Genomic DNA, 115343 nt, shown 5'->3' with positions numbered 1-115343 from the left:
AAGCATCTGACCATGGCCGATTTGAAGGGCGTGCTCGACAAGCTTGCCGTGGCCATGTTCGGCCCGGAAGCCAAAACCCGTCTGCGTCCGAGCTACTTCCCGTTCACCGAGCCGAGCGCCGAGCTCGACCTGTGGTTCCCCGATAAGAAGGGCGGCGCCGGTTGGCTTGAATGGGGCGGCTGCGGCATGGTCAACCCGAACGTGCTGAAGTCTGCGGGCCTCGATCCTGAGGTCTACACCGGCTTCGCCTTCGGCGTCGGCGTGGAGCGTACCCTGCTGCTGCGCCACGACATCAACGACATGCACGACCTGGTGGAAGGCGACGTGCGATTCAGCGAACAGTTTGTGATGGGGGAGTGATTGACCCATGCCAATGGTTGACATTGATTGGCTCAAGGACCATGTCGAGGTTCCGGAAGGCCTTACGTACGAACAGCTTGCCAAGGATCTGGTGAAGGTCGGCCTCGAAGAGGAAGAGATCCACACCTCCCAGGTCACCGGCCCGATTGTCGTCGGCTATGTGGTCGACGCCACTCCGGAACCGCAGAAGAACGGCAAGATCATCAACTGGTGCCACGTGGACGTCGGCGACGAATACAACGAGACCGATGAAAACGGCAACAAGGTGCCACGCGGCATCATCTGCGGAGCTCCGAACATGGCAGCCGGCGAGAAGGTTGTCGTGACCCTGCCGGGCGCCGTGCTGCCAGGCGATTTCAAGATCGAACCGCGCAAGACCTACGGCCACATCTCCAACGGCATGTGCGCCTCCGAGCGCGAGCTTGGTCTGGGTGATAACCACGACGGCATCATCCTGCTACGCAAGTACGGCTTCACCCCGGAGGAATACGAAAAGCTCCAGCCGGGCGATGACGCCATGCATCTGCTGCACCTGGACCAGCCGCTGCTGGAAATCAACATCACCCCGGATCGCGGCTACGCGTTCTCCTACCGTGGCGTGGCCCGCGAATACCACCATTCCACTGGCGCCGTCTACACTGATCCGGCAACCGCCCTCGGCAAGAAGGCGCCCGTCACTCAGGGTCTGCCGGAAGGTGTCAAGAGCGACATCGAAGTGATCGTCGACGACAAGAATCCGATTCACGGTGTGGTCGGCTGCGATCGCTACTACGCGCGCGCCGTGCGTGGTTTCGACCCGGCGAGCCACACGCCGAACTGGATGCGCCGCCGCCTAATCCGCGCGGGCATGCGCTCCATCTCTTTGGCGGTGGACGTCACCAATTACGTGATGCTTGATCTCGGCCAGCCGATGCACGCCTACGATCTGGACAAGATCGAAGGACCGATCGTCGTGCGCCGCGCCAACGAAGGTGAGAAGCTCACCACATTGGACGGCAAGGACCACGATCTGAGCGTCGAGGACCTGCTGATCACCGACTCGCCGAACGGCGAGCGTGGCTCCCGTGTGCTTGGCATAGCCGGCGTGATGGGTGGCCTGTATGGCGAGGTCACTGCTGAAACTAAGAACATCCTGCTGGAATCCGCTCATTTCGACCAGGTGTCGATCGCGCGTTCCGCACGTCGTCACAAGATTCCGTCCGAAGCGTCCCGTCGTTTCGAGCGTGGCGTGGATGATCAGCTGCAGCCGGCTGCCGCCCAGATGGCCGCCGAGCTTCTGGTCAAGTACGGCAACGGCGAGCCGAGCGAGCACCCGACTGATTACAACACCGTCTGCAATCGTCGTCCGATTCTGTTCAAGGCGTCCGAAGTGGCCCGCGTGGCGGGACTGGACACTGACGTGAACACCATCAGCGACATTCTCACCGATATCGGCTGCACTGTGGCCGGCGGTGGCAACGGTGAGTTCTCCGTGACTCCGCCGAGCTGGCGTCCGGACCTCAACGAACCGTGCGATCTGGTGGAGGAAGTGGCCCGTCTGGTCGGCTACGATGAGATTCCGGTCACCGTGCCGCCGGCACCGGTCGAAGGCAAGGTCGGACTGACCGCCGAGCAGCTGCGCAAGCGCCAGGTGGCCGACGAACTCGCCGAATACGGCATGGTGGAGACCCTGAGCTATCCGTTCGTGGGCGACGAAGACTACAAGAACTTCGCACTTGACGCCGACGCCACCAAGAAGGTCAGCGTCGAAATTGCCAACCCACTGGCCGGCGATCGCCCGTTCCTGCGTCGCGACATCATCCCGACCCTCGCGCAGACCGTGCAGCGTAACCTGCGCCGTGGCGTGGAAAACGTGTCGCTGTACGAAATCGGACACGTCTACCTGTGGGATCCGAACGCTCCGGCGATTCCGGCATTGCCGGGTGCCGTCAAGCCGACCGACGAGCAGTTGGCCGCGCTTGACGCAGGCCTGCCGGACCAGCCGATGCACGTCGCCGGCATTCTGACCGGCAACGCCGTCGACTCCGGCTGGATGGGCGATCGCCGTGCCGTGGACTGGTCTGACGCAGTTGAAGCCGTGCAGCGTATTTCCGACCGCATCGGCGCAAAGCTCACGTTGGACCAGCCGAAGGCTGAGGACGTACCCGCGCAGTGGCATCCGGGCCGTGCGGCACGTGTGATGGCAGGTGACACGTTCGTCGGCATGGTCGGCGAGCTTCACCCGCATGTCAACGAGGCGTTGGGCTTCCCGGCCCATTCCGCCGCGTTCGAACTGAACCTGACCGCGCTGTTCGCCACCTTGAGCGGCAAGCCGGTGCAGGCCAAGCCGATTTCCACCTTCCCGCCGGTCAAGCAGGATCTGGCCTTCACCGTGTCGACGGACGTCACCGCCGCCGAACTCGAGAAGACCATCGTCGAAGCCGCCGGCAACAGCTTGGAGAGCATCGACCTGTTCGACGTGTACACCGGCGACCAGCTGGGTGAGGGATTGAAGTCCCTCGCATACGCCGTCACGTTCCGCGCTGAGGACAAGACGCTGACCTCCGAGGACAGCGAAGCCGTTCGCAAGCGCATCGTGGATGCGGCCGCGAAGCTGGGCGCGCAACTGCGTGCCTGACACGTCAAGTCCATCGAAGTAACCAAAAAGATAAAGAGGACGACATGAACGAACCGGAGCAGAACCAGCCGATCAACCCCGACGAAGGGCAGGAGGCGGCCGGGGCTGCTCCGGTTTCGTCGTCTTCGTCGTCGGACCAGTCGGCACAGCCGGAATTCGGACAGTACAACCAGCCTGAATATGGCGCGATGTCCAACCAGTATCCGGCGAACTACAATCCATACATGTATGGGGCTCCCGAACAGCCCAAGCCGGCGGACGATGCACAACAAACGGCGCAGCAGCCGCAGACGAATCCGTATATGCAGAACGGGTATCCGGCGAATCCATATGATGCATCGGGACGGCAGCAATCAGGCCAGCCCAATGGCTATCAGTATGGACCAAATCAATACGGGCCAAACCAGTATGGGCCGAATCCATACCAACAGCCCGGCATATATCCCATCAACCCGAATGATCCCAGCCAGAACCCCCTGTACGGCCATTGGGATAGCTATGCGATCATCTCGTTCGTGTTCGCACTATTCCTGCCGGTACCGGTCATCCCTGCGGTGATGGGCGCCATCGCCATGTGGCGTACCAAAAAACTGCATATGAAAGGCTACGCGCTTGGCGTGGCAGCGCTGATTATCAACGTGCTGTACACCATTGCGGTGATTTGGATGACGGTTCACGGCATTTCCACAGCCGATTTGTATAACCAGATGATGCAGTACATGTTCGGTGGCAGTGGCCAAAGTGGTGATTCCAGCTCGATTTCCGCCTGAAACCAATCTTTTTATGTTCGTCTGAACGGTCCCGTTACGGGCGGTGACCACTATCCGACACGATTGAACTGCATAATTATGCAATGTAGTGCATAAAGTGTATGCTGAATGTGTTTCAACGAGTCAAGGAAAAGAGACGTGACATGGCCAAATACACGGTAGCCGTGGCCGGCGCGACTGGATACGCGGGTGGTGAGGCGCTGCGCATACTCGCGGCACACCCGAATTTCGAAGTGACCTGCGTCGCCGGACATTCTTCGGTGGGGGACAAGCTTGGCAAGCATATGCCGCACATTCCGCAGTTGGCGGACCTCGTGGTCGAGGACACCACGCCGGAAGTGCTCAACGGCCATGACGTAATCATCCTGGCATTGCCGCACGGCGCTTCCGGAGCATTGGCCTCCCAGCTTGATCCGAACGCAGTGGTGGTGGATCTGGGTGCCGATCACCGCCTTGAGGAGAAGAGCGCATGGGACGCGTTCTACGGCGGTGACTTCTACCAGCATTGGACCTACGGCATGCCGGAACTCATCACCGGCATCGAGACAGACGGCTCCTACAGCCGTCAGCGTGAAGCGCTTCCCGGCACCAAGCGCATTGCGGGACCGGGCTGCAACGTCACTGCGACCACGCTGGCTTTGCAACCGGGCATTGCGCAGGGTCTTGTCGAACCGAAAGACATCGTGGCTGATTTGGTGGTCGGTTATTCCGGCGCCGGCAAGAACCTCAAGCGCACCAATCTGCTTGCGGCTGAGGCGTTCGGCTCCGCACTGCCGTATTCGGTAGGCGGTACGCACCGCCACATTCCGGAGATCCTGCAGAACTTCGCGCACGCGGCCGGCAAGAGTGCTGCGGAGGCGGACGATTACACCCTCGCCTTCACGCCGATTCTCGCGCCGATGGCGCGTGGCATTCTCGCCACCGTTTCCGCCAAACTCACCGACAAAGCGCTTGGCATGACGGATGCCGAGATCCGCCAGGTCTGGCTGGACGCATACGAAGGCCAGGATTTCATGGTGGTGCTGCCTGAAGGCGTAATGCCGGCCACCGCCAACATCATCGGTTCTAACGCGGCCCACATTCAAGTGGTCGTCGACCATCATGCCGGCCGCCTGCTGGCATTCGCGGCCATCGACAACCTCAACCGAGGAACCGCCGGACAGGCCGTGCAATCGCTGAATGTGGCATTGGGACTTCCTGAGGATGCAGGATTGACGAAGATTGGAGTGGCACCGTGAGCGTAACGTTCGCACAAGGTTTTTCCGCAGCTGGCGTGGCAGCTGGCATTTCCGCGGTCGAAGGCAAGAAGGATCTGGCTCTCGTGGTCAACAATGGACCGCTTGACGCCGCTGCCGGCGTGTTCACCTCGAACCGTTTCTGCGCGGCTCCTGTGCAGTGGTCGAGGAACATCGTATCCGACGGCCATGCGAAGGCCGTGATTCTGAACTCCGGCGGCGCCAACGCATGCACCGGCAAGCCAGGATACGAGCAGTCCAAGGCCACCGCTGAAAAGGTCGCCGGCCTCATCGGCGCCAAAGCCGAAGACGTGGCCGTATGTTCCACTGGTCTCATCGGCGAATTGCTGCCGCTCGACAACGTGCTGTCCGGCGCGGACAAGGCATTTGAAACCCTTGCCGATACCGCCGAAGCCGGAGCCGATGCGTCGCACGCCATCATGACCACCGACACCAAGCCGAAAACCGTCGAGCTGGAAGGTTCCAACGGCTTCCGTATCGGTGGCATGGTCAAGGGTTCCGGCATGATCGCCCCGCAGCTGGCCACCATGCTGTGCGTCATCACCACCGATGCCGTCGTGACCGCCGGACAGCTTCAAGCCGCCTTGAACGCCGGAGTCGAAATGTCGTTCAACCGCATCGACGTGGACGGCTGCATGTCCACCAACGACACCGTGCTGCTGCTGGCTTCCGGCGCGTCCGGCATCGAACCGGAACCGGACGAGTTCAACGAGCTCGTGGCCAAGGCCACCGCCTCGCTCGCCCGCCAGATCATCGGCGACGGCGAAGGCGCAAGCCATGACATCCGTGTCAAAGTTACCGGCGCGACCACCGAAGAAGCCGCTCTGGCATGCGGCCGCGCGGTCGCAGCGTCCAATCTGCTCAAATGCGCCATCTCCGGCAACGATCCGAACTGGGGCCGTATCGTCAGCTCCCTCGGCACCGTGCCGTCCGACGTCGCACCATACGATTCCGAAAAGGTCACGGTGGACGTCAACGGCGTACGCATCTGCGAAAACGGCGGAGCCGGACGCGACCGCTCCGAAGTGGACATGACCCCACGCGAGGTGCACATCGACATCGACCTGAACGCCGGAGAAGCGGAAGCGACCGTCTGGACCGACGATCTGACCCACGAATACGTACACATCAACGCTGACTACGAAAGCTGATCGAATAGGAATGGCCAAAGAACTCAAAGGACCTGGATTCCACTTCGACGTGCACACCGACCTGCGCGCCGACCAGAAGGCGGAGGTGCTTATCGAAGCGCTGCCGTGGCTGGAGGAATTCGCCGGACAACGCATCGTCATCAAATATGGCGGCAATGCGATGATCGACGATCATCTGAAAGCCTGCTTCGCCGAAGACATGGTGTTCCTGCGTCAGGTGGGACTGCACCCGGTCGTGGTGCACGGTGGCGGTCCGCAGATCTCCCAAATGCTTAAGGCCCTGGGTATCAAGTCCGAATTCAAGGGCGGATTGCGTGTCACCACTCCGGAAGCCATGGATGTGGTCCGCATGGTGCTGACAGGCAAGGTGTCCCGTGAACTCGTTGGCCTGATCAACGCGCACGGTCCATTCGCGGTCGGACTGTCCGGCGAGGACGGCGCCCTGTTCTCGGCCATGCAGCGCAAACCGGTCATTGACGGCAAACCCACCGATATCGGCTTGGTCGGCGACGTGGTGAGCGTCGACGCGTCCGCCGTGGAGGATCTAATCAACGCCGGACGTATTCCGGTGGTCTCCTCCGTGGCGCCGAATGAAGACGATGCCACCGAAGTGCTCAACGTGAACGCCGACTCCGCCGCGGCCGCCCTTGCCGCGGCCCTTGGAGCCAGCAAGCTGGTCGTGTTGACCGACGTCGATGGTCTGTATGCCGATTGGCCGGACCGTGACTCCCTGATTGGCCGCATCGGCGTGGAGAATCTGCGCGATATGCTCCCCGACCTGGAAAGCGGCATGCGTCCGAAGATGGAAGCCTGCGTGCGCGCCATCGACGGAGGTGTTCCGCGGGCCCATATCATCGACGGTCGCAAACCGCATTCCATCCTGAACGAGATCTTCACCACCGACGGCATCGGCACCATGGTCGTGCCCGAGGACGGTATTGAAATGAGGAGTTCCTATGGCAACTGAACAACTGGAAACACTCGGCACTGAAGATGCCAAGTGGCTGGGAGAGTACTCCCAGGTGCATATGAACGTGTTTGGCACGCCCCTGCGCGTGATGGACCACGGTGAGGGCGCCCACATCTGGGATGTCGACGGCAATGAATATCTCGATTTCCTTGCAGGCATCGCCGTCAACGCACTCGGATACGCCCATCCGAAGTGGGTGAAGGCCGTCAGCGAGCAGGCCGCCAAGGCCGCGCATGTGAGCAACTACTTCGCCACCGAACCGCAGATCAAGCTCGCCGCCAAACTCGTCAAGCTCGCGGGCGCTCCGGAAGGTTCCCGCGTCTACTTCGGCAATTCCGGCGCGGAAGGTAACGAGGCGGCGCTGAAGCTCGCCAAGCTCTACGGGCGCACCCTGCCGGGCGCGTCGCCTGAGATCGGCGGCAAACCGGCACGCATCATCTCCATGACCCACGGTTTCCACGGCCGTACCATGGGCGCGCTGTCCGCAACGTGGAAGCCCGCCATCCGTGAGAAATTCGAGCCGCTGGTACCGAACATCGAATTTGTGGAGGCCGGCAACGTCGAAGCCTTGCACGACGCTTTCGCCGAAACCGGTCAGGGCAAGTACGGCAAAGGGCCGGTCGCGGCCGTCATCATGGAGCTTATCCAGGGCGAGGCCGGTGTGATGCCGCTCGGAGCGGACTATGTGAAGGCCGCCCGCAAACTGTGCGACGAACATAAGGCGCTCCTCATCATCGACGAAGTGCAGACCGGCATCGGACGCACCGGAGCATGGTTCGCCTTCCAGCGTGAGGATCTTTCCGGCGGTGTGACCCCGGACATCGTCACTTTCGCCAAGGGCGTTGGCGGTGGTTTCCCGATGGGCGGCATGATTTCCTTCGGCGCCGAACTGTCCGCGCTGTTCACCCCGGGTTCCCACGGCTCCACTTTCGCAGGCAATCCATTGGGCGCTTCGGCGGCATTGGCAACGCTGGGAGTCATCGAAGAGGACAGCCTCGTGGACAACGCCGAAGAACGCGGCAAGCAGCTGCGCGACGGTATCGCCTCCTGCGGTAATCCGCTATTCGTCTCCGTGCGTGGCCGTGGCCTGCTCGACGCCATCGAACTTGCCCACCCCTGCTCGCATGCGGCCATGAACTGGGCTTTGGAACACGGTCTCATCGTCAATGCAGTGGCTCCGAATGCGTTGCGTCTCGCCCCGCCGCTGGTCATCACTGCTCAGGACGTCGATCAAGCGGTGTCCATCCTCGCCAAGATTCCGTCCGACCTGCCTAACGACTGATCTCGGACGAACCCGAAGAATTTGAAAGGAGCCTCTATACCAATGGCAACCCCTGAACTGCGCCATATGCTGCGCGATGACGATCTGAACCACGAAGAACAGAAGCAGGTGCTGGAACTGGCCATCAAGTTCCACAAGAACCGTTTCTATCACCAGCCGTTCGCTGGCCCGCAGGGCATCGCCGTGATTTTCGACAAGCCCAGTACCCGTACCCGCTCCAGCTTCTCCATTGGCGTGGCCGAACTCGGTGGCTATCCGCTGGTCATTGACAAGTCCGGCTCCCAGCTGGGCCGTGGCGAACCGGTGGCCGACACGGCTCGCGTGCTTGACCGTATGGCCTACGGCGTGGTGTGGCGCACCTTTGGTCAGGACCGTGTTGCGGAAATGGCCAAGTACTCCACCCATCCGGTGGTGAACGCACTGACCGACGAATTCCATCCGTGCCAGATTCTTGCTGACTTCCAGACCATCGCGGAACATCGCGGCGGTGTAGACAACCTCAAGAACCAGACCATCGCCTATCTCGGCGATGCGGCCAACAACATGTCCAACTCCTACCTGCTCGGCGGCGCTGTGGCGGGCATGAACGTGCGTGTGGCAGGACCGTACGGATACCTGCCGGATCCGCAGATCGTTGCCGATGCCGAAGCGATTGCCTCTGAGACCGGCGGCTCCATCCTCGTCACTACTGATCCGAATGAGGCTGTTGCCGGAGCCGATTGCGTCTTCACCGACACGTGGGTCTCCATGGGCGAGGAAGCGGAATACGCTGTCCGTTCCAAGCCGTTCTGGGATTACCAGGTGAACGCCGAACTCATGGCCAAGGCCAAGGACGACGCCATCTTCCAGCACTGCCTGCCTGCATATCGCGGCAAGGAGGTCACCGCCGAGGTTATCGATGGTCCTCAGTCCGTGGTTTGGGATGAAGCAGGCAACCGTCTGCACGCCCAGAAGGCGTTGCTGACCTGGTTGGCCGGCAAGGCCCGTGGCGATGAAAGCCTGCTGGTCTGATGACTGACCACACTCCCGCGTTGCAGCGTCCTGCCACACGAACCGCTCGACTGAGCGCCATTGAGCAGGCGCTGCTGACGCGCATCGTCACCTCGCAATCGCAACTGTCGCAGATTCTCGCCGACCAGGGCATCGAGGTGACGCAGGCCACGCTGAGCCGTGATCTCGATGAGATTCACGCCACGAAGACCCGTCTTGCCGACGGAACCGTGGCCTACGCCGTCGGCAAACAGAACATTGATGAACATCCGGCTTCTAACCCGGACGCCAAAACCGAGCAGCAGATTAGCCGGGTACTGTCCGGACTGGTCACATCCGTGGCCGCGGCACGTAATCTCGTGGTCGTGCACACGCCATCCGGCGCCGCGCAATATGTGGCCAGCGTCATCGATAAGCAGCCCATCGAAGGCGTGCTTGGCACCATCGCCGGAGATGACACGGTCATGGTTATCTGCTCCGAGGATGATGTCGCCAAACGGCGTGCGCAATGGCTGCTTGATGTCGCTTCCAAAGCGTGAATAGCCATATAGTGGACACGACGCACCAAATATGCATAAATATACAGAGCTGTGCATATACTGATGAATAACGTTGGATGTTAGAAAGGGAAACCATGAGCGATCAGAATCGTCTCGTCCTGGCGTACTCCGGTGGTCTTGACACCTCCGTCGCCATTTCGTATCTGAAGGAACGCACCGGCAAGGATGTTGTGGCCGTGTCCCTCGACGTCGGCCAGGGCGGCGAAAGCCTCGAAACCATCAAGCAGCGCGCGCTGGCATGCGGTGCGGTCGAAGCCTACGTGGTCGATGCCCGTGATGAATTCGCCAACGAATACTGCATGAAGGCCCTGAAGGCCAACGCCATGTACGAAGGCGTGTACCCGCTGGTCTCCGCCATCTCCCGTCCGCTGATTTCCAAGCATCTCGTCCGTGCCGCCCACCAGTTCGGCGCTGACACCATTTCCCACGGCTGCACCGGCAAGGGCAACGATCAGGTTCGTTTCGAGGTCTCCATCGCCTCCATCGACCCGACGCTGAAGGCCATCAGCCCGATTCGTGACCTGTCTCTGACCCGCGACGTCGAGATCGCCTTCGCCAAGGAACACAAGCTGCCGATCGTGCAGACCGAGAAGAGCCCGTTCTCCATCGACCAGAACGTGTGGGGCCGCGCCATCGAGACCGGTTTCCTCGAGGATCCGTGGAACGGTCCGACCAAGGACTGCTACTCCTACACCGACGATCCGGCGTTCCCACCGGTCGAGGATGAGGTCGTCATCGAATTCAAGCAGGGCGTCCCGGTCAAGATCGACGGTCATGACGTCACTCCGCTGCAGGCCATCGAAGAGATGAACCGTCGTGCAGGCGCGCAGGGCATCGGCCGTATCGATTTGATTGAGGATCGTCTGGTAGGCATCAAGTCCCGCGAGCTGTACGAGGCTCCGGGCGCAGTGGCGCTGATCACCGCCCACCAGGAACTCGAGAACTGCTGCCTCGAACGCGAGCAGCACCGCATCAAGCGCGACATCGACAAGCGCTGGGCCGAACTGGTCTACGACGCGCAGTGGTTCTCCCCGGCAACCCAGTCCCTGAACGCCTTCATCGAAGACACCCAGAAGTACGTCTCCGGCGAGATTCGCATGGTTCTGCACGGTGGCCGCGCCGTCGTGACTGGCCGTCGCTCCGACAGCTCGCTGTACGACTACAACCTGGCCACCTACGATTCCGGCGACAGCTTCGACCAGAAGTCCTCCAACGGCTTCATCGACATCTATGGTCTGCCGAGCCGCGTGGCCGCAGCCCGCGACGTCAAGTTCGGCAACGGCATCGAGGTTCCGGAGAACAGCGTCGAGTAAGCATCATCCGGATTCACGTTGTGAATCGTCTTGATAATGGGGGAGAGCGTACCGTCGGGACCATCCTGACTGGTAAGCTCTCCCTCAGTCATATCTGCAAGGAGATTTGGAAAAACAATGACCGAGAGCACTACCAATGGTGAGCATCTTGCCCTGTGGGGCGGCCGTTTCAAGTCTGGTCCGTCGCCGGAACTCGCACGGCTGAGCAAGTCCACCCAATTCGACTGGCGACTCGCCGATGACGATATCGCCGGTTCGCGCGCCCATGCCCGTGCACTGGGCCGCGCCGGACTGCTGACCGCCGATGAGCTGCAGCGCATGGAAGACGCCCTTGACGAGCTGCAGCGCCGCGTGGATTCCGGAGCATTCGCTCCGATCGAGGATGACGAGGACGAGGCCACTGCACTCGAACGCGGCCTGCTTCAAATCGCAGGTGACGAACTCGGCGGCAAGCTCCGCGCCGGCCGTTCCCGCAACGATCAGATCGCCGCGCTCATCCGCATGTGGCTGCGCCGCCACAGCCGCATCATCGCCAAAATGCTGCTCGGTCTCGCCGCAACACTGATCGAGCAGTCCGAAAAAGCCGGTCGCACCGTCATGCCGGGACGTACGCATATGCAGCACGCCCAGCCAGTTCTGCTTGCCCACCAGCTCATGGCCCACGTGTGGCCGCTGCTGCGTGACGTGGAACGTCTCGCCGATTGGGATAAGCGCATCGACGCCAGCCCGTACGGCTCCGGTGCCCTCGCCGGCAACACCCTTGGCCTCGAACCGGTGGCTGTGGCCCGTGAGCTGGGCTTCTCCAAGGTGACCGCCAACTCCATCGACGGCACCGCCAGCCGTGATCTGGTCGCCGAATTCGCCTTCATCGCCGCCATGACCGGTGTCGATCTGAGCCGCCTGTCCGAAGAGATCATCATCTGGAACACCCAGGAATTCGCGTTCGTGCGTCTTGATGACGCCTACTCCACCGGCTCGTCCATCATGCCGCAGAAGAAGAATCCGGACATCGCCGAACTCACTCGCGGCAAGTCCGGACGACTCATCGGCGACCTGACTGGCCTGCTCGCCACCTTGAAAGGCCTGCCGACAGCCTACGCGCGCGACCTGCAGGAAGACAAGGAAGCCGTATTCGACCAAGTGGACACGCTTGAAGTGCTGCTGCCGGCATTCACTGGCATGGTCGCCACCATGGTCTTCGACAAGGAACGCCTCGAAGCCGAAGCCCCGACCGGTTTCGCCCTCGCCACCGACATCGCCGAATGGCTCGTCAAGAACGGTGTGCCGTTCCGTCACGCGCACGAGCTTTCCGGCGCATGCGTCAAGATTGCCGAAGACCACGGCCAGGAGCTGTGGGATTTGACCGACGAGGACTTCATCAACGTGTTCAAGGACTTCCTGCCGGCGGACAAGGCCCCGCAGGTGCGTGAAGTGCTGTCCACCGAAGGCTCCGTCTCCGCCCGCAACGGCAAGGGAGGCACCTCCCCGCTGCGCGTGCGCGAACAGATCGTTTCCGCCAAGACCACCATCGAGCAGCTACGCGCCTTCGCCAACTCCGTGTCCGACGGTTCCGCATACAAGTCGCCCGAATCCCTGCTCAAGTAATCCCTATTAAGCAAGGAGCAAAAAGCGGTGCTGTTGACGCGCACGCAGATACGACGGCTGGTCTACGCGCACGGCCGGGAGATTCTGGAACATGACCACATGGCCATCGAAAGGGTCTGCTACCAGCATGGCGTGGTCACCACATTCGCCCATTCCATTCGTGTGGCTTGTCTGTCCGTCTGGCTGGCAGACAGACTGCACCTGTGGAATAGGGTTGATCTACGTTCGTTGATTCGCGCCGCTTTGCTCCATGATTACTTCCTTTACGATTGGCATGACTGGGACAACGGCACCCATCGGCTACACGGATTCACACATGGTGAAACGGCCATGCGCAACGCCATACGGGATTTCAAACTCAACCAGATCGAACGGGACAGCATCGAACATCACATGTTCCCATTGACTCCCTATCCGCCGAAGTACATCGAAGGATACCTTGTCACCGCGGCCGACAAAATCAGCGCCACGAAGGAAACGCTCTCTTTCGATCGTTTCGACAAACCCGCATCCGAACAACCGACGGACAGGAGCTGATGGCTGTGGCGCTCACACTCGAATATTTGTTCCTTTGGTTCCTGTTATACGCTTTCATCGGATGGGTGTACGAGTCGGTTCTCGTGTCCGTTTCGGAACGTCGATGGGTCAACCGTGGTTTCCTTAACGGGCCGTTGTGCCCAATTTACGGATGCGGCGCGGTGCTTGCGATCGTGCTGTTGCATGACTTCACGAATCCCATCGAGATTTTCCTTATCTCCTCATTCGGCGCGAGCATACTCGAATACATCACCTCTTGGGGCATGGAAAAGCTGTTCCACGCCAGATGGTGGGATTACAGCCATTACCGATTCAACATCCAAGGCCGCATCTGTCTGCTCGGCGCAATCGTATTCGGATTCGGCGGAGTATTGATCATCGATGTGGTCCAGCCGCAGGTCGAACGGCTCACCGCCATGATTCCGCTGCTTGCCGTGCACGTGATATGCGCGGTCGCCGCCATCGTCGTTATCATCGACACCATCGTCACCGTGGTGGGCATCGTCGGCCTGTCCGAGCGTCTCGCCAAATTCAGCGAAGCGGTGCAGGAGCGTGCGGAGAAGGCCGGAGACTCCTGGCAGTGGGGCAAAGAGGAATTCCGCGAGAAGATGCATGATTTGTCGGAATCGTCGCAGGAACGTGTTGCCAATATGCGTCAGCTTGTCTCTTCCGCGTTGAATTGGCAGCAACGTCGTATGATCCGCTCCTTCCCACGCATGCGTTCCACGGACTCCACCAAATACAGCAAGATCATGGAAACCGTGCGTGAGATGCTGCGCCGAAAGTAAGTTTCCACCGGCCACACGTGTCGTATAGCATGTGTCCAAAAACGATTTGCCCCGCCAACCTGCGTTGCGCACGCTGACGGGCAAAATCCCTTTATGCATCACATCGGATAGGGGCTACGATACTTGCGATGTGGCCGACCCCTTGTAATCGGTGATGCCGGTACCAATGTTCGGATGCTGCGCCGAATACGCCTGGTCCACACAGTAGAACGCCAGAAGCACGACGGCCACAACGGTGAGCTTTCTTGTATCGATACGACTCAGCAAGTTGTCCAATGCAGGAGCCAGCAGATACACGATCGCCAAACCGCCCAAACCAAACGTCAGCAGACCCTCGGCACAGATACGACCATTGAGATTGAGAAAATAACCGGTGTAATCCCACCAGCGTTGTCCTCCGTGGGTCTTCTCCAGATACCAGGACGAGAAGTACTCCAACCCGCCACACAAGACCATGGCGGCCAGGAACTCGAACAAGGGCTTCTTCCTCAACTTCTTCAGCAGAATAAGGATAATCACTCCGCCGGTGCCATAGATCGGCAGCCATGGCCCATGCAGCGTGCCACGATTCACGAACGTTCCTTCGGAAATGAAGGCGAGGCTCACCTCCCATACCCATCCCACGAAACAGAAGATGAAGAACATCATGACCAGATTGACCAACGAATAGCTGCGATCGGAGCTGACGGTGCGGGATTCGCGGAACCGGAACGCCATCGGCGCCGGAGCCAGACGACCAGGATAGATAGCGCCGTCCAGAATCTCCCTGCCGGTATCGATCTGGTGCAGTTGCTCGCGATACTCCTCATACTTGGTCACCGACCGCGCATGCAGGATACGCACGCCCAACCATTCGGACAGGAACCCGACGAAACCGTTCGGCTTGTCCACCGGAACAAGATTGCTGGACAACTGCTCCACCGTTTCGGCAACATCACCATACGCGGCATGCAATGTCTCAGCGGAGGCCTTGCTGTGCAGGTATTCGTCGCTGAGCAGCTCGCTTCCCTCCAATCCCGAATCCTTGGACAATCCGCGCACATGCACGTAATATTCTACGAAAAACGCCGCGTTATAGCCGTTGGAATAGAAGATGCCGCTCAAGCCGAGCGTGAACAGATTGAGCAGCCACCAGCCAAGGAACGACAGGTCGGCCACGAAACACTCCCACTTGTGACCCTTCATCATGCGCCTGGACAGGCTGATGGCCTCCCGTGCCCCGATATTCGGATTTTCGGCGACGATGTAGGGCACCATACGGTAGGAATACGGTTTGATGAGCGCGCCGATGATGGTGAACGTCCACAGGAACAGGAACACGTTCTCGAGCAGCATCACCTTCGCCATCGACAACCATTTGCGCGTGGTGATCGGGTAGAGGAAACGGCTCACGGGAAGTTTGTCGTAGGTCCGCCCCTCAAGCAGCATGCGCATCATGACCACCCGGTATGTCTGCTGGACGAACAGCCATACGAAAAGGTAAACGGCCAGGGATACGACGATCGGTACGGCCACGGCGACGCCGTCATTATGCACGATGGAATTGGCCGCATCGGCCATCGACAGAATGACCGAACCCGATGAGAACGAGTTGAGCAGAGACGCGAACACGCCGCGTTTACGCCCCATCATGGCATTGGTGTCGTTTTGCACGATCTGCTCCTGATTGTGCTCCACTTGCCTGCGTGCCTGGCTTTCATCGCCGACAAGCAGGTTCTCCAACACTTTCGACACGTTGTCGGATTGCGCTGTGCCATCCTCCTGCACGGTTGCGGACGGGGAACTGGCGTTCACCGACCATGTCGACGAACTGTAGGCGACACCGAACACCGAAGCGAACAGGCAGATGACGACTATCATCCAATAGTGTCTCTTATAGGCTTTCCTTGCATTGGCCTTCATGCCTTTGCGATCCATGCAGACCTCCCTTCTTCTCGTCGATGAGATTCCATTTTCGATTTTAACCGGCATGTTCCGTGATCGCTTTGATAAAAACATGGAAAACGGCACACGCGGCTGTCTGTGTCTTCTGCGAAACTGTAGGGTGCGTAAAACGCGGTAATGTCCACAATTCGATAGGGAGAAAGCACAGTTATGGCTCACGTCATCGATTTCAAGGAGGCCGGTTTCGATTCCGTCCTCGATGAACTGGAATGGCGCGGGTTGATTTCCCAGTCCACTGACAGGGATCGACTCGCCGAAGCGTTGAACGGAGAGCCCATCACCTATTATTGCGGCTTCGATCCGACCGCCGCCTCCCTGCACATCGGCAACCTCGTTCAGCTCATCAACATGCGCCACCTGCAGGCCGCAGGACACCATCCGATCGCGTTGGTCGGCGGCGCCACCGGCCTGATCGGAGATCCGCGCCAGTCGGGCGAACGCACGCTCAACCCGAAGGACGTCGTGGCCGGCTGGGCCGATCGTCTGAAGAAGCAGATCGGCGGCATCCTCGAGACCGAAGGCAGCAATCCGGTGCGTTTCGTGTCCAACTACGATTGGACCGCTTCGATGAACGTCATCGACTTCCTGCGTGACGTCGGCAAGAATTTCCGTATGGGCACCATGCTCGCCAAGGACACCGTGGCCCGTCGCCTCAACTCCGAGGAAGGCATCTCCTTCACCGAGTTCAGCTATCAGGTGCTTCAGGGCAACGACTTCCTGCACCTGTTCGACGAATACCATTGCGTGCTGGAGATTGGCGGCTCCGACCAGTGGGGCAACCTCACCTCCGGTCTGGATCTGATCCACAAGGTGCGCGGCGTGGACGTGAACGTGTTCACCAGCCCGATCATCACCGACGCGCAGGGCAAGAAGTTCGGCAAGTCCGAAGGCAACGCCGTCTGGTTGGATGGCACGATGCTCAGCCCCTACAAGTTCTACCAGTTCTGGTTCAACCGTCCCGACAGCGAGATGGAGAACCTGCTCAAGGCGTTCACCTTCCTGCCAAAGGCCGAAATCGAACGGCTTATCGAGGAAAGCAAGACCAATCCGGGCGCGCGTGAGGCGCAGCGCACCCTCGCATGGGAGGTCACCAGCTTCGTGCATGGCGAGGAAGCCACTCGCCAGGCCATCGAAGCTGCCGGCGCGTTGTTCGGACGTGGCGGCGATCTGGCGGACATCGACGAGTCCACGCTTGAGGCCGCTATCGACGGCATGAAGGTCGATGGGGAATTCGCCAAGGTCGCAGCCGGCGACCGTGTGGCCGAGGCTGGTATGAAGGCAGGCCTGTTCAAGTCGATTTCCGAGGCGCGCAAGACCATCAAGTCCGGTGGCGTGTACCTCAACAACACGCGCGTGGAGGATGAGGAACAGACGTTGCAGGAAGGTGACTTCCTGCATGGTCGTTTCGTGCTCATCCGCCGCGGCAAGAAGGCGCTCGGCGTCGTCGAACAGGCGTGAGACGCATAGGCAATCGTAAGTAAATAATCGCAAGTATCTCAAGACCAATAAGGAACAGCATGGCAGAAGAACAGCGCGGATCGCGCGGCAAGTCCTACGGCAACCACAAGTCCTACGGCTCGGGCAGGCCGGGTAACCGCGGTGGCAAGGGATTCAAGCCGCGCGGCAACGGCGGCAAGTCCTACGGACACAAGTCCGGCGGCTTCCACAACGATGACCGTAAGGGCGGATATCGTAAGGGCAATGGCGGCGGATACCGTCGTGGCGACCGCGATTTCCATCGCGATGGCGAAGGCGAAGGTCAGGAGCGTCGTTTCCACAACGGTCCGCGCAAGTTCAACCGCGATGGCGAGCGTCGTGACGACCGCCGCGGCGGCTATCGCGGCAATCGCGGCGACAATCCGCGCTACCAGCGTGATGGTGAGCGTTCCGGTTTCCGCCATGATGACCGTCGCGATGGCGAGCGTCGCAATTTCCGTCATGACGGTGACCGTCGTGACTTCCGCCGTGACGATGGTGAGCGTCGTGGCGGCCGCAACTTCCACAAGGACGGCGATCGCAGAGACTTCCGCCGCGATGACCGCCGCGGGGAGCGCCGTGATGGCGAGCGTCGTAATTTCCGTCGTGATGATCGTCGTGACGGCGATCGCAGGGATTTCCGCCGTGACAACCAGCGTCGTGACTTCCACAAGGACCGCGACCAGCGTCCGGAAGGCGAGGAGCGCCGCGAATTCACCCGTGAAGAGAAGATGGAGTACCGCGAGGCGAAGCGTGGTGAATACCTGTCGAAGCCGCGTCGCAATTCCGACGGCACGATGAGCTTCCCGTCGCAAAACCCGTACACGCATCGTCGCCCGGGCGAGCCGAAGATGCCGAAGGGCATCGAGTGGAGCATGCTGTCCACCGATGACCGTGAGCGTCTGCGTGGCCTGTCCAAGGAACATGCGGAGAACATCGGCCTGCACATCCTCGCCGCCTACACGCTTGAGGAAAGGGATCCGGAGCTGGCGCTCGAACACGCCAAGTGGGTGGCGCATCAGGCTTCCCGTATTGATTTCGCGCGTGAGACCCTTGCGTTCGTGGCCTACCGTCAGGGCGATTACAAACTTGCCCTGCGTGAGTTCCGCACCGCGTTCCGCATGAACGGTTTCCTTGACTATCTGCCGTTCATCGCCGACTGCGAGCGTGGCATGGGCGAGCCGAAGAAGGCCATCGAAACCGCCATGAGCGATGACGCGAAGTATCTGCGCGGCGAATCCAAGGCCGAGATGTTCCTCGTGTACGCGGGCGCGCTGGGTGACCTCGAGCTGTGGGATAAGGCCATTGAGATCGTGCATACGCTGGGCCGTTCCAAGGGCCTGGCCGGCGAATACCGCATGCGTGCGGTGCAGGCCGAACAGTACTTCCTTGAGCAGGCCGGACGCTCCGATGAGGCCGTGGCCCTCGACCAGCTGCTTGACAAGCTTGAGCTGCAGTACGCCGATGCCGAAGAGGACGAGACCTCCGACGATCTGGTCATTGAATACGACATGCAGGAATTGAACGACGAGCTTATGGACAAGCTCGGCATTTCCGAAGATGACGCCCAGTATGCGCCGGAAGACGAGGATGAGGACGATTCCGAGGCCGTCGACGAGAACGGCGAGACCAACGATGAGACCCAGCTTGATGCCGAAGCGGCCAAGGAAGGCGCCGAGTCCGACGACGAGCCTGCCGGTGACGGCGAAAACGCGGGCGACTCCGAAGACGACCAGACTGAGGATGAGGTCGAATCCGCAGCCGATTCCGACAACGAGTGAGGTGAGGCAAAACAATGCTGAAATCCACAACCCGTCCGCTGAGCGAAGCCTACCAGCTGGCGCTGCTTGATCTTGACGGCGTGGTCTACCGTGGCAAGAATCCGGTGGAACATGCTGCAGAGAGCATCCGTAAGGCCGAAGGCCTCGGCATGACGGTGGAATACACCACCAACAATTCCTCCCGACTGCAATCCGTGGTGGCCGACCAGCTTAAAGGCTTCGACCTTGACGTCGAACCATGGCAGGTCATTACCTCGTCCGTGGTGGCTGCCCGCATGGTGGCCCGTGCGGTGCCGCAAGGTGCGAAAGTGTTCGTGCTCGGCGCACAGCATCTGCGTGAGGAAGTCGCCAAGCAGGGTCTTGAAGTGGTTGATTCCGCCGAAGACAAGCCGGTCGCGGCCATCCAAGGCTGGTACCCGGACATGTCTTGGAACCAGATGGCGCAAATCGCCTACGCCGTAGAACAGGGCGCCACGTATTTCGTGACCAACCGCGACCTGACCATTCCGCGTGAGCTGGGCATCGCCCCCGGTTGCGGTTCCATGATCATGGCCGTCATCAACGCCACTGGTGTGGAACCGGTTTCGTCCGCAGGCAAGCCGGAATCCGCCATGTACGACGAAGCCCGACTGCTTGCCGCGCATGATGGTGCCGAACCAGTGGCCAAGGAAGCATGCCTCGCCATCGGCGACCGCCTCGATACCGATATCGAAGCCGGCAACCGTGGCGGCTATGATTCCCTGGCCGTGCTGACCGGCGTCACCAATCCGCATGAGCTGATGTTCGCTCCGGAGCATCTGCGTCCGACCTACATCGCCAAGGACCTGACCGGACTTAACGAGTCGGCCCCCGAAGTCGTGCATGAGGCTGGCGCTTGGAGCTGCCGCGACGTGCAGGCGCGCGTCGACGGCGATCGTCTTTACGTCACCGACATCACCAGCGTCGACGGTCTTCGTGCGGCCTGCGCCGCCATGTGGGATGCGGCGGATCGCGGACACAGCGTCGACGGCATGATCGTGCCGGAATTCCGAATCGCCTGATTGCCGCACGTGCGTATGCGCAACATGAATGACGATTCCGGTGCCGTCGTCCGACTCGACATCGCGCTGGTGGAGCGTGGCGTCACGGATAGTCGCTCCAAAGCACAACGGCTGATCGAATCCGGCAAGGTCCGGGTGAACGGCACCGTCGCATCCAAAGCGTCGCTCAAAGTCACGGCCGCCGACACGCTTGATGCCGATCTGGGAGACGATTACGTCTCCCGTGGAGCCTACAAGCTGGTCGGCGCGTTCGACATGTTCTCCCAGACGGGCCTGCGTTCCGCGGAAGGACTCGATTGCCTCGACATCGGCGCGTCCACCGGCGGTTTCTGCGACGTGCTTCTGCGACGCGGTGCCGCGCATGTGATCGCGCTCGACGTGGGACACGGCCAGCTTGACCCGCGCATCGCAGGCAACGAGCGCATCATCGAAATGAGCGGCGTCAACATCCGCGACGTCGAAGCGGATGATCTGCCGTACCGGCCAAGCATGATCGTATCCGACGTGTCATTCATCTCGTTGACATACGTGATTCCCGTCATCGCGCGCATCGCCGCGCCCGGCGCACACGTCGTGCTACTGGTCAAACCGCAGTTCGAAGTCGGCAAAGGCAACCTCGGCAAAAACGGCATCGTGGAAAGCGAAACCTTACGCAAACAGGCGCTCGACACCGTCACCGCCTGCGCGAAAGCCAACGGACTGGATGTACGCGCCACGGCGGTCTCACCGATCGAAGGCACGCACGGCAACATCGAGTATCTGCTGTATGCAGTGGCGTAAACCGTTCTCCGCCAATCGATAGCGTAAAAATGAAAGGCCGGCAGCCCATATGAAAAATCCCATATGGACCGCCGGCCTTTTGCATGTTCCGCGGGCCTAGCCCCTCAAAAACTTGTCGATCTGATCCTGCTTGCCCATGATGATGAGCTCGTCGTTACGGTGCATAATCAGCTCTTTCGAACCGTATTCGAATTCCTTGCCCGGCGATTTGACACCGACCACGGTGATGCCGAACCGTTCATGCACGCGCGCATCCTCGATGGAGTAACCGACGACATGCGGGGGAGTGTGGATCTTCACCACGCTGTACGCGCCTTCAAGCTCGATGTAGTCCAGATAGTTGCCGGACACCAAGTGCCCCACGCGCTTGCCGGCATCGGTCTCCGCGTTGATGATGTGGCGTGCCCCGATACGCTGCAGAATGCGCGCATGCTCCTTGGACACCGACTTCGCCCAAATGTCGGAGATGCCGGCATCAAGCAGATTGCCGGCGGTGATGACGGACGCTTCGACGCTGTCGCCGATGGCAACGACCGCCGTATCGAAATCGGAGGCGTTGATCTGCTCCAACGCCATCACATCGGTCATATCGGCCTGCACGGTGGGAATCTGCGACGACCAGCGGTTCACCAGTTCGCCGTCCTTGTCGACGGCGAGCACATCCTGGCCCATCGCATCCAATGTGGTGGCTACGGAACTGCCGAAACGGCCGAGTCCTACCACAAGAACGCTTCTGGTGTTGTTAGCCATGATTGTTCGCGTACCTTTCGATGTTCTGTTCCGGATTCAAGTATAGGAAGTTGCGGGTATAGAAACCGTATCGACGAATCCGCTCAGCCGACCACGATCTGCTCGGTGGGGTAGCGGACCGGCTCCACATTGCGCGGCCTGGAGATCGCGTAGGCGATGGTGAGCGGACCGAGCCTGCCGATGAACATGGTCGCGGCGAGAATGTACAGGACCGCTGGACTAGAAGCGCTGGCCACGCCGACCGAATAGCCTCCCAGACCGAACGCCGAGCAGGTGTCGAACAGCGCGTTGCTCAGCGAGCAGCCGGTGATGGCCATCAACGCCATGGACACCACGGTGACAAGCATCAGACATGACGTGGTGACGGCCACAGCGGTCATGACGGCTTGCGAATGGATACGACGATGGAACGCGTTGACGTCATGGCGTCCGGTGAACGCGGCACGGCAGGTCAACAGAATCACGGCGAATGTGGTGACGCGGATGCCTCCTGCGGTCGAAGTGCTGCCGCCGCCGATGAACATGACGATGGATAGGAACACCTTCGTCGCGTCGCTCACGCCCGGCATCCATGACAGGTCGAAGCCGGAACTGCGGGGCATGACGGCCGCCACCATCGCATGCCACAACCGCGGTTCCACACCTTCGGTGGCGAACAGCAGTTTGTTGTTCCATTCCATGAGGAGGAACCAGGTGAACGAGGCGAGCACGATGCAGAACGTGGTGGTCAGCGTGAGCTTGGTATGCAGGCTCCAACGCTTCGGCGGACGATGGTTGCGCCATGAGCGCATGAGGTTAAGCAGGACGGGAAAGCCGAGCGTGCCGCAGAACGCGCTGACGAGGATAGGCAGACCGACAGCCCAATTGTTGACATGCAGGCCGGCGCCGTCAGGGGTGAAGCCGGCGTTGTTGTATGCCATGACCGCGAAGAACAACGATTCCCACAGCGTGTGCCGCACATTGCCATGATTGACTTTGTACAGGCCGGGGAACAGCGCCACGAACGTGATGCCTTCGATGGTGAACGCGGTGGCGATGACCACGGTGAGCACGCCCTTGATCTCGCCGAGTTTCGTGGTGCCCAGCTCGTTGGCCGTCAGCAGCTTTTGCGTGGCCTTGAGATGGTGGTTCACGGCCAAGGCGATGAGTGAAGCGAACGTCATGACGCCCAAGCCGCCCATCTGCACGGAGAAGATGAGCACGGCCTGGCCGAAAGCGGACCAATGCGTCGTCGAATTGACGATGGAGATGCCACACGTCGAAATCGCGGAGATCGCGGTGAAGAACGCGGTGGTGAACGTCGTCTTCTCGCCTTTCGGCGTGGCGGTGGGCGTGAGCAGGAGCAGCGTGGACAATGCGCCCAACATCATGAAGTACAGGATGGTCAGACGTCCGGGATGTGTGGTGAGTCTGTGCATTAGGCTGCGCTTGCGCGGCTTGCGCTCCTCCGCCATGGCCTTCTCGAACGTGTCCCCGGAGAACCACCAGGCATAGCCATGTGAGGCCTCGCGATTGGAGGAGGACTCGTCGAAGACGAGGTTGGACATGCTGTTCCTCGCTCCTTGTCTGTATAAACGGTCTTCGTTTCCTTGAGCTATTGTAGGCGGTAGTGTGACGAATGGGCCATGGACGTACCGTTCGACGGTTCCGCGGTGGCTCCATGGGACTCTTCGGACGTCTGCGGCGTGTTCTGGACACCCGCTGCCGTCATTCGTTCATTTGTTCGACTACACTGGCGGGTAGTGGCACCTCGCATGGGGCGCCCGTTATACGAAAGGGCTTGCGATGATCGGTACCCGACATGCGGTGGTGGTGACGCATACGCGTCTGCGTGAAAGCGGCACGGTGGTCGAAGAAGCCGTCGAGCAGTTGAGACGCGCCAATTTCGAAGTGACGATCATCGACAATATCGAAGCGCCCGAGTTCGGCAGCAGGACGCCCGCCGTGCCGAAGAACACGGAAATCGTGGTGGTGCTCGGAGGAGACGGTACCATCCTGCGCGCAGCCGAACTGGTGCATGCCACCGAAGTGCCCATTCTCGGTGTGAACCTGGGCCACGTCGGCTTTCTTGCCGAATTTGAAAGCTTCCAGATGAGCGAGGCCATCCGCCGGATCGCCGACCATGACTATTCCATCGACGAACGTATGATCGCCCACGTCGACGTATGGCTGCCGGGCGCGACGGAACCCATCGAGGACTGGGCGTTGAACGACATCACGCTGGAACGCGCCGACCGTGGCAAAATGGTGGAACTGTCCATCCGTGTCGACGACGTGGAGATGAGCTCCTTCGGTTGCGATGGCGTGATCGTATCCACGCCGACCGGTTCCACCGCCTACGCGTTTTCCGCGGGCGGGCCGATCATGTGGCCGAATGTGAAGGCATTGCAATTGGTGCCGTTGGCCGCGCACGCATTGTTCGCACGTCCGCTCATCATCGGCTCCGGCTCCACGTTCGCCATCGACATTCTTGACGATTCCACGTCCGACGGTTGGATCTGCTGCGACGGCCGCCGCCAGCGCGCCCTGCCGAAAGGCACACGCATCGAAGTGCGCGAATCGAAATGCACTTTGCGATTGGCGCGACTGTCCGGCGTGCCGTTCACGAACCGTCTCGTCACCAAATTCGACCTGCCTGTCGTCGGATGGCGCGAGCAGGCGCGCAAGACCGGTGGCACGCATCATGGGCAATCGTTCCCTAGAACCGGCAAACCGGAAAGCGGGAAGTGACAGGGCATGCTGGAAGAGCTTGAGATCCACAATCTCGGTCCGATCCGTTCCGCGCTGATCGCCCCGGCAGGCGGTATGACGGCGATCACCGGCGAAACAGGTGCCGGCAAATCGATGCTGCTCAGTGCGATCCGACTGATTTCCGGCGGTCCCTCCGACGGCGGCCGTGTTTCCGTCGGCGCTCAGGAGGCGTGGGCGCAGGGCGTGTTCGAAGTCGCTTCGTCGCCGGCCGCGGTGGCCGCCGCACGGGAGGCTGGCTTCGAGCCAGAGGACGGCGAACTGTTCCTGTCGCGCAAGGTGCCGGCTTCCGGACGATCCCGCAGCATGTTGTCGGGACGTAGCGTGCCTCGTTCCGTGCTTGCTTCCGTCGCCGCCGAATTGGTGACGATCCACGGCCAGGCCGACCAGTTACGTATCGCGACCGTTTCGCGGCAGCGTGAATTCCTGGACCGCTACGCGGGGGATGAAGTGGCGTTGGCCGCCTACGGCAAGACGTGGAACGCGCTGCGCGCAATGGACGAGCGTTTGGAAAGGCTCAGCAGCCAGGAATCGTCCATGCGCCAGCAGGCGGATTACCTGCGTGAGTCAATCGAACGCATCAACCGGGTCGACCCGCAGCCGGGGGAGATGGACGAATTGCGCGCACGGCGGGACCGCATCGAAAACGCCGCCGAAATCGCCGAAGGCGTGACCCGCGCATTGGGTGCGTTGGACGCTTCGCAAGTGGCGGATGACGTTGAATCGGCCAGCGCCGCCGATTTGATCGACCGTGCCTCGCAGGCATTGCGCGCCATTCACGTGGAAGGCGTGTTCTCCGAACTCGCCGACCGGCTCGACTCCATCAGCACCGATTTGTCCGACGTGGTGTTCAGCCTGTCCGGCGAAGTGGACAATGAGGCGAGCGTGGAGGATCTGGATGCCATCAACGGGCGCATCCACGAACTGGACGAGCTGACCCGCCGATGGGGGCCGGAATTGTCCGACGTGATCACGTGGAGGGACAAGGCCGTATACGATTTGGAGGATTTGGACGCCTCGCCGGAAAAGGTCGAACAGCTGGAAGCCGAACGCGCCCAACTGCTTGAGGCTGCGAAAAAAGCCGCGCAGGCTGTGAGCAAACGGCGTAGAGCCGCGGCGAAGGAACTCGCGTCCAAAGTCACCGCGGAACTTGATTCGCTGGCCATGGGCACTTCGAAACTGGAGATCCGCGTGGCCGAACGCGAACAGTTGGACGCCACCGGAGCGGACGACATCGAATTCCTCTTCACCCCGTTCCCCGGCTCCCCGCAACTGCCGATGGGCAAAAGCGCATCCGGCGGCGAATTGAGCCGTCTGATGCTCGCGCTTGAACTGGTCGCCGCCGAAAAGCATGTCGTGGCCGGCGGAACCGTGCCGCCGATGACGTTCATCTTCGATGAGGTCGACGCCGGCGTGGGAGGCAAGGCCGCTGTGGAACTGGGTGCCCGCTTGGCCAAACTCGCCCAATCCGCGCAGGTTCTGGTCGTCACGCACCTGCCGCAGGTCGCCTCCTGGGCGGACGAACAATATGTGGTCGCCAAAGGCGAAACCAAGGATGGTTCCATCGCCACCACCATCAGCCAGGTGCGCGGGGATGAGCGCGTGCACGAAATCGCCCGCATGCTGTCCGGCAGCGAAAGTGAAACATCTCTGGAACATGCCGAGGAACTGCTCAAATCGTCGGTGCTTGACTGACGGCGGATTCAATCGTAAAAAGTAATCGCAAATCGTAAAAGCGGTAATTGCAAAACAAAGGAGCCGATATGACACAGAAAACCAAGGCGAACCAAGGCAAAGGCGCCATCTTCGACCTTGACGGCACGCTACTCGACTCCATGGGCGTGTGGGATCAGGTGGACGTCGACTTCCTTGCCAAACGCGGCATCGAGGTGCCGGACGACTACATGCAGAAGGTCGCGGCCATGCAATTCCGCCAGATCGCCGAATACACAATCGCACGATTCGGCCTGTCGGACACTCCCGAAGCGTTGATGGAGGAGTGGGACCATATGGCACGTGTCATGTACGCCACGGTGGTTGAAGCCAAACCGTATGCGCGCGAATATCTGGAATCGTTGAAGGCGAGCGGCGCGAAACTGGCCGTGGCCACGTCATTGCCGCCGATGCTGCGCGAACCGGCCATGAAGCACGTCGGCATTTTCGACTATTTCGATGACGTGGTCAGCGTCGACGATGCTGGCGACGTCGGCAAAACTGAGCCGGACGTATATCTGCTGGCCGCGTCGCGTCTCGGCATCAAACCAAGCGACTGCACCGTATTCGAGGATCTGCTGGTCGGCATGCGCTCGGCCAAGTCGGTCGGCATGCATGTGTGGGCCATGCACGACGATTCCTCCGACGCCGACTGGCCTGAGATCTGCAATCTGGCCGACGGCGTCATGTTCGACTTCCACGACGCGCCCGTCATACTGTAACGGTTTGCATCATCGCCTGATGTTTCCGGGCCATTGCGTGATTCGACCGCTTCACGCTTTCATGACGCCGATCAGGTCCATATCTTGTTGAGCCTCATGAAGACGCGGCTCATGATTGTTCCCTATACGCCTTCTCGAACATGCCAAGCAGATCAAGCAGGCTGATGTCGGCGGCCTTGGCGGCGGTTACCGTCTGCCGGAACACGTCCATGATGCGTTCGCGCGCACGTTCCTTCATAAGCTCGTTGCCGTGGGCCAGCACGAACGTGCCTTTGCCCTGCACATTCTCGACAAGCCCCTCATCCGCCAGCTCGCTGTACGCTCTGGCGATGGTGAGCACGCTGATGTGCAGTTCCTTGGCAAGCTTCCTGAGGGAGGGGAGCGCCTCGCCGGTTTGCAGTTCGCCCGACATGATCGCCGCTCGGATCTGATCTTCGATCTGTTCGTAAATCGGTTTGCCGGACGCGGATGAGATGTTCAGCTTCACTGTATCCCTTTCTGCGAGTGATATATATCCTGACCGAACAGTGTACGCAAACTGTTCAACAGCTATATATAACAGTAACACAGATTTGGCCATGCTGTTATTATATGATCTATAACAGCATGGCCGTAATTGAAAACCTTGGTATTCCGCCATTCTGAACAGTTGGTGCCTACCGGCTGCGGTGCCTGTCCGTTACTTGTGCGACGGATGGATGAGACGGTGGAAGGACAGGTAGATCAGCCAAGACACCGGCAGCGCCAGCATGAACAGGGGATAGAACCATGCGATCGGCAGGTGCCCATAGAGAACTCCAGCCAGCACCGGCCCCAACGCCATACCCAAGTCGATGCCCATATAGTACGTGCCGTTGGCCAAGCCACTGCGCTCCCGGCCGGCGATCACCACCGCCTGCGCCTGCGTGACGGAACTCATCAGTCCATAACTGGCCGCCATGGCGATGCCCGCGCCAAGCAGATACCAATCGTTCGTCATGAACGTGAGAAAGGCAAGCGACGCCAACATCGCAAACGAACAGACGACAAGCCAGAAACGGAAACCCTTCGAATCGAACAGGTCGCGCAACGTGAGCCGCAGTACCAGCAGCGCGGCCGCATAGAACACGAAGAACAAGTCGGACGAGATACGCAGATGTCGTGTGGAAATGTAATCCACCAGGAACGACTGGTTCGCGAAATAAGGGATGGCGAACATCATGAACACCGCGGCCAATGGAATGGCCCGTGGCTCCACCAGATTGCGAAGACGCAGACGATGCCGTAACGACTGCTCGGCGGCAACGGTTTTACGAGCCGGCCTGCCACCGTTTTTCACCAGCAGAACCGTCACGAACGCGCACACGTTAAGCGTCAGCGATGCGATGAACGTCCACTGGTAGCCGACGGCCGCCTGCAGACGGATGCCGAGTGCCGGGCCGACCGCAATCGCCAACGCGTTGACGATGCCGTACAATCCCATGCCCGCGCCCATATGCCGGATCGGAAGCAGCAGCGACACCCACGTCGCCAGACAAACCGTGCCGCATGCGAAGCCAAGCCCGTTGACCATGCGCGCCACGACCAGCATGCCCGTCGAATCGGCAAGACAATACATGACGCCCGCCACGATGTACAGCACCGTTCCCGCAGCCACCAGCAACCTCTTGCTGACCAAATCCGACAGATTGCCCGCGATGGGACGGCAGAACAGAGACACGAAACTCATCGCGCCGGCGATCACGCCCATCAGCGCGCCCGTCGCTCCCATCGACTCGCCATAGCCGGCGATGACCGGCGTGATCACCATGTTGCTGGTCATGAAGAAGAACGTCGCCAGCATCACCAGCGCCACGTCACGGGTGATGAGCCGGTCCTTCCTCGGTTCCGCGGGTTCATCCGGCCGATTTGCCGTTACGCCCGACTGCGATGCTGAAGCTACGCTCATGATTCTCCTGCCTTTCGGGAACGCACTGTACCAGCGTCAATGAAAAACGGCCGCCCGCATATCGCGGACAGCCGATTCTTCTATGTATCGTTGCCGTTTTGCCTGTCGAAACCTTACAGCGCCTTCGCGGCCTGCTCGACGAATCCTTCCATGCCGTCGATTTCGACGACGTTATCGAAACGCACGTTGGCGGTCTCAAGACCGCGCAGCGCGGCCGGAGCGGTGGTGCCGGTGGCCTTGGCAAGCACGTCCATGCATTCGAAATCGGTGCCGGACGCGTCAAGACCCAGAGATTCGTTGACTACGCGCGGGAACTTGTACGGGCTGGCGGTGGACAGCAGCACGCGCGGCGTGAGCGGATCGCGCGGCATCTGCTGCATGACGTAGTAGCCGCATGCGGTGTGCGGGTCGATCACGTAATGGTTCTTGTTCCAGCAGTCCGCGATCATCTCGCGCACCTGGTTCTCATCGGCCCAACCGGTGCCGAAGATGGAACGAATCTTCTTCATCATCGGCTCGGGAACCTCGTAGGCGCCCCACTGGCTCAGATCGTTCATCAGCATGGAGATCAGGCGTGTGTCCTTGTCGGACATGTAATACAGCATGCGCTCCAGGTTCGATGAGATGAGGATATCCATCGACGGGGAAATGGTCTGGAAGAACGGACGCTGACGGTTGTACGTGCCGGAAGTCAGGAAGTCGAACAGCACGTTGTTCTTGTCGGACGCCACCACAAGATGCTTGACCGGCAGGCCCAGCAGTTTCGCGTAATAGCCGGCGAGGATGTCGCCGAAATTACCCGTCGGCACAACGAACTCGACCTCGTCGCCCACATTGATGACCTGGCGTTCCAGCAGCTGCGCGTACGCGGAGAAGTAATAGACGACCTGCGGCACCAGACGGCCCACATTGATGGAATTCGCGGAGGAAAGCACCACATGCGAATCATCGGCGAGACGTCCGGCAAGCTCCTTGTCGCCGAAGATGCGCTTGACGGCGGACTGCGCGTCATCGAAATTGCCCTTGACCGCGCACACGTTCACATTGGAGCCGGACTGCGTGGTCATCTGCAGCTCCTGCACCTGGCTGACCTTGCCTTCCGGATAGAACACGGTGATGCCGGTGCCCGCGGCGTCCGCGAAACCAGCCAACGCGGCCTTGCCGGTGTCGCCGGACGTGGCGGTGACGATCATGATCTTCTCATCCGCGTCGCCATCCGCCGGAGTGGTGCGCGCCATGAAACGCGGCAGAATCTGCAGCGCCACATCTTTGAACGCGGAAGTCGGACCGTTGAACAGTTCCATCACATAGTCATCGCCGAGCGGCTTGACCGGAGTGATCTTCTCGTCGGACCACTGCGGGCCGTACGCCTCGTCGATGCACTCCTTGAGCTCGGCCTCGGTGTAGTCCGGCAGCAGCACGGACAGCACATCGAACGCGATCTGCTGGTAGGACTTGCCGGCCAAGGAAGCGATATCCACATGGGTCTCACCCAAGGAGTCGGTCACGAACAGGCCGCCATCATCGGCGATGCCCTTGCGGATGGCCTGCTTGGAGGTAAGCGAATCGGTGGTGCTGCGTGTGCTGTGGAACGTGGTCACTTGATTTCCTTAGCAATAGAACGGACAGATTACGTCAAACGTGCTTCTCAGTGTACCGGCACAGGTGGGAAGAACGTCGCCTCGCGTCCGTGGAATGGGACGCCGACCCCATACGATTGCCGACGGAAGGTCCTGCTTTTCCACGTGGCACCGCGATCGTGCCGTCCATGTCTTCGCGCGCAGGCGGTGCCATATTTCCCACATGTTTCGAAACCCGGTTTTCCTCCGATCGTTTTCACACGTACACTGCTCTGTAACCCGCGGTACAGCGGATGATCATTCCGAAGTCAAGGAGGGCTTCATGACTGCATCACCTCTTGCGCAAACACCGAACGACATGTTCAACGCGCCCATCGCCGAAGCGGATCCGGAAATCGCCGAAATCCTCGACGCCGAACTATCCAGGCAGCAAAACGGACTCGAAATGATCGCCTCCGAAAACTTCGTGCCGCGTGCAGTGCTTCAGGCACAAGGCTCCGTACTGACCAACAAATACGCCGAAGGCTATCCGGGACGCCGCTACTACGGCGGCTGCGAGCAGGTGGACAAAATCGAAACCATCGCCCGCGAACGCGCCAAAAGCCTATTCGGCGCCGAATACGCCAACGTACAGCCGCACTCCGGCGCACAGGCCAACGCAGCCGTCTACCAGGCGCTCGTCAAACCCGGCGACACGGTCCTCGGCCTCGCCCTCGACCACGGCGGCCACCTCACCCATGGCATGAAAATCAACTTCTCCGGCCGCTTCTACCACGCCGAAGCCTACGGCGTGAATCCCGAAACCTTCCGCATCGACCCGGAAATCATCCGCCAGCGTGCGCTCGAAACCCATCCCGCCATGATCATCGGCGGATGGAGCGCCTACCCGCGCATCGAAGACTTCAAAGCCATGAAGGAGATCGCCGACGAGGTCGGCGCCAAATTCTGGGTGGACATGGCCCACTTCGCCGGCCTCGTAGCCGCCGGACTGCATCCAAGCCCCGTCCCATACGCCGACGTCGTATCCTCCACCGCGCACAAAACCCTCGGCGGCCCACGCTCCGGCTTCATCCTCGCCAAGCAGGAATACGCCAAGAAACTCAACTCCGCCGTATTCCCCGGCCAGCAAGGCGGCCCGCTCATGCACGTCATCGCCGGCAAGGCCGTCGCCTTCAAAGTCGCCGCCACCCCGGAATTCAAAGACCGCATGCAACGCACCCTCGACGGCGCCAAGATCCTTGCCGAACGCCTCATGGCCGACGACGTCAAAAACAACGGCATCAGCGTCCTGACCGGCGGCACCGACGTGCACCTGGTCATGGTCGACCTACGCAACAGCGAAATGGACGGCAAACAAGGCGAAGACCTGCTCGCACAATGCGGCATCACCATCAACCGCAACACCGTCCCGTTCGACCCACGCCCCGCATCCGTGGCCTCCGGCCTGCGCATCGGCACCAGCGCACTCGCCACCCGCGGCTTCGGACCCAAGGAATACGAGGAAGTCGCCGACATCATCGGCACCGCGCTCGCCGCAGGACAGGACGTCGACGCGCTCAAGGCGCGCGTCGACAAGCTTGCCGAAGACTTCCCGCTTTACCCGGGACTCGACCAAATCCACTGATCACCAGCCTCGACTGACGAAATCGCGTCCCGCCGCGCAACCAACGACCCGAAAATGGCCGTCATTGCCCAGCGAGGCGTGATTTCGCGCTATTCTAAGAGACTATGACGAATCCACAGAACCAAGGCACCGCCATGAACGCCGACGTGTTCGAAGCAGTATGCGCCATGGGCGACGCAGCCCGCACCGCGCAATCGCAACTTGCCCAGGCAAACACCGAAGCCAAAAACCAACTGCTCAACGCCATCGCCGACGCACTCGACCAGCATGCGGACGACATCGCCGCAGCCAACACGCTCGACATGAACAAAGCCGAAACCGACGGCATGGACGCCGGCAAACTCGACCGACTCAAATTCGACCAGCAGCGCATCACCGCCGCCGCGCAAGGCGTACGCCACGTGGCATCCCTACCAGACCCCATCGGCGAAATCGTACGCGGATACCATCTGGAAAACGGCCTACGACTGCAGCAGGTACGCGTCCCCATCGGCGTGCTCGGCATGATCTACGAAGCACGCCCCAACGTCACCGTCGACGTTGCCTCCCTATGCATCAAATCCGGCAACGCCGTCCTGCTGCGCGGCGGACACGCGGCCGAACACACCAACGCGGCAACACTCGCCGTCATCGCCGACGTACTCACCAAACACGGATACGACCACAACATGATCGCCACCGTAGACCAATACGGACGCGACGGCGCCACCGCCATGATGGAAGCACGCGGCCACATCGACGTGCTCATCCCACGCGGGGGAGCAGGACTCATCCAAGCCGTGGTACGCAACTCCAAAGTCCCCGTCATCGAAACCGGAGCCGGCAACGTGCACATCTACGTCGACCGCACCGGCAACCCCGACAAAGCCATCCCCATCCTCATCAACGCCAAAACCCAACGCGTCGGCGTATGCAACGCCACCGAAAAACTCCTCGTCCACAAAGACATCGCCGAAAGCTTCCTGCCGAAAGCCGCGGCAGCGCTCGCCGCAGCGGGAGTCGAAATGCATGCCGACGAACGCGCGTATGGCATCATCGAACATGCCGGAATCGCAAATGCGCAACTCGTGCATGCCACCGACGAGGATTGGGACACCGAATATCTGGCACTCAAAATCGGCATCAAGGTGGTCGACTCGCTTGACGAGGCCATCGCGCATATCAACCGCCACTCCACCGGGCACACCGAATCCATCATCGCCGAAGACTATTCGGCCATCGAGGAATTCACCGCCCGCATCGACTCGGCGGTGGTGATGGTCAACGCCTCCACACGTTTCACCGATGGCGGCGTGTTCGGATTCGGCGCGGAACTTGGCATCTCCACACAGAAGATGCATGCGCGCGGTCCGATGGGGCTGCACGAGATGACCACGACCAAATGGATTGGCTACGGAACAGGACAGGTGAGAGAATGAGCGACGAAGTCATGCAGGACAATATGCAGCACACCATGCAGGACAACAAGAACCCATGGAACGCGGACTTGACCGACCCAATGCTCAGATTGCGATTGGCATCCGAACGATTGAGCATCGTGCGGTATGTGTTCCTTGTGCAGGTCGAAGACGGTATCGCGTCCGCGGACGAACGCGCCTCGCTCGAATACGCCGACGCGGTGTTGATCGGCTGGCCCGAAACCGACGCTTCGGACGTCATCACTCCCGATGCCGCCCAGCTTGACGATATCGACGAGCAGATGCGGGTCATGGAACAGCACATCGCCAAGTTCAGCGCGATGGAACGAGATCATGACATCGTCGGCATGACCGACACGCTGATTCGTGTCACCGAGCGCGTTGCCGGAATCCGCAGTATATACCAGCCGGATTTCCCGCTGCCGACATTCGCCGAGATTCGACGTGTGGTGCAGGACGAGTGGGATGAGGATATGGACAAGATCGATCCCGACAACGCCTCACCGACCGCGGACAGCATCGAGCAGGAAACCGCCGACGCGGACAAAGAGCAGCAGGCCGAGAAACAGGCCGAACAGCAGGCCGATGGCGCGCAAAAGAGCGGAGCGTCCGCATGACCGGACCAAAACGCATGCGGCCGGAATCTGCGGAGGCCGATCCCGAACTGACCGTCAGCTACGTGGTCGAGCCGGAACGACGCATGTCGGAACTATCCGTAGACCGGCCGCAATCAGCCGTGACCACCGGACGCAGGTCCGCACGAGGCAACTGGCACAACCGGTTGCGCATCGGCATCATGGGCGGCACTTTCGATCCGATCCATAACGGCCATTTGGTCGCAGCCTCCGAAGTGTCCTGGGTGTACGACCTCGACGAGGTGATCTTCGTGCCGACCGGACGGCCGGTGTTCAAGTTGGACAAGAAGGTCACCAATGCGGAGGACCGGTACCTTATGACGGTCATCGCCACCGCGTCGAATCCGAAATTCACCGTGTCGCGCGTGGACATCGACCGTCCCGGCGTCACCTACACCATCGACACCCTGCGTGACATCCGCGCCCAGTATCCCGATGCGGAACTGTTCTTCATCACCGGTGCCGACGCCGTGGCGGAGATCATGCAATGGAAGGACGCCAACAAGATGTGGGAGCTGGCGCATTTCGTGGCCGTGACACGTCCCGGTTATTCCTCGCCGGACGGCGTGAAATTACCTGAAGGCAAGGTGGATACGCTGGAGATTCCCGCTTTGGCGATTTCCTCCACGGATGTGCGTCGCCGCGCCGAACATGGCGAACCCGTTTGGTATCTCGTACCCGATGGCGTGGTGCAATACATCGGTAAACACGGCCTATACCGATAGAAGATGGATGGGGCCGTCCGCATGGCCCCCCCGAACACACGGGGTCGGTGAGGTCTGCGCGGCCGGTTAGTATGGGTCACATCCACTTCGCTAGAACAGACGTTTGGAGACACGGTGAGCGCAATCCTTGAAGGAAAGCCGGATAAGAACCTTATCCTTGTCACAGGCAGAGCACACCCGAAGCTGGCGGCGGAAGTCGCCGAACAGCTCGGCATTGATGTTCTGGAAACCACAGCATACGATTTTGCGAACGGCGAAATGTACGTGCGCTACACCGAGTCCGTGCGTGGCGCGGACGTGTTCGTACTGCAGAGCCATTCCAATCCGGTCAACCAGGCCATCATGGAACAGCTCATCATGATTGATGCGTTGAAGCGTGCTTCCGCGCGTTCCATCACCGCGGTCTGCCCGCTGCTGGGCTATTCCCGCCAGGATAAGAAGCACCGCGGCCGCGAGCCCATCTCCTGCCGTCTGGTGTTTGACCTGCTCAAGACCGCAGGCGCCGACCGCATCATGAGCGTCGATCTGCATGCGGCGCAGTCGCAAGGCTTCTTTGACGGCCCGGTCGATCATCTCATCGCCATGCCGGTGCTGGTCGATTACATCCGTGACCGTTTCTCCAACCAACTTGACAACGTCGCTGTCGTCTCCCCGGACGCCGGTCGTATCCGTGTTGCCGAACAGTGGGCGCAGCGCCTCGGCGGCGGTCCGCTCGCCTTCGTGCACAAGACCCGCGACATCACCCGCCCGAACCAGGCGGTCGCCAACCGTGTGGTCGGCGACGTCGCAGGCAAGGACTGCGTGCTTGTCGACGACCTGATTGACACCGCGGGCACCATCGCCGGCGCATGCAACGTGCTTAAGGATGCCGGAGCCAAGTCGGTGACCGTCGTCGCCACGCATGGCGTGCTGTCCGGCCCGGCCGTGGACCGACTGAAGAACTGCGGCGCACGCGAGGTCGTGCTCACCGATACCGTGCCGATTCCGGAAGAAAAGCGTTGGGACGGTCTGACTGTTCTGTCGATCGCGCCGTTGCTGGCAAGTGCCATCCGCGCCGTGTTCGAAGACGGTTCCGTTGCCGAACTGTTCGACACGTATCCGGAACATCACGGCCAGGGCTTCCTGTTCGCCTGATTTTCTAGGAAACTCGGATACTTCTGACACTTCAGATATTTCGAGGTTTTACGTTATACGGGTTCCGGTTCATTCGGAACCCGTTTTCTTTATGCTTTTCGCTGCATTGCACGCTGACGGTTGCGCGGGTGGGGGTGTTTCCGCCATGCCGTACGGGCCGATCCGACTTGTTCGAATGGTAATGCGTGCGGAACGTCATGATGCCCCCGCATCTTAAAAAACGTCAGGCCGGCATCAGACCTGTACGCCTGCGAGCTTCAGGAACTTCTTGTCGGACTGGATGCCTTGAGTCAGGAACTCGCCGTCCTTGAACAGCGCGTAGGTCGTGACCGGAGCTGGCGTATTCTGGGCCTGCTCACGGCTGATGATGTGAATGGTTTTTAATGGAATGCTGTGCTCTTCCGCCACCGCTTCCACGCGTGGCACCCAGTAGTGGGTGAACGGACACTGGTCCGTGTAATAGAGAACGAATCCATCACCATCCGCCGTGGGATATTTGGCGCATTCTTTGAATTGCGGAGGCTCCGTGTCCGAACCGAACGGCAGGTACATGAGCATGATTCCGCATGATGACGTGTCCGCAACCATGAAACCCTTGTGCGCAAGGTATTTCGCGTCGGAGAGGAATTCGCGCTTGCGTCCTTCGGCAGACAAAATACACAATCCCTTCCGCCCCTGCTCCTTCGCATCCCTCACGCACCCCCCGTAACAGGTCGTTGGAATATCCGTGCCCTTTCATGGAGCCGGCGACCCATAGACAGTCGATGTAAAGATACCCATCCGCTTGGATAGGAACCCACGCGTTCTCCGCGGGGATATATTCGATGAAGCATTTTCCGCGTTCTACGCTGCGGTAGAAGATCAATCCTTCGTCGAATCGACGTTTGAGCCACTCCTTTTTCGCAAGGGCCTGTTTGCCGGACATGGCGCAGCAGACGTGCTCTGCATCGATGTTGTCTCTGGTAATTCGAATGTATTCCATTCGGGACCTCCTTGTCTTGCGCGGTTCCGCCCATGTTGCCGCCTATGGCGTGGGATTATTGCCGAGTCTGCTGGAAGGCGCCGTTCCTTGACATCAGCGTTGCTCCGAAAAAACGAGATTTCGGTTTCCATGACGTTTTCAGACTTCCGTATTTTAGATATTTAGACAAACGTCTAAATATCTGGTAGGATGAATATCGCAATCCGATACTGGAAAGAGAGCGATGATGGCAGGAGAAGGATTCAAGGCGCTCGCCGACCCCACGCGGCGTCGTATCCTCGAGCTGCTGCGTGCGGGGGATATGACCGCGGGGGAGCTCGCGGAGCATTTCGACATCAGCAAGCCATCGCTCAGTCACCATCTGGCGACTCTTAGGAACGCTGGTCTCGTAACGGACGAACGACATGGGCAGAACATCGTGTACAGCCTCAATACCACAGTTATGCAGGACTTGGTCGGATGGTTCATGGGCTTCGCGGACGATCCGGAAGACAGGCAATGAAAGGTCTGACAATGCAAAAGCAGGAAAAACCCGAGACAACCAAAGCCTCGACCGGTATTCCGGCCCGTGTATGGGTCGTCCTCATGCTGCTTTGCGCGCTGAACGTCGTGGCGCATCTTGCCGCCATGCCGGGGCTACCTGAGCGCATTCCCATGCATTGGGGTGCTGACGGCGGTGTGAACGGATGGGGGCCACGTTGGATGGCATCCGTTCTGGGTGCGCTTCCATTGACGTTTCTCGCACTGTTCTATGTGGTGCCGCGCATTGATCCGAAAGGTGCCGCATATGCCAAGTTCGGCGGATTCTACCAAGGATTCGTGATCTCGTTCACGGTATTCATGTGCGCCATCAGCTGGCTTGGGGAACTCACCGTCTGGAACCTCCTTCCTGGCAAGGGCGCGGTCAACGTCATCGTGTCCGGGGCGATCGGCGCGTTCTTCATCGGCATGGGTAATTATCTACCTCGTGTGCGGCAAAACTACACGCTCGGCATCAAAACGCCATGGGCGTTCGACGACCCCGACAACTGGCGCCGCACCCACCGTTTCGGCGGAGCCTGTTTCATGGTGGTGGGCGTTAGCCTGATTGTGCTGGGATTTTTAGGAGGTATATTGCCCGAAACCTGGATTCTGGCAGTGATTATGGTGCTTGCGATTGGCTCGGTCGCAGCCATGTATGTTTACTCGTATCTCATCTGGCGCAAATCCCACAACAGCTGATTGGGTAGCACCCCCGGTTTTCTTCAGCGAAACCACAGGGGAGTCCGACCCGAATTGCCTGACCGTGCGGGTCGTGTTGACGCGGATAAACGGATAAAAGACGCCCCGGTGACATGGAAACCAGCGGTTAGCATGGGGACTCGTACTTGTAAGTGCAACAGGCATTCCGATGATGTTTGATTTTCCTGCATGCAAACCCGTCGTGTTCTTTATTTCTGTTGTATTGCGAGCAGTACGGTGGCGCGCAGGACGTCCTCGTCGGTGAAATTCAGGCCCCATATGATCTCGACCTTGTCGGTGAGGCGCTTCTGCACACCGCCGACGATCGCCGTGGCGTCGGACAGTTGGAGGCTCTTCGGACCTTCGATGGCGATTATCGCTCCCGTGACCTCGTCGGATGCGACGCTCGAATCATGGAACCGTCCGTCGAGCGCCTCCACGATGCCCGTCGACGACCCGCTTTCCACGCGGATGACCGTGGTCAGGGCGCCGACGCAGACGCTTCTGACGTCGTCCCCATCGATGTGGATGTACTTGTTGTTGCCGAGGAATCCCTCCAACGCCGCGACGGCATCGTCCATCGTCGTGGCGGGATCCTCTCCCGGGACGGGCAGGAGGTCCACGTCCACGCGGTCCGTGGCGTCCGTTCCGGCTGCCGGCATGCGGACGGTCAGTTCCCGTTCGCCGTCGTTTTCGTTCCATAGGATCTTGACGACATGGCTTCCGTCCGTCTTGTCCGTGGCGTCGATGTGTCGTGCGGTCATTTTTGGTTCCTTTTCGATGAGGCGGGTTCGTTTCTTTCCGGGGCATGTCCCGGCCGTTCTTACTTCTGTCGATGCCGGACGGGCGTGTGGTCCGATCAGGGCGAGTGCGAATCAGGACGGGGGTCGGCATGGGCGTCATGGATCGGCGACGAGTCCCAAAAACGTCACCGATCCACGACGCAATCCCGAACCCGTTTCGCAGCCGAGGACGATGGCGGAAGGGGCATTGGCGCGGTTCTTGCCGGCCACGACGGAAGACGTGGTCTGTGCGAGAGTGCTATGCCTTGGCTAGCTTCTTATGTCTGAGGGTGTAAACGGCATCGGCGGAATCGGCGACACGTTTGGAATGCGTCACCACAATGACACATTTACCGAGTTGATGAGCGGCATGCCGCAAAAGATCAATCACCTCATCAGTCATTTCCGGATCCAGGCTGCCAGTCGGTTCATCCGCCAGAATCGCGCGGCCGGGCGCCACTAGGGCGCGGCCGACCGCCACCCGCTGACGTTGGCCACCCGACAAGTGCATGATGTTGCGCTTCGATTCCTCACGGCTCAGACCCAGATCCTCGAGGATCTTCATATCGGCCTTGGGATTGACCAGGCGCAGATTCTCTTCGGGGGTGAGATAGTCGATCAGATTATGGTCCTGGAACACCAAGGACACGTGCTCGCGACGGTGCTTTGAATAACCCGTCGTAGCTATATCCTCGCCCTCAAAACGAACCACTCCATCAGAGGGGGCATCCAGACCGGCCAACAGAGACAGCAAAGTGCTCTTTCCCGCTCCCGATGGACCGGTTATCGCATACATCTTTCCGGATTCGAAATCTGCGTTCACGTCCGAAAGAACGCGAATCTTCGCCGCGCCATATGAGTAATTGACATGGTCCAATTGCAGACAGATAGTCATGATTAGTATCTCCTAACGCATAGAGGAAAGAATGGATTTCGGGGATTTGGCCAGCACTGCGGCGCACGACACGGCAAGCGCGATTGCGATGACCGCGCATCCGAGCAGCAGGATGAGCAGCGTCTGTTCTGGCGGCAGAGCCTCCACCTGCAATGATTCAAGAGGTGCGACTCCCGAATCGTGCAGCAGGAGCGAGGACACGTAACCGGACAATAGGGAGCCCGTTCCCAGCGAGCACAGGGCGGCGACCACAGCCATGAGACCGGTTTCGATCGCGAACTGGGCGATAATCTGCATCTTGCCGATGCCGAGGGCCAGAAGGGTGCCTATCTCATGGATGCGTGAGCGAATCCAGAAGACAAGCGCCATGCCCAATACCAGCACATCGGCCAGGCAGACGGACAACAGCACCATGCGGACCAGATCGCGTACCGTTTCCACCGACTGCAGCACGCCGGAAAGCTGCGCCGAGTCATCGGTGACGCCATACTCGCTTCCGGCGATTTTTTTTGCTTGGGCCATTGCTGCGGAAAGATCCCGCGGATTATCCGAGAGGCACCGGATCGTGCCGACCCGTTCCTCTCCAGTCAGCGCGGAAACCACTTGAGCGCCCGAATAGATGAGATTCTCCGATGCGTCCGATGGTATAGGGCTCTGTGCCTGTACATTGCCAGAGAAGATTCCGGCCACGCGAACGGTGGAATCGCGGCCTTCCTGACTGAGTCGGAAGGTCGATTCCACCGATAGTCCATTCTCACGTGCGAAATCCCGGTGAATCAGTACGTTCCGGCCATTACCTGAAATGTGGTGTCCTTGTTCCAACCGGTACAGGCCGCTTTGGAACTCTTCGGACAACGAGGAGTCAGTGGTGCCCAGCACGCTGACCTGCGTGGATAGGCCGGAATCCAGTCGAGGACCATGTTCGGGGACAACCGGATGCGCGCCATCCACCTGCGCCAGGGTCTTACGTTCGTAAACGGTTTTCCCTACGCCGGGGATGCGTGAGAACCGGCTCGCTTCCTTTGGGCTGACGGGATTCTCGCCGGTGTCGACGGTAAAACCTATTCCCAGGCTTCCGCCGATATCGTCGGACATTTTCTGAAGCGCCGTTGACGCTCCGACCTGAGCCACGAGACTGGTGAAAACCATCAGCATCAACAGTCCGATGATTCCGCTGCGTACCGGTTTACGTACGATTGCCAGCGTGGCACGCTTCCACACGTTCATGCCCGTCATCGGAGCTCCGACAGGCTTCGTGGCGACTTGCGCAGCATCGGTATGCACGATATGGCGACGCATACCAGCATCACCGCCAGCAGGCCGAGCGATACATACAGTACGGCGGTTGTGTCGATCGATACCGTGAGCGAATCCAAGGTACGAACCGACATATTGGACTCAAGATCGCCGCCGACCTGTCCCATGCTGCTCAGTTCCTTCGCCGCGGAGGCGTTCACGGAACGGAGGGCCGAGGTGCCAAGCCATTGGGCCGCTCCCCGTGCGCACAGCCATCCGAGGACCAGGGACGGCAGGCCGATCAGAATCATCTCGGTTAGATATTGGGCGATCAGGGATGGCTTGCCGATGCCGAGGGACACCAATACGCCCATCTCCTGACGTCGGTCGTTCATCCACAGCAAGAGCATGAGGCTGAGGACTATCACTGCCGAGATGGTCACGCCGATCAAAGCGCCGCGCATCATGGAGCGCACACTTCGGGCGGCATTCAGCATGCTCGACGTATATTGGTCATTGCGCGTGATCTGGTAGTTGTTCCAATCCACCGGAAGCTTCTTCGCCGCTTCCATGGTTTTCTCCACGTCGACACCCCTGTCCAGAACGAAAGTGGCATCCTGGTATATTTCCTTGCCGGCCTTGTACTGGTACAGAGTACTTGTAGTGTCCAAATCGGTGTACACAGTGTTGGAGGTGAGTTCCGCGCGGCTGGATACCTTTCTGTCGCTGTCCCCTTTGAATATTCCGACGATGGTGGTTTTGACAGTTGCCGTCGAATGCGACTCATTGTCGGCATCATATGGATTGGCCTTGAGCGTGAGGGTATCGCCGACTTTAAGCCCATTGGTTTTGGCGAGATCCTCATGGACCATCGACATATGCTTATCGGACGCCTTTAGATGACGTCCTTCGACCATGCCGAGCGTGTGGGACGTGAACACATTGAGTTTTGACGAATCGTTTGTGCCTATGACGTTGGCCGTATTGCCGAACTGCTGTTCTTTCTCCGCATCGTAATCATCGCCGCCGGGGACCTTCACCACGCTGGCTCCCACGAGATCGGCGGTGGCGTTCTGCCTGACCATGCACGAGCCAACCCCGGACAGCTTCGAGATTCGTTGCACATCAGCGGGACGAACCATTCCGCCTCCGCGAGGCGTCAGCATGCTGCCTTGCAGGTTACTGGCCAGCACGAATCCGCCGACCGCCTGTTTTTCAATCTGTCCGGCCTCATGTTGAGCTGCCTGAGAAACCGCGGTTGCGGACAGCATACTCGCCGTTATGATGGTCAGCACAATGAACAGCACCGCGGTGCGCACTCGTTTTCTGAGCACATAGCGCGCCGCCCGTGAGATAAAGGTCATTAATACCCCCTGTAAAGCTGGGACCTTCTCGGTAGTGCCCGAAAAGATGTGCACTTTGGACCATGGCCGTCCATGGCACGATGATCAGTTCGCTTCCGCGAGTTTGTCATCGAGCCGGGACCTGTCGAGATAGCGGCGGGTCGACGCTTTCCTCGCGCCGTCTGTGGCGCTCGATGACCGCGGATTCGAAGACCTCGCCCTTGAGCTTGGGCACCTTCAGGCCGAGCCTGCCGGCCTTGGCGGTCAGGCTCCGGTCGTAGTGGCCGGCGCGGTACGCCTTCCGCTCCCCGGCGCGCTCGTATCTGGCGGCGTTGGCGATCTCGTCGGCCTGAAGCGCCGGGCATCGCGTTCAATGGTTCGGTGACCTTCTCGGCGACCAGGCGGTCGAGCTTGGTCTCGAGCAGGTTCCGGTCGATCTGTATGATGCTCGAGGGTCTTGCCGACTTTGTCGCGTCCGCGCCGAGCAGATTCCTACACTCTTTGGCGGCCCTGTCCAGATCGGCGGCCGCCGACACGCACGTTCCGCGCGCCATGGCCGTCCTGTGGTCCTCATATGCCCGATAGCCCAGGCGGCCGCCCACGACCACTGCGGTAGACGCGGCAGCCCGCCATGTGATTCGTTGGAATCGGGAAAGCCTTACTTGTTGAGGACCTTCTTCATCAGGTCGGAGGAGGCCTTGGCGAGTGCGAACTGGCCGAAGCCCGGGTCGATGGAGGCGAGGTTGGCGTTGATGATCTGGTTGAAGGTGTCGTTCTTCATGGTGTTTCCTTTCGGACGGCCGCCTGTCTTCTTCTTTTGTCTTCTTCTGCGTCGCGCGGCTCGTCGCTTCGTTGTTTTCTTGTCTCTGTATCTTCTGTTGTTTTTCTGTTGTGCCTTCACTATAGGCAGGAAAGTATGCGTACGTCATGCCGCAATCGCCATTTCTATTGTAGACTCATCGGTTCATCTTAAAGAAAGAATAAAAAACGGTCATATATTCTGTTGCGCAGCCTGCCGCAGCGTCGTTTTGGGTAGATGAAGTGCGATTGTTCTGCTGGTTTCGATGCAAATGGTAGCTTTATCGTCGTTTCGAGCAGAAAAGTCAACGGTTTTCTGTTGATTTCAACGCTGGCAGCCCGGTTTGCGTCGTTTCAAGCAGAAGAAGTGCGGCTCGTCTGCCGGTCTCAACGCGAACGGCAGACTTTGCGTCGTTTTGAATGGAAAGACCAATGGATTTCTGTCGGTCTCGACGTGGACGGACTCGGCCTTTTTCTGCACCAGTGGGGATTGACCTTCCGTCGGCATCCGGAGCGAAGGCCTATCGCTTCGAACGCTTGCCTACAAGAACCATGGAACAGCCTGCCGACACGCACAGGTTCACTCCGCAGGTCACCGCCGGCAATAGCCGTATGACCGGCTGGTCATAGAAATCGAGGACATCGGGATCCATGAATCCTGAGTACGCCTCGAAAAGCGGATATGGCACGAGTGCCAGTGTCGAACTCGCAAAGAACAATATCCAGATAACGGAGAGGCACAGGATGAAGGCTCTTCGACCTTCTGGACGGATGGTTTTCGAGAATGCGAAAAGAGTCCATGAAAGCACGGTGATTAAAGCTCCGGCGACATACAGCAGACTCGGAATCTCGTCATACATGATTTCGCCTCCTCTCGATTCGGTTGCAGACGATTCGATCTATCGGCAGTATGGGCTGATTATAAGGCGGCGTTGTTTTTTGCGTCAAGAGGTTTTGGCCGCTCATGGCCGATTTGACGTTTCGCCGGAATCGCAAGGCAATGATGCTGCACGGATCTGGCGAGTCTTCGATACCTGCACATGCCAAGCGAGGGACGATTCATGGGCTGGCAGGGTCGAGGGACCTTCGCAATGCCGTTCTCGCCGCTCGCGAAAACGGTTCGTCATGATTCCGTTCGGCTACAACGCGGACCGAGCGAGCCTGCATTGGAACAACTGGAGCTACTGAAACGGCAAGACCTCCGAAACCGCGATTGCCGACGGCGACGAGGATTCGCCGAAGAAGGAGAAGTATCGGTCAAGGTGGCCGCGGTGAACCTGAAAGCAGTCTAGATTATCCCGATCCACATATTGTCCATTGTGTCCATTTGCCGTATGATGAAAACGGATGGAGGTGGTTGCGATGACCATGATGATGGGTGGCAAAGTCCATAGGACGAGGTCTAAGGCACGGCGCTCTGCTGGCGGAGTTCCCGGAGCGTTCCTGCAAGGGGTGGACGGCACGCGTATCCCGTTGACGCCGGACGACTACAGGCGCGTTAGGGAGTTTCTGCTTGCGGAGCCGGAACGGGCGGTGGCGGATGACGAGCGTATCACGACTGGCGAGGCGGCGCGTATTCTTGGGGTCTCCCAACGCACGCTCACACGCATGCTGGATGCGGGCATGATTCCGTACACCCGCATGGGGGAGCGCAGTTACCGTTTCTTGCGGCTTTCGGATGTGACCGACTACAAGCGCAGACGCGACGAGGCCACATCCAAGGCGTTGGATGAGATGCGTTCCATCGCCGATGAGGACGGCGCGTACGACATCGACTATTCGGATTACCTGTCCCGGTTCGATAAGTAGAGTGCCCTTATGATTGCGCTGCTTGACGCCAACCTGTTCGTACCTACGTGGATCATCGACCCACTGCTTAGCTTGGCCGAGGCTGGTCTGCGCGAGCCAGCATGGTCTGCGAGGGTCATGGACGAGGCACGCTTGGCCATCATGGAAGTGCGGCATGTGCCCGACGTCCGGGCCCGCGGTTTTCTTGACGCGATCTGCAGGGCCTTTCCGATGACCATGGCGGAGGATTGGGAGCGGTTTGAACCGGACGTGAATTTGTCGGACCCCAACGACGGGCATGTGGTCGCGGCCGCCCGTCGGGCCGGTGCGGAAACCATCGTTACATTCAACCTCAAGGATTTCCCCGCAGACGAACTTTCCAGGTACGGACTGCACGCTCAATCGCCGGATGTTTTCCTTACCTCCGTGTTCGATGCACATCCAGAAGAAGCGATGGACGCCATGCGCAGACTGGTCAGCTCCAAACGCCATCCGCCGCGTACCATGAGCGAGGAAATCGAGCATTTGCGCGTCTTGCGCCTTCCGCTGTTCGCACGGAGATTGTCCGAAACGGTAGGCTAATCCCCGTCATCTGCAACACTGCGAATCATACGGTAGGCGCAATCAATGCACAATCTGTGAATAATCGCTAATCCATTGGCTCAACACAACCTATTGCCGCCTTGCACCGTGGAATCAAGCAAATTACGAAGAAAAGGCCGTCCGCACGGCAAGATTTCGGTCGTAGGCGATGGATTCGGACGAGCCGTATCCGAGAGGGTGCCAGTACGAATAGGTGGACTCGGACCGGTCATGTCTAGGGGGTCGGAATAGCCCCCTAGACATAGTCCTTTTTGCTCCCCCACCTGGACTCGAACCAAGACAAAGGGTTCCAAAGACCCGTGTGCTGCCATTACACCATGGGGGAACGGCGATAAAACCCGAGGTTTTCCGCCAAGTGTCTATTATGCCATATGCGGCCATCACCTGATACCGCGTGTCGGACGCTTTCGCAGGTGATGGCCGCTTCCTCCGGATTCAGTTCAATGCCTTGACTAGCCAACCATGCGTACCGTTGTCGAAAAGCTCGCTGGTGATGCGGTAGCCAAGATGTTCATACATCGCGAAATTCTTATCTTCGGAGTGTACGGCGGCAACATGTCCACCGGCCTTCCGGATGAGACGTTCCGCCTCGGCCAGCACCGTCTTGCCGATACCATGGCCACGTTCGTCGGCGACCACGGCCAAACGACCAATCACCCAACGTCCGGGTTGATCGGCATGGTCGAGATCAGGGTAGAGACGGCATGTCGCCACGGCGCGGCCGTTTCCAAAAGCCAGCAGATGCGTGGCTCGGCCCGGCTCATCCCATTCGTCGAATTCCGGACGATAATCCTTCTCCACGACGAACACCGCCGTGCGGATGCCGCGCGCCTCGTCCGTCATCATGTCGTATTCGCGGATCTCCATATGATCCGACACTACAGTCGGGCGGGGAAGAGAGACGAATGGAAGTTATGTGGCGTCGTGTTCGACGATGGCACTGTTGTCGAACACACGCCGAACAACGCACGCCAAACGCACGTAGGCGGATGTATGACAGCCAGCGCACGTGATAGGGTACACCCGTGAACGAAAAAGAGAAGGACTCCGACACACGCATATACGCTTTGGACGGGCTCAGAGGACTCGCGGCCCTGGCAGTGGTCGCATACCATTACACGGGAGGCACCCTCCGCCAACTATTGCCAGGCGCCCAATTCGTCACCCTATTCTTCATTCTCAGCGGACTTGTACTTTCCATCGTTCCGCTACGCGTCGGAATCGACACATACAACTGGCCTCGCTACCAGCTGCGTCGCATCGCCAGACTCGCCATCCCCACCTGCACGGTAATCGGGATCTGCTGTATCGTCTCCACAATCGCCATGCATATGGGGTGGAAAGCGGAAGAATACGCAAACGCGTTCAGCACATCCTCGCCATCAGTCTGGCTCCACAATCTGCTCACCCAACTCGACATGCTTTCAATGACCACCGCCGGCACCAGAGTGGACGGTTCCACATTGGCAATGGTCGACCTGCCATCATGGAGCATGTGCTGGGAATTGCTTTTCAGCCTCGCCCTGCCCGTATACGTCATCATCGCCACCGACATGCGATTCGTGGCACCCATTGCGCTCGCATGCGTGCTGTTGTCGGAGTGGACGCAGTGGCCGCCGTTGCGTCACATGGCCATGTTCGCGCTTGGCGTCGCGTTGGCGAAACGGCTTACGGACAACGGGCGCGAGACGATGCGCGACGTCGTTGCCGTACCGCTCGCCCTGTGTGGCATCGTCTTGGTTTGCCAAAGCGGTTTCGGTTTGCTGCCTGGTATTGTCGCCCAACCTTTGGCCGTGTGCGGATGCCTGATATTGGTGGTGGTCGCACTTACCTGCAACGTGGTATCCAACCTGCTTTCCACGCCACCTGTCCGTTGGCTGGGGCGCATTTCATTCAGCCTGTATCTGACCCATCTTCCCGTCCGCGACTGGATTGTGCCGTACATTCCCGTGCAGGGTCTATTGCGCCCGGTGGTTTTGTTTGCATTGTGCCTTCTGGTGGCGGAGGCGTTCTATCTTGCCGTGGAACGGCCTGCTACCAGACTGTCAAGGAGGCTGGGAAAGGCGAAAAGGGAAGCCTGATGTATTCCGCTTGCATGGTGCTGCGGACTGAATCGCCGGTTTGCATGAATGGCGATTGAGAGACCGGTCTCATAGGTTTTCCGCATCCTTGGAAGTCTTCGTCATCCTTTACCCCATCTCCCTGAGCCAGTGTGCCGGTCGTTGGTCGCGTTTCCGTATCAATCGAACGAAACCAATGCTGCATTGTAGTGGAATCCGCAACCCTGCAGCGTTGGCTGGCAAATGGCAAAACCGTATGATGTTTGCTAACGGCGACGGAATTACCATCGTGTCGTTTCCCTTTATCGGGCTGAGCCGGAGGATAATAGTTTCCGGAAACAATCGTGAATATGACTTCCAGATGTCGTATCAATGTCTGCGACGAGGTCATATGGATTCGGCTGAATTCACCGAAGATTTTAAAGCCGAAAAACAAATTGATGGGGCAAAGAGTTATGGAGAAAATCGATAAAACAGACACGCTTAGAACGATTCTGAGTGGCCGAAAGTACACCATTGATTATTTCCAAAGGGAATATCGGTGGGGAAGGAAGCAAATTGAGCAGATGCTTGCTGACTTTCAAAACACTTTTGAGGAATTCTATAAACCGGATGATCATGATACGCCAGAAGAGGTCATGGACTACGGGTTTTATTACATGGGTTGCATCATTTGCACCGGTGGATCCATAAAGAAGCTTATTGATGGTCAGCAGCGTCTGACCTCGTTGACGTTGCTCATCATTTACTTGAACAACCTGCAGAAGGAAACAGTTGAGGACGAGGATCTTATTGTTCCGTTGGATGACATGATTTTTTCAAAGGCTTTCGGTAAGAAAAGCTTCAATATCGACGTGGAGGATCGCAAGCCTTGCATGCAAGCTCTGTTACAGAAAGATCAAACCTACTTGCCCATGAGTGAGAGTGTGCAGAATATGCTTGATCGATATCAGGATATTGAGGATCTTTTCCCGGATGAGTTGAAAGGAGAAGCGCTACCTTACTTTATTAACTGGCTGATAGAGAAAGTGCTTCTTCTAGAAATCGACACACCATCTGAAGACGAAGCGCACACCATATTCCTTACTATGAACGACCGCGGATTGAGCTTGAATAGTGCTGAAATGATGAAGGCCTTCGTCATTCAGCATGTTGCTGAAGAGGATCGCATTAAGGTCAACCAGGAGTGGCAGAGCAATATCAGCCGTATCAAGAACGCGTCCTCCTATGATACGAGCGGTATGGTGAACACGCAGGATGTGGAGTTTGTCTCCATCTGGCTTCGCGCAAAGTACGCCAACCGTATGCGCGATACCAAACGCGGTGCCAAAGATGAGGACTATGAGCTTCTTGGGGACAAATTCCATGCTTGGGTAAGCAATAATGCCCGTACCGTGATGGGGCTTGCCAAGCCGAATGACTACAAGAATTTTGTTCTTACCGAAATGACGCGTGTTACCGACGTCTATTTACGAATGATGGATTACGGCAGTAAATTCACGACGGGATATGAAGAGGTTTTCTATAACGCAAACCGGGACTTGACCTATCAAACCATGCTCGCCATTGCCGCCATCAAAAATGATGACACTGATGACATAATACAAAAGAAGATACGGATGACGGCGAAATTCGTAGATGACTTCGCTACCATCCGAATTTTGAATTTCAAAAAGGCCAACTGGAATACGAATAAATACCAGTTGTTCCATGTAATGCAGGACATTCGCAATGCAGATTGCAAAACAATTGGTATGGTTTATGTTCGTGCGCTTCGTCGTATGGGCATGTCCGTTGAAGGAATCACCCGTTTTGGTCTGAATCAGTTCTCCAAACGGTATATGCTGCACATTCTTGCACGCTTCACTTCCTATGTGAACGTGCTGATGGGCAATCCGTCGCACTTTGAAGAATACGTCGACCGTAAGCGACAAGGAAACACTTACGATATCGAACATATTCTTCCCGACAAATACGAGGATTACAAAGATGGTTTTGCGGATCTTGAGGATTTCGAGTCCACTCGCAATCTGATCGGGAACCTGATTCTGCTCACTCGTGACAAGAACAGAAGCTACCAGGCAATGAAATACTCGGAGAAGGTTCAAAAGTATGCGGGAGACAACATTCTTGCTCAAGCATTGAGTAGTACGGCATACTCGAAAAACCCGAGTTTTCTTTCGACAGTCGTTGCCAAATATGGCTTCCGAGATATTCCCGATTTCGATAGGCAGAGCATTGTTGACCGAGCTGAGATTTATTTGAAAATGGCCAGTGACATTTGGAATCCGAATGACATCAAGAATATTGCAGGCGGCTGGGACGACGATGAAGAAAAAGCTTTTTTCAAAAACGAAAAAGGACGCGAATTCACGATTGGCTACGCGGAAAGAAGTTGGCCTGATGCCTTGAAATACGGGTTCTTGTCCGCGAGCCTTGGCGGCAGCGGAAAATCGATCTACAACGTTCAAGTTGGAGACACGGTTTACTGCTACATTGCCGGATGCGGATTCGTTGGCATAGGAAAATGCACGTCCACTGCGGTGCCAATGAAGAACTTCAAAGTGATGGCCGATGGCATTCCGACACCCGTATCTGATGCATCATGGCAATCCGAAGAACTAAAGCAGAAGCTCGATTCCAATAAAGAAGTGTTTATAGGCGTTGCATGGAAGAGAAGTGTGACGGATGTTGATGATGGCTATTGGGAGAAAGGGATGACAACCGTCCCGCTGGCTGCCTACATGCTCAACGACAAAACGACATATCAGAAAGTCAAAGAGCATTTCGGATATACAGAAGACTGATTGTAACGAGAAGTCATGTGGAGGTGCCTGTCTTCGGATCCGTGGTGGGTGCTGCTGCGTCATTCGCGACACTTCAACTGAATTATTTTTTTCGTCAAGGTGTAGCATGAGGGCATGTTTCCAAGAGAGTAGACGAGGGTGCCGATATGATTTATCCAACTGGGACGATTACTATTGAAGAGCTTCAGTCAGTCAAACTTCCGGTAGTAAATTTCGCGGAAGGATACAAAGTGGCGGAAGTGGACGTGTTCCTCGGAAAATGCGCCGACACTTTACGTAACGGATATGGGTTGTCTGCCGAAGAGGTCGAGCGGCACTCCTTCACCTCTACGTATATGGGCGGATATGCTATAGGCGACGTGGATTTGCTGCTTGACCGTATAGCTTGGACGTTGAAAAACCGGCCGTCCGGCAGACGGGCCATGCCTACGGCGCAACCGTATGCGCAGCCTATGCCAAATCAATATCCGGCATCTCAACAGTATCCGCCGGCATCGCAATTCCCTGCTGCCATGCCTCCTCAAAACCAGCCGGTTCAATCGCAATATCCGATGCCGTCTCAACCGTATCCGGCAACGCCGCAATCGTCGGCGCCCATGCCGTTGCAAGCCCAGCCGGCACCACAGTATTCAATGCCTCAATATCCAGTCCAGCAGCCGACGACGTTGGGTGGTCTTCTTTCCAAAGCCAGGAAAAACGCTGAGAAGTTCGCGAAAGATAACGATTTGGAGGGCAAACTCGAAACCGGTAAATCCAAGGCGAAAGAAGCACTGTCCAAAGCGAAAAACGAAGCCAGTCGCGCCGCGCAAAATCTCGGAGACTCAATCGAAGAGGCACGCTCGGCATATGAGGAAAAGAAGCGGGTGCAGGAACAGGATTCTGAAAGGCACGCCACCCATACGCCACAGGTTTGGAACAAACCGTTGTACGACGATTCCCCATCACAGCGAACCATGCCGATTCCTCCGGAAGATATGCCGCGTATGACGTTCCCTGGCGATCGCAAGAACGCTGGCTCGGATACTGAATCGAATAAGCAGACGGAAATCGCGGAAAAGAAGGCAGATTCGATTACCGATACGAGAATCGTTCCGGAGAAGACGGAACCGGAGTCCACGAAAGAAAACGTTTCGTCGGAACCGGAACCCGCCGCGGAAATCGTTTCAAAAGAACGGGCGGAAGTGCGGACGGAGGAACCGGCTTCGACGGTCACAATTCCCGTTACCCCGAATGACGCCGATTCCGAACCAACCGTCGCGATGACGGAAAGCGCCGTTTCATCTACACCGCATTGGCCTTCCGATAAGAAACAAGCACAGTCCGACGGGTATTCCGATCACCATGAAGTTGAAACGCATACGGCAACGGCATCCGATGGCTTTGCGGCCCTATTAGAGGACAAGCGGAAACGTACGATCCTTATCGGCTGTGTGGCCGCGTTTGTGCTGCTTCTCATTGCCTTATTCTGCATGAGCCTGTCATCCGAAGATTCGAAGAACGACAAACCGGCGACCACCCCGTCATATTCGCATACGACCGATTCCGACGATTCTGCAGATAACAACAAGCCGTCCACGCCTTCGTTCGAGAAGGTCAACACGAATTCGCTGAAGAACCGTTCCGTGAAAGAGGTGACATCGGAACTTGATGGGAAGAGTCTGTCTTACAAGTTCTTGGTTGACGGGGGAGACGGCAGCGACCAGACGGCAACAGTGAAAACCGCTGTACAGAATGGTGAGGAATGGACCGTCACCGAAGCCAACCAGTCCATGACGGATGGCGAAGTCACCCTGACCGTCCGGGAAAAGGAACCTGCACAACAGCAAAAACCGCAGCAGGCCGACAGCAACGGCATCATCACCGCTGCCAACAATCCGGAATTCGCTGCTCTGCTTGGAGTGAAAGATCCTTTCGATTCGTCCGTTGCCGCATTCGCCGAAAAATACAAGGGACGCACTATTGAATTCGACGGCAACATTGCAAGCATTATACCCAACGATAAGCATCCACGTTACCTGTTTGACGATACGCTGGTATACGCAGGTGATTACAGCACGGAAAGCGTTAATGGACCAAGTTTCAGATTCGAAGGAATCACTTGGAGCGATTTCCACGACGGTTCGGTCGGCATTCCCGCCTTCGTGCGCGAAGGACAGAACGTCCACATCAAAGCAACAGTGGACAAATACAATCCTGACAACGGCATTTTCAAACTGGACCTCGTCGAAATGACCGAACGCTGACAAATCAGGCATTGTGCCGCAGCGGTTGGCAAACAGCAATGCTCTTCGGACTTCTCCGCAGAGCATTGCGCGTTTTCCGAAGACGCGATTACGACGCAAACACGACGCGATTACGACGCGGCTTGTTTCGTGAAGACGCGATTACGACGCGATTCGCTCTCCAATGCGCGACAGTGCGCGAATTGGCATTGCGAGTGCGCGATATAATGCGCGCTCGCCAACAAACAGAGCTTTGCTGCCAATCTACTTCTGAACGACAGTGCCACCGTTTTCCCTCTATGTCCAACTCCGGAAAAACGGCTGGGACACGAGCGGATCATCCTGTCATCGCCGAACGTGGGATTGGCGGGCATACTGGTGCCGAGGCATCTAGAACAAACCATCGGCTACATGGAGAACAGCGGAAACATCCTGATATTCTCCGACATCTACGACACCAGAAGCGGGCGAGGTTGCAACGTGACGCTTCTGACGGAGGACAGCCAGTCACTGCGCGACCTTGCAGACCGAGCCGGCATCTGGACGGAACTCGAGGAAAGACATCCCGGTCTCACACCGGGAAGAATACTGCAAGGCGATCATGCCGTGTTCGGCTGCATCGTCATCCACGATAACCTGCGCACGCACGGCGAATTCGGCCTAGAATTCGCCGGCGTCGCGGAGGTCGCGGTGTATGCGAAGCTGCCTCGAGGATTCCAGATACCGACCCCCGTGGGCAACTACGCGCCCGACTGGGCGGTGGCGTTCCGCGACGACAGTGGCCTTAAGCGTCTGTTCTTCGTCGCCGAGACCAAGGGCACCTTGGAGTCGTTCGACCTGCGTGGAATCGAGAACAGCAAGATCGCCTGCACGAAGCGCCCGTTCAACGACCTGGACCTCGCCGACGGAGCCCGCTACGAGCAGGCGACAACCTACCAGACCCTACTCGACGAGGTGAAAGCCCTGCAGTGATAAAGGGAAATCGTTGTGATGGTGATGAATCAGCAATGGACATCGCCATCACAACGTTTTTTGTCATGCATTTGTCCTGAATCGAATGAGCTTGGAAGCGTCGGCAGTTTCCTTTTTGGTTCCCAACATAATTACGAGATTTTGTCAACTTCCGTGTGGTTGAGGTCGAACTAATTCCTGATAGTGCTCATGTCGGCTTGCTAGAACCCATCAATTCAGTCTTCTGCGAGTATCGTTGAAAGTAACGCTTTCTCTCTGGGCTTGATACGCAGCGACGTGGAGGATGTTATTGCATGGCACAGCGGTTTGATTATGGTGATGAAGACATGCCGATCGTCAGTTACGATTTGGTGTTCCCGGACCGGCGACGGCTCCTGCCCGTATCCGGAGGCACCAGTTCTGCGCATGGATTTCCGGACCAGACGGAACAGGACACGCCAGAACGGTTGTCCGACCATATCGAATGGGATCCCCGGTTGGATCTGGCGGACAGGGTCGACTATGCCGTCGCGGCGGCCAGCGGCGTCGTCGCCGGTCTGGTCGATTCCCTGTTCGTAGGCGAGCTCTCCTTGGACCGCGCCGGGGAATGGGGTTCCAAAACGGTTGAACGCCTGGTCGTCGGAATCGCTTGTGCCGAGGGATACAAAGGCGATTCCCTCAAGGAGGCTATAAGAAACCTCGAGAAGGTCCATCCGCTGGCGGCGGACGGGAACACTCCGGATTTCGGAGGGGGACGGCAGCACCATTTGAGGGATTTCGCCCACCATTTCGGCATCGGTGGTTTGGCCGCGTCGATCTTCACGCAGTTCACCGGACTGTCGATCGGAACCGACACGGCCGGAAGGCTGGTCGTCGTGCGGATTCCCGAGGACCATAGGCGGTATCTGGGCAGGGACGTTCCCGAAAAACTCGTCTTCGGAACCGTCGAATGGTTCTTCCACATGGTGAGCGACATGGCCGGTTCGAGCGGTAACGCCGGCGCGGGGACGGGAATTCCCGGACCGTTGCTCTCGTTCATGAAGGAACTGTCCGTCCTGCCGTTCTTCAGGGATTCCGGAACCGACGGCATGGGCTTCAGACTGTGGCTGTCCAAAATGTTCAACGGGACGTTCCTGGCGGAGCATGACGCGGACGGGAGGATCATCAAAGGCACGGAACGCCGGTTCGACCTGCGTATGGAGATCGGTGTCCTGGGCGAGATCGGCAGGCAGTCGATGCCCGTCGTCATCAACCAGTGCGTCACGCGCGCCTTCTACTTCTGCCGCAGGCTCTCCCGCGAGATCGACGCCCTCGGCATCGGCGGCGTTGGGGATCTCGGACGTATCGCCCCCGAGGATGTCCTTCCGTGGGGAACCCCGGCCATGCGCCGCATGCTGACCGTGTCCAGCGGCGTGTTCGTGGGTGTCGACATCGCCGACGCCGCCGTGCACGCGATGGCGGGCGAAGACAAGGCGCGGGTGTTCCTGCTGCGTGTCAACTACGTCGGAATCGCAACTTTCGTGGTGTCCTGCGTCGTGGACGCGAAAGCTGTGATGGCGGAAAGGTGGAAGGACGATGCGGAGCGCGAGAGGGACGCCATCGAACACGAGCTGGCGGACCTTGATTGTCTGGAACTTGACCCCCAAAAGGCGCGCGTGCTCCATTCCCTCATGCGACAGAAGGTCCTGTACGACATCGAACGGGAGAAACACGACAGGCACGCCGAGAGGAAGGGGAAATGGCTTGATGAGTGGTCGCGGCGGATCACGCAGACCATCGGCGTTGAAGGGGACGGGTACTTCCTCGACGGAAAATCCCTGTATGACGAGATCAACGGGACCGTCGGGGCCGGCAATGGCGAATGGCTCTGGCTCGTGGCTTTGGAGCTTGTCATGTTCAAACCCTATTTCCCTCTGCATGGAGACAACGACAAGGAGTATAAAAGCCTTAAAGCCCGTTCGGACTACATCGGCGACGTCTTCTGCCAAATGTCTTTCGTCAAATAAATCTGCGTGTCGTCACCAGTTAATCTGAACACCATCGGCGTTCAAAATGGACACCGTCACCGGCGGCCGGGTTGGTTCCGCTCTTTTCGTTTATTTCATCAGGGAGTGGCTGTTGCGGTATGACTCGCCACGGAACCTGACGATCCTTCCGTGGTGCACGATGCGGTCGATGACCGCGGCGGCCATGTCGCCGTCTCCGAACACCTCGCCCCACCGTCCGAACTCCAGGTTCGTGGTGAACACCACGCTCCGCTTCTCGTAGGAATCCGCGACGACCTGGAACAGGAGCCTGGCCCCGTCGATGTCGATCGGCAGGTAGCCCAGCTCGTCGATGACCAGCAGCCTGGCGCGGCCTATCGCGCGCAGTTCCGCGTCGAGCCGGTTCTCGTCCCTCGCCCGCCGCAAACGCATCACCAGCGACGACGCGGTGAAGAACCTCACCGGCATGCCCCTCTCGCACGCCAGCATGCCCGTGGCGATCGCCATGTGCGTCTTGCCGCATCCCACGTCGCCGTAGAGCACGAGGTCCTCGGCCCGGTCCACGAAACCGAGGTCCATGAGCTGCTCGCGCCCCCAGTCGGCGGGGAACGACGCCATGCCCCAGTCGTATCCGTCGAAGCCCTTGACGCACGGGAATCCCGCGTTCCTGATCAGCCTGGCGCGCCTGGATTCCGTCCGGCTGGCGTTCTCGGCCCTGAACAGGTCGGCCAGCACGCCGAGCTGGCCGGGCGTGGCGCCCGCGACCACGGAACGCAGCACGCTCCTGGTCAACGGCAGCCCGCATGCGAGCTCCATGACCTCGTCCGGGGTGGACTTGCTCACGGTCCGCCCGCCCCTGCGTCCGCCCGCCGCGGCGTCCGTCGACTCACTCATCGCCGTCCTCCCTCATGAACCTGCTGTACGTGTCGAGCCTGGCCCTCGATTCGGGACCGTCGCCCTGCGCGATCCGCCTGGCCGTCTGGTCGATCGCGGCCCTGTCGGGCCTTCTGCCCGCGGCGACGATCTCGACGACGGCCATGACGGCCGCACGGAAGCCACTCACCACGGCCGCGTGGCGGATGTCGTCGACCAGCAGGCCGCGTTCGCGCGGCTCCATCCGGTCGAGCAGCACGCGCGTCTCCTCCGGGAAGTCGGAGCGTATGGGACTCTCGCCCCACGAACGCGGCTTGCGTGCGATGATGGCGAGCAGCGACAGCGGGTCCATCGCGGTGTCGGGGCTGCGCCCCCACCTGCGCTCCAACGTGACGATCGGCTCGCCGTCCATGGAACGCAGCTCGACCCGCAGGGCCCGCACGCCGGCCATGAGACGCATGGAATGCCATTTCGGGCCCGCGAGGTAGCGGTTCGAGTCGATCGTGACCGTTCCGGTCCTGTCGGCCTTCACCCCGCGCCAGTCGCACGCGTCGAACATGGACGGCGGCAGCGGGAGCATGTGGTCGAGGTCCGTCTCGAACAGGTCCCGGATCGGCACGTCCTCGCGGTAGTGGACGCCGCGCGCGATCTCGTCGCAGCGTTCCAACCACGCGTCCGTGAGCCGGTCCCATCCCTCCGCGGACGGCGTCGGCACCATCAGGTTGCGGCGCAGGAAACCGACCGCGTTCTCCGTGCTTCCCTTCTCCCAGCCGGAATAGGGGTTGCAGAACCTCGTCTCGAAGCCGTAGTGCGCGCAGAACAGCGAGAACAGCCTCGTCTGGGTGACGGTCCCGTCGGCCCTGCGGTGGCCGACCCCGGTGGCGTTGTCGAACACTAGCACGCGGGGGACCATGCCGGCATGGGAGAACACCTTGTTCAGACCATGGCACACGCATTCCGCGGTCTCTCCCGGCAGCGCGGCCACGTATCTCATGTTCGAGTACGGGAACGAGACCACCAGGAAATGCACGGTCCGTTCCACGCCGGCGACCACGGCCAGGGCCTGGCCGAAATCGACCTGCGCGCTGCCCGGCGCCCATTCCAGCTCACTGAACCCCTCGGCCTCGCCGCGGTGGCGTTGGCGCCAGCGCTTGACCCATCGCTGCACCGACGAATAACTGCCCTCGAAGCCGCATTCCTCCACGAGCCGCTCGTGTACGCGCCGGGCGGTGTGCCGCTGTTTGCGTGGCATGCGCCGGTCGGCCTCGAGCCATTCGTCGGCCTTGCGCGCGTACTCGCCCGCGACCAGGGAACGGCTCGCAGTTCCCCCGGTCGGCGGAACGGGCGAATAATCGCGGGTCGCGTACTTGACCACGGTCGTCCGCGAAACGCCCAGTTCCCTAGCTATCTGCGTATGCGTCAGGCCTTTCGTCTCGAGCTGCCTGATACTCTGTTGAATACGCACCGGTGTCGTCATTCCTTTCCTCCCGAGGACCATGTGTTGGTTGTTAGCACTCGGGAATCTATCAGGAACCGTACGGCACCGGCGCTTTTCTTCCGCCGATGCCATTTCCGTCCGCCGTCCGTGTCCAATATGAACGCTTATGCCGTTCAGATTTGGTGGTGACGCCGTACACGTTTATTTGACCATAAACACCGGTGTTCGCCGCCGCCTTCGGCTTCGAGGCCGCCGGATTGTACGGGGCGGCGCTCACCAGCGCGAGCCTCGCGTTCCTTGGCGGTGGTTCCCTCATAGCCGGTGGCGCGGGAATGGCCGGCGGGACGATGCTCATCGTCGGCGGCGGGGCCGTGTTGGGCGCGGCCGGCGGCGCGGGAATGTCCGCGGCGGCGTCGATGGCGATGGCCACGAATGGCGACTACGTGTTGGAGGAATGCGCGAAACTGACCGCGTTCTGCAAGGACGTGCTCGTCAAACGGTATGGCGACCTCGCGTCCGCGTATGGGATCAACGTCGCGCTCAACAGGCGGATAATCGAACTCGAGGCAAGAACCGAAGCGGTCAGACGCGGCATACGCGACGGTGGGGCGGACGGGGACGGCGACGGGAAGGCCAGTCCCAAAAAGATGCTCAAGATACTCAATCGCAGCCTTAAATACATGAAACGCGCCAACAAGGAGCTGGTGAAGGTCCTGAAGGACGCGGGAAGGAAAAGCCGGCAGCCACTACTCGATCCAAGCCCCAATGAAAGCAAGCAGGGGAGCGTGGACATCGAAAGCGAAGGGGAATCCGCATGCGGGACGGCATCCGACCTATGAGCAATCCCAGCCTTAAACGGACGGGGCATGACATGGAGATACGCGAAGAACGCGTGACGGTCATGCCTGACTTGCCATGCACCACTTCACCCGTCGGCCCGAGCGATAATGGGGGTATGACGGAGGAAATGGTAAGAGCCGGCGTCGGATTTGAGCCAATATGCGCGAGGGGCTATGGGTACACGGTCACGCTGTGTGATGGTGTGGTCACCATCGAACGCGGCGGAATCGTCGCGTCCATGTACGGGTTCGCGCGGACCGAGATACCGGTCGGCAGCATCGTGGACGTGGCACCCGGCAAGGCGACGGTCTTCGCGAACGGCCTGTTCTGCCTGTCCGTGCGCACGTTGGACGGAGATACGCCGATGCTGGGCAGCGCGTCCGAGTCCCGCAAGTCGCCGTACTGCGCGATCTACACGAAAAAGCAGGAGAAGGATTTCCGACGGCTGTGTGACGCGGTGGAATCGATGCTGTCCGTCGATCCTCTGCCGGTCGCGTACGACCAGACGCCGGAAAGCCTTTACATGCGACAGCTCGCGTCGATAGCGGAATCGAAACAGCATAGGAAGGAAATGGGGTCGAAATGAAATACGGTATGAGGAAGCCAAGTTGAAAAAAGAGCCTGTCGGCACGTACGAAAGGTCGCGCGACGCGTGCTGTCAAAAAGGCGCTGATTCCAGGATACGGCAAAAAGGGCATGGGCTGGCTGCATCCCAAGCGCAAGCTGTACAACACCGTCTACCGGAAGACCACTTTCAGCCTGTTTGACCTGTTCAAATAAGAAAACCGTGATGGATTTATTAGATTTGGCCGTGCATAGAGGCGCGTCTACTGGCACGCCGGGATGATTTCGCCATCTCTGTTGATGAAACGCGCCGGTGACAGAGGCTCGTCCGACTCCAAGCGGTCCAGATACGCGAAGATGCGTTCCGGCGGTTGCTCCATTCTTGAAGGGACGAATTGGAACGTGGCGGGACGAATCCGCATGTCAACTCCCTGTTTTGCGAGCGCTCCTGTCAGTCGTTCGATGGGGTTGGTTCTTATGCCTTGTTTGATGGTTTGTGTGAGTGAGTTTTTGCATTGTGCGACGTTTTGTTTCCAGTCGCGCATCTTATATCCGGTGATGTTTTCGTGCCATTCGTAGTTGTCGCCTTTTGAATGTAGCGTCCATCCGGGCCATAGTGCGTTGAATGGGTTGATGGCCCAGTCGTCTTCGTAGATGGACCACCATTTTATTGTTTTGTTTATGTAGTCGATGTGGATGCCTTTTTCGGGTTGTTTGTTGTGTGTTTGGAGGTTCCATTGCCAGGGTTTGCCTTCGTTGCAGCCTTGGATGACTTTGTTGACGAGCGTATGCATTTTGTTGGGGCCGAGTAGGGCTATGTTTTCGAGGTCGATGTAGTTTCCCCAAGTGATTGTTTTGTTGTTTTCTGTTGTGCAGGAGAATGCGTCGGTTTCGTTGGATATGGTCCATGGGGCCATATCCGATGCGGCGTCGAAGTCGCCGAGGTCTTTGAACGAATGATCGGTGTAGATGATGTCTGTGTCGGCTCCGGTGGCGCGTAATGTGCCGCGTGTGTCTTCGGGGGACCAGATTGCGGTCCATCCTGGCCATGTCAGTTCGATCAGGGCGTTGATGAGCCGGGGAAGGTAGCAGCCTTCGCTTTCTTCGGCCCAGACGATTCGTTTGGTGGTCATATCGATGAACAGGGTGCCTTCGAGCCATGGCGCGCTTTTCATCTCTTGGGGGGTATCCACGCCGTATGGGGCCTCGTGGTCAACACCGCCGCGAACTGGCTGACCTGGCAGGGCTACCTCCTCTTCCTGATCGGCGGCAAGGACGGCAGCTGGGCATCCGCCAACCTCGGCGTGATCGTGGCGCTGCTTGTCGGCCTGTTCGGCGCGTTGGCGTTCCAGCGTGGAGACATCGCCAAGCAGGAGGCCGACCTGCCGGCATCCGAAACGGCGGATGCCATCGAAGCCAAGTGACGAACGGCGCGATCGCACAGGAAGGAACATACGATGATCGCTGAAGATGAGTGGCTGGTCGTCATCGACCGTCAGAAAGTATTCGCCGAAAGCGAATGGTCCGCTTGGGCCTGCGCCGACGGAACCTACTACGACACCAACGAAGCGTTCGCAAAACTGGCCAAGGCGTTCGGCGACCGCGTGGTCTACACGCGCTACGTCGCGCCGATTCCGCCAAAGGACGCCTGGGTCGACTACTTCAAGGACTGGCCGCAGTTCCTGGTACCGCCGGACGACCCGATGTACGACCTGACCGACGAGACCGCCGCCCTCGCCGAAGGCCATCAGGTGGTGGACCGCACCACATTCGGCAAATGGGGACAACAGCTGATCGACGCGATCGGCGGAGCCAAGAAAATCACGGTCTGCGGCGTGGCCACCGACTGCTGCGTGCTCACCACCGTGCTCGCCGCGGCCGATAACGGCGTGGCCGTGCGCGTTCCGGCCGACGCCTGCGCCGGCAGCACCCCGGAGAACCAGGAACTGGCGCTCAACACGATGCGCTTGTTCGAACCGCTGATCACGGTAACCGACACGGCGTCGATCCTGGCATAGCCGACAGCGGCTTTCCCGCATATCGATGGGTTCCGTGTTTTTCCGAAGGCCCAGGACTTTCGGGAAAACACGGAACCCATTTTTCCATTTCACGAGACTTTTGGCCGACATGTGGAATACCAGCCTGGAAACGCGCCGAACCATGTAATATCGCTTGCGGACACGGGGGCCATTATGGCTGAGAGGAAGCGACCGCTTCAACCGTATGAACGTATACCGGATAATGCCGGCGCACGGACGTCTCTCTACTTCCCGTGCCTTTGCATAAGAGAAAGGCACATACCTTTATGACTGAAGAAAACCAGTCTTCCGCAGTTCGCAAACCCAACGTCAAATGGCGTGTGGTCGACATCGTCGTGGCCGCGATTGTTGCCGTCGCATCCGGCGTGATCTTCTGGGCCTGGGACTTCATCTACGCCGTCCCGACCGCCCTGTTCGACAGCCTCACCCCGGGACTGGGCGGACTCTTCCATTTCATGTGGCTGTTCGCCGGCCCGCTCGTGGCCATCATCATCCGCAAGCCCGGCGCGGCCTTCTTCGGCGAAACCATCGCCGCGGTCATCGAAACGCTGCTGGGCAATCCATTCGGCGTGACGCACGCACTGCTGATCGGCATGGCCCAAGGACTCGGCGCCGAAATCGGCTTCGCGGTCTTCGCATACCGCAAGTGGAACCTGCTCACCGTGACCCTGGCCGGCGCGTTGACCGGCCTATCCAATGGCCTGTACGAGTGGGTCGTCACCGCCGGCTGGTCGACACTGCAAGGCGTTGTGTTCACCGTCTGCTGCGTCATCTCCGGAGCCGTATTCGGCGGAGCGCTCATGTGGTTCGTACAGAAGGCGCTCGCCAAAACCGGTGTGCTCGACCGCTTCGAATCAGGCAAGGCCGACGTCGTGGCCTGAACCACGCAACTCACAATCCAACAACAAACACAGAAAACATGCCGGCCGTCCGCCGGCGTATCCAAGAAAAGAGAAAATCATGACCAACCACGTTCCAGAAGCAACGAAACCCGCCAGTGGAGACTACGCCTGGCTGGGCGCGGAAGCCGGCTCCGTCGCCGACCTCATGTACATGCTCAACACCGAGGACTGGTACGACGCCATCAACTCGCGTTTCGTCAGCGAGCTGCTTGACGACACCTTGCCGGAATCCATCCTCAAGGCGTACCTGATCCAGGATTTCAAGTTCTATAACAACGGCATGATGGCGCGTCTCATCAAACTCGCCCCACGTCAGGAGACCAAGGACATGCTCGCGGCGCAATCGCAGTGGTTCGCCGACAACGAGGCCACCTACTTCGAGCACTTCCTCGAGGCCTATCACGTCAGCCAGGAGGAATACGACGCGACCGAACCGACCCCGGCCAACAAGGAGTACGGCGCATACCTCGACAGCCTGTCCGACAAGAGCTGGCCGGAACTGATCACCGCGATCTGCTGCATGGAATGGCTGTACCTCGCATGGGCCAAGCGCACCGTCGACGCCGACGTCATCCAGCAGGTGCCGGCGCACAAGGGCTGGGTCGACCTGCATGAAGGCGCGCACTTCCGCAAGTGGGTCGGCGACCTCATCTCCCTGGTCAACGAATACTGCTCCATCGATGGTCCGGAAGCCGAAGTGTTCCGCACCATCGTGCATCTGGAGCGCCGCTTCTTCGACGACTCCTACCCGCAGGAGTGAGCCTGCGATCCACGACCGCATAAGCCATGAGCCGGGCGCGTACGATCGATGTCGTACGCGCCCGGCTCATTTGTTGCGGTTCCGTCCGGAGCCCGGCTTCCTCGTGCGCGGCTGCCGCGCGGGGGCGGCCCGGCTACAGTGAAATCTTGTCGATACGCCGGAGCTCCTCGTCGCTGAACGAAGTGTTTCTAAGCGCACCGATGTTGTCGATCAGCTGCTGTGGACGGGACGCTCCGACCAGCACCGAAGCCACCATGCCGTCGTGCAGCAGCCAAGCCAGCGACATTTCGGCGAGCGTCTGTCCACGCTCGGCGGCCAGATCGTTCAGGTCGCGAATCTGCTGAAGCCGTTCCGGCGTCAACGCGCTCTGCTGCAGGAATCGTCCGTCATGTGCGATTCTGCTGTCCGCCGGAACGCCGTTCAGATACCGGTTGGTCAACAGTCCCTGGGCGAGCGGGGAGAAAGTGATGAGTCCCTTGCCAAGACGGTGCGCGGTCTCCTTGAGCCCATTGCGTTCCACGGTGCGGTCGAAGATGTTGTAACGGTTCTGGTTGATGATGAACGGCACATGCATCTCATCCAAAATGGCGGTGGCCTTCTCGAGTGTGGGGCCATCATAATTGGACAGGCCCACATACAGCGCCTTGCCGCTGTTCACGGCCGTGGCGAGCGCGCCCATGGTCTCTTCGAGTGGTGTGGATGGATCCATGTGGTGGTGGTAGAAGATGTCCACGTAGTCGAGGTTGAGGCGTTTGAGGCTTTGGTCGAGTGAGGCGAGCAGGTATTTGCGGCTGCCGAGGTCGCCGTAGGGGCCGGTCCACATTTCGTAGCCGGCTTTGGTGCTGATGATGAGTTCGTCGCGGTGGTGGTGGAAGTATTCGTGCAGGAGTCGTCCGCAGTTTTTTTCGGCCGATCCGGGTTCGGGGCCGTAGTTGTTGGCCAGGTCGAAGTGGGTGATGCCGTTGTCGAATGCGGTGAACACGATGCGGCGCATGGTGTCGTATGGGGTGGTGTCGCCGAAGTTGTGCCAGAAGCCGAGGGATATGGCCGGCAGTTTGAGGCCGCTTTCGCCGGCATGGTTGTAGGTCATGCTGTCGTATCGGTTTGGCGATGGCGTATAGACGGTGGTCGGTTCGAGCATGTTTTCTCCTTTGAATATGCTGCTCATGTCGTATCCGCAATCAACATACACGTCCGTTTGTCGTGCCGCAACATTGCGCAATACAATAAGGCGCATCGCGGTATTCGATGCGGTGGTAGGAGAGTGGCCCATGCGTGTGGAACATGGATTCGGTCCGGTTTGGGATGCCGGATCGCGCGTGTTGGTGTTGGGTTCCGTGCCAAGTCCGAAGTCGCGTGAGATGCGGTTTTATTATGGTCATCCGCGCAATCGTTTCTGGCCGGTCATGGCGGCTGTTTTCCATGATGACGGTTGTCTGCGCGAGTGCCGGGACCCGGACCAGATTGTGGGGTTGCGTAGGGATTTCGCTTTGCGTCACCATATGGCGTTATGGGATGTGATTGAGTCGTGCGACATCGATGGAGCGAGCGATGCCAGTATCCGTAATGCGGTGCCCAATGATCTTTCCCCGATAATCATGCGATCGAAAATCGCCCATGTCTTCACCACTGGCGCGAAAGCCGCGCAACTGTACCGTAAGCTCTGCGTTCCGCTGCTTCGGGCGCATGGATTGGACGGCATGCCGATGACGCAGCTGCCATCCACCAGTCCGGCGAACGCCAAAGCCGACCTGCCCGGACTCGTCGAAGCGTACGGATGCGTCGCACGCTCCGTTTCGCAGGCGTCGTAAGGCGTTTCCGACGGCTGCGGCATTGTCCGAACCCTATTTATACAATCACGGTTGCGTTGAAATCCGAAGCGTCCTCCACTAATCCGTCTGGAATGGACGTTTCCCGCGAAAACCAGCAAAACGGAAGGCGAAAGATGGCACTGAGCGCCGCAATCATCCTTGCCGCGGGCGAAGGCACCCGCATGCGTTCCAACAAACCGAAGGTGCTGCACACCTTGGCCGGCAAAACGTTCCTGAACCGTGTCATGGACTCCGTGGCGGCCCTTGACCCCGATACGCTCGCCGTGGTGGTCCACTACCAGGCCGAACGCGTCGCCGAAGCCGCACGCTCCTACAACGAGCACGTCACCATCGTCGAACAGGACGACATCCCCGGAACCGGCCGCGCCGTGCAATGCGCGATGGCGCAGCTCACGCAGAAGGACGATCTGGACGGCGCCGTGCTGATCGCCGCATCCGACATGCCGCTGCTCGACACCGACACGCTCGACCAGCTGCTCGCCTTCCACGAGAAAAGCGGCAACGGCGCGACCGTGCTCACCACCATCCTCGACGATCCGACCGGCTACGGCCGCATCATCCGCGACAGCGAAGGCAACGTGCTGCGCATCGTCGAACAAAAGGACGCCAACAGCAGCGAACTCGCCGTACGCGAAGTGAACACCTCCGTATACGTGTTCGACGCCAAACTGCTCGCCGAAGCCATCGCCAACCTCAAATCCAACAACGCGCAGGGCGAATTCTACCTGACCGACGCGCTCGAAGCCGCCAAAGCCAATGGAGCCGTCGGCGCTTTCGCCGCCCCCGACCCGCTAAGCGTGGAAGGCGTCAACGACCGCGTGCAGCTCGCCGCGCTCGCCAAGGCGCACAACAAGCGCGTGTGCGAGCATTGGATGCGCGAAGGCGTCACCATCCTCGACCCGGACACCACGTGGATCGAGGACGACGTGCAGATCGCACGCGACGCGGTGATCCTGCCCGGCTGCTTCCTCCAAGGCCATACGGTGATCGGCGAAGCCGCCGAAGTCGGCCCGTACACCACGCTGATCGGCGCCACCATCGACGCCGAAGCGCATGTGGAACGCTCCCGCGTGCAGGAGACGCACATCGGCCGCGCGGCCAACATCGGCCCGTGGACGTATCTGCGTCCGGGCAACGAGCTCGGCGAGGGAAGCAAGGCCGGCGCGTTCGTGGAAATGAAGAAGGCGCACATCGGCAACGGCACGAAGGTGCCGCACCTGAGCTATGTCGGCGACGCCGACCTGGGCGAGCACACCAACATCGGCGGCGGCACCATCACCGCCAACTATGACGGCGTGCACAAGCACCACACCACCATCGGATCGAACGTGCACGTCGGCGCGGGCAACCTGTTCGTCGCCCCCGTCACCGTCGGCGACGGCGTCACCACCGGAGCCGGCTCCGTGGTCCGCCACGACGTCCCGTCCGACTCCATGGTCTATTCCGAAAACACGCAACACGTAGTAGAGGGCTGGAAGCCCGAATGGGAGCGCTGAACATGCCTGCATTGCAAGATTCCATCGACGCCATCCGCATCGCCGCAGCCGCGGCCGACCGCATGAAGGCCACCGACATCGTGGCGTTCGACGTTACCGAACCATTGGCCATCACCGACGCGATGCTCATCGCCAGCGCCTCGAACGAACGCCAGGTGCTCGCCGTCGCCGAGGAAATCGAGAAGGACCTGTACCTCAAGGCCGGCAAACGCCAGCCGCGCTCCCGCGAAGGCCTGACCGAAGGCCAGTGGGTGCTGCTCGACTACGGTGATTTCGTCATCCACGTCATGCACCAGGAATCCCGCGAATACTACCGTCTCGAACGGTTGTGGAAGGACTGCCCGAGCATCGATCTGCAGCTCGAACACGCCGAGGGCGAGCAGGAGCCGACGGCTTCCAGCGAAGCGTGATTTTTCATCCATCATCGAAACGTGCCTTCCCGAAAATCCTGCGGAAGGCACGTTTTGGTATGCGCCGTCCCAGCAATCCGAATACGACGGCAGACAGGCAATAAATCGGAAAGACAACCGGCAGATAGGGGAGAGGCATGCCCAGAAACGTCGAACTCGACCATGATGAGACCATGACGCCACACGTGCGTTCCATCACACTGGTGCGCCACGGACGCACCGCATACAACGCGCAGCACAGGCTGCAGGGACAGATCGACATTCCGCTCGACGAAGTGGGTATGTGGCAGGTTCGCCAGACCGCGTCCGCATTGCGTGAACTGTACGTGGACCGTCATCCCGAAGCGGCATGCCAGCTGGTCGTCTGCTCCGATCTCAAACGCGCGGCCGCCACCGCCCACGCGTTCGCCGACCCGCTCGGACTCGACGTGCATCCCGACGTCCGTGTGCGAGAACGCAGCTTCGGCGATTGGGAAGGCATCGCCGTCGAAGAGCTCGCCAAACGGTTCCCCGAGGATTATCTGTCATGGGCCCAGTTCCGCGGCGGCGAGCTCAAGTATGGCGCAGAACCGAAGCAGAACGTCGGCAGGCGTGGCGTCGAGGCGTTGAACGATTGGGCGTCGAAGGCCGGCTCCGATACCGACCTGTACGTGTTCTCGCATGGTGCCTGGATCTCGCAGACGTTGCAGACGCTGCTGGGATTGAGCGAAGTGCATGGCGATTTCGCCGACATTCTGTCGATGCGCAACGCGCATTGGGTGCGGCTGGCGCCGTTGGAACTACAGGGCGCGCTGCGGTGGCGTCTGGTCGACTACAACCATGGTCCGGCGATCGCCGACACCGAGCAGTGGGAGCATCCGCAGCTATAGCCGCCGACGAAAACGGGGGATGACGCGCGTCCCGTTCCCAAGTTTTTTCCAAGCTTTTCACAGAATCGCAAGTTTTTTCAAAGCGTAATCGGCTACCGTCATGCTCTGTGAAGAATTTTTTCAAGGGCATATCGTTTTCATCGATTTTCGCGGGCGCGCTTGCCGCGGTGACCTCGTTCCTGCTGTCCGCAAAAATCGGCATCGCGGGATCGGTGATTGGCGTCGCCGCCGGTTCCATCGTCTCGGCCGTTGCGACGCAGGTGTACAAGAACGTGCTCAAGGCGTCGGGGGAGAAGCTGCAAAACGCCGTACCGTTCGTGACCAACGACAAGGACGGTACGGACGGTGCCGGCAAGAGCGGCGATGACGCCACCACGGTGATCGCTCCCGCCGAATCCGAGGGCGAGCAGACCAAGACGCTGTCCGCGGAGGAATCCGATGAGACCACGGTCATGACGTCCGTGGACGGGGATACGACCGCGGCGATGCCCGCAACGTCAGGCCGTGTCATTTCCTCCACGCAGGCCGGAGGACGCGAATCGAACATGCTTCCGGACAATGCCGGCGGAAGTATCCAGCATGCTGGACGCCGGGCGTCGTTTGACGCTTGGCTGCATGGCAAGCGTGCGCCGATCGTCATCGCGATCGTCAGCGCGCTTATCGGCGTGGCCGTGAGCGCCGGACTGATCCTCGCGTTCACGGGCGGACATGGAACCGATACCGTGGTGCGTGACATGGTCAACAGCAAGCAGACGCCGTCGGATGACAATGCCGGCGATTCCACCTACGGCAGCGGAAACAACGGCACGCAGGACAATATGCAGAACCAGTCCGGCACGACGGACACCGATAAGGATTCCACCACGAACTCCGACAGGAACAACGGCAAGGACACCGGGAAGAAGACGGATTCCACAACCGGCGGCACCGGAACGTCCACCGACGGCTCGGACTCGTCCACCGACACCGGAGACGATTCGAACAAGACGGATTCGTCCACGGACTCCACTACGCCATCCGACGGATCGACGTCAGGCACCAACAATTCGGGACAGTCGGGTACGGGGACGACCACCACGCCGAATGGTTCGGCATCCACGAACCAGAATCCGACGCCGAACGGTTCGAATCCCAATGGCACGTCATCCGGCACGTCAGGCAATGGGACGGACACTTCGAAATAGCCTATGAGGCATGTGTCCGGGGCTTTCCTCGACCACGTGCCCGACACGCCGCGAATTGCATGATTCTGCTCTGTGTTGTATCTTATACAAGGTTTGCAGAGCAGATATTGGGGCTATGGCGCAGCTGGTAGCGCATCTCCATGGCATGGAGAGGGTCAGGGGTTCGAATCCCCTTAGCTCCACGATTGGAAGGCTTCCGGAGAGATTCGGAAGCCTTTTTCTTTACCGTTTCCCGTCGGCTTCCGGGCAATCCGCTGATCGGATGCGAAAACCAAGAAAGCGAGAACCATGATCGACGAAGTACTGTTCCTGCGCCACGGACGCACCGCATACAATCTCGCCAGACGGCTGCAAGGACAAATCGACATTCCCCTCGACATCGTCGGACGGTGGCAGGCGGACCAAAGCGCGTACGAACTCGCCAAAACCTACTATTGGGCGAAAGTCGCGCATCTCGCCGAACATAACGACCAGCTCGCGCAACCCACGTATGAAGGCGCGCATCTCGCAGACATCAGCGAAATCAACAACGCGCCCGCCACGGCCCGCCGCATGCTCGTCGTCTCATCGGATCTGTTCCGCGCGCAGCAGACCGCGCACGCCTTCGCCGACCTCATGGGGCTGGACGTGGAACTCGACCCGCGTCTGCGCGAACGCAGCTTCGGCGAATGGGAGGGCATGACCCGCGAGGAGATCTGCGAGCATTACGCCGACGACTACCATTCCTGGCGCGCCCACACGGGAGGCGAAACCAAGCATGGCGTGGAAAGCCGCATCCATACGGGCCGACGCGGCGCGGAAGCCGTGCGCGACATCGTCGCCAAACACCATGACGAGACAATGCCTACCACATTGCTTCTCGTCGGCCACGGCTCATGGATCGTGGCCACCGTGGCGGTGCTGCTCGACATGGACCCCGACGATCTCAACAACGTCGGCGCGATGCGCAACGCCTTCTGGACGCGCATGACCCCGCACACCGACCCCAGGAACGCGGACCGTCCCACTTGGAAGCTTGAGGAATTCAACCAAGGCCCCGCCATCGCATCATTCGCCGACTGGGAGAACGGTCCCGAATCGTTGCGCGCGCCCGGCATGCCGCTGTGGAAGCCGATCATCCAATAAGCATCCAATACACGGCGCCGAAAACATCATCCAAAGTGAACTCTTGATGGAATCACCGCCGTCCGTACGGCAAATTCTCACGGTGGGACTATCCTTAATGAGGTTGTTTGCCCGACCATGCGGCGAGCCGGGAATCCGGCGATCGTTCCGCATGCGGATCGGGCTTCCGTACAGCGATAGAACGTTGGAAAGCGCGAAAGGCGGGTGAGAGACATGTTGAGAATGTTCAGAACGATTAACGGCCAGGTGGAGCAAATCCAAAAACCGGAGAACGGCTCCTGGTTATGTCTCTCGGCGCCCACCGACGTGGAGCTCGCCAACGTGTCCATGGAAACCGGCATCGACCTGGCCGACCTGCGCGCCCCTCTGGATGACGAGGAACGCTCGCGCGTCGACGTCGAGGACGACTACACGATGATCATCGTGGACATTCCTACCGTGGAGGAACGCGGCGGCCGCGACTGGTACGAGACCATCCCGTTGTCGATCATCATCACCCAGTCCGCCATCATCACCGTCTGCATGCAGGACACGCCCGTGCTGCACCCGTTCATGGAAGGCACCATCCGCGGCTTCAACACATACATGAAGACCCGGTTCATCCTGCAGATCCTGTACCGCAACGCCACCATGTACCTGCGTTACCTGCGCATCATCGACCGCGAAAGCGACAAGCTCGAACTGAAGCTGCGCCACTCCATGCAGAACCGAGAGATCCTCATGCTGCTGGAACTGAGCAAGACATTGGTCTACTTCACCACATCCCTCAAATCGAACGAAATCGTCATGGAGAAGCTGACCACGCTGCCGAGGCTCAAGCAGTATCCGGAGGATGAGGACCTGCTCGACGACGTCATCACGGAAAACAAGCAGGCAATCGAGATGGCCAACATCTACAGCGGCGTTCTCGCCAACATGACCGACGCGTTCGCATCGATCGTGTCGAACAACCTGAACAACGTGATGCGCATCTTCACCATCATCTCCATCACCCTGTCGATTCCGACCCTGATCTTCTCCATGTACGGCATGAACTTCCAGGAAGGCATGCTCGGCATGCCCCTCACGGACAAGCCATGGGGCTTCGCGGTGATCATCGGCATCTCACTGGTCCTTTCGGCGATCGTCACCTGGTTCCTCACCCGGTCGCGCATGTTCAAGTGACGTCCATGATGGGAAAAGCGCGATACGTGGCCGCGGCGGCATGCGCGGCATTACTTGCGGCCGGCGCCGGCGCGTGCGGCACATCGGTTTCCGTGGTGACCGAAGGCGCGGCGCAGGGGCCGACAATCGCGATAGGAGTGGCCGCCGACCAGCCGGGGCTTGGATACCTGCATGGAGGCGAATACTCCGGTTTCGACATCGACGTGGCCAAATACGTGGCGAAAACCCTCGGATACGCGGAAAAGCAGATCGTGTTCAAACAGCTGTCCCCGGCCATGCGAGCCTCCGCGCTCACCGACGGCACGGTGGACATGGTCGTGGATTCCTTCTCCATGGACGGGACCCACGATGGTGAGGCCGACGTCGCCGGACCATATCTGACGGTCCGGGAGGCGCTGCTCGTCCGCTCCGACAGCGCATCCGAAATCACCGGGACCGACAGCCTGTCCGATAAAACCGTATGCGCGGTCGCTGGAAGCGCGGCGGACGACAACATCCGCAACCGCACGAAAAACACCCGCACGACGGTGGCGGAACGCGACACGTATCCGCAATGCATGACGGCGCTGATGATCGGCGAGGCCGACGCCGTCGCCGCCGACGACGCGATCTCGGCCGGACTGGCGTCGAACAACACAGGCGACCATCTGAAGATCGTCGACGTTCCCGACACCACCTGGTCCTACGGCATCGCCGTCAAATCAGGACAGGACGAGCTGGTCGGGCAAATCGACGCCGCATTGCGCGCCATGGTCAAGGACGGCTCGTGGCAGAAGGCCGCGGCCGACATGGGCAAGTCGATCGGATACACGCCCGACGCGTCCATGAATCCGCCGAAGGCAACGGCCAAGGCCCCGTCCTCCGGCGCGTCCGCGGCATCGGAAAAATAACGGCGGCGCACGTGCCTGAATAGTGGTTGATTCCTTGCGAAGTGTCCAGTTGCGCGGCTAATTTCATGCACTATGAGTGACACTGAGAAAAGCGCGCAGGCGCAACCGAACGAATCCGCCGAACCGTCGTTCCGCTACAACGCGAAGCTGGCGCAGGGCATCGAAGAGAAATGGCAGAAGATCTGGGATGACGAAGGCACCTTCTGGGCCGCCAACGTCAACGGCGACCTGAAGGACGGCAAGGGCCATAACGCAGAAGGCCGCCCGTCCTACTTCGCGATGGACATGTTCCCGTACCCGTCCGGCAAGGGCCTGCACGTCGGCCACCCGCTGGGCTACCTCGCCACCGACGTGGTCAGCCGCTACCACCGCATGAAGGGTGAGAACGTGCTGCACGCCATGGGCTACGACGCCTTCGGCCTGCCGGCCGAGCAGTATGCCGTGCAGACCGGCCAGCATCCGCGCATCACCACCGAACAGAACATCGCCAACATGCGCCGCCAGCTGCACCGCATGGGCCTGAGCTTCGACAACCGTCGTTCCTTCGCCACCATCGACCCCGGCTACGTGCGTTGGACCCAGTGGATCTTCTCCCGCATCTACGACGCCTGGTACGACGAGGACGCCACCAACCCGTCCGGCTCCAGGGGCTGCGCCCGCCCGATCAGCACGCTCGTCGAACAGTTCGAATCCGGCAAGCGCGCCATCCCGGGCTTCGAAGGCAAGGCCTGGGCCGACCTGAGCGAAGCCGAGCAGGCCGACGTGCTCAACGACTTCCGTCTGGCCTACATTTCCAAGTCCCCGGTCAACTGGTGCCCAGGCCTGGGCACCGTGCTCGCCAACGAGGAGGTCACCGCCGAAGGCAAGTCCGAACGCGGCAACTTCCCGGTGTTCCAGCGCGAACTGCGTCAGTGGTCCATGCGCATCACCGCATACGGCCACCGTCTGATCGAAGACCTCGACACCATCGACTGGCCTGAGAAGGTCAAGCTCATGCAGCGCAACTGGATCGGCGAATCCCACGGCGCTTCCGTGCATTTCGACGTCGAGACCCCGAACGGCGTCAAGGACATGGAGATCTACACCACCCGTCCCGACACCCTCTTCGGCACCACCTTCGCAGTCGTCTCCCCGGAACACCACCTGCTTGAGGACGTGCCTGCCGAATGGCCGGCGGAAACCCCCGAGGATTGGAAGGGCGGCTACGCCACCCCGGTCGAGGCCGTGAAGGCGTACCGTCTGGCCGCCGAAGCCAAGACCGCCAAGGACCGCGTGGACGAGGCGGGCGAGAAGACCGGCCTGTTCACCGGCCTGTACGCCATCAACCCGATCACCGGCGCTAAGCTGCCGCTGTTCACCGCCGACTATGTGCTCATGGACTACGGCACCGGCGCGATCATGGCAGTGCCGGGCGGCGATCAGCGCGATTACGATTTCGCCGTCAAGTTCGGCCTGCCGGTCATCTACACCGTCAAGCCGCTGCCGGAATCCGGCGACGACCTCGCCAACTATGAGGGCAAGGCGCCGTTCGTCTCCCATGACGGCATCGTCATCAACTCCTCCATCGACGCGACCAAGGCCAAGGGCGATTCCCTAAGCCTCGACGGCCTGCGCGTGGACGAGGCCATCGACAAGGTCAACGCCTGGCTCGAATCCGCCGGCGTCGGCAAGGGCACCGTCAGCTACCGTCTACGCGACTGGCTGTTCAGCCGCCAGCGCTACTGGGGCGAGCCGTTCCCGATCGTCTACGGCGAGGACGGCACTCCGCACCTGCTTCCCGACGAGCAGCTGCCGATCAACCTGCCGGACGTGCCGGACTACAGTCCGAAGACCTTCGACCCGGAGGACGCCGAATCCGACCCGGAGGCTCCGCTGAGCCGCAACGAGGACTGGGTCAAGGTCGAGCTCGACCTGGGCGACGGCAAGAAGACCTACTACCGCGACACCAACACCATGCCGAACTGGGCCGGCTCCTGCTGGTACTACATGCGTTACCTCGACCCGACCGACACCAAGCACATGGTGGAGAAGGACGAGTTCGACTACTGGATGGGTCCGGACCACAACAAGACCGCCGGCAAGTCCGGCGGCGTGGACTTGTACATCGGCGGCGTCGAACACGCCGTGCTGCACCTGCTGTACTCCCGCTTCTGGCACAAGGTGCTGTTCGACCTCGGCTACGTCGACTCCATGGAACCGTTCCACAAGCTGTTCAACCAGGGCATGATCCAGGCATACGCCTACACCGACGACCGCGGCCAGTACGTGCCGGCCGCCGAAGTGGTGGAAGGTCCCGCCGACGCCAACGGCGAGCCGACGTTCACATGGAACGGCCAGCATGCCAACCGCGAGTTCGGCAAGATGGGCAAGAGCCTGAAGAACATCATCACGCCTGACGACATGTATGAGAACTACGGCGCGGACACCTTCCGCCTGTACGAGATGGGCATGGGCCCGCTGGCCGAATCCCGTCCATGGAACACCCGCAACGTGGTCGGCTCCATGCGTTTCCTGCAGCGCCTGTGGCGTAACGTCATCGACGAGACCACCGGCGAGGTGCGCGTCACCGACGGCGAGCTTGACACGAAGACGCTGAAGCTGCTTAACAACACGATCGCCGACGTGACCGTCGAGATGGAGGCCATGCGTCCGAACACGGCCATCGCCAAGCTCATCGTGCTCAACAACCATCTGACCAGCCTCGACGCCGTGCCGCGCGCCGCCGTCGAACCGCTGATCCTGATGCTCTCTCCGATCGCCCCGCACATCTGCGAGGAACTGTGGAGCAAGCTCGGCCACACCGAATCCCTGGCGCACGCCGACTGGCCGAAGGCCGACGAACGTTACGTCGGACAGGATTCCGTCACCGCGGTCGTGCAGATCAAGGGCAAGGTGCGCGCCAAGCTCGAGGTCTCCCCGGACATCGATCCGAAGGAGCTGGAGAAGATGGCGCTCGAAGCCGTCGCCGACCGACTGGGCGGCAAGGAGCCACGCAAGGTCATCGTCAAGGCTCCGAAGATCGTCTCCATCGTTCCCGCGGAATGATCTTCTGACGAGACGGCCCGCATAAGAGGACGCGGGTTCTTCCGCACCATGGCGACACGCCAGGAATGTGGATAACCCGCGTTCTCCGACCACAGGAGCCGTTTCGGCTGGACAGTATGCCCATGCATCCTCCAATGTTGGATGCATGGGCATATTTGCATTTTGCGGCACTCACCCCATCTGTGCCATCCACACGGCGGACGGCGGCACTGGCATGCCGGCCGCCACGAAGCGGCTGCGGGGATTGGGCATGCCCGAAAAACCGTCCCGACCCAACAGCCTTACGGCCATGGAGGCGCAATCGGACGAACCGTCCGCATCACACGAACCCGCACGACCGATGCCGCAGCGGAAGACGCATGACGCGAAACCGACATTGGCGGAGCTCGCCGGCGTCCGGCCGACGGACAAACCCGACGAGGGGGAGCGGCCGAAACGCGACAGGCCACGATTGGCGTTCCGCCCGTTCCACGCGCTCATGGCGATCCTCACTTTGTCGTGCGCGCTGTGCGCGAGCCTGACCATGCTCGTCCAACAGACGATCCACTACAGCGAACTGCAGCATTCACGGTCGCAGATACGCTCACAGGCCCAACAGCAGCCGCAACAGGCCCCGCAAACGGAACAAACGCCGGCACCGCAAGAAAACGGGCCGACGCAGGACGCGTCCACACCGGACAGCCATGACGGGCAAGACGGAGCGCAGCAATCGAACCAGCTTGACCTCAACACCGCAGACCTAGGCGAATTGCAGACCCTCAAAGGCGTCGGACCGGTCACCGCGCAGCGCATCCTCGACTATCGAACGCAGATAGGACGGTTCGACAACGTCGACCAGCTTCTGGAAGTCAAGGGCATCGGTTCGAAGACTCTGGCGAAGTTCCGTGACCAAGTGTGCGTGAGATGACGGGCACACGCGATTGGCTGACCAGGGAGCGCGGGAGCCGAGACTGGAGACTGCTGCCGGCCGCAATATGCGGTTGGGCGGCCAGTCTGGCCGCGCACGCCGGCTTCGCATATTGCATGTCGCATGACGGCATGCTCGGCGCTTTGCCGGCCGTTCTCACCTGCATGATACCGCTGGCGGTCCTGGCGGGACTGCCCTTCCCACGATTGCCGGCGTCCGTTCGACGACGGATAACGCTCTGGCATGCGAGCGTCACGGTCTGCGCGATCGCTGCGATGGTTTGCGCGGCAAGCGCGTTGACCTATGATTTGCTGCAATGGCGCGACCCGGCTTCTCGGGCGGCCGCGGAAGGCGACGCTTCCGTCGTCGTCACGGCGCGCGCCACCTCGCCGACCGTCATCTCCGACAGACGGTCGAACGACTGCCGTGCCGACGCGCGCATCACATCGGTCACCATCGACGGCGTACGGCAAACCAGTTCGGCACGAGCGCGTATATACGCGGACCGGCCTGAATGCGGCAAACTCAAACAGGACGGCACCTACAAGATCGCGGGCCGCATCTCCAAAGCGCGATACGGTGCCATGCCGTTGTGGCTGACCGACGTCACGACAGTCGAACACGTCAGGCCGCCAAACCTGCCGATGCGCGCCATCGGCATGATGCAGGAGGCGTTCTTCGTCCAAACCGCACGTCTTTCCGACCAAGGGAAAGTGCTCGTCCCCGGACTGACATTGGGTGTTCTCGGACAGGACTATGTGCCGGCCGAAGGCGATGGCACCGACATCGATTCCACATACGCCGCACAGGTGGAGGACGCGTTCCAAAGGTCCGGAATCGTGCATCTCATGGCGGTCAGCGGCGGCCATCTGGCCGTGACCGCCGCATTGGTGCGTTCCGTCTGCTCGTTCTTCCTTCTGCCGCGACGATTCACCGCACTGCTGGTCGCCATGTCGTACATCATGCTGTCGGCATGCGTGTTTCCGTCGGATTCGGTATCCCGCGCGCTTTTGATGGGATTGTCCGGCGCGGCATGCCTGTTCATCGGCAGACGAGGCCAGGCGATGGCGTCGTTGAGCTGGACCACATTGGCTATGCTGATGGCATGCCCGCACATGTCGCAAAGCTTCGGATTCGCCCTGTCCTGCGCCGCGGTGCTCGGCATCGTGCTGTTCGCCGACACCCTCAACGCATGGATGGAACCGGTCCTGCCACGGTTCGTGGCCGAGGCTCTGTCCATGACCATAGCGGCGCAAGTGTTCACCCTGCCGATCCAGGTGCTCATCGAACCGGAACTGCCGGTGTTCTCCATACCGGCGAATCTGATGGTGGCGCCGTTCGTGGGTTTCGCCACATTGGCCGGCCTGGCCAGTCTTGCCGTCTCATGGCTGATTCCGTGGCTCGGCCTGCAACTGGCCCGTGCGGCCTCCTGGGGCACCGCGGTCATGGAACTGACCGCCCTTGAACTGGGTTCCGGCAACCAGGCCACGATACCGTGGGCCGGAGGCGTCGGGGGAGCGGTCCTCGTCTGCGTGGTGGAAGCCGCCTGCGCGGCCGCCGCGATCATGACGCACCGGCTGTTTGGACAAATGATGGTCCAGGAACCCGATCTGCCCGGAAAACGTCTGATAGCCAACCCTGTGGAACGGCTGCGCATGTGGATGGAACGTACTCGGAAGGCATTGCGCGAACTGCAATGGGAGGAATAGGCCATGCCGGTTTTGTCCACCGATACAGCGAGATTGAATGGTATGCCGAAACCATCCGCAGCCACCACGCCCTTCCACCTCGTGTACGGAGGCGACTCGTACCTGAACGACCAGACGGTGCGCGACCTCAAACACGAGGCGCAACGCCGGTATCCCGACGCGGAAACCATCGAACTCGACGCGGCAAACGCCGACCATTACACCTTCGACGAAGCGGTAAGCCCATCATTGCTTGCGGATCGCGCCATCGTCATCGTCACCAACCTGCAGAACGCGGACGAAAAACTGGGCGACGCCATGGTCTCTTACTGCAGACAGGCGTGCAAGGAGCCGGCGGACGCGTGCATCGTCATCTGCCAGCATGAGGGCGGTGTGAAGGGCAAACGTCTGGTGGAGCAGCTCACCAAGGCCGGAGCGTACAAGGACGCTGTCGCCGACCTGAAGAAGCCCGAGGCCAAACTCAACTTCGTCATGCAATGCTTCGAACGGCGCAAACGCCGCGTCGAGCCGATGGCCGCGCAGCAACTCGTGGCCGTGTTGGGGGATAGGACCGGCGAGCTTGCGGCCATGGTCGGCCAGTTATGCTTCGATTTCGACGACAATCCCATGACGCTCGACCGCGTCAACCAATATCTCACCTCCAATCCGCAGGTGGATGGCTTCCGTGTCGCCGACCTCGCGTTGTCGGGACGTACGGCGGACGCGATCATCGCCATGCGATCGTCCGTGGAACAGGGCACCGCTCCGATCGCGCTTATCGGCGCGCTGGCCATGAAGCTGCGGACGATGGCGAAGGCGTCGGCGGTGCGTGCGGGCACCATTTCCACGGCCGAGGCGAAAACGAACCCCTGGGTGTTGAAGAACGCGACCCGGCAACTATCCGGATGGACGTCAAGCGGCATGAGCGCATGCATCCAGATGCTCGCATGGGCCGACGAGCAAAGCAAAACCAATGGCTCGGACCCGGTCTATGCTTTGGAACGGTCCATCGAACTGATCAGCCGCAAAGGACGTGCCGCATGAGCAACACCATTACCATCACAGCCGCCACCGGCGAGGACATGCAGGCGTTGGGGGAGCGTTTGGCGAAGCTTGCCCGTGGAGGCGACGTGCTGTTGCTGTCCGGTCCGCTTGGCGCCGGCAAGACCACGTTCGCGCAAGGGTTCGGCGCGGGACTTGGCATCGGAGAGCCCATCGTCTCGCCGACCTTCACCATCGCACGCGAGCTTGAGGGACGGTTCGCGGACGGTTCGCCGGCGCATCTGGTGCACGTCGACGCCTACAGGCTCGGCGGCAACGCCTACGCGCCCGGACAGGACACGGTCGGACGGCTATTGGACGAATTGGAATCGCTCGGCTTGGACGAGGAATTGGAGGATCCGGGCGAGCATACCGTCATCCTGATGGAATGGGGCGAGCAGATGGCCGCCGCATTGGCTCCGGAACGGCTTGAAATCCACATCGACCGTCCGCTTGACGCGCCCGCCGTGACCGCGGACGGCGAGCTGACCAGCGCGGGCGCACGCACGGTGACGTTGGTGCCGGTGGGCGCTGCCTGGGATTCGTTCGATTTCACCGCGGGAAAACGCTGACCCTGTCTAAGACGCATCCGACGTGGCCGACCGCACCGCATGCCGTGGCTTCCAGCGCCGGTTGTACAGTGGTTGGCAGTTTGGCACAAGGAGTTTTCAAGCATATGCAGACACTGGTGATTGACACCTCATATGGTTCGACCGTAGGCGTGGTCGGACATGAACCCATCGTCGAAACGGATTCGCGCACCCATGTCGAGAAACTGCAGGTGAACATCGCGCAAGCCGTCGAACAGGCTGGACTGCAGGCGTCGGACATCACCCGCATCGTCGTCGGCGTCGGACCGGCGCCATTCACCGGCCTGCGCGCCGGCATCGTCGCGGCCAAGGCATTGGCCTTCGCCACAGGCGCGCAACTGGTCGGACAGGACGTGCTCGCGCCGCAATGCCTGGCACATACTCAAGCTACGGACGATCGCCGCCATCTGACGCTTGCCGTCAACGACGCGCGTCGCCGGCAACTGTATTTCGCGCTGTATGACGGCGGCACCGTTGCGGACGGCGTCGGACAATCGCCCATAACGTTGATCGACATGGACATCGACTATCCGGATTCCATCACGATGCGCGTCAATGACGTTCTTACGAAGCTCGCCGACACGGGCAAGCCGTACGTCGTCGACGTCATCGGCCATGGTGCGGTCAAATACGCGCAGTCGTGGAATGCGATTGCCTCCCTCGGCGAAGTCGACGACCATGCTCTGCTCGACGAAGGCGCGGAAGGATTGGCGCGATTCGCGGCCTTCACCACCAGCGAACAGGCGTTGGCAGAACCGACCCCCGTCGAACCGTTATATCTGCGTCGTCCGGACGTGTCAGTGCCCAACCCGCTCAAGCATGTGCTCAACCATGCCGGCGCCGAACGAACGGAGTGACGGCACGCCCATGATTGTCGACCATTCCCAGATTCCGGAAGACACCGCCGTCGGACAGATCGCCGCATTGGAAAAGGACCTGTTCGGCCGCGGCGCGTGGAGCGAACAGTCCGTACGGCAGGAATTCCACGCTCCGGCACGCACGTATCTGCTCGACATTGAAGGCGATGCCGTACAGACGGCGGATCCCGTCGTCCGAGGCTACGCAGGCTACTGGTACGACGGCGACGACGCGGAAATCATGACGATCGGCGTCGGCAGACCATACCAACGGCAGGGGATAGCGGCGGCGCTTCTCGAAACACTGATCGTCTCGGCGCGTCGGCAGGGCGCCAAACGCATGCTTCTGGAAGTCCGCGTCGACAACGTGCCGGCATTGGCGTTGTACGAAAGGTTCGGCTTCACGCGGATGGGATTGCGCAAACGCTACTACCAGCCAGAAGGCATCGACGCGTACACCATGAGCCTCGACTTGGAGCCGCGCGTCGTCGGCTTCAGCGCAACAGCGGATACAGAGCACACTTCAGCAACACACACAACGGAGCAGCAATGAGCGAACCAATCGTACTCGGCATCGAATCGACCTGTGACGAAACGGCGGCGGCCGTGGTACAGGGACGCACCCTCATTTCCAACGTGGTCGCGTCCTCCATGGACGAGCACGCCCGCTACGGCGGCGTGATTCCCGAAATCGCCTCTCGCGCGCACGCCGAAGCGTTCGTGCCATGCGTCTCCAAAGCTCTGGCCGACGCGAACATGACGCTGTCCGACGTCGACGCGATCGCCGTATCCGCGGGACCCGGCCTCGCCGGCTGTCTCGCGGTCGGCGTGTCCGGCGCGAAATCGTTGGCATGGGCCGCGAACAAGCCGATCTACGGCATCAACCACGTCATCGGACATATCGCGGTGACGCAGCTGCAGTTCGGACCGTTCCCCAAGGACACGCTTGCGTTGATTGTGTCGGGCGGGCACACTTCGCTGCTGCATGTCGAAGACGTGGCGCGGCATATCGACGTGGTCGGCACCACGCTCGACGACGCTGCCGGCGAATGCTTCGACAAGGTGGCGCGTCTGCTTGGTTTCCCGTATCCCGGCGGCCCGCACATCGACCGTCACGCGCAGCTGGGCAACCCACATGCCATCAAAGTGCCTCAGGGCCTTACACAAGGCAAGGCGGGGCAGCAGCATCCGTACGATTTCAGTTTCTCCGGCGTGAAGACGGCCGTGGCGCGTTGGATCGAACAGCAGCAGGCGGAAGGCAATGAGATTCCCATCGACGACGTGTGCGCGTCGCTGGCCGATTCCGTCGCGACGGTGCTCGCCAGGAAGGCGATGCGCGGTTGCGAGCAGTACGGTTCGAAGACCCTGATCGTTGGCGGCGGCTTCTCCGCGAACTCCCAACTGCGCGCCAAACTGTTGGAGGTCGGAGCCAAGCATGGCGTCGAAGTGCGTATCCCGCAAATCAAACTGTGCACCGATAATGGCGCTATGGTGGCCATGCTGGGCGTGAACCTGGTGGAGAGCGGCGTGAAACCGTCCGAACCGGATTTCGCAATCGATTCCGCCATGCCGTTGACGAAGATCAGCATGTGACGGTAGTCCCGCCGCAGCAGGGGAGACACGCGCGGGATTTGCATTTTGCGTTTTACCGCGTATGATTCATGTCTTGTGCACAGCGCATTCCTGCGTAGCTCAGTTGGCAGAGCATCCGACTGTTAATCGGACGGTCACTGGTTCAAGCCCAGTCGCAGGAGCCATTCAAAAAATCCCCTTGGAAACAAGGGGATTTTTTCATTTTCAACGACTCTTGGCATTTTTGGCCACCCTTCATGTTTATCCGTCGGCGGAAGCCGTGGTTCGTCCAGCCGTCCATGCGTATGATGAACGCATCGGGTCAATCAAACAAAGGAAGGAAGTCCATCATGTGCACTGGCGTTCGTTTCTCCGACGAAGAGGGAAACATGTATTTCGGCCGCAACCTCGACTGGAGCTTCTCATACGGCGAAAGCATCCTGGCCACTCCACGCGGCTACCACTACGACAACGTGTTCGGCGCGAGCGGCAAAGCCACGCCGAACGCGGTGATCGGCGTGGGCGTGGTCATGGCCGACCGTCCGATGTATTTCGACTGCGCCAACGAGCATGGTCTGGCCATCGCGGGATTGAATTTCCCCGGCTACGCGGAGTTCGTGCATGAGCCGGTCGAAGGCACCGACAACGTCGCGACCTTCGAATTCCCGCTGTGGGTGGCACGCAATTTCGATTCCGTCGACGAAGTCGAGGAGGCGTTGAAGAACGTGACCCTCGTCTCCCAGATCGTGCCCGGCCAGCAGGAGTCGCTGCTGCATTGGATCATCGGCGACAGCGAGCGCAGCATCGTCGTCGAACAGATGGCGGACGGCATGCATGTGCACCATGACGACGTAGACGTGCTGACCAACCAGCCGACGTTTGGCTTCCATATGGAGAATCTGCGCAACTACATGTGCGTCGGCAACGAGATGGCCGAGCCGGCCACGTGGGGCAAGGCGTCCCTGTCCGCTTGGGGCGCGGGTGTGAGCATGCATGGCATTCCGGGCGATGTGAGCTCCCCGTCGCGTTTCGTGCGTGTGGCTTATGCCAACACGCATTATCCGCAGCAGGAAGGCGAGGCGGCCAACGTGTCTCGCCTGTTCCACACCCTTGGTTCCGTGCAGATGGTTGACGGCATGGCGAAGATGAGCAACGGCCAGTTCGAACGCACGCTGTTCACCAGCGGATATTCGTCCAAGACCAACACGTACTACATGAACACGTATGATGATCCCGCCATCCGCTCCTACGCGATGGCCGATTTCGACATGGATTCCTCGGAGCTGATCACCGCCGCCTGAGCATGCGTGGGCTTTTTCGTCCGTCGGTTCCCATACAGACGGACGAAAAAGCCGCACGATTGCCGAAACGGACATAAAAATGGAGTCGTGCGACAGATCCACTTTTCGGATACCGGCTCTTCCATTGCCCGCTCAATGCCGTTTGACGTCGGACCAATACGACACGCCGGAATATGGACTTCGAGCACTTTAAGTTTTTAGAGTGCGGGGTATGAGCAATACGACGACCACCTGGCACTCGATCCGTGAGGCGTCCATGATTTCCGGACTGCCCGAATCGACGTTGCGTTATTACGAGCAGATCGGCATCATCGATCCGATCGCCCGCGATCCGAGTTCAGGCCACCGAGTCTATTCGGACAAGGACATCGAATCGCTGACCACCATCGCATGCCTGGCGGCGACGGGCATGCCGCTTGAATCGATGCGCGAATACCTGAAGAACCGTTTCGACGGTCCGGAAGGCGCCCGACGGCAGATCGAACTGCTCGACGCGCAATCGCTGCGTCTGGCCGCGAACGCCGAGGCCCTGCGCATCCAGCAGGCGTACGTGTCGCTCAAATCGCTCTATTGGCGCGCCATCGCCGAAGGACACGAGGATGAGGCCAACCGAATTCTCGAGGAAAACAAAGACGTCATCGAAAACGTCAAGAAACAGCCCGGCAAGGGCGCGATCGCACGCTGAACATTCAGACGACGATGGCCGCTATCCGCACGCAACATTTCCGACGATAGAATGAACGCGGCATGCGGCGCGAAGACATCGAATGGAAAGGAAGCCATGTTCGAGGAACTGCATAGGAAGATGAACGCGTTCTGGAACAACGACAGGACGCTGTCGCAGACCGATCCGGAATATGTCAAGCTGTTTTCCGACTTCGCTTACGGGGAAGTGGTGAACGAGCCGGGCGCGAACCATCCCGATCTGGACGACCAGACCCGCTCCCTGGCGATCCTCGCGGCTCTGGTCGGCTGCCAGGGTCTCGACGCGTTCGAAATGATGCTGCCGGTCGCCTACGAGACAGGACTGACGTCCGTGGCCATCAAGGAGATGATCTACCAAGCCACCGCATACTGCGGATTCGGGAGAACCCTGCCGTTCCTGAAGAAGCTCAACGTTTTCCTTGGAGCCGCGAACGTGCATCTGCCGCTGGAGCCGCAGGGCACGACCACGTCGGAGACCCGCGCGCAGGCCGGAGAGGACAAGCAGGTCGAGATCTTCGGCGAGAACATGCGCGGATTCGCGCAATCCGGACCGGAGGAGACCCGGCACATCAACAAGTGGCTGGCCGACAACTGCTTCGGCGACTACTACACTCGCGGCGGACTCGACACCCGCGAGCGCGAAATGGTCACGTTGTGTTTCCTGGCCGCGCAGGGTGGTTGCGAACCGCAGCTTACGGCGCATGCCAAGGCGAATATGGTCGTTGGCAATGAGAAGGCGTTTCTAATCGCGGTGGTCTCGCAGTGCATGCCGTATATCGGCTATCCGCGTACGTTGAACGCGATTCGTTGCATCGATGAGGCTGTGAAGGGCTGACCTGCCCGTTAAAAACGCCGGCAAACAAACAAAGGGCTATCCGCCGAACAAGACGGATAGCCCTTCCTTATAGCTGATTGTGGATGGCGTGCTGTGTTTACTCGCCCCACACGTCCTTGGCGATGGATTGGACGAGTGCGATCTTGGCCCACTGCTGGTCTTCGGTGAGCTTGTTGCCTTCCTGGGTGGAGGCGAAGCCGCACTGGGTGGACAGGCACAGGCGGTCGAGCGGAATGTACTGGGCGGCTTCCTGGATGCGGGCCTTGATGGTGTCCGGATCCTCAAGGTCGGGCTTCTTGGAGGTGATCAGGCCGAGCACGACCTTCTTGTCGCCGGAGACTTCGGCGAGCGGCGCGAAATCGCCGGAACGGTCGTCGTCGAACTCGAGGTAGTAGGCGTCCACGTTCTCCTCGCCGAACAGTTTGGCCGCGACCGGCGCGTAACCTCCGGAGGAAAGCCAGGTGGAGTGGAAGTTGCCGCGGCACACGTGGGTGTTGATGACCAGGTCGTCCGGCTGGTCGGAGATCACGGCGTTGATGACGTCGAGGTTCTCCTGCTGCAGGCGTAGCGCGTCCTCGTCGCTCCAGCCGAGACGTTCGCGTACGCTCGCATCGCACAGGCGGGTCCAGGTGCAGTCGTCGAACTGCACGTTGCGGCAGCCGGCGGCATACAGGTCGGCGATGACTTGGCGGTAGGCGGCGACGATGTCGGCGGTCAGCTCGTCGTCGTTCTTGTAGAACTCGTCATACGGGTAGGCGGCCGCGTTGCCGGTGAGCACGAAGCGGGTCTGCGCGGGGGAGGGCATGGTCTGGCGGGCCACGGTGTTCTCGTCCTCGAACTGCTTGACGAACTTGAAATGTTCGACGAACGGATGGTTCTCGCCGGAGATTCTTCCGGTCACGGTGGCGGTGTCGGCCGGGGTCACCTCGTCGTGGAAGGCGACGCGGTGGGCTGCGGCGGCATGGTCCACGCCGTTGAAGCCCCACATGAAGTCGAAATGCCACCAGCCGCGGCGGAATTCGCCGTCGGTGATCACATGCAGGCCGGCGGCCTTCTGCTTGGCGACGAGTTCGGTGATGGCCTTGTCCTCGACCGCCTTGAGCGCTGCGGCATCGATTTTGCCGGCGGCGAAATCCTCACGCGCGGCCTTGAGCTCGGCCGGGCGGAGATAGGAGCCGACCACGTCGGCGCGGAACGGCGCGTTATGCGAGTATACCATTGAATACCCCTTTTTTTGGGAAAGCGACAAATACCTAGTGAAGGTTACACGCACGTCCCGAAACACGGGCGCACACGGCTTCTCGGCCAGTATTCGTGCTTGAATGGATGATGTTATCCGTTACACATTCGAGAATGGAAGGCAATGAGCGAATCGCGCGATCCCGCAGGCGACAGTACGACCACGAACAACATGGGGGAGGTGCGGGAAGCCGAACATCAGGGCGCGGCCGTCAAGGCGGCGTTGGGTGCGAACATTGGTGTCGCCATCGCGAAGCTGCTCGCGGCGTTCTTCACCGGATCGTCCGCCATGCTTTCCGAGTCGGTACATTCCATCGCGGATTGCTCCAACGAAATCGTATTGATGGTGGGTGGACGTTTCTCCAAGCGCAAGACGGACGGCGACCATCCGTTCGGCCTGTACCGTGCGAAGTATCTCGCCTCGTTCGTCGTGGCCACGCTGCTGTTCTTCGTCGGCGGTTTCTTCTCGACGTCCGAAGCGGTGAAGAAGCTTGTCGCGATCAGCGCCGATCCGGCATTGCGTGACGTGAACAGGATGGAACTGCTTGTCGCGTTCATCGTGGTCGTCATCAGCGCATGCCTGGAAGGATTCGGCCTGCACCAGAGCATCAAGGAGGCCAACGAGCGTATGGAACGCACGAACACGCCGCGTATGGGCGTGTTCCGTTTCTGGAGGCGCACCAAGTCCGCCGAATTGGCTTCGGTGATCATGGAGGACACGCTCGCTTTGATCGGCCTGGCGTTCGCAGGCCTCGGCATCGGTCTTGCTATCGCGCTCGACGACGAGGTGTTCGACGCGTTGGGCGGTCTTATGGTCGGTCTGGTCCTGATCGTCGGTTCGCTTCTACTGGCGTTCAAATCCGGTTCGCTGCTGATCGGCGAAGCCGTGGATTCCGATACGCGCGGGAAGATCGTCGAGGCGGTTACCACCACGCCGGGCGTCGAACGATTGCTGAACATGCAGACCGTGCACATGTCGGAGGACGACATCCTCCTGTGCGTCAAAGTGCAGACCAGCAAGCTCGACCGCGACTATGACGTGGAAACCGTCGACAAGATCGAGAAGGCCGTGCGCACCGCGTTGCCCTGGTACAATTTCGAGATCTACGTCGAGCCGGACATCTACAGCGCCAAACACGTGCACGCGTAACCGGTTCCCGCGTAACAGGAACCGTTCAATATGGGAAAGCCCGGACGATCTGATTCGTCCGGGCTTTCCCATATGCGTGTCGGAAATGGTGGAAGTGGGATTATTCCTCGGCCACCAGATCCAGGTAGGAGTCGTTCCACAGGTCCTCGTCGCCGTCGGGCATGAGCAGCACGCGTTCCGGATTCAACGCCTCGACCGCGCCCTCGTCGTGGGTGACCAGCACAATCGCGCCCTCGTATTTGGCGATGGCCTTCAGAATCTCGTCGCGGGACGCCGGATCCAGATTGTTGGTCGGTTCATCAAGCAGTAGCACGTTCGCGCGGCTCGTCACCAGCGTGGCCAACGCCAGACGGGTCTTCTCGCCGCCGGAAAGCACTCGTGCCGGTTTCAGCGCGTCATCGCCGGAGAACAGGAACGACCCAAGGATGGAACGTGCCTGTGTGTCGTCAAGTTCCGGTGCCACGTGAATCAGATTCTGCAACACGGTGGCGTCAAGGTCCAATGTGTCGTGTTCCTGTGCGAAATAGCCGATTTTGCAGCCATGTCCATATTCCACGGATCCGGTGTCGGGATCCTCCAGATGGGCGAGCAGACGCAGCGTGGTGGTCTTGCCCGCGCCGTTATAGCCCAGAATCACCACACGTGAACCTTTGTCGATCGCCAGATTCACGCCTGCGAACACGATGTTCGAACCATACGCTTTGGAGATGTCCTTCGCCATGATCGGCGTACGTCCGCAAGGTGCCGGCTCGGGGAAGCGGATGTCCGCCACCTTCTCCTTCTTCTGTGCTTCGGACGTGTTCTCCAGCAGTTTCTCCGCGCGGCGCATCATGTTCTGCGCGGCCACGGCCTTGGTGGCTTTCGCGTGCAGGCGGATGCCCTGCTGCATCAGACGTTCGGCCTTCTTCTCTGCGACTTCACGTTCGCGGCGGCGACGTTCCTCGTCGACCACGCGTTGGTGCAGGTAGGCCTTCCAGCCGAGCGAGTACATGTCGATCTGGCCGAGCTGTGCGTCCAGATGCCACACCTTGTTCACCACTTCGTCAAGCAGTTCGGTGGAGTGGGAGATGACCAGGAAACCGCCCTCGTATTTTTTCAGATAGCCGCGCAGCCATTCGATGGAATCCGCGTCCAAATGGTTGGTCGGCTCGTCAAGGATCAGCGTATCCGCATCGGAGAACAGGATGCGCGCCAGTTCGATACGGCGGCGTTGACCGCCGGAAAGCGTACCCAACTGCTGGCCCATCACGTCCTGCGGCAGGCCGAGACTGGCCGCCATCGCGGTCGCTTCGGACTGTGCGGCATAGCCTCCGGCCTTTTCGAAATCCTGCATGGCCTTGTCGTAGCGGTTCATCGCCTTGGTCATGACATCCGGATCCGGATCGGTCATGTCCTTTTCGGCCTTGCGTATGCGTTTGATGATGCTGGCGATGTCTCGCGCGCTCATCATGCGGTCCAGTGCGGTCTGCTCCGGGTCGGCGGCATGCGTGTCCTGTGGCAAATAGCCGAGTTTGCCGGAGACACGTACCTTGCCGGCGGTCGGCAGCATATCGCCGGTGATCACACGGGTCAGCGTGGTCTTGCCTGCTCCATTGCGTCCGACCAGACCGATCTTGTCCCCCTTGGCAACGTGGAAGTTGGTGGGATGCAGCAACGTGCGCGCACCGATCTGAATCTCAAGTCCCTGCGCCTCAATCGCCATGCCGTGATACCTCTAGTCTTTCGTGTTCCTTCAAACGCCAATCGAACATCATAGCGAACACCCGCAACCGTTTCACCTCATCTCACGTTTCATTTCCAAGCAGATGCCGGAGCAGTGATTCGCGGTGGTTGATGAAGACCCTGGTGATTTGATAGCTGTCCGTATCCTCATAATCGCAGGGATGGACGCCGTTTTCGTCGAATGACAGGATTTCCGCATCCGGCAGACCGAGCAGAATCGGCGAATGGGTTGCGATGATGAATTGCGATCCGTCGTTTGCCATTCGGTACATGTGCTCCAGCAGAGTCAATTGCCGCTGTGTCGAGAGCGCGGATTCGGGTTCGTCCATAAGATAGAGACCCTTTCCCGTGTGGGACAGGAGAATCTCCAGAAAACCTTCGCCATGCGACATCTCGTGCAAACGGGAGTGGAAAATCGACCGCAAAGATCACAGCGCCCTCGATCACCACAAATGGATCGAAAAACAGACCGATACCGCTTCGGGCGCCGCATACCGACAAATGAACAAGCGTCTTGAACGAGCACAGCGCACACTAGATTCACTAACCGTAGCGGCCAAACGCTACGACGGCGACATCTGGATCGACATACGGCCAAGCAACAGAAAGGAGCTCCTGCATCTCACGGAAGGTATTATCATATTCGGCAGCGGCAGGATGACCAGCTCGAACGATGCCGCGAGAACGCCAACACAATCCATACTGCATGCCGACGGACATCAATGGAAGGTCGCGCATAATCCAGGGATGAGTGGTGAAAAACCACGGATGCCAGGCGTCGCCATACCAAAACTCAGCATCGGACAGCAAGACCATATCGGACTGACCGGTGCCAACGGACTCGGCAAAACAACCGTGATGAACGCATTGCTGGACAGCATGCCGGAAGACTTGCCGCATCTGATCGTCCAGCAGCAAACGGGAGAAGCCGCGCTTTCTCAAACCATGAGACGACTCGCCGCATTGCAGGGTAAGGAACGCTCGCAGGTGCTGGCCGCCTTCGCCCAGCTCAACGCCGATCCGGATAAGCTGCTTTCTAACGAAGCGCCGTCTCCGGGCGAACTGCGCAAGCTCATGTTGTGCTTGGGCATTCTTGACCGGCCTCAGTTGATTGTCATGGACGAGCCGGCGAACTATCTTGACTTAGAGTCCAAGGTGGCTCTGGCAAGATGTCTTGCCGACTATCCGGGAGCATTGGTGGTGGCCAGTCATGATGAGTGGCCACCACCAAGTAGTCAGATAAGCCAAGCGATGACTATGCCATCGAAAGCGGGTTTGCGTTCCGCGTGATCAGGACGCGTAGGCCCGCTTTTTATCAATGCTGTACTAAAGCCAATCGTCATCGTATGGTTTCGACATCATGGCATGGTGCACGGTATTCCGTTGAACTTTAATATCCCTCGTCGATGAAGATCCATCCGTGTTCCGCCCGCGCGGAACCGGGATTCCACGCGTACCAGCTTCCCCAGCCATCTTGGGACGAGTTCTGCGAGCCCGCACGGCAAGAGATGTCATTGGACAGGTAAATCACATTGTCCATCCCGTATTCGTCAATGGCCGTGGAAATCGAAGAACTGCCACCGGAAGCCGTGACGTCGTGTTCGGCTGCAAGCAGCGTGGCCGAACGCTTTGCGTCATATCGGACGGCATCCACGCGGCAACCGTTCCAGGATTTCAGCCTGGCAAGATCCGCCTTCACCGCGCCGTCGATCTGGGATTCGTCGAACTTGCCCGTCGCGTTGATGCTGATCCGAGCATGACTGACATCGGCAGGCCGGAGTGGCAGGTAGACGAACCGGTACGCGCCGACAGCGCATGCCACGGCGGCGACGCATACCGATACGACGGTGATGGGTTTCTTGCTTTTCGTGGTCCGCATGATCCTCCCACATAACAGCTTTCCCTAAAGCATACAGCGGAAACGTGATAAGAGGAATGGATACCAAGACCAACAAGAACGCCCTTCAACGGATACTACGATGGAACGCGTCAAACAGGCGGAATGATTCCCCCGCTCCGCAAACGAGATCGGCAAACGACTCATGGTATTTGAATATGGACGGTGACGTTTTGACGCGTATAAAGCGTATAAAGCCGAATCCGACGAATCAGTACTGGAATGCTGCAAGGAGGGTCAGATGATATTGGCCGATGCCATCAATCTCGTTCTCGCCGAATATCCTGGAATGAAGGCGATTGGTGCCGCGGAGAGTGCCGATGCGTGAATCATCGGACTCGATTTCGCGTCTTCAACAGATGACCATCCGGTGCCGGGCACACCGAGCGTAGCGGTCGAAAAAACATCAGGCGTTCTGCATGACCTTATTCCGGGGACGGAAGATTTCTGGCATTACATGACCGGTGCCAAAAAGGTGACTATTCCTCGGATTTAAAATCCGCCTTAGTCTTCCCATAAGAGCTCCCGCCTTTCCCGCCTTCCGCGTGGAAGGCGGGAGCTTCCGTTATTCGCTGAGCAGTTTCGGCGTGAACGCCATGAACAGGATTCCCGCGGTGACGGCGAAGACGATGTCCGAAATCGGTTCCGCGCGGATCAGACGCCAAGCAATCCAACGGAAAAAGCAAGAGGAAAAAGACACGAAGAAACACGCCGGGCCATCTCATACCAGAGGATGAGTCACCCCAACATTTACGCCAAGGAATGAATACGACGGACGATGCCACGGACACGACCAGCCGTACTACCGTTGAAACCAACAACGGAAACGAAACCCACGCACACACACCACGCGTATCCCACACGCCCAGCAAAGGAAACCGGCCATGTCATACGTCCTCTACTTCAGCAAGCCATTCGCGCTCGCCATCGCAATCTGGCCATTCCTCTCACTCCTACTCACCCTGCCCGTGCTCGCACTGCTCTACCACCGCGACAACCGGCTACGCTTCACCTCCGCACTGACCGCATATCTCGTGGTGCTCTACCTCATCGCGCTCGCATGCTTCACCATGTACCCAATGCCAGAAAACCCGGCCACCTACTGCGCCGCCCACCATCTCAGGCCACAACTCAACCCATTCGAATTCATCCACGACATCCGAACCGACGGCATCACAGGCGTCATGCAACTGGCCATGAACGTCGTGTTCTTCCTACCGCTCGGCTACTTCATGAAACGCGTCTTCCGCTGGAAATTCGCCACGGCGTTGCCGGCCATGTTCCTCACCTCGCTGCTCATCGAAACCACCCAGCTGACCGGCATCTGGGGCATCTATCCATGCGCCTACCGCCTATTCGACGTCGACGACCTCATCACCAACACCCTCGGCGGCATACTCGGCTACGCCATGGGAAGCATTGTCACCCACTTCCTACCCCAACAGCGCATCGACGAAGACGCCATCACCACCGAGCCAGGCTTCGTGCGCCGCTGCGTGGCGCTCGCGATCGACCTGTTCCTTGTCGAAACGGCGTCGCTGTCCGTCACGGCGCTTATCTATCTGGTTGGCGTGCTGTTCGATGTGAACCGCGCGAACAACGTCAATGCGGCCGTCTCCGCCGTGGCCACCATCGTCATGTTCGTCCTGTTCGAAGGGATCATTCCGTGGAGGCGCGCCGGCCGCACGTTGGGCGGCGGTTTCACGCGCATGACGGTGGAGACCAGGGAACGTTCCGGCATGCGCAGGATCGTGTTCTATACGTTACGCGCGTTGGTGTTGTATTGCGCGGTCTACGGATTGTGGACGGACCGTGGCTTCTACGCGCTGCTCTTCGACATCGCGCTTATCGTGTTCTGGCGCGTTAAAAAGCGCATGCCGTACGACTATGTCTGACCGTCGTGCGGAGCTGCCGCGAGTCCGGCGCCGCAAAAACGCGACACGCCGGGCTTGCGCGATGGCGGACGCTCCTGTATATTTTCAACTCGTTGCCCACCAAGGTGGAAAACATGCGGACATAGCTTAGTTGGTAAAGCGCAACCTTGCCAAGGTTGAGACCGCGGGTCCGAGTCCCGTTGTCCGCTCCACAAAACGAAAGCTCCTGGGAGGGAGCTTTTCTTGTATTTCCGGCAGTCGCCGGCACCGGCGAATCCAATGGAATCCGATGCCGGCGGTCTTGTTTTTTCAGTCGCCGATGTTGTCGCGTGCCGGCGTGACCATCGTCAGCATCATGACGGACGGCTCCTCGGCGTATATCGCGTGCGGGATGCGGGTGGGAAAGTAGGCCAGGCCTCCCGGAACAAGCTCCACGGTCCTGCCGTTGCCCGTCACCTTAAGCCGTCCCTTCAGCGTCTGCACGAACACCGGCATCGCGGCCGTATGCTCGCTGAGCTCCTCGCCCGTGTCGAAGGAGAACAGCACCACGTTGCCTCCGGCCTTCTGCATGACGGTGCGGGACACGGTGGACCCCTCCTGAACGGAAATCATGTCCCCGAGGTCCTCGATGTATCCCAGTTCGATCGGTTCGGCCTCATTGCGTTCGTCGCTCATCATCGTCCTTCTTTGGTTGGTGGCAGGGATGCCTCCATCGTATCGTCTTCACGCCGGAGACACGGCATGTACGCGTGGAGGAAAAACGTTTGATCACGATGTGAACACACTCTTGCATCGAACGCGTTTATGGTCCAGACTTTTGCCTGTTCCATGAAAGTCGGCAATGTCGCCGGGGGCAAGTGGGACGAACGGAGGTATTAAGGAAATGAACGAGAACATCGACATCGACACCACTTTCGTGCCGGACGATTCCGCCAGCCATTCCTGGACGGAGCGCGACAGCGAGCTTGTGGAGGAGTATGCGGCCCAGCTCATGGCGATGAGCATCTGAGCGGACACGATCCGAAAACGTGGGGGACGCCTCTTCCGGAAACTCCGGAAGGGGCGTCCTTCCGTTTTTTCATTCCGCCGGGCCGAAACGCCTCCGGCGCGTCCGTAGCCACATGTGTGACTATGCTTTCCAGCCGTAGCGTTTGAGACGACCGGGAGGAGACCGCATGCCGACGGACGGAAAACCGAAAAACGGCATCGTCAGACAATTGTTCAGCTATGGCGGCGTTTCGGCCATGCAGACCTTCGTGGAATTCGGCGTGTTCGCCGTGCTTCAGCTGGCCGGCCTGCCGTTCCGTCTGGCGAATGCCGTGGCCGTCTTCTGCTCCGGCTCATTCAACTACGTCATGAACCGCAACGTCACATTCAAATCCTCGTCGAACTACGCGCGTTCGATAGCCATGTTCGTGGCCATGTACTGCTGGAACCTGCTGTTCTCCAACCTGATGATGGCCTGGATCCCCGGACTGCTCGGCTGGCCCACCATGGCGGTCAAGATCGTCACCATGGGCATGCAGGCGGTCTGGGGCTTCCTGCTGTGCCGCTACGTCATCTTCAAATGACGTTCGCGCCGGACGGTTTTCCCGCCGCGATCACGGGAAAACGGACATGCTATCTTACAATGGATGCGCATCGGGAAACTTGTGGCTAAGGGAAGGACGGGACGCCGTTGGCGGATGTAAGACGGGAAATGGAACGGCTCCGGCCCGTGTATGAGACCGGGGTGCTGCGATTGCTGCTGCGCGGCAATTCCATGCTGTACGTCGCGCTGCTGCGCTCCACGTTCGACCCGCTCACCGGCGAGCTGCCACGCGAGATCGTCGAGGAACGGTTCTCCCGCAGTCTGACCCGACTTGCGGAAACGGGCGATTACACGCCCAAGGAAGGGCAGACGTCCGCGGAAGCCGCGCACACGATCCTGCAGCAGCTGACGAAGGAAGGCGAAGGCGACTACGCCTGGCTCGCCAATTCGCTCGACGTCGCAGCCCACCGCTACCTGTACCGTCTCACGGCGCGCGCCCACCGTGCGATCGAGGCGCTCGACCGGCTCGAGGACACCACGAAAGCGCTGTCCGGAGCGCAGGCCAACAGCATCATCATGGAGATCGAGCATGCGCGCATGCAGCTGACCGTCGATCCCCGCGAACGCATCCGCCTGCTTGAACGCGACATCGAGGAGCGGCAAAAGCAGATCGACGAATTGAAGCACAGCGACACGTTGGACAGGCTCACCTCCCAGCAGGTGGGCGACATCATCGGCGTCATCCACAACACGCTGCGCGGCGTGCCGATCGACCTGCGCGAACTGGCGCTCGAGGAACGCGACAACGGCGACAATCTGCGCCGAAGCATGCAGTCGGGCTCCATCAGCGTGGAGCAGGCGCTCGGCACCTACCATGACGAATACCACAGGTCGTTCCACGAATCCGACAGCGGCCGGCGTTTCGAGGACGCGTTCCAGGTGATCGTCACCGACGAGGGACGCCGCGAAATCGACGAGGCGGTGCGAGACATCGCCCAGAACCCGTATCTCGAGGGCGAGCCTGGCATCCTGCTCGCCCAGGTACGCGCCGAACTCAAACGCATCTACGAGGGCATCGAGGACGTGCGCCGGCAGATCCGCATATCCGACGAGGCGGTGAGCCGTCTGGTGCGCCAGCAGACCGACACGCATTACCGCACCATGCTCGACAAGCTCCACAGACTGTTCGTGCGGGCCAGCGACGATGCGAAGACGCACCCCGGCTCGGACGAACGCCCATACCGTACGGACACCGGTACGGCGCAGTTCCAGGCATTGCCGTCCAGGCCGGCGAAATCGATGGCGCGCGCGGCCACGGCCGGATTGGACGACGCGCCTTCGACGAACGTCGACGCGCCGGACCTGAAGGCCATGGTCGAGATGTGCGGCCCGCGGCTGACGCACATGATCGGACTCATCAGGCGCGATCCGGTCAAAACGGCGGACGGCAGGTTCGTGGATTTCGCGGCGAGCTTCAACCGGCTGCCCCAGGAGGAACGGCGCGAAAGCGAGCTGATCGGCTTCCTAAGCGCCCTACGCACGCAGGACGGACCGGCAACCGTGGCATGGCATTGCGTATCCATCGACGGAGGCGAGCGCGTGTGGCGCACCAGGCCGATCCTCACCACCGAGGCGGCGCTTGACGAGATCATCGAGGAGGGATGAGCATGACGGACAACACCGACGGATTCGACACTGGCATCGGCATCGAAGAGGAGACAGGCCCGGAATCCGGCATGCCGTCCGAAGGGCCGGATATGACGAGGGACAGGCCGGCATTGTTCGACGGGGATACGGGAGACATGCCTCTTGAGGCGCGTATGGCCGCGATCGCGCTGAAACGCGAACGCTACATCGACGGCAGCCTGTACGACAGGGCGTGCCAGTACCGTGAGGCCGTGGAACGGTCGTTGAACAACGACATGCTCAGACTGGTCGACAACACGAAATACCGGATCATGTACGCGTCGCCGGTCACGGACGCGGAGACGAACATCCGCTCGTTGAAGACGCGTGTGAGCCTCACCCGCGAGGAGGCCGCCACGCTCGCGGCCCTGCGCATCAAGGTGCTGGAGTACGAGAACCAGAAGACGAAGCCGGGCGACTGGCTCATCAGCTTCGACGACATCCGCGCGCTGCTCGCCACGGGAGCGGGCTTCCTCACGGCCAGCAACGACGAGGAGGGCACGGCGAAGAAGATCACGTCCGTCATCTCGCGCATGCGCACCTACGGGTATCTCGCGGAAACGGGGGACGAGAACATGTACGTGCTCACGCCATTGGTGCCGATGGTGCTCGACCAGAAGCTCGCCGACCGGTGGCTCGGCTCCGATGATACGGACGGCGATGGTATGAAAGACGCGGATGGCGATGGTTATGACGATTCGTCCATCGGCGCGGATGGTGGCGATACTTCCGATTCGACCGGGACGGTTTCGTCCGGCGTCGAGCAGGACGCGTTCGATTTCGATTCGGCCGATGACGCTTTTGATGGGGGGAAACACTGATGGAAGACGGCATGAAAATCGTTTCCGACCGTTGGATGCTGCAAAGCCGGCAGATCGTCAACTGGGGCTCCTACGGCGGCTACCACGTGTTCCGCCCGTCCATGGACGATGCGATGCCGGTGACCCTGCTCGCCGGCGCGAGCGAATCGGGCAAATCCACGCTCGTCGACGCGCAGATCTCGCTGCTCTACCCATCCGGCACCCCCTACAATAAGGCGTCGAATTCGGGACGTTCGGAACGCAACGACTACACGTACCTGCGCGGCATGATCGGCATCAGCGACGGCGAAAACGGTGAGACCCCGATCTTCCTGCGCGGCAGGGACGCGGACGGCACCCCGCAGAACATCTGGGGCGCGATCGTCGACACATACGCGAACCGCAGCGACGGAGGACTGTTGTCCTGCGCAAAATTCCTCTACCTGACCGCAGGCGACGGGCCGGACGGACTGCGCCGCCAATACGTCACCTGGAACCAGACCATCGACCCGCGCCTCATGGACCGGCACCGCGACACGTCATTCACGCGAGGACTGATGGAACAGACCTACCCAGGATGCACGACGCACGTCAACGCGCAGGCGTTCCACGCCTCCATCTGGCAGGACATGGGCCTAAGCGCCGAAGCATGCAGGCTCCTGCACAAGATCCAATCCGCCGACGCGCCCTCCAAACTCGACGACATCTTCAAACAGGGTGTGCTCGACGTGCCCGAATCCATCCGGCTCGCCCGCGAAACCGTCGACGACTACAACCGGTTCAGTGAGAACTTCCACAGCATGGAAGACAAAATGGAACGCGTCGCCATCCTGCAGGACATACAAGCCCGCTACGGCGAATACGCCAAACAAGCCAGCGAACGCCGCGAATACACGCCCATCGACCCCGACCGCGAGCAAGGCGAGACGACGCTCGCCGCATGGACATGGTCGCGCATGGCCAGCGAAGTACGCGCCGGACTGCCATCGGCGCAACGCAAAGCCAAGGAATCCCAGGACGCCATCGACCGGTCTCAGCAGCGCATCGACGAACTCGACACGCAAATCGAAGCCGTCAAAGAACGCATGAACGGCATCGACGGCGGCAGCCTGCAGCAACTCGGCAAGGACTTCGAACGCGCACGCCAGGACGCCGACGAGGCGCGCAGACAACGGCACGCCATCGCCGAACGGTTCGAACGCGTCGAAGGCAGACTCCCCGCCGACGAGCAGACATGGAACGCCAAACGCGCCGCGCTCGCCTTGTCGCTCGACACGTACGACAAGCGTTTGGAAGACGCGCGATCCGAATACCAGCGGATGGTGGTGGAACGTCACGCCCGGCAGGGCGAACGCGACCTGTTGAGGCAGGATTACCGGCGCAAGATCGAACACAGGACGCGCATCAGCGACGACATGGACCATGCGCGCACGCTCATCGCACGGGCGACGGGCTTGGACGAGACGGAACTGCCGTACGTGGCCGAACTGATGGACGTGGACGAGGGGGACGAGCAATGGCGTCTGGCGATGGACGTCACGTACGCGCCCATCGCGCAGACCATTCTCGTGGACAAGCGGCATGAGCAGGGGTTCGCCGCGAAGGTCAGCGCGATCGATCCGACGCGTATGACGCGGCGTGCCTGGCGTTTCGTCGATACCGACGCGCAATACGATTCGGCCTGCAACGAGGGGTGGATGTCGTCGAAGCTGCGGTACAAGGAGGATTCGCCGTTCGTCGGATGGTTGAAGGAGCAGACCGCGTCGCAACGGTTCGACGCGCGTTGCGTGGAGGCGATCGACGACATGGACCGGGCCGAACGGCAGGTGCAGGTCGACGGGCAGATCAAATCCGGCGACCATGGATTCCATGGCGTCAAAGGCCTGCGTCAGGTCATCGGCTTCGTGAACGAACGGTATCTGGCCGAATTGGAACGCCAGCTTGACGGGGCGGAACGGGCGTTGGAGGACGCCGACCGCCGCGGCAGGCAGATGGCCAACGCCATGACTCTGCTGCAGGACGAGCATGAGCTCGCATTGACCGTCGCGGATCTGCCATGGGGCAAGATCGACGTGGACGGGCTCGAGACGAAGGCGGAACGGATCCGTCTGCAGATCGAACGGATCGAAAGCGATCCGGAACTGGCACAATTGCAGGACGAGTTGAAACAGCTGCTACGGCAGAAGGACGACGAGGGCAAGACCAGGTACCGTGCCGAAGCGGAATTGGAAAACGCGCAGCATGCCGTCCAGGCCGAACAGGCATGGCTCGACATGCATGGCGACTCCGATTTCGACGATGCCGCATTGTCCGACATGGTGTCGAATCTGCTGGCCGACACGTATGAGACCTGTTTCGACACGTCGCGTCCGCAGGAACGGCCGCAGCGCATCGCCGGCGGTTTCGACCGTGAGGGGACGGCGCCGTTCGACGTGCGCGTGCTGCGCAGAATCGGCAACACCGTGCGTGCGAGACTCCAGCAGATCGACGAGCGTGCCGTCCAATTGCGCGCCGACACGGAACGCGCCATGGGCGACTATCTGAAGCACCATTCCACGGAGGGCGACACCGTCATGGCGAGCGTGGAGGACTATCCGTATTTCCTTGACGAGCTCAAGAACCTCAACATGCTCGTCACCCGCGCCGCGACCGACGAGGAGTATGCGAACAGCGTCGAAAAGCTGTATATGAGCTTCCAACAGCTCAACCGCGCGTTCAACACCGACGAGGAGAACGTCAGGGAGCAGCTCGACCGCATCAACGGCATGCTCAAAGGCCAACAGTTCGGCCCCCGCGGCGGCAGGCTCTCGCTCCACGTGGACTTCCACCCGATCGACCGGCAGTTCAAATCCTCGTTGGGCCGCATCATGTCGAAGCTCGACGATTGGACACGCAACGCGCGCAGCAATCCCATGGAGACGCGCAAGGCGTTCGCAGGCTGCGAAACGTTCATCGGCAGGCTCCAGGCGGAACTCGGCCAGATCCGCGACACGAACGGCATCAAGGAATACGGTGCGCGCAACCTCGATCCACGCGTGCGCAGCTCGTTCTACGCGATCGTGCACCATAACGATCTGCCCGACGAACGCATCAGCTCCACCGGCGGCAAGTCCGGCGGCGCGTTGCAGGAACTCACCTCGTTCGTCTACGGCGCGGCCCTGATCTACCTGCTCGGCGGCGACCTGACCGGCAAGCCCACCTACACCACACTGTTCCTGGACGAAGCCCTCATCAAAGCCGACGGACGCTACACGAAACGCGCGCTGACCGTGCTGCCGCGCCTCGGCTTCCAGATCATCGTATCCGCGCCGGAAAGCAAAACCGCCGAAATCCTCAGCATCGCAGACAAAGCGTACGTGGCATACAAGGATCCCGCAACCGGCAACTCGTACCTGCAGGAGCTCGACCGCGAGCCGGCAACGCAAGCCGAAACACAAGACGCCACCGTCGAACAGACGCAACCCGCGACGGAGGCATAATATGGCAGCGGCCAGAAACACCACAAGCGAAACGGACATCCGCCGGAAACTCGACGAATACGTCGACGCCCACCTCACCAGGCACATGTACGACACCGACGAATCTTGGCCGCTGCGCAAAACCATCCGACTGCCCAAACAAGCCGAACTAGAGCAGCACTACAACCAAATCCGCGCCCAAAACGAAACCATCCGCGACTGGGCGCGGCAACACCACTGCGAAACCAGCGAAAAAACCAAAATCGTCTCCAGCGGACTCATCCAACAAAAAGCCCGCTCATCGACTCCGTGACCATACCCGACCTCGACACCGCCCTCCGCATCGCCACCAAACAAACCCGCGAACGCTACCTACGCGAACACGACCGCATGAGCGCGCTCGCCAAAGAATTCGGCCTCGAACCGGAGAACGCCATGAACGTCGCCAAAACCCTCAAAGACCACGACGACACCGACTTCCACCTCGTCATCCAAGCCGCCCACTACTTCGCAAACCACGACTGCCACACCATGACCCCACGCATGGCGCCCATCCCAGGATTCAGCGCCAAATGGCTCGGCACACCCAACTCCCAACGCCGCAAAGCGATATGCCAGCTCACCGGACAAGACAACCTCACCTTCCAGGAACGCCCGAACGAACTCCGACTACGCCTCATGGACGCCGAACACCACGACCAACCCGACCTCATCGTCACCCAACCATGGGTCCGCAGCCAGCCAACCGACATCGAACACGCCATCATCATCGAAAACAAAGACACCTACCAGGCCATGCCCACCGTCGAACACGCCATCTGCATCCTCGGCAACGGATACGCCGCAACATCACACATCACAACACTCCTGCCATGGCTCACCACCATCCCCAACATCATCTACTGGGGCGACATGGACGCCAACGGACTCGACATCCTCTCCAAACTACGCGCCACCGGCATCCCATGCACATCCATACTGATGGACACCACCGCATACCGGACATACGAACAATACGGCACCCAACTCGACGCCAAAAACAAACCCCTCACCACACAAACCCCACAACCCACACCCGGACTCACCACCGAAGAACGCAAACTCTACGAAACACTCTGCACAGGAACAGACATCCAATACCTACGCATCGAACAGGAACGCATCCCCATACGCGACGCCACAACCATCCTGCACGACCAACACCACTGGCCAATCGACATACCCGGCAACGACATACCAAACAACAACACCAAATAGAACACCTGTTCGAAACCACAACAAAAATACGCTATCCTATACAACAGAACAGGCAACACCAAGCGGAAGAACACCATGACAACCAAACGCAACAACACGACACACAACGAAGTCGTGGTCGAACACGTACTCACCAGCGACGCATTCCTCACACGCGAAATCAAAAAAGCCCCCATGAAAACAACAGGCGACTCACTCATAGCAGACCTCACACACCTACCCAACGACCTCAAAATCACCATCCAAGGCGCTCGCGAGCACAATCTCAAGAACGTGGACTTGGAGTTTCCTCGCAACCGCATGGTGGTGTTCACCGGCCTGTCGGGTTCGGGCAAATCCTCGTTGGCGTTCGATACGCTGTTCGCCGAGGGCCAGCGCAGGTATGTCGAATCGCTGTCGGCGTACGCGCGCCAGTTTCTGGGGCAGATGGACAAGCCGGACGTCGACTTCATCGAGGGGCTGAGCCCCGCGGTTTCGATCGACCAGAAGACCACGAACCGCAATCCGCGTTCGACGGTCGGCACAATCACCGAGATCTATGATTATCTGCGACTGCTGTTCGCCCGCACCGGCATTCCGCATTGTCCGGAATGCGGCGCCCTGGTAAGCGCGCAAACACCGCAGCAGATGGTGGACACGTTGCTGAAGTATCCGGAACGCACGCGTTTCCAGATTCTCGCGCCGGTCGTGCGCGGCCGCAAGGGCGAATTCGAGGATCTGCTCGAACTGCTGCGTGGCGATGGTTACGCGCGTGCGCTGATCGACGGTGAGATGCGGCAATTGTCCGATGACATCAAGCTCGCCAAGCAGAAGAAGCACACCATCGAAGTGGTGGTGGATCGTCTGGTGGTCAAGGACGGTATCCGCCAGCGTCTGACCGATTCCATCGAAACGGCGTTGAAGCTTTCCAAAGGCGTGGTCGTCGCCGATTTCGTCGATTTGGACGAGAAGGATCCGGACCGTCGCAAGCCGTTCTCCGAGAAACGCGCCTGCCCGAACGGCCATCAGCTGGAACTCGACGAGATCGAACCGCGCACCTTCTCCTTCAACGCGCCGTATGGCGCCTGCCCTGAATGCACGGGTATCGGATACAAGCTGGAAATCGACCCCGAACTGGTCATTCCCGATCCGGACAAGACGCTGAACGAGAACGCCATCGAACCGTGGGGCATGACCAAAGGCACCGGCGAATACTACCGCCATGTGCTTGAGGGACTCGGCGATGAGATGGGCTTCGACCTGGACACGCCTTGGAAGGATCTGCCCAAGGACGCGCGCGACGCCATCATGTATGGCCGCGATTTCAAGGTGCAGGTCTCGTACCGCAACCGTTGGGGTCGCATGCGCGAGTATTCCACCGGTTTCGAAGGCGTGGTGCGCACGTTGATGCGCCGGCATGACGAAACCGATTCCGACCAGATGAAGCAGTATTACGAGTCGTACATGCGCGAGGTGCCATGCCAGGCGTGCCATGGGCGGCGTCTGCGTCCGGAAGTGCTTGCCGTCACCGTGGACGACGAGTCCATCGCGGACGTGTGCGACATGTCCGCCGAACGGAGCCTCGCATGGATCAACGGCCTAGAACTCGAAGGCTCGGCCGCGCAGATAGCCGGCGAAGTCGTCAAGGAGATCCGCGCACGCCTCGGCTTCCTCAACGATGTCGGCCTGAACTATCTGACGTTGTCGCGTGCGGCGAAGACCCTGTCGGGCGGCGAGGCGCAGCGCATCCGACTGGCCACCCAGATCGGCTCCGGCCTGGTGGGCGTCATGTATGTGCTGGACGAACCATCCATCGGCCTGCATCAGCGTGACAACGAACGGCTGATCGGTACATTGCATCATTTGCGCGACCTCGGCAACACGCTGATCGTCGTCGAACATGACGAGGACACCATCAGAAACGCGGACTGGGTCATCGACATCGGTCCGGGCGCCGGCGAACATGGCGGCGAGGTCGTGTATTCCGGCCCCGCCAGAAAAATCACCGAAGCGCCACGCTCCATCACCGGCGACTACATCGCCGGCCGACGGAAGATCGAAGTGCCCGCCGCACGCCGCAAGACGCATAAGACCAAGCAGCTGCGCGTGGTCGGAGCCCGCGAGAACAACCTCAAGAACCTGAACGTCAATTTCCCGCTGGGCGTGTTCACCTGCGTGACGGGCGTGTCCGGTTCCGGCAAATCCACGCTGGTCAACCAGATCCTTTATCCGGTGCTTGCGGACAAGCTGAACGGCGCGCGCATCGTGCCCGGCAAGCACACGCGCGTGGAAGGCGTGGACCAGTGCGACAAGGTGATCCACGTCGACCAGAATCCGATCGGCCGCACTCCGCGTTCCAATCCCGCCACCTATACGGGAGTATGGGACAAAATCCGCACGCTGTTCGCCAAGACGCCCGAAGCGCAGGTGCGCGGCTATGGTCCCGGACGGTTCTCGTTCAACGTCAAGGGAGGCCGCTGCGAGGCATGCCACGGCGACGGCACGTTGAAAATCGAAATGAACTTCCTGCCGGACGTGTACGTGGACTGCGAGGAATGCCACGGCCAGCGCTACAACCGCGAGACTCTCGAAGTGAAGTACAACGGCAAATCGGTCGCCGACGTGCTGAACATGCCCATCGAGGAGGCCGCGCAGTTCTTCAAGGCGTACCCGTCCATCTCGCGTTACCTGGACACCCTGGTGCAGGTCGGTCTCGGCTATATCCGGCTCGGCCAGCCGGCGCCGACGCTGTCCGGCGGCGAATCGCAGCGCGTGAAACTCGCGACGGAACTCCAACGGCGTTCCACCGGCAAAACCGTGTACATCCTCGACGAGCCGACCACCGGCCTGCATTTCGAGGACGTACGCAAACTGCTGCTCGTATTGCAGGGATTGGTGGACAAGGGCAACACCGTCATCGTCATCGAGCACAATCTCGACGTGGTCAAATCCGCGGATTGGATCATCGATCTGGGGCCGGAAGGCGGTGACGGCGGCGGCACCATCGTCACCGAAGGCACGCCGGAGCAGGTCGCGCAATGCGAACAGTCGTGGACGGGCAAGTTCCTTAGGGATATGCTGTGACTGATTTCGAACGACACAGTCCGGACGTGTGGCGCAAAACGGCGGATGCGTTACGGGAAACCGCAGTATCGGACGCCGGCACCCAATCCGACGGCAGGGGAGTGAACAAGAACGGCGCGCCCCTGTTGGGGGATACTCGCGACCTGTTCCGTCCGAAAACCTCCGACATTCCCGCGCAGCCGGGCGTATACAAGTGGCGTGACGGCGAGGGGCGCGTCATCTACGTTGGCAAGGCCAAGAACCTGCGCAACCGGCTGACGAACTACTTCCAGCCGCTCTACCAGCTGCATCCACGCACCCAGACCATGGTGTTGACGGCTCGCAGCCTCGAATGGACGGTAGTGGGTACGGAACTGGAGTCGCTCACACTCGAATACACGTGGATCAAGGAGTTCGACCCACGATTCAACGTGGTGTTCCGCGATGACAAGACCTACCCGTATCTGGCCATCTCATCAGGCGAACGCATCCCACGCGTATGGGTGACTCGCAGCCGCAAACGTCGCGATACCAGATATTTCGGCCCGTACGCCAAGGTATGGGATCTTCGGCACAGCCTCGACGCGTTGCTGAAGACGTTTCCCGTGCGCACATGCTCGAAGAACGTGTTCCACAAGGCGCAGTTGACGGGCCGTCCATGCCTGTTGGCATCGATCGGCAAATGCTCCGCTCCATGCGTGAACCGTATCGGCGCTGACGAGCATCGCAGGATGTGCGAGCAGCTTGTCGGCGTGATGACCGGCCGAATCGGCAAATCGTATATCGCCCAACTGACCCGCGACATGAAGCAGGCGAGCGCCGAACTGGAATTCGAGAAGGCGGCCCGGCTGCGCGATCAGATCCAAATGCTCGGGACCGTGGTCCAGCAGAACGCCGTCGTGTTCGATTCGGATGTCGACGCCGACGTGTTCGGCATCGCGTCCGACGAGCTTGAAGCCAGCGTGCACGCGTTCTTCGTGCGGTCCGGATTAATTCGCGGCGAACGTAACTGGAGTGTGGAGCGAGTCGAAGATGTGAGCGACGCGGAGTTGATCGCCGATCTGATCACTCAGGTATATTCGGAAACCACGGGGGAGAGCGCGGCCGTCTCCGATTCGACCGTCGTGACCGAGCAGCGCAATGCGATCGGTTCGACACAGACCGTGACCGCAACGGATGCTATCGCCCGTGCGCAGGCCACGAAGGAACGCAACGAACGTCAGGAGCAGACGGGACGTGCCGACCTGCTGGCTCCAATCGCGCCTGTTCCCCGTGAGGTGATCGTTCCAATCGAACCGTCGCGCAGCGCAGGGCTTGAGCAATGGCTAAGCGGATTGCGTGGAGCGGCCGTCACCATCCGTGTAGCCAGCAGAGGCGACAAGAAACAGCTTATGGACCGTGCCAACGACAATGCCAAGCAGGCGTTGGCACGCAGCAAGATGAGCCGTATCAGCGATATGGGCGCACGTTCCGATGCGATGAACGATGTGACGAAGGCTCTTGGGCTTGAACAGGCGCCGTTGCGCATTGAATGCTACGACATTTCCAACACAGTCGGCGGCGCATTCCAGGTAGCGTCCATGGTGGTGTTCGAAGACGCGATCGCGAAAAAGTCGGAGTACCGCCGTTTCGCCATCCGAGGTGCGGACGGGCAGGGCGCGTTGGATGATTTGAGCGCATTGTATGAGACGTTGACCCGTCGTTTCCGCCATGGCAACATCGCCGGCGATTCCGGGGAAAGCATGGACAACGAGCGTCGGATGGCCACGCAAAATGATAGGTCGGATGGCACGAATGGTCCTGAAACGGATGCCGTGCAGCAGAACACCAACCGTCGCCATTTCGCCTATAAGCCGAATCTGGTCGTGGTCGATGGCGGCAAACCGCAGGTGATGGCGGCGGCCAAGGCGCTTGCCGACTGCGGCGTGGACGATGTGGCCGTCTGCGGATTGGCGAAGCGTCTTGAGGAGGTTTGGGTGCCGGATGACGACTATCCGATCATCCTCAAACGTCAGTCCGAAGGCATGTATCTGCTGCAGCGGGTGCGTGACGAATCGCATCGTTTCGCCATCACCTACCATCGTCAGACCAGACGCAAAGGAGCTTTGCGTTCCGCTTTGGACGACATTCCCGGCATCGGCGAAGCCTATCAGAAACGGCTTCTCAACCATTTCGGCTCCGTACGCGCCATGCGTGAGGCGAGCGTGGAGGATTTCGAACAGGTCAAAGGCATCGGCCATGCCAAGGCCGAGAACATTTACCAGGCATTGCATTCGTCCGTTGACATTGCTTCGAAGGCGGAGGATGCCCTCCGAACAGTGAAATCGGATGGAAACAGTCCGAAAGATGAAAAGAAATAGAATCTGTAACGAGCAATCGCTTCTGCGTTGCTAGCATGATGAATGGTGAGAGTAAGGGAGGGAACATGACCGAGGTGGACCATCGGTGCGCGGTCCTTGGCAAACCCATCGCGCATTCGCTTTCCCCTGTATTGCATAATGCGGCCTATCGAGCTCTAGGACTTGACAGCTGGTCGTATGGCAGGCACGAGGTCGGCGAGACGGAGCTTGAGGATTTTTTGGAGTCGCTTGATTCCATCTGGGCGGGACTGAGCCTGACCATGCCGTTGAAGAAGACCATCCAGCCATATGGCGTGCCATGCAACGCGTGGGCGAAAGAGCTGAAGGTGGCCAACACCGCCGTCTTCGACTGGTCTGGCGCGAACGATAAGAACGCCGCCATCCCTGCGATCAGGCTCTACAACACGGATGTGAAGGGAATTGAGCTCGCCTTCGAGCACTCGTATCGGGCACGTGGCATGCGGATGGATTCTGGACAAGACGGCGAGGCGGTGATCATCGGCAATGGCAACACCGCCACCTCGGCTTTGGCGGCCTGCACCGAGATGCCCCACATTGGACATGTCACCGTCGTGGCACGCCATCCCGATAAGAACGAGGCGCTTGAACCATTGGCGGAAAGCCATATGGGCGTCGGCTCCATAAGCATCGTCGCCATGGACCATGCGGTGAATCTGCTGTCCCATGCGGACGTCGTCATCAACACCATCCCCGGCCTTGCCGCCGATCCGATCGCCGAGGCGTTTGCCTCAGCCGGCATAGTCACGAACGGCACGCTACTCGACGTGGTCTATGATCCCCGCCCGACCAAGCTCATGCAGGCCTGGAGGTCATGCGGCGGCACCGCCATCGGCGGCGAGGAGATGCTGCTGTACCAAGCCATGATTCAAGTCTGGCTGATGACCGGCATATGGGACAACGATCCGCCGACCGAGCCCACCAGCCATCAGAAAGTCGAAGCATTGGAGCATGCCATGCGCTCCGCGCTTAAGGAGGCCCTGTGATGAACGAAAAGAACAACGCCGTCAACCAGGCAGGCAGGCATACGAGCGCGCCTTCTCCGGCCGCAGGCTTCGAAGTGCTGCTCATCACCGGCATGAGCGGCGCGGGCCGGTCCCACGCGGCCAACAGCATCGAGGACATGGGCTGGTATGTGGTCGACAACATGCCGCCGAAACTGCTTGTCCCGCTGGTGGACATGATGACCAGCTCCGGTTCGAACATCCACAAACTCGCCGCGGTCATCGACGTGAGGTCACGTGACTATTTCGACGACCTGTCCGCCGTGCTGAGCCATCTGGACGATCTTGGGGTGAAGACCCGCATCCTGTTCCTCGACGCCAGCAACGAGGTGCTCATCAAGCGCTACGAATCCGTGCGCAGGCCCCATCCGCTGCAGCAGGGCAATCGTCTGATCGACGGCATCCTTGAGGAACGCGACCTGCTGAAGAACCTCAAAGAGCACGCCGACATCGTCATCGACACCTCGGCATTGAGCATCCATCAGCTGTCCACGAAACTGTACGAGGGTCTGCTTGGTTCCGGACCGACCACGGTTTCCGTGCATATCTTCAGTTTCGGATTCAAATACGGCATTCCGATAGACGCCGATTTCGTGGCGGACGTCCGGTTCCTTCCCAACCCGTTCTGGGTGCCGGAGCTTCGTTCGCTGACGGGCAAGGACAAACCGGTCAGCGACTACGTGCTCTCCAGCGAGGGCGCGGAGGAGTTCCTTGACGCCTACGAGAAAGCCATCGCCATCGCCATCGAAGGTTATGCGCAGGAAGACAAGCACTATGTGACCATCGCGTTCGGATGCACCGGCGGCCAGCACCGTTCCGTGGCCATGAGCGAGGCCTTGGCCAAGCGCCTGCGTGCGCGTGGTCTCACGGTCTCCGTATCGGCCCGCGAGCTGGACAAGCGTTCGGCCGATTGATGACCGCATTGTGAGAAGACAGTATCCAAATACAAAGAAAAGCTGCCGGCTTTGTCCAAGTTATTCGGTATCACAGTAAGCCGGTAGCAGTGCGGGTCGAGTCCGCGACTCGCCTGAAATTATAGGGAAGAACAGGAAAGTAGGAGGTTGGCTCTTGGCTCTTCTGGATGACGTCAAAAGCGAGCTGGCCGCAATCGACAACGAGTTGCCCATCGCCAAAAAGGCACAGGCGACTGCGATGATTCGATTCGGCAATGGTTTGCACTCGGTGGATCACCACATTCTCGTGCAGGCGCAGCTTGATTCCCAAGACGCGGCCATATGGCTGCAGGACACCATCAGAAATCTGTACGGCCACGAAGCCACGCTTACCCCCGTTTCCAGGCAGACGCCGACCGGCGTGGTGCAGCGCTTCATAGTCCGCGTCCCCAAGGGCAGCGCGGCTCTGGTGCTGCAGACCGGCCTGTACAGCCGTTACACCAAAAACATGGTGCTGGGTCTGCCGGGCGACATCATCAACGGCAAGATCGCCCAGATCAAGGCCGCCTGGCGTGGCGCGTTCCTCGCAGGCGGACACCTGTCCGACCCGGGCAAGGCCAGCTATCTCGAAATCGTATGTCCGAATCATGAGGCCGCGCTGGCGCTGGTCTCCACCGCGCGTCGTCTCGGCATCACCGCCAAGCCGCGTAAGCTGCGCAGCTCCGAACGTGTGACGTTGCGCGACCCCGATGCCATCGAACGCATGCTCATCCTCATGGGCGCCCCTCATTCCGCCCGCGAATGGACCGGAAAGCGTTCCGACGGAGAGGCCCGAGGCAAGGCGAACCGTCTGGCGAACTTCGATGACGCCAACATGCGCCGTAGCGCCAAGGCCGCCGCGGAAGCCTGCGATAAGGTCCGCCAGGCCTTTGAAATCCTCGGCGATGACGTTCCGGACAATCTTAAATCCGCCGGCCAGCTCCGACTCGACCATGCCGACGCGTCCCTTGAGCAGCTGGGCCGTCTCGCCGACCCGCCAATCACCAAGGACGCGATCGCCGGACGTATCCGTCGACTGCTGCAATTGGCTGAGAAAACGGAGAAGGCACGCCGTCAAGCGGCCTGATTTTCGTTTCCGGAAACAAAACACCATGCGACTTTTCCGTCGTATGGTGTTTTTTGTTCGTTTGGGCTTGTATTATGCGTAAGTGGCAATATGGCCATTCCACGCTTACAAGCGGCTAGGAAAGGATATACATGAAGACACTCAAGGATCTTGGAGATCTCAAGGGCAAGCGCGTTCTGGTTCGCGCCGATTTCAACGTTCCGCTGGACGGCACCACGATCACCGATGATGGTCGCATCAAGGCCGCCCTGCCTACCATCAAGGCTCTGCGCGAACAGGGTGCGAAGGTCATTCTGATGGCTCATCTCGGCCGTCCGAAGGGCAAGGTCGTTCCGGAACTGTCCCTGGCTCCGGTCGCCGCCCGTCTCGGCGAGCTGCTCGGCATCACCGTTCCGCTGGCCGCAGATACCTACGGTGAGGACGCGCAGGCCAAGGTCGCCGCGATGAGCGATGGTGATGTCGTGCTGCTGCAGAACGTCCGTTTCAATCCGGAAGAGACCAGCAAGGATCCGGAGGAGCGTGCCGCATACGCCAAGAAGATCGCCGCCCTCGGCGAAGTCTTCGTGTCCGACGGCTTCGGTGTCGTGCACCGCGCACAGGGCTCCAACTACGACGTCGCCGCCGATCTGCCGGCCGCCGCTGGCCTGCTGGTCGAGAAGGAAGTCAAGGCACTGTCCCGCGCCACCGTGAACCCGGAGCGTCCGCTGACCGTCGTGCTCGGCGGCTCCAAGGTCTCCGACAAGCTCGGCGTGATCGACAACCTGCTGGACAAGGCCAACCGTCTGGTCATCGGCGGTGGCATGGCGTACACCTTCCTCAAGGCCAAGGGCTACGAGGTCGGCACCTCCCTGCTGGAAGAGGACCAGATCGAAACCGTCAAGGGCTACATGGAGCGCGCCGAGAAGAACGGCGTCGAACTCGTGCTGCCGACCGATGTCGTCATCAACCCGGTCTTCCCGAAATCCGATGAGGACATCGCTCCGGAAGTCGTGGCCGCCGACGCCATTCCGGCCGACAAGATGGGTCTGGACATCGGTCCGGAATCCCAGAAGCTCTTCCACGACAAGATCGTCGATTCCAAGACCGTCGTGTGGAACGGCCCGATGGGCGTGTTCGAGGTCCCGACCTTCGCTGAAGGCACCAAGGCCGTGGCCCAGGCTCTCGTCGATGCCACTGCTGCCGGCGCATTCACCATCGTCGGTGGTGGCGATTCCGCTTCCGCAGTGCGCAACCTCGGCTTCCCGGAGGATGGCTTCTCGCACATCTCCACCGGTGGCGGCGCCTCCCTCGAGTTCCTCGAGGGCAAGGAACTGCCGGGCCTGAAGGTGCTCGACTGATCTCAGAATCATGAAGGGGTGCTTCCTCATCAGTGGGTGGGGGAGCACCTTTTGCGTATTTCGCATACAATGTCACAAGAACGACCTTTCGCTTTGACGAGCACGGACGGGAGACGACGAATATTATGGGGCCGAAACGGATTCCTTTGGTGGCCGGAAACTGGAAGATGAATTTCGATCATCTTGAAGCGACGTATTTCGTACAGCAGCTTGCATGGAATCTTCGGGCCATCCATTTCGACTACAAACGTTGCGAAATCGCATTGATGCCGTCATTCACCTCACTCCGCAGCGTGCAGGTCGCCGTCGAATCGGACAATCTGAAAATCCGCTACGGGGCCCAAGCCGTCTCAGTCACCTCGCAGGGAGCGTTCACCGGCGACGTCTCCGCCGATATGATCGCCCATCTCGGCTGCTCGTACGTGATCGTCGGCCATTCGGAACGACGCAAATACCATCCCGAAGACGACGCGAACATCGTCGACCAGGTGAGGGCCGTGCTTGCTGCCGGCATGCAGCCGATACTTTGCGTCGGAGAAAGCTACGAGGAACGGCGCAAAGGCATAGAGCTCGATTTCGCGGTCGGCCAGGTGCACGACGTGACGCGGGACCTGTCCGATGAGGAGGCCGCGAAGCTGATTGTGGCGTACGAGCCGGTATGGGCGATCGGCACCGGCATGGTGGCTACGCCTCAGTCGGCACAGGACGCGGCCAGGGCGATCCGAAACGACCTGTCCGATACGTTCGGAACACGGGTCGGCGAAACGGTGCGAATCCTGTACGGCGGTTCGGTGTCCTCGAAAAACGCGGTGGAACTGATCAACGAGCCGGATGTGGACGGCTTCCTGATCGGCGGCTCCGCGTTGAAGGTCGATGAACTCACACGCATCTGCAAGCTGACATTGGAAACAACCGCCTGAAAACTTTTAAAAAGCATGGTTGGACGCTCGATTTTTTCAACACCATGCGCTATTATCAGAAACAGTGTTTACGAACTGGAGGTTCACCCGTGTCCGCTATGGCTACTGTCAAGCTTGTGCTGCAGATTCTTCTTGTCATCCTCAGCCTCTTGCTCACCTTGCTTATCCTTATGCACAAGGGTAAGGGCGGCGGTTTGTCCGACATGTTCGGCGGCGGACTCACCCAGAATGCGGGTTCCTCCGGTGTCGCGGAAAAGAACCTGAACCGTTGGACCGTCATCATCGCATTGCTGTGGGTGGCCATCATCATCGCCCTCGGTCTGATGACGAAATTCAACCTCATCTGATTGACGTAATTTGGTTTGGCCCATGACCGGCTTCACGGTCATGGGCCAAACTTGTCTCCGGCTAGATTGCTCCCGCAAAGGATTCAAATGACTTCGACAAACAACACCTATGATGACGTGACCATGGTCGTCGCCGATCTGGACGGCACACTGCTGCACGACGGAGAGACTTTCGAGGACCGTTTCCTGACGCAACGATCCATTGACAGCATCAACCGCATGCACGACGCCGGCATCAAATTCGTGGTGGAGACCGCGCGACCGGTCAGCACCGGCTACTCGTTCGTGCAGAAGCTTCCGGTTGACGCCGTCGCCTATCTCAACGGGGCGCTGTTGGATTTCAACCCCGTCTCGTCCGATTACGATATGCTCACCTCACCGACACTGCCGAAGGACGGACATCTGCAGAAGATCGGATTCTCTTCGAAAAGGGCCTGCGAGGTCTGCAAGTACCTGCTGGAGGAACTGCCTGACATGGAAGTGGGCATCGTCATGGATGATGTCAGGTACACGAATTTCGACGTCACGAAATACTGGAAGACGCAGACCTGGCGATACACGGATTTCGATGACGTTCCGGACGGCACCGCGGACAAGCTGATCCTGTTCCCGAACGAGGAGCAGTGGAAGCGTGTGGGACGGCTCATCCCCGACGATTTCGACGTGCATATCTCCGAAGGCTCGCTGTGGATGCTGATGAATCCGCAGGCCAATAAGGAGCATGCATTGAGCATCCTCGCCGATCGCATGTCGACGCCGTTGTCACGGACCGTCTCATTCGGCGACGATTTGGTGGACATCGCCATGCTTCGTGAATCCGGCAGGGGAGTGGCCGTGGCCAACGCGAATCCTGACGTGTTGAAAATCGCCGATGAGATCTGCCCTTCGAACAACGATGACGGCGTGGCCCAATGGGTTGAGAACAATCTGCTTTGACCGCCCCCCCACATGGAGTCTTTTCACGGAATTGAACTCATTCATGCAGCGGCATGAAACACATCCACCAAAATTGAACTCTTTGTCTTTCTTGGTGCCCTGTCGTGCTATTCTTTGAACTAGCTTTTGTTTAAATTGAACTGGAAGGATAGGCATGACGGAATCATTCTCGACCAGATTGAATGATGCCATGGCATTACGCGAGCTTAAACAGATTGATTTCGTTCATGCTGCGGAAAAGTTCAATATCAAGCTCGGCAAAAGCCATATGAGCCAATACGTCAGTGGCAAAACCGTTCCCCGTGCCGATATCGCGCATTTCCTTGCCGCGTATCTGCGGGTCAACGAGGATTGGCTGATGGGCAAGGATGTTCCCATGGAAGAGCATGCCGCGATTTTGCCGGATTTTGCCGGTGAACAGCCCGACCATGTTGACGATGCATCCGAGCAACCGACAGAAGGAAGAACCATGCGCACTTTTACGAAATCCCACAAGCTCGACAATGTGCTGTACGACGTCCGTGGACCGGTCGCCGACGAGGCCGCGCGCATGGAGGCCGCCGGCACGCACATCCTGAAACTCAATATCGGCAATCCGGCACCGTTCGGCTTCCGCACGCCGGATGAAGTGGTCTACGACATGTCGCAGCAGCTGCCCGACACGGAAGGCTATTCGCCGTCGAAGGGCCTGTTCTCCGCGCGCAAAGCCATCATGCAGTATGCGCAGCTGAAGAACATCCCCAACGTGTCCATCGACGACATCTACACCGGCAACGGCGTCAGCGAACTTATCAACCTGTCCTTATCCGCGTTGCTGGACAACGGCGACGAGGTACTCGTGCCGTCGCCGGATTATCCGCTGTGGACAGCTTGCGTGAATCTGGCCGGCGGAACCGCGGTGCATTACGTCTGCGATGAGGATTCCGAATGGTATCCGGACATCGACGACATGCGTTCCAAGATTACCGACAAGACCAAGGCGATCGTCATCATCAATCCGAACAATCCGACCGGCGCGCTGTATCCGAAGGAAGTGCTTCAGCAGATTGTCGATCTTGCGCGAGAGCACCAGCTCATGATCTTCTCGGATGAGATCTACGACCGTCTGGTCATGGATGGGTTGGAGCACATCTCCATCGCGTCCCTTGCGCCTGACCTGTTCTGCGTGACGTTCTCCGGATTGTCGAAGTCCCATATGATCGCCGGCTGGCGTGTCGGCTGGATGGTGCTGAGCGGCAACAAGCGTCTCGCCAAGGATTACATCGAGGGTCTGAACATGCTGGCCAACATGCGTATGTGCTCGAACGTGCCTGCGCAGTCGGTGGTGCAGACCGCATTGGGCGGCCATCAAAGCGTCAAGGATTATCTGGTGCCCGGCGGCCGCATCTACGATCAGCGCGAGTTGGTGTACAACATGCTCAACGATATTCCAGGCATCACCGCGGTCAAACCGAAAGCGGCGTTCTACATCTTCCCGAAGATCGATGTGAAGAAGTTCAACATCCATTCCGATGAGCAGTTCGCGCTTGACCTGCTGCATGACAAGCATATCCTCATCAGCCACGGCGGTGCGTTCAACTGGCAGGAGCCGGACCACTTCCGTGTGGTCTATCTGCCTCGTATCAGCATGTTGAAGGAGACCATCGGCGAGATCGGCGACTTCTTCAGCACGTATTGGCAGGCTTGATTTCCGGTTCGCTTTTCTTTCGATTATGGCCGCGATTTGATATCGCGGCCTTTTTGTCTTTCCGTATGTCTTCTGCGCGTATTATTCCGGCATACGTAAAAGAGGTCTCCATCAAAAGATGGAGACCTCTCGGCTTTTATCCGTTTAACGGTGCTGTATCAGCGAATGATTCAGCCGTTGACGCGGTCGATGCCAGCCTGGACGTCGGCGAGGACGGTGTCCCAGGACTTGATGAAGGCTGCGACGCCGTCAGCTTCCAGCTT

At 59.8% G+C, this 115343-nt stretch carries 104 protein-coding genes, 4 tRNA genes, 2 pseudogenes and 1 riboswitch (2 of these 111 only partly in view); of the genes and pseudogenes, 83 read left to right on the top strand and 27 right to left on the bottom strand.

What is annotated here, in order from left to right:
- The 13 genes from pheS to BAD_RS04905 form a co-directional block, all read left to right on the top strand.
- On the top strand, positions 1-360 hold the end of the coding sequence (gene pheS, locus BAD_RS04965) for a phenylalanine--tRNA ligase subunit alpha (RefSeq protein WP_003810298.1). Its footprint begins 708 nt before the window's first position; the window shows 360 of its 1068 coding nt (coding positions 709-1068); its start codon lies beyond the left edge, outside the window; the stop codon is at positions 358-360.
- Between the two features lie 7 nt (positions 361-367).
- On the top strand, positions 368-2977 hold the full coding sequence (pheT, locus tag BAD_RS04960) for a phenylalanine--tRNA ligase subunit beta (RefSeq protein WP_113736403.1): 2610 nt from the start codon (positions 368-370) through the stop codon (positions 2975-2977).
- Positions 2978-3021: 44 nt separating this feature from the next.
- Complete coding sequence (locus BAD_RS04955) at positions 3022-3747, top strand: DUF4190 domain-containing protein (protein WP_021913349.1); 726 nt, start codon at positions 3022-3024, stop codon at positions 3745-3747.
- A gap of 143 nt (positions 3748-3890) precedes the next feature.
- Positions 3891-4985 (top strand): N-acetyl-gamma-glutamyl-phosphate reductase, encoded by a 1095-nt coding sequence (gene argC, locus BAD_RS04950; RefSeq protein WP_041777326.1) that lies wholly within the window; start codon positions 3891-3893, stop codon positions 4983-4985.
- Positions 4982-6154 (top strand): bifunctional glutamate N-acetyltransferase/amino-acid acetyltransferase ArgJ, encoded by a 1173-nt coding sequence (argJ, locus tag BAD_RS04945; protein WP_011743281.1) that lies wholly within the window; start codon positions 4982-4984, stop codon positions 6152-6154. Before argC ends, argJ begins: the two co-directional genes overlap by 4 nt.
- A gap of 10 nt (positions 6155-6164) precedes the next feature.
- Positions 6165-7121, top strand: a complete 957-nt coding sequence (gene argB, locus BAD_RS04940) for an acetylglutamate kinase (RefSeq protein ID WP_003810291.1) — start codon at positions 6165-6167, stop codon at positions 7119-7121.
- Entirely contained in the window at positions 7111-8406 is a 1296-nt protein-coding gene (locus BAD_RS04935) for an acetylornithine transaminase (RefSeq protein WP_041777325.1), read from the top strand. The genes argB and BAD_RS04935 overlap by 11 nt, the downstream gene beginning before the upstream one ends.
- A gap of 42 nt (positions 8407-8448) precedes the next feature.
- A complete protein-coding gene (gene argF, locus BAD_RS04930) occupies positions 8449-9417 on the top strand; it encodes an ornithine carbamoyltransferase (protein ID WP_011743279.1) in 969 nt (322 codons plus the stop codon).
- The gene (locus BAD_RS04925) at positions 9417-9935 is read left to right on the top strand and encodes an arginine repressor (RefSeq protein WP_003810288.1); all 519 of its coding nucleotides are present in this window, start codon (positions 9417-9419) and stop codon (positions 9933-9935) included. The genes argF and BAD_RS04925 overlap by 1 nt, the downstream gene beginning before the upstream one ends.
- A gap of 77 nt (positions 9936-10012) precedes the next feature.
- The gene (locus BAD_RS04920) at positions 10013-11269 is read left to right on the top strand and encodes an argininosuccinate synthase (RefSeq protein WP_011743278.1); all 1257 of its coding nucleotides are present in this window, start codon (positions 10013-10015) and stop codon (positions 11267-11269) included.
- A 117-nt stretch (positions 11270-11386) separates the two neighbouring features.
- On the top strand, positions 11387-12874 hold the full coding sequence (gene argH / locus BAD_RS04915; RefSeq protein WP_041777324.1) for an argininosuccinate lyase: 1488 nt from the start codon (positions 11387-11389) through the stop codon (positions 12872-12874).
- A 30-nt stretch (positions 12875-12904) separates the two neighbouring features.
- On the top strand, positions 12905-13411 hold the full coding sequence (locus tag BAD_RS04910; RefSeq protein ID WP_038445395.1) for an HD domain-containing protein: 507 nt from the start codon (positions 12905-12907) through the stop codon (positions 13409-13411).
- A complete protein-coding gene (locus BAD_RS04905) occupies positions 13411-14199 on the top strand; it encodes a putative ABC transporter permease (RefSeq protein WP_011743275.1) in 789 nt (262 codons plus the stop codon). The genes BAD_RS04910 and BAD_RS04905 overlap by 1 nt, the downstream gene beginning before the upstream one ends.
- 114 nt (positions 14200-14313) lie before the next feature.
- Here BAD_RS04905 and BAD_RS04900 read toward each other — a convergent pair whose 3' ends face one another.
- The gene (locus tag BAD_RS04900; protein ID WP_041777323.1) at positions 14314-16116 is read right to left on the bottom strand and encodes a DUF975 family protein; all 1803 of its coding nucleotides are present in this window, start codon (positions 16114-16116) and stop codon (positions 14314-14316) included.
- A gap of 177 nt (positions 16117-16293) precedes the next feature.
- Between BAD_RS04900 and tyrS the strand changes: the two genes are divergently transcribed.
- Genes tyrS through BAD_RS04880 form a run of 4 tightly spaced genes read left to right on the top strand, consistent with a single transcriptional unit; the run spans position 16294 to position 21220 of the window.
- Positions 16294-17601 (top strand): tyrosine--tRNA ligase, encoded by a 1308-nt coding sequence (gene tyrS / locus BAD_RS04895; protein WP_011743273.1) that lies wholly within the window; start codon positions 16294-16296, stop codon positions 17599-17601.
- Positions 17602-17660: 59 nt separating this feature from the next.
- On the top strand, positions 17661-19400 hold the full coding sequence (locus BAD_RS09150; RefSeq protein WP_011743272.1) for a tetratricopeptide repeat protein: 1740 nt from the start codon (positions 17661-17663) through the stop codon (positions 19398-19400).
- 14 nt (positions 19401-19414) lie between these two features.
- On the top strand, positions 19415-20440 hold the full coding sequence (locus BAD_RS04885; RefSeq protein WP_011743271.1) for an HAD-IIA family hydrolase: 1026 nt from the start codon (positions 19415-19417) through the stop codon (positions 20438-20440).
- A gap of 24 nt (positions 20441-20464) precedes the next feature.
- Positions 20465-21220, top strand: coding sequence for a TlyA family RNA methyltransferase (locus BAD_RS04880; RefSeq protein WP_011743270.1), 756 nt, complete (start codon positions 20465-20467; stop codon positions 21218-21220).
- 96 nt (positions 21221-21316) lie between these two features.
- On the opposite strand, the gene BAD_RS04875 is transcribed toward BAD_RS04880, so the two are convergent.
- Positions 21317-21970: a potassium channel family protein gene (locus BAD_RS04875; protein WP_011743269.1), complete on the bottom strand. Its 654-nt coding sequence runs from the start codon at positions 21968-21970 to the stop codon at positions 21317-21319.
- A gap of 83 nt (positions 21971-22053) precedes the next feature.
- The gene (locus tag BAD_RS04870) at positions 22054-23517 is read right to left on the bottom strand and encodes a potassium transporter TrkG (protein WP_011743268.1); all 1464 of its coding nucleotides are present in this window, start codon (positions 23515-23517) and stop codon (positions 22054-22056) included.
- 238 nt (positions 23518-23755) lie between these two features.
- Here BAD_RS04870 and BAD_RS04865 point away from each other — a divergent pair, with 238 nt between their 5' ends.
- The 3 genes from BAD_RS04865 (at position 23756) to BAD_RS04855 (ending at position 27153) form a co-directional block, all read left to right on the top strand.
- Complete coding sequence (locus tag BAD_RS04865) at positions 23756-24700, top strand: NAD kinase (RefSeq protein ID WP_011743267.1); 945 nt, start codon at positions 23756-23758, stop codon at positions 24698-24700.
- Between the two features lie 6 nt (positions 24701-24706).
- Positions 24707-26413 (top strand): DNA repair protein RecN, encoded by a 1707-nt coding sequence (recN, locus tag BAD_RS04860; protein WP_011743266.1) that lies wholly within the window; start codon positions 24707-24709, stop codon positions 26411-26413.
- Between the two features lie 68 nt (positions 26414-26481).
- Positions 26482-27153 carry an HAD family hydrolase gene (locus BAD_RS04855; protein WP_041777322.1) on the top strand — a complete coding sequence of 224 codons (672 nt, stop codon included), beginning with the start codon at positions 26482-26484 and terminating at the stop codon, positions 27151-27153.
- A gap of 109 nt (positions 27154-27262) precedes the next feature.
- Here BAD_RS04855 and BAD_RS04850 read toward each other — a convergent pair whose 3' ends face one another.
- The 3 genes from BAD_RS04850 to thrC form a co-directional block, all read right to left on the bottom strand.
- Positions 27263-27640, bottom strand: a complete 378-nt coding sequence (locus tag BAD_RS04850; protein WP_033500285.1) for a GntR family transcriptional regulator — start codon at positions 27638-27640, stop codon at positions 27263-27265.
- Between the two features lie 192 nt (positions 27641-27832).
- Positions 27833-29080: an MFS transporter gene (locus BAD_RS04845; RefSeq protein WP_011743263.1), complete on the bottom strand. Its 1248-nt coding sequence runs from the start codon at positions 29078-29080 to the stop codon at positions 27833-27835.
- A gap of 113 nt (positions 29081-29193) precedes the next feature.
- On the bottom strand, positions 29194-30681 hold the full coding sequence (gene thrC / locus BAD_RS04840) for a threonine synthase (RefSeq protein ID WP_011743262.1): 1488 nt from the start codon (positions 30679-30681) through the stop codon (positions 29194-29196).
- 301 nt (positions 30682-30982) lie between these two features.
- On the opposite strand from thrC, the gene glyA reads away from it, so the two are divergent.
- The 5 genes from glyA to BAD_RS04815 all read left to right on the top strand — a co-directional run bounded on the left by glyA (position 30983) and on the right by BAD_RS04815 (position 36196).
- Complete coding sequence (gene glyA / locus BAD_RS04835; RefSeq protein ID WP_011743261.1) at positions 30983-32284, top strand: serine hydroxymethyltransferase; 1302 nt, start codon at positions 30983-30985, stop codon at positions 32282-32284.
- A 104-nt stretch (positions 32285-32388) separates the two neighbouring features.
- Positions 32389-33702, top strand: a complete 1314-nt coding sequence (locus BAD_RS04830) for a glutamate-5-semialdehyde dehydrogenase (protein WP_041777321.1) — start codon at positions 32389-32391, stop codon at positions 33700-33702.
- Positions 33699-34319: a hypothetical protein gene (locus tag BAD_RS04825; RefSeq protein WP_021899016.1), complete on the top strand. Its 621-nt coding sequence runs from the start codon at positions 33699-33701 to the stop codon at positions 34317-34319. The genes BAD_RS04830 and BAD_RS04825 overlap by 4 nt, the downstream gene beginning before the upstream one ends.
- A gap of 14 nt (positions 34320-34333) precedes the next feature.
- Positions 34334-35062, top strand: a complete 729-nt coding sequence (gene nadD / locus BAD_RS04820; protein WP_003810221.1) for a nicotinate-nucleotide adenylyltransferase — start codon at positions 34334-34336, stop codon at positions 35060-35062.
- Between the two features lie 114 nt (positions 35063-35176).
- Complete coding sequence (locus BAD_RS04815) at positions 35177-36196, top strand: ribose-phosphate diphosphokinase (RefSeq protein WP_003810218.1); 1020 nt, start codon at positions 35177-35179, stop codon at positions 36194-36196.
- A 234-nt stretch (positions 36197-36430) separates the two neighbouring features.
- Here BAD_RS04815 and BAD_RS09185 read toward each other — a convergent pair whose 3' ends face one another.
- On the bottom strand, positions 36431-36850 hold the full coding sequence (locus BAD_RS09185) for a YoaP domain-containing protein (protein WP_197524280.1): 420 nt from the start codon (positions 36848-36850) through the stop codon (positions 36431-36433).
- 551 nt (positions 36851-37401) lie between these two features.
- On the opposite strand from BAD_RS09185, the gene BAD_RS04805 reads away from it, so the two are divergent.
- Positions 37402-37680, top strand: coding sequence for an autorepressor SdpR family transcription factor (locus BAD_RS04805; RefSeq protein ID WP_011743256.1), 279 nt, complete (start codon positions 37402-37404; stop codon positions 37678-37680).
- A gap of 11 nt (positions 37681-37691) precedes the next feature.
- Positions 37692-38399, top strand: coding sequence for an SdpI family protein (locus BAD_RS04800; RefSeq protein ID WP_011743255.1), 708 nt, complete (start codon positions 37692-37694; stop codon positions 38397-38399).
- Positions 38400-38608: 209 nt separating this feature from the next.
- Here BAD_RS04800 and BAD_RS08645 read toward each other — a convergent pair whose 3' ends face one another.
- The 7 genes and pseudogenes from BAD_RS08645 to BAD_RS04770 form a co-directional block, all read right to left on the bottom strand.
- The gene (locus BAD_RS08645) at positions 38609-39163 is read right to left on the bottom strand and encodes a hypothetical protein (protein WP_050731455.1); all 555 of its coding nucleotides are present in this window, start codon (positions 39161-39163) and stop codon (positions 38609-38611) included.
- 277 nt (positions 39164-39440) lie between these two features.
- Positions 39441-40076 carry an ABC transporter ATP-binding protein gene (locus tag BAD_RS04785; RefSeq protein ID WP_003807101.1) on the bottom strand — a complete coding sequence of 212 codons (636 nt, stop codon included), beginning with the start codon at positions 40074-40076 and terminating at the stop codon, positions 39441-39443.
- A gap of 12 nt (positions 40077-40088) precedes the next feature.
- Entirely contained in the window at positions 40089-41312 is a 1224-nt protein-coding gene (locus BAD_RS04780; RefSeq protein ID WP_041777320.1) for an ABC transporter permease, read from the bottom strand.
- Positions 41309-42676: an ABC transporter permease gene (locus tag BAD_RS04775; protein ID WP_011743252.1), complete on the bottom strand. Its 1368-nt coding sequence runs from the start codon at positions 42674-42676 to the stop codon at positions 41309-41311. Before BAD_RS04775 ends, BAD_RS04780 begins: the two co-directional genes overlap by 4 nt.
- A 130-nt stretch (positions 42677-42806) precedes the next feature.
- Positions 42807-43143: pseudogene (locus BAD_RS09005) on the bottom strand (transposase); the annotation flags it as partial.
- 170 nt (positions 43144-43313) lie between these two features.
- Positions 43314-43436, bottom strand: coding sequence for a hypothetical protein (locus BAD_RS09385; protein WP_003807087.1), 123 nt, complete (start codon positions 43434-43436; stop codon positions 43314-43316).
- A 538-nt stretch (positions 43437-43974) separates the two neighbouring features.
- Positions 43975-44313, bottom strand: a complete 339-nt coding sequence (locus tag BAD_RS04770) for a hypothetical protein (RefSeq protein WP_003807079.1) — start codon at positions 44311-44313, stop codon at positions 43975-43977.
- 502 nt (positions 44314-44815) lie between these two features.
- Here BAD_RS04770 and BAD_RS08640 point away from each other — a divergent pair.
- Both BAD_RS08640 and BAD_RS04760 read left to right on the top strand, forming a co-directional pair.
- Complete coding sequence (locus BAD_RS08640) at positions 44816-45262, top strand: helix-turn-helix domain-containing protein (protein WP_158001455.1); 447 nt, start codon at positions 44816-44818, stop codon at positions 45260-45262.
- A 9-nt stretch (positions 45263-45271) separates the two neighbouring features.
- Positions 45272-45823, top strand: coding sequence for a PIN domain-containing protein (locus BAD_RS04760; RefSeq protein WP_041777319.1), 552 nt, complete (start codon positions 45272-45274; stop codon positions 45821-45823).
- Positions 45824-46098: 275 nt separating this feature from the next.
- On the opposite strand, the gene BAD_RS04755 is transcribed toward BAD_RS04760, so the two are convergent.
- Both BAD_RS04755 and BAD_RS04750 read right to left on the bottom strand, forming a co-directional pair.
- Positions 46099-46169 (bottom strand) — tRNA-Gln (locus BAD_RS04755).
- 110 nt (positions 46170-46279) lie between these two features.
- On the bottom strand, positions 46280-46711 hold the full coding sequence (locus tag BAD_RS04750; RefSeq protein ID WP_041777318.1) for a GNAT family N-acetyltransferase: 432 nt from the start codon (positions 46709-46711) through the stop codon (positions 46280-46282).
- Positions 46712-46869: 158 nt separating this feature from the next.
- On the opposite strand from BAD_RS04750, the gene BAD_RS04745 reads away from it, so the two are divergent.
- The 6 genes from BAD_RS04745 to BAD_RS04725 all read left to right on the top strand — a co-directional run bounded on the left by BAD_RS04745 (position 46870) and on the right by BAD_RS04725 (position 55890).
- Positions 46870-47925: an acyltransferase family protein gene (locus BAD_RS04745; protein WP_070105414.1), complete on the top strand. Its 1056-nt coding sequence runs from the start codon at positions 46870-46872 to the stop codon at positions 47923-47925.
- An 88-nt stretch (positions 47926-48013) separates the two neighbouring features.
- Entirely contained in the window at positions 48014-48376 is a 363-nt protein-coding gene (locus BAD_RS09000; RefSeq protein ID WP_143245380.1) for a hypothetical protein, read from the top strand.
- A complete protein-coding gene (locus BAD_RS04740) occupies positions 48360-50711 on the top strand; it encodes a DUF262 domain-containing protein (RefSeq protein ID WP_113736407.1) in 2352 nt (783 codons plus the stop codon). The genes BAD_RS09000 and BAD_RS04740 overlap by 17 nt, the downstream gene beginning before the upstream one ends.
- 146 nt (positions 50712-50857) lie before the next feature.
- Positions 50858-52954, top strand: coding sequence for a DUF4839 domain-containing protein (locus BAD_RS08635; protein WP_011743244.1), 2097 nt, complete (start codon positions 50858-50860; stop codon positions 52952-52954).
- Positions 52955-53344: 390 nt separating this feature from the next.
- A complete protein-coding gene (locus BAD_RS09270) occupies positions 53345-53905 on the top strand; it encodes a hypothetical protein (RefSeq protein WP_041777317.1) in 561 nt (186 codons plus the stop codon).
- 293 nt (positions 53906-54198) lie between these two features.
- Positions 54199-55890: a hypothetical protein gene (locus BAD_RS04725; protein ID WP_143245379.1), complete on the top strand. Its 1692-nt coding sequence runs from the start codon at positions 54199-54201 to the stop codon at positions 55888-55890.
- 90 nt (positions 55891-55980) lie between these two features.
- On the opposite strand, the gene istB is transcribed toward BAD_RS04725, so the two are convergent.
- Complete coding sequence (istB, locus tag BAD_RS04720; protein ID WP_011742684.1) at positions 55981-56763, bottom strand: IS21-like element ISBad1 family helper ATPase IstB; 783 nt, start codon at positions 56761-56763, stop codon at positions 55981-55983.
- Positions 56756-58219: an IS21-like element ISBad1 family transposase gene (gene istA, locus BAD_RS04715; RefSeq protein WP_011742685.1), complete on the bottom strand. Its 1464-nt coding sequence runs from the start codon at positions 58217-58219 to the stop codon at positions 56756-56758. The genes istB and istA overlap by 8 nt, the downstream gene beginning before the upstream one ends.
- 182 nt (positions 58220-58401) lie before the next feature.
- Here istA and BAD_RS04710 point away from each other — a divergent pair, with 182 nt between their 5' ends.
- On the top strand, positions 58402-59019 hold the full coding sequence (locus BAD_RS04710) for a hypothetical protein (protein WP_041777316.1): 618 nt from the start codon (positions 58402-58404) through the stop codon (positions 59017-59019).
- 116 nt (positions 59020-59135) lie between these two features.
- Entirely contained in the window at positions 59136-59606 is a 471-nt protein-coding gene (locus tag BAD_RS04705; RefSeq protein WP_143245772.1) for a hypothetical protein, read from the top strand.
- A gap of 241 nt (positions 59607-59847) precedes the next feature.
- Here the strand turns inward: BAD_RS04705 and BAD_RS04695 are convergent, their stop codons facing one another.
- Complete coding sequence (locus tag BAD_RS04695; protein WP_143245377.1) at positions 59848-60777, bottom strand: hypothetical protein; 930 nt, start codon at positions 60775-60777, stop codon at positions 59848-59850.
- 15 nt (positions 60778-60792) lie between these two features.
- Between BAD_RS04695 and BAD_RS08630 the strand changes: the two genes are divergently transcribed.
- The 4 genes from BAD_RS08630 (at position 60793) to BAD_RS04680 (ending at position 63285) form a co-directional block, all read left to right on the top strand.
- Positions 60793-61008: a hypothetical protein gene (locus tag BAD_RS08630; RefSeq protein WP_050731452.1), complete on the top strand. Its 216-nt coding sequence runs from the start codon at positions 60793-60795 to the stop codon at positions 61006-61008.
- Between the two features lie 33 nt (positions 61009-61041).
- Complete coding sequence (locus BAD_RS04690) at positions 61042-61602, top strand: cysteine hydrolase (protein WP_041777314.1); 561 nt, start codon at positions 61042-61044, stop codon at positions 61600-61602.
- A 152-nt stretch (positions 61603-61754) separates the two neighbouring features.
- A riboswitch (TPP riboswitch) is annotated at positions 61755-61858 on the top strand.
- A 31-nt stretch (positions 61859-61889) separates the two neighbouring features.
- On the top strand, positions 61890-62504 hold the full coding sequence (locus BAD_RS04685; protein WP_041777313.1) for an ECF transporter S component: 615 nt from the start codon (positions 61890-61892) through the stop codon (positions 62502-62504).
- Positions 62505-62583: 79 nt separating this feature from the next.
- Positions 62584-63285 (top strand): TenA family protein, encoded by a 702-nt coding sequence (locus tag BAD_RS04680; protein WP_021913372.1) that lies wholly within the window; start codon positions 62584-62586, stop codon positions 63283-63285.
- 133 nt (positions 63286-63418) lie between these two features.
- Here the strand turns inward: BAD_RS04680 and BAD_RS04675 are convergent, their stop codons facing one another.
- Complete coding sequence (locus BAD_RS04675) at positions 63419-64426, bottom strand: aldo/keto reductase (RefSeq protein WP_011743237.1); 1008 nt, start codon at positions 64424-64426, stop codon at positions 63419-63421.
- 130 nt (positions 64427-64556) lie between these two features.
- Here BAD_RS04675 and BAD_RS04670 point away from each other — a divergent pair, with 130 nt between their 5' ends.
- The 21 genes from BAD_RS04670 (at position 64557) to BAD_RS04570 (ending at position 84796) form a co-directional block, all read left to right on the top strand.
- Positions 64557-65096 carry a DNA-deoxyinosine glycosylase gene (locus BAD_RS04670; protein ID WP_011743236.1) on the top strand — a complete coding sequence of 180 codons (540 nt, stop codon included), beginning with the start codon at positions 64557-64559 and terminating at the stop codon, positions 65094-65096.
- Positions 65097-65230: 134 nt separating this feature from the next.
- A complete protein-coding gene (gene glmU / locus BAD_RS04665) occupies positions 65231-66613 on the top strand; it encodes a bifunctional UDP-N-acetylglucosamine diphosphorylase/glucosamine-1-phosphate N-acetyltransferase GlmU (protein WP_011743235.1) in 1383 nt (460 codons plus the stop codon).
- A 2-nt stretch (positions 66614-66615) separates the two neighbouring features.
- Positions 66616-67023, top strand: coding sequence for a ribosome silencing factor (gene rsfS / locus BAD_RS04660; protein ID WP_011743234.1), 408 nt, complete (start codon positions 66616-66618; stop codon positions 67021-67023).
- Between the two features lie 137 nt (positions 67024-67160).
- Complete coding sequence (locus BAD_RS04655; RefSeq protein ID WP_003807037.1) at positions 67161-67892, top strand: histidine phosphatase family protein; 732 nt, start codon at positions 67161-67163, stop codon at positions 67890-67892.
- Between the two features lie 107 nt (positions 67893-67999).
- The gene (locus BAD_RS04650; RefSeq protein WP_011743232.1) at positions 68000-69076 is read left to right on the top strand and encodes a hypothetical protein; all 1077 of its coding nucleotides are present in this window, start codon (positions 68000-68002) and stop codon (positions 69074-69076) included.
- Positions 69077-69185: 109 nt separating this feature from the next.
- Positions 69186-69258 (top strand) — tRNA-Ala (locus BAD_RS04645).
- A 106-nt stretch (positions 69259-69364) separates the two neighbouring features.
- Positions 69365-70201: a histidine phosphatase family protein gene (locus BAD_RS04640; RefSeq protein ID WP_041777312.1), complete on the top strand. Its 837-nt coding sequence runs from the start codon at positions 69365-69367 to the stop codon at positions 70199-70201.
- A gap of 213 nt (positions 70202-70414) precedes the next feature.
- On the top strand, positions 70415-71365 hold the full coding sequence (locus BAD_RS04635; RefSeq protein WP_003807032.1) for a magnesium transporter CorA family protein: 951 nt from the start codon (positions 70415-70417) through the stop codon (positions 71363-71365).
- A gap of 5 nt (positions 71366-71370) precedes the next feature.
- On the top strand, positions 71371-72255 hold the full coding sequence (locus BAD_RS04630; RefSeq protein WP_011743230.1) for a transporter substrate-binding domain-containing protein: 885 nt from the start codon (positions 71371-71373) through the stop codon (positions 72253-72255).
- Positions 72256-72327: 72 nt separating this feature from the next.
- A complete protein-coding gene (gene leuS / locus BAD_RS04625; RefSeq protein WP_011743229.1) occupies positions 72328-75300 on the top strand; it encodes a leucine--tRNA ligase in 2973 nt (990 codons plus the stop codon).
- A gap of 145 nt (positions 75301-75445) precedes the next feature.
- Positions 75446-76207: a ComEA family DNA-binding protein gene (locus BAD_RS04620; RefSeq protein ID WP_011743228.1), complete on the top strand. Its 762-nt coding sequence runs from the start codon at positions 75446-75448 to the stop codon at positions 76205-76207.
- Positions 76204-77916, top strand: a complete 1713-nt coding sequence (locus BAD_RS04615; protein ID WP_011743227.1) for a ComEC/Rec2 family competence protein — start codon at positions 76204-76206, stop codon at positions 77914-77916. The genes BAD_RS04620 and BAD_RS04615 overlap by 4 nt, the downstream gene beginning before the upstream one ends.
- A gap of 42 nt (positions 77917-77958) precedes the next feature.
- Positions 77959-78939: a DNA polymerase III subunit delta gene (holA, locus tag BAD_RS04610; protein ID WP_172458554.1), complete on the top strand. Its 981-nt coding sequence runs from the start codon at positions 77959-77961 to the stop codon at positions 78937-78939.
- A complete protein-coding gene (tsaE, locus tag BAD_RS04605) occupies positions 78936-79508 on the top strand; it encodes a tRNA (adenosine(37)-N6)-threonylcarbamoyltransferase complex ATPase subunit type 1 TsaE (RefSeq protein ID WP_011743225.1) in 573 nt (190 codons plus the stop codon). The genes holA and tsaE overlap by 4 nt, the downstream gene beginning before the upstream one ends.
- A 104-nt stretch (positions 79509-79612) precedes the next feature.
- Positions 79613-80383 carry a tRNA (adenosine(37)-N6)-threonylcarbamoyltransferase complex dimerization subunit type 1 TsaB gene (tsaB, locus tag BAD_RS04600; RefSeq protein ID WP_011743224.1) on the top strand — a complete coding sequence of 257 codons (771 nt, stop codon included), beginning with the start codon at positions 79613-79615 and terminating at the stop codon, positions 80381-80383.
- Between the two features lie 10 nt (positions 80384-80393).
- Positions 80394-80936 carry a ribosomal protein S18-alanine N-acetyltransferase gene (rimI, locus tag BAD_RS04595; RefSeq protein WP_011743223.1) on the top strand — a complete coding sequence of 181 codons (543 nt, stop codon included), beginning with the start codon at positions 80394-80396 and terminating at the stop codon, positions 80934-80936.
- Positions 80933-81976 (top strand): tRNA (adenosine(37)-N6)-threonylcarbamoyltransferase complex transferase subunit TsaD, encoded by a 1044-nt coding sequence (gene tsaD / locus BAD_RS04590; RefSeq protein ID WP_011743222.1) that lies wholly within the window; start codon positions 80933-80935, stop codon positions 81974-81976. Before rimI ends, tsaD begins: the two co-directional genes overlap by 4 nt.
- An 88-nt stretch (positions 81977-82064) precedes the next feature.
- Positions 82065-82140, top strand: a tRNA-Asn gene (locus tag BAD_RS04585).
- Between the two features lie 165 nt (positions 82141-82305).
- Complete coding sequence (gene bsh, locus BAD_RS04580) at positions 82306-83256, top strand: choloylglycine hydrolase (protein WP_011743221.1); 951 nt, start codon at positions 82306-82308, stop codon at positions 83254-83256.
- 256 nt (positions 83257-83512) lie between these two features.
- Positions 83513-83941, top strand: a complete 429-nt coding sequence (locus BAD_RS04575) for a MerR family transcriptional regulator (RefSeq protein ID WP_011743220.1) — start codon at positions 83513-83515, stop codon at positions 83939-83941.
- Between the two features lie 96 nt (positions 83942-84037).
- Entirely contained in the window at positions 84038-84796 is a 759-nt protein-coding gene (locus BAD_RS04570) for a carboxymuconolactone decarboxylase family protein (protein WP_035010956.1), read from the top strand.
- A gap of 97 nt (positions 84797-84893) precedes the next feature.
- On the opposite strand, the gene BAD_RS04565 is transcribed toward BAD_RS04570, so the two are convergent.
- Positions 84894-86015, bottom strand: a complete 1122-nt coding sequence (locus BAD_RS04565; RefSeq protein ID WP_041777311.1) for a 5-methyltetrahydropteroyltriglutamate--homocysteine S-methyltransferase — start codon at positions 86013-86015, stop codon at positions 84894-84896.
- 144 nt (positions 86016-86159) lie between these two features.
- On the opposite strand from BAD_RS04565, the gene BAD_RS04560 reads away from it, so the two are divergent.
- Positions 86160-87185 carry a cation diffusion facilitator family transporter gene (locus tag BAD_RS04560; RefSeq protein ID WP_011743217.1) on the top strand — a complete coding sequence of 342 codons (1026 nt, stop codon included), beginning with the start codon at positions 86160-86162 and terminating at the stop codon, positions 87183-87185.
- A 100-nt stretch (positions 87186-87285) separates the two neighbouring features.
- On the opposite strand, the gene BAD_RS04555 is transcribed toward BAD_RS04560, so the two are convergent.
- Together BAD_RS04555 and BAD_RS04550 are read right to left on the bottom strand one after the other, a co-directional pair.
- Positions 87286-88887: an ABC-F family ATP-binding cassette domain-containing protein gene (locus BAD_RS04555; protein WP_011743216.1), complete on the bottom strand. Its 1602-nt coding sequence runs from the start codon at positions 88885-88887 to the stop codon at positions 87286-87288.
- An 82-nt stretch (positions 88888-88969) separates the two neighbouring features.
- Positions 88970-89314, bottom strand: a pseudogene (locus BAD_RS04550) (AAA family ATPase); the annotation flags it as partial.
- On the opposite strand from BAD_RS04550, the gene BAD_RS09145 reads away from it, so the two are divergent.
- A complete protein-coding gene (locus BAD_RS09145; RefSeq protein WP_231836932.1) occupies positions 89256-90197 on the top strand; it encodes an ATP-binding cassette domain-containing protein in 942 nt (313 codons plus the stop codon). The pseudogene BAD_RS04550 and the gene BAD_RS09145 overlap by 59 nt on opposite strands.
- Before the next feature lie 100 nt (positions 90198-90297).
- On the opposite strand, the gene BAD_RS09180 is transcribed toward BAD_RS09145, so the two are convergent.
- Both BAD_RS09180 and BAD_RS09380 read right to left on the bottom strand, forming a co-directional pair.
- Complete coding sequence (locus tag BAD_RS09180) at positions 90298-90786, bottom strand: hypothetical protein (protein WP_035010966.1); 489 nt, start codon at positions 90784-90786, stop codon at positions 90298-90300.
- 583 nt (positions 90787-91369) lie between these two features.
- Positions 91370-91504 (bottom strand): hypothetical protein, encoded by a 135-nt coding sequence (locus BAD_RS09380; RefSeq protein WP_003809170.1) that lies wholly within the window; start codon positions 91502-91504, stop codon positions 91370-91372.
- 184 nt (positions 91505-91688) lie between these two features.
- Between BAD_RS09380 and BAD_RS04535 the strand changes: the two genes are divergently transcribed.
- Positions 91689-92699 (top strand): VanZ family protein, encoded by a 1011-nt coding sequence (locus BAD_RS04535; protein WP_011743213.1) that lies wholly within the window; start codon positions 91689-91691, stop codon positions 92697-92699.
- Between the two features lie 115 nt (positions 92700-92814).
- Positions 92815-92890 (top strand) — tRNA-Gly (locus tag BAD_RS04530).
- A gap of 97 nt (positions 92891-92987) precedes the next feature.
- On the opposite strand, the gene BAD_RS04525 is transcribed toward BAD_RS04530, so the two are convergent.
- Positions 92988-93356, bottom strand: a complete 369-nt coding sequence (locus tag BAD_RS04525) for a cupin domain-containing protein (RefSeq protein WP_003809174.1) — start codon at positions 93354-93356, stop codon at positions 92988-92990.
- 205 nt (positions 93357-93561) lie between these two features.
- Here BAD_RS04525 and BAD_RS09375 point away from each other — a divergent pair, with 205 nt between their 5' ends.
- From BAD_RS09375 to BAD_RS04450, 17 genes are all read left to right on the top strand, one after another.
- Positions 93562-93687 carry a hypothetical protein gene (locus BAD_RS09375; RefSeq protein WP_256134382.1) on the top strand — a complete coding sequence of 42 codons (126 nt, stop codon included), beginning with the start codon at positions 93562-93564 and terminating at the stop codon, positions 93685-93687.
- Positions 93688-93853: 166 nt separating this feature from the next.
- Positions 93854-94249 (top strand): GtrA family protein, encoded by a 396-nt coding sequence (locus BAD_RS04520; RefSeq protein WP_003834828.1) that lies wholly within the window; start codon positions 93854-93856, stop codon positions 94247-94249.
- 128 nt (positions 94250-94377) lie between these two features.
- Positions 94378-95874, top strand: coding sequence for a DUF3375 domain-containing protein (locus BAD_RS04515; protein WP_011743210.1), 1497 nt, complete (start codon positions 94378-94380; stop codon positions 95872-95874).
- Complete coding sequence (locus BAD_RS04510; RefSeq protein WP_033499481.1) at positions 95871-96716, top strand: DUF4194 domain-containing protein; 846 nt, start codon at positions 95871-95873, stop codon at positions 96714-96716. Before BAD_RS04515 ends, BAD_RS04510 begins: the two co-directional genes overlap by 4 nt.
- Positions 96716-100174: an ATP-binding protein gene (locus BAD_RS04505; RefSeq protein WP_041777310.1), complete on the top strand. Its 3459-nt coding sequence runs from the start codon at positions 96716-96718 to the stop codon at positions 100172-100174. The genes BAD_RS04510 and BAD_RS04505 overlap by 1 nt, the downstream gene beginning before the upstream one ends.
- A 1-nt stretch (position 100175) precedes the next feature.
- On the top strand, positions 100176-100466 hold the full coding sequence (locus BAD_RS09370; RefSeq protein ID WP_254303699.1) for a DUF3322 domain-containing protein: 291 nt from the start codon (positions 100176-100178) through the stop codon (positions 100464-100466).
- A complete protein-coding gene (locus BAD_RS09365; protein ID WP_256584571.1) occupies positions 100463-101410 on the top strand; it encodes a DUF3322 and DUF2220 domain-containing protein in 948 nt (315 codons plus the stop codon). The genes BAD_RS09370 and BAD_RS09365 overlap by 4 nt, the downstream gene beginning before the upstream one ends.
- Positions 101411-101485: 75 nt before the next feature.
- Positions 101486-104473 carry an excinuclease ABC subunit UvrA gene (gene uvrA / locus BAD_RS04495; RefSeq protein WP_011743206.1) on the top strand — a complete coding sequence of 996 codons (2988 nt, stop codon included), beginning with the start codon at positions 101486-101488 and terminating at the stop codon, positions 104471-104473.
- Positions 104470-106812 (top strand): excinuclease ABC subunit UvrC, encoded by a 2343-nt coding sequence (gene uvrC, locus BAD_RS04490; protein WP_041777309.1) that lies wholly within the window; start codon positions 104470-104472, stop codon positions 106810-106812. Before uvrA ends, uvrC begins: the two co-directional genes overlap by 4 nt.
- Positions 106813-106877: 65 nt before the next feature.
- Positions 106878-107816: a shikimate dehydrogenase family protein gene (locus BAD_RS04485; RefSeq protein WP_011743204.1), complete on the top strand. Its 939-nt coding sequence runs from the start codon at positions 106878-106880 to the stop codon at positions 107814-107816.
- Positions 107816-108748, top strand: a complete 933-nt coding sequence (gene rapZ / locus BAD_RS04480; RefSeq protein ID WP_003809197.1) for an RNase adapter RapZ — start codon at positions 107816-107818, stop codon at positions 108746-108748. The genes BAD_RS04485 and rapZ overlap by 1 nt, the downstream gene beginning before the upstream one ends.
- Before the next feature lie 154 nt (positions 108749-108902).
- On the top strand, positions 108903-109853 hold the full coding sequence (gene whiA / locus BAD_RS04475) for a DNA-binding protein WhiA (protein ID WP_003809200.1): 951 nt from the start codon (positions 108903-108905) through the stop codon (positions 109851-109853).
- Between the two features lie 131 nt (positions 109854-109984).
- Positions 109985-111190, top strand: coding sequence for a phosphoglycerate kinase (locus BAD_RS04470; protein ID WP_003809203.1), 1206 nt, complete (start codon positions 109985-109987; stop codon positions 111188-111190).
- 125 nt (positions 111191-111315) lie between these two features.
- Positions 111316-112110 carry a triose-phosphate isomerase gene (gene tpiA / locus BAD_RS04465; RefSeq protein ID WP_011743203.1) on the top strand — a complete coding sequence of 265 codons (795 nt, stop codon included), beginning with the start codon at positions 111316-111318 and terminating at the stop codon, positions 112108-112110.
- Between the two features lie 98 nt (positions 112111-112208).
- Positions 112209-112457: a preprotein translocase subunit SecG gene (gene secG, locus BAD_RS04460; protein ID WP_003809205.1), complete on the top strand. Its 249-nt coding sequence runs from the start codon at positions 112209-112211 to the stop codon at positions 112455-112457.
- 87 nt (positions 112458-112544) lie between these two features.
- Positions 112545-113393: an HAD family hydrolase gene (locus tag BAD_RS04455; RefSeq protein ID WP_011743201.1), complete on the top strand. Its 849-nt coding sequence runs from the start codon at positions 112545-112547 to the stop codon at positions 113391-113393.
- A 154-nt stretch (positions 113394-113547) separates the two neighbouring features.
- Positions 113548-115080, top strand: coding sequence for an aminotransferase class I/II-fold pyridoxal phosphate-dependent enzyme (locus BAD_RS04450; protein WP_003809207.1), 1533 nt, complete (start codon positions 113548-113550; stop codon positions 115078-115080).
- A 170-nt stretch (positions 115081-115250) separates the two neighbouring features.
- On the opposite strand, the gene tal is transcribed toward BAD_RS04450, so the two are convergent.
- A protein-coding gene (gene tal / locus BAD_RS04445) for a transaldolase (protein WP_011743200.1) crosses the window boundary here: on the bottom strand, positions 115251-115343 show its 3' end. It continues 1011 nt past the right edge of the window; only the last 93 of its 1104 coding nucleotides appear in the window; its start codon lies beyond the right edge, outside the window; its stop codon occupies positions 115251-115253.

The sequence above is a fragment of the Bifidobacterium adolescentis ATCC 15703 genome, assembly GCF_000010425.1.
GTDB classification, from domain to species: Bacteria; Actinomycetota; Actinomycetes; order Actinomycetales; family Bifidobacteriaceae; genus Bifidobacterium; species Bifidobacterium adolescentis.
Note: the sequence above shows the minus strand (reverse complement) of the source record. Positions and strands in the feature narration are given on the sequence as shown.

Coding starts and splice junctions, on each gene's coding strand:
- argB (WP_003810291.1), top strand. CDS start 6,165: ATGGCCAAAGAACTCAAAGGACCTGGATTCCACTTCGACGTGCACACC.
- BAD_RS04630 (WP_011743230.1), top strand. CDS start 71,371: ATGATGGGAAAAGCGCGATACGTGGCCGCGGCGGCATGCGCGGCATTA.
- uvrA (WP_011743206.1), top strand. CDS start 101,486: ATGACAACCAAACGCAACAACACGACACACAACGAAGTCGTGGTCGAA.
- glyA (WP_011743261.1), top strand. CDS start 30,983: ATGACTGCATCACCTCTTGCGCAAACACCGAACGACATGTTCAACGCG.
- glmU (WP_011743235.1), top strand. CDS start 65,231: ATGGCACTGAGCGCCGCAATCATCCTTGCCGCGGGCGAAGGCACCCGC.
- BAD_RS04935 (WP_041777325.1), top strand. CDS start 7,111: ATGGCAACTGAACAACTGGAAACACTCGGCACTGAAGATGCCAAGTGG.
- istA (WP_011742685.1), bottom strand. CDS start 58,219: ATGACGACACCGGTGCGTATTCAACAGAGTATCAGGCAGCTCGAGACG.
- leuS (WP_011743229.1), top strand. CDS start 72,328: ATGAGTGACACTGAGAAAAGCGCGCAGGCGCAACCGAACGAATCCGCC.
- BAD_RS04760 (WP_041777319.1), top strand. CDS start 45,272: ATGATTGCGCTGCTTGACGCCAACCTGTTCGTACCTACGTGGATCATC.
- BAD_RS04855 (WP_041777322.1), top strand. CDS start 26,482: ATGACACAGAAAACCAAGGCGAACCAAGGCAAAGGCGCCATCTTCGAC.
- BAD_RS04525 (WP_003809174.1), bottom strand. CDS start 93,356: ATGATGAGCGACGAACGCAATGAGGCCGAACCGATCGAACTGGGATAC.
- BAD_RS04535 (WP_011743213.1), top strand. CDS start 91,689: ATGTCATACGTCCTCTACTTCAGCAAGCCATTCGCGCTCGCCATCGCA.
- pheT (WP_113736403.1), top strand. CDS start 368: ATGCCAATGGTTGACATTGATTGGCTCAAGGACCATGTCGAGGTTCCG.
- nadD (WP_003810221.1), top strand. CDS start 34,334: ATGCGGCCGGAATCTGCGGAGGCCGATCCCGAACTGACCGTCAGCTAC.
- BAD_RS04565 (WP_041777311.1), bottom strand. CDS start 86,015: ATGGTATACTCGCATAACGCGCCGTTCCGCGCCGACGTGGTCGGCTCC.
- BAD_RS04455 (WP_011743201.1), top strand. CDS start 112,545: ATGACTTCGACAAACAACACCTATGATGACGTGACCATGGTCGTCGCC.
- BAD_RS04635 (WP_003807032.1), top strand. CDS start 70,415: ATGTTGAGAATGTTCAGAACGATTAACGGCCAGGTGGAGCAAATCCAA.
- BAD_RS04615 (WP_011743227.1), top strand. CDS start 76,204: ATGACGGGCACACGCGATTGGCTGACCAGGGAGCGCGGGAGCCGAGAC.
- BAD_RS04680 (WP_021913372.1), top strand. CDS start 62,584: ATGACCAACCACGTTCCAGAAGCAACGAAACCCGCCAGTGGAGACTAC.
- BAD_RS04955 (WP_021913349.1), top strand. CDS start 3,022: ATGAACGAACCGGAGCAGAACCAGCCGATCAACCCCGACGAAGGGCAG.
- BAD_RS04485 (WP_011743204.1), top strand. CDS start 106,878: ATGACCGAGGTGGACCATCGGTGCGCGGTCCTTGGCAAACCCATCGCG.
- BAD_RS09375 (WP_256134382.1), top strand. CDS start 93,562: ATGAACGAGAACATCGACATCGACACCACTTTCGTGCCGGACGATTCC.
- BAD_RS09180 (WP_035010966.1), bottom strand. CDS start 90,786: ATGCGGACCACGAAAAGCAAGAAACCCATCACCGTCGTATCGGTATGC.
- BAD_RS04900 (WP_041777323.1), bottom strand. CDS start 16,116: ATGGATCGCAAAGGCATGAAGGCCAATGCAAGGAAAGCCTATAAGAGA.
- BAD_RS04575 (WP_011743220.1), top strand. CDS start 83,513: ATGATTTCCGGACTGCCCGAATCGACGTTGCGTTATTACGAGCAGATC.
- BAD_RS04515 (WP_011743210.1), top strand. CDS start 94,378: ATGGAACGGCTCCGGCCCGTGTATGAGACCGGGGTGCTGCGATTGCTG.
- BAD_RS04845 (WP_011743263.1), bottom strand. CDS start 29,080: ATGAGCGTAGCTTCAGCATCGCAGTCGGGCGTAACGGCAAATCGGCCG.
- BAD_RS09150 (WP_011743272.1), top strand. CDS start 17,661: ATGGCAGAAGAACAGCGCGGATCGCGCGGCAAGTCCTACGGCAACCAC.
- istB (WP_011742684.1), bottom strand. CDS start 56,763: ATGAGTGAGTCGACGGACGCCGCGGCGGGCGGACGCAGGGGCGGGCGG.
- BAD_RS04920 (WP_011743278.1), top strand. CDS start 10,013: ATGTTAGAAAGGGAAACCATGAGCGATCAGAATCGTCTCGTCCTGGCG.
- BAD_RS04905 (WP_011743275.1), top strand. CDS start 13,411: ATGGCTGTGGCGCTCACACTCGAATATTTGTTCCTTTGGTTCCTGTTA.
- holA (WP_172458554.1), top strand. CDS start 77,959: ATGCCGAAACCATCCGCAGCCACCACGCCCTTCCACCTCGTGTACGGA.
- BAD_RS04830 (WP_041777321.1), top strand. CDS start 32,389: ATGACGAATCCACAGAACCAAGGCACCGCCATGAACGCCGACGTGTTC.
- BAD_RS08645 (WP_050731455.1), bottom strand. CDS start 39,163: ATGACCGCACGACACATCGACGCCACGGACAAGACGGACGGAAGCCAT.
- tpiA (WP_011743203.1), top strand. CDS start 111,316: ATGGGGCCGAAACGGATTCCTTTGGTGGCCGGAAACTGGAAGATGAAT.
- BAD_RS04775 (WP_011743252.1), bottom strand. CDS start 42,676: ATGACCTTTATCTCACGGGCGGCGCGCTATGTGCTCAGAAAACGAGTG.
- BAD_RS04825 (WP_021899016.1), top strand. CDS start 33,699: ATGAGCGACGAAGTCATGCAGGACAATATGCAGCACACCATGCAGGAC.
- argC (WP_041777326.1), top strand. CDS start 3,891: ATGGCCAAATACACGGTAGCCGTGGCCGGCGCGACTGGATACGCGGGT.
- BAD_RS04780 (WP_041777320.1), bottom strand. CDS start 41,312: ATGACGGGCATGAACGTGTGGAAGCGTGCCACGCTGGCAATCGTACGT.
- tsaE (WP_011743225.1), top strand. CDS start 78,936: ATGAGCAACACCATTACCATCACAGCCGCCACCGGCGAGGACATGCAG.
- BAD_RS04885 (WP_011743271.1), top strand. CDS start 19,415: ATGCTGAAATCCACAACCCGTCCGCTGAGCGAAGCCTACCAGCTGGCG.
- BAD_RS04880 (WP_011743270.1), top strand. CDS start 20,465: ATGAATGACGATTCCGGTGCCGTCGTCCGACTCGACATCGCGCTGGTG.
- BAD_RS04725 (WP_143245379.1), top strand. CDS start 54,199: ATGGCACAGCGGTTTGATTATGGTGATGAAGACATGCCGATCGTCAGT.
- argF (WP_011743279.1), top strand. CDS start 8,449: ATGGCAACCCCTGAACTGCGCCATATGCTGCGCGATGACGATCTGAAC.
- BAD_RS04505 (WP_041777310.1), top strand. CDS start 96,716: ATGGAAGACGGCATGAAAATCGTTTCCGACCGTTGGATGCTGCAAAGC.
- BAD_RS04740 (WP_113736407.1), top strand. CDS start 48,360: ATGGAGAAAATCGATAAAACAGACACGCTTAGAACGATTCTGAGTGGC.
- BAD_RS04865 (WP_011743267.1), top strand. CDS start 23,756: ATGATCGGTACCCGACATGCGGTGGTGGTGACGCATACGCGTCTGCGT.
- BAD_RS04570 (WP_035010956.1), top strand. CDS start 84,038: ATGTTCGAGGAACTGCATAGGAAGATGAACGCGTTCTGGAACAACGAC.
- BAD_RS09385 (WP_003807087.1), bottom strand. CDS start 43,436: ATGAAGAACGACACCTTCAACCAGATCATCAACGCCAACCTCGCCTCC.
- rimI (WP_011743223.1), top strand. CDS start 80,394: ATGATTGTCGACCATTCCCAGATTCCGGAAGACACCGCCGTCGGACAG.
- argH (WP_041777324.1), top strand. CDS start 11,387: ATGACCGAGAGCACTACCAATGGTGAGCATCTTGCCCTGTGGGGCGGC.
- BAD_RS04520 (WP_003834828.1), top strand. CDS start 93,854: ATGCCGACGGACGGAAAACCGAAAAACGGCATCGTCAGACAATTGTTC.
- BAD_RS04555 (WP_011743216.1), bottom strand. CDS start 88,887: ATGGCGATTGAGGCGCAGGGACTTGAGATTCAGATCGGTGCGCGCACG.
- bsh (WP_011743221.1), top strand. CDS start 82,306: ATGTGCACTGGCGTTCGTTTCTCCGACGAAGAGGGAAACATGTATTTC.
- BAD_RS04870 (WP_011743268.1), bottom strand. CDS start 23,517: ATGTCCAACCTCGTCTTCGACGAGTCCTCCTCCAATCGCGAGGCCTCA.
- secG (WP_003809205.1), top strand. CDS start 112,209: ATGGCTACTGTCAAGCTTGTGCTGCAGATTCTTCTTGTCATCCTCAGC.
- BAD_RS08640 (WP_158001455.1), top strand. CDS start 44,816: ATGACCATGATGATGGGTGGCAAAGTCCATAGGACGAGGTCTAAGGCA.
- BAD_RS08635 (WP_011743244.1), top strand. CDS start 50,858: ATGATTTATCCAACTGGGACGATTACTATTGAAGAGCTTCAGTCAGTC.
- BAD_RS04675 (WP_011743237.1), bottom strand. CDS start 64,426: ATGCTCGAACCGACCACCGTCTATACGCCATCGCCAAACCGATACGAC.
- rsfS (WP_011743234.1), top strand. CDS start 66,616: ATGCCTGCATTGCAAGATTCCATCGACGCCATCCGCATCGCCGCAGCC.
- BAD_RS04690 (WP_041777314.1), top strand. CDS start 61,042: ATGATCGCTGAAGATGAGTGGCTGGTCGTCATCGACCGTCAGAAAGTA.
- BAD_RS04785 (WP_003807101.1), bottom strand. CDS start 40,076: ATGACTATCTGTCTGCAATTGGACCATGTCAATTACTCATATGGCGCG.
- BAD_RS04800 (WP_011743255.1), top strand. CDS start 37,692: ATGCAAAAGCAGGAAAAACCCGAGACAACCAAAGCCTCGACCGGTATT.
- BAD_RS04770 (WP_003807079.1), bottom strand. CDS start 44,313: ATGTATGACGAGATTCCGAGTCTGCTGTATGTCGCCGGAGCTTTAATC.
- tyrS (WP_011743273.1), top strand. CDS start 16,294: ATGGCTCACGTCATCGATTTCAAGGAGGCCGGTTTCGATTCCGTCCTC.
- BAD_RS04470 (WP_003809203.1), top strand. CDS start 109,985: ATGAAGACACTCAAGGATCTTGGAGATCTCAAGGGCAAGCGCGTTCTG.
- BAD_RS04510 (WP_033499481.1), top strand. CDS start 95,871: ATGAGCATGACGGACAACACCGACGGATTCGACACTGGCATCGGCATC.
- rapZ (WP_003809197.1), top strand. CDS start 107,816: ATGAACGAAAAGAACAACGCCGTCAACCAGGCAGGCAGGCATACGAGC.
- recN (WP_011743266.1), top strand. CDS start 24,707: ATGCTGGAAGAGCTTGAGATCCACAATCTCGGTCCGATCCGTTCCGCG.
- BAD_RS04750 (WP_041777318.1), bottom strand. CDS start 46,711: ATGGAGATCCGCGAATACGACATGATGACGGACGAGGCGCGCGGCATC.
- BAD_RS04655 (WP_003807037.1), top strand. CDS start 67,161: ATGCCCAGAAACGTCGAACTCGACCATGATGAGACCATGACGCCACAC.
- BAD_RS04925 (WP_003810288.1), top strand. CDS start 9,417: ATGACTGACCACACTCCCGCGTTGCAGCGTCCTGCCACACGAACCGCT.
- BAD_RS04685 (WP_041777313.1), top strand. CDS start 61,890: ATGACTGAAGAAAACCAGTCTTCCGCAGTTCGCAAACCCAACGTCAAA.
- BAD_RS04875 (WP_011743269.1), bottom strand. CDS start 21,970: ATGGCTAACAACACCAGAAGCGTTCTTGTGGTAGGACTCGGCCGTTTC.
- tsaD (WP_011743222.1), top strand. CDS start 80,933: ATGAGCGAACCAATCGTACTCGGCATCGAATCGACCTGTGACGAAACG.
- BAD_RS04560 (WP_011743217.1), top strand. CDS start 86,160: ATGAGCGAATCGCGCGATCCCGCAGGCGACAGTACGACCACGAACAAC.
- BAD_RS09370 (WP_254303699.1), top strand. CDS start 100,176: ATGGCAGCGGCCAGAAACACCACAAGCGAAACGGACATCCGCCGGAAA.
- BAD_RS04450 (WP_003809207.1), top strand. CDS start 113,548: ATGACGGAATCATTCTCGACCAGATTGAATGATGCCATGGCATTACGC.
- BAD_RS04620 (WP_011743228.1), top strand. CDS start 75,446: ATGGGCATATTTGCATTTTGCGGCACTCACCCCATCTGTGCCATCCAC.
- BAD_RS09270 (WP_041777317.1), top strand. CDS start 53,345: ATGGAGAACAGCGGAAACATCCTGATATTCTCCGACATCTACGACACC.
- BAD_RS04705 (WP_143245772.1), top strand. CDS start 59,136: ATGACGGAGGAAATGGTAAGAGCCGGCGTCGGATTTGAGCCAATATGC.
- tsaB (WP_011743224.1), top strand. CDS start 79,613: ATGCAGACACTGGTGATTGACACCTCATATGGTTCGACCGTAGGCGTG.
- BAD_RS04805 (WP_011743256.1), top strand. CDS start 37,402: ATGATGGCAGGAGAAGGATTCAAGGCGCTCGCCGACCCCACGCGGCGT.
- BAD_RS04640 (WP_041777312.1), top strand. CDS start 69,365: ATGATCGACGAAGTACTGTTCCTGCGCCACGGACGCACCGCATACAAT.
- BAD_RS04670 (WP_011743236.1), top strand. CDS start 64,557: ATGCGTGTGGAACATGGATTCGGTCCGGTTTGGGATGCCGGATCGCGC.